Raw genomic sequence first — 115,343 nt, 5'->3', positions numbered from 1 at the left:
TAGGAGCCACTACTTTTAATGACGGTTCTTTTGAAATAGTATTGCGTTATGATTTCATTAGAACGGTAGGTAACTTAAAATCTCCAAGATTCTTTTAGATTTACCCTATAACTACATAAGTATTTCTGACTATTAAGTTGAATAGTTTTCTTTTAAAGGTTATATTTTTGCCTTATGGAAGAGAAAGTCATTTTAGTTGATCATAATAATCAACAGTTAGGTCTAATGCCTAAAATGGAAGCTCATGAAAAAGCTGTATTACATAGAGCATTTTCTGTCTTTGTAATGAACGACAAAGGCGAAACAATGCTACAGCAACGTGCAGCACACAAATATCACTCCCCTTTACTTTGGACAAATACATGTTGCAGTCATCAACGTGATGGAGAAACTAATATTGAAGCTGGTAAACGCAGATTAGTAGAAGAAATGGGCTTTGAAGTGAATTTGAAAGAGGTATTTTCATTTATTTATAAAGCGCCGTTTGATAATGGTTTAACTGAGCATGAATACGATCATGTAATGGTTGGATACTCCAACTTAGAACCAAAGATTAACCCTGATGAAGTTCAAGCATGGAAATGGATGCAACCGGACGCGATAAAAAACGACATTGCAAAAAACCCTGATGTATATACAGCATGGTTTAAAATCATTTTTGACCGATTTTATGATTATTTAATTGAAAATCAGAAACCATGCGCGTAAAAATTAGTAGAAAAGCCCATTTTAATGCGGCACATCGTTTATACCGACCCGATTGGAGTTTTGAAAAGAATGACGCTATATTTGGTAAATGTAATAATCCAAAATTTCATGGTCATAATTATGATTTAATAGTAAGCGTTACTGGTGAAATCGATAAAGAAACGGGTTATGTCATGGATATGAAAGTTTTGAAAGACCTCATTAAAGATGAAGTAGAAGAAGCTTTTGATCATAAAAACTTAAATGTCGACGTTCCTGATTTTAAAGAATTAAATCCTACTGCAGAAAACATTGCAGTTGTCATATGGAACAAATTGAGACCTCATATTAATTCCGATAATGAAATAGAGGTAGTCTTGTACGAAACGCCGCGTAATTTCGTTACCTACTCAGGTTAATCATTCTAATTATGAATTTGTATCCTTTAAAATTCGAACCCATTCTAAAAGAACGACTTTGGGGTGGTACTAAGCTAAAAGAAGTTCTGAATAAGTCAATTGAAAGTGATATTACCGGTGAAAGCTGGGAACTTTCAACTGTTACAGGTGATGTTTCTGTTGTTGCTAATGGTGATTTAAAAGGTAATTCATTGCAAGATTTGATAAATGAGTATGAAGACTTATTATTAGGAGAAAGTGTCGTACAACGCTTTGGACGAGAATTTCCAATCTTAATTAAGTTTATTGATGCCAAGCAAGATTTATCTATTCAGCTACACCCAAATGACCAACTCGCAAAAGAACGCCATGATTCTTTTGGTAAAACGGAAATGTGGTACATTATGGATGCTGATCCAGGATCTAATTTAATCGTTGGTTTTAATAAGGATGTTAAAAAGGAAGAATACAAAGAAAGTGTTGAAAATGACACACTTTTGGATCTTTTAAACTATGAAGCAGTAGAAGAAGGTGATACTTTTTTTATAAATACAGGTAAGATTCATGCTATCGGAGCTGGAGTGTTACTGGCTGAAATTCAGCAAACTTCAGATGTTACTTATCGCGTTTTTGATTTTAATAGAAAAGATAAAAACGGCAACTTAAGAGAGCTACATACTGATATGGCTCTAGAGGCTATCGACTATAGTAAAAAAGACGATTTTAAAGTTAATTATGAGCGTAAAATAAATCAATCTAACCAAATGGTAGATTGTCCTTATTTTAAAACAAACGCACTACATCTTACCGAAAACCTAATACAGGATATTAAAACAAGAGATTCTTTTACAATTCTCATGTGTGTTAAAGGAGGCGCAAATATTGCGAATGATTACGGTACTTGTGAAATTGAAAAAGGCGAAACTGTTTTAATCCCTGCCTCAAGTAGTACACTAGAAATTATAACAAATAGTGCACACCTTTTAGAAGTAACGATTTAATTGGTATTTTTGAGTAAAACGATATTATGGCAAGCATCCGTGATTTAAAAAAGGACATTAATTTTGTTCTTGGCGATATAATAGAGGCTGTGTACCAATGGGAAGCGGCAACTGATAATAAAAACTCTGCAGAAGGGTCTAGTTTAGTTGATAAAGCCATTGAAGCTTTCGACTATTTAATGGACAAGGTGAATACCAATGCAGAAGACAAAAAAGCTCATTTTAAAACTGTGCGCAGTGAATTAGAAGCAAAAGCAACAGAGCTAGTTGAAAAACTAAATGCATTGCCTAGCTAATTCTTTATTTGTTAAGTGTCTTCAAATGTTCTTTTAGAGCTTTTCCGTATTTTGACTCAGCAACTTCTTCTGTTAAGTTATTATAAATAGAATCTAAATATTTAGGGTTGGCATCCGAAATTTCCGTTAATGCTACGTAAGGCGCTATAAATGAATCGGTATTTGTTAGCGCAAAGTTTGTGGTGTATTTATATCGACTCACAAAATTCTTTTCACTTATTATTTTTAAGGAGTCCAGCTTTGATTTATTTTCTTTGATTTCTGGCAAAAGACTGCTTTGAAAAATTTCAATATCTCTAGTGTTGAATTTTGTTATCATCGCATTGAATTCTGAAAGTTTGTCTTGTGATTTAGATCCTGAAACTTCAGATTTGGTATCAACAGTATTCCATGCAGTTTTTATATATATTAAGCCTGGTTCACCAAAAAAGGTAATTCTATCATTTATAGTATTATTGTCAGCTTTATCTAAATACAAATAAAAAATTTCAGGACTCTCTACTTCATGATTAAAAGTAAAATTACCGTCACCTTTTAATGCTATTGAATCTATGTTCGTTAAGGTAGAATCTTTAAGATGTTGTAAATAAAGCATACCTTTTTTAAGACCCGCTATATTACCATTTATTGTCATGGTATTTTTAGTCGCTTTTTCGCAAGCACCAAGTATTGAAATTAAAATAAATACTAAAAGTAATTTCTTCATGTCTGAAATTTGAAAGCGCAAATATCGAGAAAGTGTTTGTCTTTTTAAACTTTTGAAGCGACTTCCATTAAAAGTGCACATAAATAGGCCCCTCCGGTACCAACAACGTAACCAAAAACTGCTAATAAAATGCCCACAGAAGTAAGAGAAGGATGAAATTCCGCAGCAACAACTGGTGCTGAAGCAGCTCCGCCTACATTTGCCTGACTGCCGACGGCTAGAAAGAAAAAAGGAGCTTTAATAAGTTTAGCCACTATAATAAGAAGTGCGGCGTGAATTAAAATCCAAATTAGACCTATTACTATTAGACCTGGGTTTTCAAATACCGCTCCTAAATCCATTTTCATGCCAATTGTGGCAACTAAAATATAAATGAAAACGCTACCTATTTTACTTGCTCCCGCACCTTCATAGTTTTTGGCTTTAGTAAAAGAAAGGCCAATTCCAATTGCAGTAGCAAAAACGACCATCCAAAGAAATTTTGATCCCAGAGATGATAGCACTTTGTCTTTATCGCGGATTACCTTAAAAGTATTTTCTAAAAATTCAGCAAAGTGATTGCCTAAAAAATGAGCAATGCCAACTCCTGCAAATGCATAAAGTAAAAGCATCATAAAATCATGAAGAGAGGTCACTCTTGCAATTTTAGCTGTATGCTCAGACACTTTGATTTTTAGTGCTTCAATTGAAGATGTATCGGCTTTAAGCCACGAGTCAATTTTTTTGGTTTTACCTACACCAAGTAAAATAACAGCCATCCATAAATTTGCTACTACAATATCAATCAAAACCATACCTCCATATTTTTCTTGATTGAACTCAAATACTTCAAGCATAGCGGCTTGATTAGCCCCACCACCAATCCAACTACCTGCAATTGTGGCTAAACCTCTCCAAACAGCATCGGGACCAACACCGCCAACGGTTTCAGGCGAGAATATTGATACAATTAAAATAGCTATTGGTCCACCTATGACAATACCTGCCGTGCCCGTTAAAAACATAATCAATGCCTTGGATCCTAAATTCAAAATTGCCTTTAAATCAATACTTAAAGTCATCAATATTAAAGCTGCAGGTAATAAATAGCGACTAGCTATGTAGTAGGTTTGAGAACTTTTTTCATCAATAATTCCTGTACTTGCTAATATGGATGGTAATAAATAACACATCAAGACCGTAGGTATAACGGCGTAGAATTTTTTCCAAAAGGTTGTCTTTAATGAAGAGGTATAGAAAACGAGGCCTAAACACAAGGCTAAAAGACCAAAAATAACAGTGTCTTCGGTAAAAGGTAGTTGGTTCATAAGTTGAAGCTATTGCCTCAAATATAGCAAAATCAAAAAGAGCTAGATGTTCAACCAGTAGGTGAATTTTAAGTTTATAGAACGACTTCTAGGCATGAAAGTATTAACGAAATAGTTGTCATTATAGACAATAAATAAATCTGACAGTGGTGCAAAACGCCATTGCACTCTAGAATTGAAACCTAAATTATCACGTTGGTTACTGTATTGTACAAGTGTAGACCAGAAAATAGATTTGTTTAAAGTGATGTTGATTCTTGGACTAATTAACCATAAATCTGCACTTGGATAAGGGTCTGGAAGGGTAATTTTATCGTAATTGACGTTCAACGAAAGAAATACTTTGGGTTGCAAACGCAAACTCATATCGCCTTCAAAAGAAAAACGTGCACCATTGTAAAAATCGCCATATTGGGGTTCTAGAGAATAAGAAAAGACTTTCCGTCTATCAGAACGAAACTGTATTTCAAACGCTGTATAATTATAACCAATATCAGCAGGTAATTCTACAGCACCATCCGTACCAGTAGGGTCAAAAGTATCTGTTAAAAAGGTATACCTATTAAACATTCGAACAGAAATTTCTTGTTGTTGTTTGAATTGGGCACTCCAGGAACTAAAAATAGTGTAATCTGTATTTTGATAATCTAAAGTAGGTCTCCAAATAAAATTAGGACTAAACCTAAAACCATGAGTATTTAGTTTACCTTTTTTAGGCCAAAAATTATATTCTGCAAAAGGACGAGCTGCAATAATATCAGTTCGTCTAATAAAACCTAAATCCGATCTAAAATCGTCGCCTATATAATTACCTCTAACTCCAAAATTGACATTTCTAGAGTTATATCTTAGGTCCACGCCAGTAGAACTGTCTTCATCTCCTATATCAGTTGCGAAAGACTTATGATAGTAAAATTTACCGACCCAAGTATTGTCAGCAGAAGCAAGGTTGTAATCGAGGCCAACAACTCTATTATATCTATCAGATGCTTCTACAAAATCATAATCTTTAAAAGTTTCACGATTCACAAAAATGAAGCTTAGATTAGATCTTGAGAACATCTTCTTTTGAAGGGCAAATACAGTATTGTTATTACTTGCTATTTCATTTGATATATCTTCTTCCGTTTGAAGGTTTAAAAGGCCTAAACGCCAATTTTCATTTAATTTTCCGCTTAACCGCATTCCGCCAATAATACCATTTTCAACACTTTCACCGTCAATATCTTGTGCTATACCAATTCGTCTTGAAAAAAATGGATTAGCATCACGGCGACTGCCAAAGCTTGCAAAAAGATCATTGTTGTCAACAAAAAATTGACGCCTTTCGGGTAATGCAACTTCAAAGCGAGTTAGGTTCGTGATAAAATTATCGACTTCTACGGTCGAAAAATCTGGATTTAGGGTCAAATCTAGATTTAAACTATTGCCAACAGCAATCTTTGCGTCTCCACCCACACTCAACGTGTTTAGGTTATCATTGGTTTCAAAATCTTTAGCGCTAATAGCGTTAACATAAGGTATTAAAGCTATTGGAGTTCTAGACTTGCCTAAAGGCTTTTCAAACACCATATCGCCCATAAAGGCCAAACTAAATATCAACTGGTTTTGTGGTATTTCTATCCAGGTACTAGTCTCGTTTGATTGGGTGTCAAATCGATAACTATTCATACGCCATTTAGTTTCACCTTCTTTAAATTTAAATGATGTTAAAGGAATGGCCCATTCTGTAACGTAGTAACCATCATAAATTTTCGATTCGCCACGCCATTTTACATCCCAAGAAGTCGTAAAACCATTAAGGTCAAAACCACCACCTGATATTAATGCTTCTCTTCTTACGCCATATGGGTTTGAGCCAAATAAAAATGCATTAGTACCATCGTTAAAAGTATCAAACATGATACTAATGTTGTCATTACCACCAGCTCTAAAGTCACGTTGTAAAGAAGGTACTACATAGTCATCACCTGAAGTATATATTTTACTACCAACATAAAGAGTAGTGCTGCTGTAAAGCATTTTAATCTCAGTTTGCTGTTCAGCTAGAATAGAATCAGAAGGAAAATATTGTTGAAAATTATTCGCACTTTCAGCTTTTTCCCAAATAGCTTCATCTAATATGCCATCTATTTTTATTTCTTCTTCTATAAATTTTATTGTGAATGATTTGGGATTAGTTTGCGCATTACCAATTAAAAAAAAACATAAAAGAAATGGTAAAAGGTAAGTTTTTGGCATATGTTGGTTTAAATTAGCGCCCAAATTTAAGTCTTACGCACGTTAAAAAAATCCCAAAAGACTATAGATAAAATCTATAAAGTATAAGAAAGTATAAAATTAAAAATTGTTTTATATGTTTAACCAGTAGGTCAATTTCAAGTTTATAGAACGACTTCTTGGCATAAACGAGTTCACAAAATAATTGTCATTATAAACAATAAATAGATCAGATAGCGGAGCAAAACGCCATTGTAGTCTAGAGTTAATACCTAAATTATCACGTTGATTACTGTACTGAACGAGTGTAGACCAAAATACAGATTTACTAAAAGTGATATTGGCTCTGGGGCTAATTAACCATATGTCAGCAGTAGAATAAGGGTCAGGTAATTCAATATGGTCATACTGAGCGTTAAAACCAATATTTACTTTAGGGATAAAGCGCAAAGTGAAACTTGTTTCCATTGAAAAGCGATTCCCGTTGAAAAAACCTCCATAACTAGGACGTATGGAATATGAAAACAGTTTGCGATTGTCAGATTGATATGAAAGTTGAAAATTATTAAAATGAAAGCCCTGATCTGCAGGTAAGGCCAAAGCATCATCCTTACCAGTCGGTTCAAATTCACTTGTCAAATAAACGAATCTTTTCTCAAAACCTATTTGCAACTGTTCTAAAGTTTTAAAGACACCAGTAACGTTTGCAAAGAAATTATAATCAGAATATAAAAAATCAAGATTCGGTCTCCATGTTACTAAACTAAACAATTGACCTTCGTATCTATTTATTTTTCCTTTTTTAGGCCATAACCGCCCTTCAAGGATATTGGCTACTTTAAAGATATCTTTTCTGCGAATAAAGCCTAAATCAGAATTAAATTCTTCGTCAACAGAAACGACATCAATAACAGCCGTGAGATTACGGGTGTTTTTGCCTAAGTTAAATCCTAGTGAGTAATTTCCATCGTTATCTCCAGGTTGAAAAGACTTATGTGCATAGAATTTACCGGTCCAGCTATTATCTGCAGAGGCCAAGTTATAGTCCAATCCAATTACTCGATTGTATTCTTCATCTTCTGGCAAAAACGAATCCGCTTTAATTGCTTGTCTATTAATGAAGAAAACTCCTAAGTTGGATCTTGAGAATAACTTTTGCTGTAGCGCGAACATCATGTTATTATTAGAAGGTATTTCATTTTCTGAATCTTCTTCTGTCTGAATATTAAGAAATCCGAGTCGAAGGTTTTGATTTAATTTTCCACTTAAGCGTAGGCCACCAATAATCCTATTTTCAATTGTGTTGTCTGCAGTATCTACCGCGATGCCAATTCTCCTTGAAAAGAAAGGATTAGCATCTCTGCCACCACCAAAACTTCCGAAGAGGTCATTATTGTCCACAAAAAACTGACGCCTTTCCGGCAAGGCTACTTCAAAACGAGTCAGATTTGTTATGAAATTATCTACTTCAACTGTCGAGAAATCGGGATTTATAGTTAAGTCAAGATTAAGGCTATTGCCTACAGCTATTTTTGCATCTGCTCCTACTTTAAAATTATTAAGACTCGTACTATTCTCAAAATCTTTGGCACTAATACCATTTAAATAAGGAATTAAAGCTAAGGGAGTTCTTGATTTTCCTAAGGGTTTTTCAAAAATCATATCGCCCATAAATGCTAAACTAAAGATGAACTGATTTTGTGGAATTTTCATCCAAGTGGTACGTTCATTAGTTTGCATATCTAAGCGATAACTATTAAAACGGAACTTAGTTTCTCCCTCTTTAAATTTAAAAGAGGTTAATGGTATGGCCATCTCTGCAATAAAATGATTGTCATATATCTTAGATTCTCCTCGCCATTTTACGTCCCATGAAGTCGTAAAACCATTTCTTGTAATACCTCCACCAGAAATCAATGCTTCTCTTCTCACACCAAATGGGTTAATACCAAAAAGAAATGCGTTTGTTCCATCATTAAAAGTGTCAAATACCAAACTAATTTGATCTATTCCACCGCCTCTAAAATCGCGTTGTAATGAATTGGTTAAAAAATCTCTTCCTTCTGCATTAGCCTTTATGGCAATATATAAGGTTTTATTGTCGTACAACATTTTGATATCTGTCTGTTGTATTGCCATTACAGAGTCTGATGGGAAATATTGATGAAAATCTTTAGCACTTTCTGCTTTTTCCCAAACAGATTCATCAAGAATGCCATCAATTTTAATCTCTTCCGTAATAAGTTTTACAGTAAAAGATTTCTCTTGATTTTGTGCACTGGATTGAAAAATAATGAAAAGAAAGAATAGCGAAGCGTAAATCTTTGCCATAGGTTATAATAAATTAGTCAATCAAATTTAAGCTATACGGATGTTAAAAAAATGTAAAAAAACTAGTCTTTTTCTGCTTTCTTGTTCTTTGGTTCTCGTTTAGCATCTTTCAGACTTTTCATGAGCATCCATTCAATTTGTCCATTGGTGCTACGAAATTCATCACTGGCCCATTTTTCAATAGCTTTAAGCATTTCTTCATTTACTCGCAATGCGAAAGCTTTTTTCTTACTCATTTTCTTTAATAAATTCAGTAACGGTAAGCACTAATTCGGTCGATATTGGAAATGTTGAGTCAGTATATGATTGTAGATTTTCAGTACTGTCTTCAACAGTCTTCAATAGGTGATTCATTTTCTTAATGATTACCAATTTGGCATCTGGTTTGGACGCTGATAACAACTTGGCATCTTCAATTTTAACTTGAGAATCTTCATCGCCATTAATTATAAGAGTTGGCAAGGTTAGTTTTTTAATTTCCTCAATGGGATCAAGTAGTATCCATTCCTTTAAAAATTGTTGATTTCTAGGTTGAAATATCGCCATTAAAAATGGATTCACTTCTTGTATCGTGTCCGTGGTAAGTAATTCTGTAATATGCATTTCTGTGGCTTTGCCAAGATCGCCTTGTTGAGCCGTAATTTGAGAAATAAGAGTTGTGCCAATATCAGTACCTGGTCCAGCCAGTGAAGTATAGGTTTTACAATTTTCGTTAGCAATTAACATACCTACCAAAGAGCCCTGGCTGTGCCCAATTAAATGTATACTATTAAAACGTCTGTCTTTTTTAAAATAATCAATGTTGATTTTTGCATCTTCCACTAAATCATTAAAACTGATTTCATTGAATAAATTCAAATTATCAGCGTTTGATGTACGTTTATCATAACGATAAAATGCGATACCTTTTGAATTCAAACTATCGGCAAAACTCTTTATATAATTAGTACTTGATAAAATACCTTGATTTCCATTTCTATCAATATTGCCAGATCCATGAATAAAAATAACCAAAGGTTGAGGTTTATTATTTTCCAAATAACTTAAGGTACCGGGTAATTTAATTTCATAGTTGGTGAGAAGTATTTCTTCTGAAACTACTTCTTGCGAAAAAATACTACCAAAAATAAATAACGCTAATAGAGTTAATTTTTTCATCGATTTTTATCTCTTTCGAAAACTAATCTGGCTGAATTTTCGGCAAATTGTTTTAGTTGCCAACCTTGCTTAGCATATTCGTTTAATGTATTTTCCAATCTTTGGTCATTGTTGGATAATCCCATTTTCCAACTAACCACTTTATATTCCTTCATTATTAAAATATTTATTGATAACTAGTTGAGCTTCTTTTGGTTTTTGAGTGCCTAAAAGAATATTTTTTCCATTCTTTAACTTTATTTGAATACCTTGGTTACCTTTTACATTAAACGCTGTCCCACCCATACCAATTTTATACCCCCATCCACCATATTCACTAATGGGACGGTAAGTTCTGGTTTGACAATTTTCTATTTCGTTCCAAGTAATTAACTTCATAGTTCTATGAAAAGGAAAGAACTTATATTGAATACCTTTTTCGTCAATTTCAATGTAAAGTTTAAACATGAAAATCAACAACAAAGTAGCTACTAACAAAACGATGACAAGAATTTGTGAATCATAATCATAAGGCCCAACCTTGTCTACGGAATGTTCATGAAGAAACCACTTGATGCAGACATAAATTAAAAAACCAAAACAAGGAATTGTTGTAAGGAGATGGAGCCACCATTGATTAAACCATTGTTTTTCTACAAATACTCTCATTATCTTAATGATTTAAAGTGCCAGTATTTAAAACGGGTGAAGCATCTTTATCTGAACAAAGAACAACCATTAGATTACTCACCATTGCTGCTTTTCTTTCTTCATCTAAATCGACAATTTCTTTTTCACCTAATTCTTCTAAGGCCATCTCTACCATACTGACAGCTCCTTCAACAATTTTGTGTCTGGCAGCTACAATTGCCGTTGCTTGCTGTCTTTTTAGCATGGCATTAGCTATTTCTTGAGCGTAGGCTAAATATCCTATTCTTGCTTCTAGCACCTCTATTCCTGCCATTTGAAGTCTATCTTGAATCTCTTTCTCTAAAGCTTCACTAACTTCATTAACGCTTGAACGAAGCGTAATATCCTCTTCAATTCCTTCATCAGCAAAATTGTCATAAGGATACATACTAGCTAGTTTACGAACAGCTGCATCTGTTTGTACACGTACAAAATTTTTATAGTCGTCCACATCAAATGCTGCTTTATAAGTATCTGTAACCCTCCAAACTAAAATGGTGCTAATCATAACAGGGTTACCTAGTTTGTCATTCACCTTTAACCGTTCACTATCGAAATTACTAGCTCTTAATGAAATCTTCTTTTTTGAGAATAAGGGGTTAACCCAAAAAAGACCGTTTCTTTTTATGGTGCCTACGTATTTTCCAAAAAGCAATAACACTCTAGAGCTATTCGGGTTTACCAATACCAAACCCAAAGAAGTAATAAGGCCTAAAAATATAGAAAGGCCGAACCAAGGTGTTCCGAATTGAATTAAAGCGGCTATACCTCCTAAAAATAGTATTAGACTAATCAATAACATAAAGTAACCATTTAAAGGAGCTATTATTTTTTCATTTGTCATGATATGATTGATTTTGTGATATTAAAATGATATCATAAATATATTGAATTAAAATGAATTTAACAAATATTATTAAAAGTTGAAATTTTTCAAACTATCAAAGATTGACTTATATAGATTGTATTTTTGAAAAAAAATAATCTTATGAGAATTCTCTTTTTTCTTGCATTCTTTATTTCAATTACCTGTCACGGCAATTTGATTTGGTCCAAAACTGGACACAGAGTTACGGGTCATATTGCTGAAAAACATTTGACTAGAAAAGCAAAAAGAGCAATAAATGATTTACTTGATGGCCATAGCCTGGCTTTCGCTTCGACTTTTGCGGATGAGATTAAAGCCGATCGGAGTTTTTCTAAATATTCTGCTTGGCATTATGTCAATTACCCTATGGATATCAGATACGAAGACTCAGAGAAAAGTAAATATGGTGATGTGGTTATGGGTATTGAAACTTGTAAGCATATTATTAGCGATAAAAATAGCTCTCGGGAAGATAAAGTTTTTCATTTAAAAATGTTGATTCATTTAGTAGGTGATTTGCACCAACCTATGCATGCTGGTAAGGGCGATGATCGTGGTGGTAACGATATTCAGTTACAATGGTTTGATGAGGGTACAAATCTTCATCGTGTGTGGGATTCTAATCTTATTAATTCATATGGTATGACTTACTATGAGCTAGGTGATGAATTAGAAGAAAGTGTTGATAAAAAAAAGAAATTAGAAATACAAGCCGGTAGTCTTTATGATTGGGTTCATGAATCTCATCAAAAAGCAGTTGAGGTATACGCTTCTGTTGAAGTTGGAGAAAAGCTTCGTTATCAATATGGTTATAAATATAACAAGCTTTTGTTCGAACAATTACAAAAAGGAGGATTCCGTTTGGCGAAAGTGCTTAATGAGATTTTTAGTTGAGATTTATCTTTTAGAAACTTTATTTCCTGAAATATTTTTTTGTCTAGAGCATTTAAATCTATCTACTTCTCCACCTCTTAATTTAGCGTGTTTGGTAGCTCTGCCCTGTACTCTTTTTCGCCACATTCTAAAACTACTAGGCTTCATTTCACGGCGCATGATTTCAATGGTTTCTTGTTCCGATATTCCAAACTGAAAAGTAATAGCCTCAAAAGGTGTCCGATCTTCCCAAGCCATTTCAATGATTCGGTCTAATTCTCTCTCTGTAAATTCTTTCATAGCGATACAAAGATAAGTTTATATCAGATACCTCAATAAATCATTTAATTATCCTAAATGTCAAATTTATTCGTTCTTCAACATTTCTTGAAGTTTTGGCAATTTGATGTTGCCATTGATGTTGCGTTTCGCCCTTCATTAATAACAAGCTGCCATGTTCTAGAAGTAATTTCTGTTTTAAGGTCTTATCCTTTTTATATCTTAAATGAAAAAAGCGCTCTTGTCCTAAACTGATGGAGGCAATTATTGGGTTTTTGCCTAATTCTTTTTCATCATCCGAATGCCATCCATTACTATCTTTTCCATCACGATATAAGTTTAAAAGACAAGAGGTGAACTCAGAAGGAATTATCTCTTCAATTGAAGATTTTATTTGTAATAGTTCATCATTAAATACATGAGGATGCATTGTGATGTTAGAATAGGAGTAGGGTCTGTCATTATTCGCATATAGCGCAGTTAAACGAGGTTGCTCATAAGTCTTACCGAAAATAGTTATATCATCTTGCTGCCATGGCACATTGTTTTTTAGTGCTTCAAAATAGTAATTAGCTTTCTCGTGACTAAGAAAACTAGGATAATAGGTAATATCTGATTCAGGTAAGCTTAAATGCACCTTATCCTCAAAAAGTCTCATTTTATTGAAGAACTGTTTTTAGCTGATTTCTATATTCAGAGGGGTTTTGACCTGTGAATGTTTTGAATGATTTATTAAAATGAGAAAAATTATTAAACCCACTTTCAAAACAGACTTCAGTAATACTCATATTTTGCTCTGCTAATAGTTTTGAAGCATGGACCAACCTGTATTCATTGACAAATTGAACAAAAGTTTTATTGGTAATTTTCTTGAAGTATCTACAAAATGAAGGCACAGTCATACTAACAAGGTCAGCTATTTCATCAAGACTGATATCCTCTTTAAAATTTGTTTTTACAAAATTGAAAACAATGTTGATACGGTCATTGTCTTTTATTTCGGTCTGTATAGCAAACCCCTCTGCATTAAGTACTTTAAATTCATCAGAAGAGCTAAGTTCATTAAGAATATTTAAAATTGAAAGTAATCTTTGAAAATCAGTTTGATATTCTAATACTTCCATTTTTTCACCAACTTTTTTCTTTGTTTTTCCACTGAAAGCCACACCGCCTTTGGCCATATTAAATAGCTTTTGAATGTTCTTCATTTCTGGAATCTCGAAAAAATCATTTCCCAAAAAGTCAGGTTTCATCTGAATCATGGTTTCACTTTTATTCCCGGTGAGCTTATCGGTAAATCCACAATGGGGAAGATTAGAGCCAATTAATATAAGATCTCCATCTCCAAAATAAGATACATGACTGCCTATCTGTCTTTTTCCAGAACCACCATTAATATAAACAAGTTCAAGTTCAGGGTGAAAATGCCAGGAAGTGAAGGTGTTTTCATTGCCCTCATCGAATTTTTTATAGGTAAAAGAATGGCCGAAACTTGGAGCTATAGCTTCAAATGCTGGTTTCTTCTTATTAAGTGTTAGAGTCTTTTCCATAAAGTAAAATTATACCTAACCAAAACAATGTTTCTATGCAAATTTAACCAAAATATATACTATTTTAACTCTTAAGGTTATTTAACATAGTTTTTGTGATAATATAGCATAGATATTGGTCAATTCTGTGGTAGTTTCAAGGGTCAAGCTGGTGGTATGTTTGCAGTGTAATTTATTTACAAATCTAAAAACGAGTGTTATGACATCAATTTTGAAAAACACATTAGTAGCGGCCTTAATGTTTACTACAGTAGTAAGCTTGGCAAACGGACCTGAAAGTACTTTTGGTAAAAAAGCTTTAGAGGTAGAAAAGAATTTGATTAGCGTAGAGCTAGATCCAGTTTTTAAGAAAAAAGGACAAAAATTATTTGTTAATCTTTTAAACCTAGATCAAGAAAAGGTGACTATTAAAGTTATCGATAGTGAAGGTAGAATAGTATTTAAAGAAGTCATCGAAGGTGACGTTGTTGTTGAAAAGGCATTCAACTTTGAACAAGCCTATGAAGACAATTATACTGTTGTAATTATCGACAATGATAAAACCTTCAAAGAAAAAGTTGCAGTAAAGTAAGTTTAGTTATAGTTAATTTTTATTCAGTTGGCCCTGACGGTAACGTTGGGGCTTTTTTTTATGATAATAATTTTTTAAGAGCTTCTCTTTTCTTTGCTCTAATTCCTTGGTTTTCTGTAGCTAGACGGACCAAATCCAAATCTTTTTCGCGACTATTTACAAGCATATTATATTGTTGTACCGTTAGTCCGTTGTTTGAAGATTTCTCTAAAAGCATAGAATCACCAACCTTAACTAGTCCTTCTTCTAAAATTTTAATATAGGTGCCAGGGTGTCCGTATGCAATGAATTCTTGAATCACTTTTTGATTTTCAAAACGTATTCCTAATTTATGACATGGCTGTCGCGGTTCAGTAATTTGAACTAAGGCTTCGCCAAGCTTATAAACATCACCGATGAACAACTTGTTTTCGTCTAAATCCGTAATGGTTAGATTTTCACCAAACATGCCCCAATCCCATTTTAAATTTGGGTATTTTTCTTTCCAGTCATCATAGTAGTCTGAAGAAAAAAGATAGCAAGCTTTAAATTCACCACCGTGATGTTTTCTGTCAATTACCGTGTCATTAGCAACATCTTCTTTTTTTAATAAAAGTGGTTCTTCTATTGGATATTTAAAAATGCCTGTTTCTATATTTCTACCACGCCATTCAACAGTAGTAGCCTTGCCGATATTGGTTGCAATAACTTTCATGCCTTGAAGATAAAAAAAGCCAACGTATATAACGTTGGCTTTTTAAATTGATTGGTTATTAGTAGACTATTTTTCTAATCTTTTTGTCATGGTAAAACCAACTAATAAACCGACTCCGGCCATTAAGAAAATAGTGCCAGGATAGGCTATATCTTCATCAACACCTAATGCTGCTTCCAAAATTGAGGCTATAAAAATTGCAACTCCAATGCCTATTAATAGAACTGCGAAATTGATAAGAAAAATTTTCCAAGTTGCAACTCCGCCGGAATCTTTTGTTTTAACAAAAATATTTGCGTCAGCACCTTTTTCTATGAGTGCTAGACGTTCTTTGTTTCTAGTAGAAAAGTACAAGTATAAAATTGAAAATACGGTAATAAAAAAACTGATTGGAATAAAAATTGCTTCTGCCATGTTTGATTTTTTAAATTGATAAATAAACTCATTTACGAACTATGACGAATGTTTTTTGAGTAAGGTTACATCAATTATATTTTTTTTATTTTGTGTAACCTATTGGTAACTTTTTTCGTCTTACACTTAGAATGCAACAAAAAGGTAACCAACCAAATATCGAAGCTATTCTCAATGGAGATTCTCAAGCTTTTTCAAAGCTTGTAGATGATTATAAGAATTTGGTATATACTGTTGCTTTAAGAATGTTAAAAAATACAGAAGAAGCTGAAGAAGTAGCGCAAGACACTTTTGTAAAAGTTTTTAAGTCGCTAAAACATTTTAAAGGCGATTCTAAGTTTTCAACTTGGATATATAGAGTAACCTATAATACATGTCTTGATAGAATTAAAAAGAATAAAAAAGAATTGTTGAATACATCAATTGATGCGGTTGAAGGTTTTGATATTAAGGACGTAAATAATGCTTTGAATACTATTTTAGCCAATGAAAAGGCCTTACTTGTGCGTAAATGTGTTGAGCAATTATCGTATAAGGACGCTGCAATAATTTCGCTTTTTTATTTTGAAGAGAAAAATCTGAAAGAGTTGAGTATTATTTTAAGTCAAAGTGAGAATACGGTAAAAGTTCGCCTTTTTAGAGCTAGAACACGTTTGGCAATCATATTAAAAAAACAATTGAAACCTGTAACTCTAGAAAATTATGGATAATCAAGAAGAATTAGAAAAGCTTATTGATAAGTTGATGGTTAATGACAGTTTAGATCAACCTTCTTTAGACTTTACAGAGAACGTTTTGGCGAAATTGCCAGGAATACAAAACGCTCATTTTGTGTATAAACCCTTGCTGCCGAAGTCTATTTTTATTATTGGAGCGTTTTTGGTTTTGTCTTTAGTAGTGGTTATTTTAAAAAATCATGGTTTTTCGGAGATTGATTCCCGTTATATAAATAATCTTAATGATATGGGTGCATCAATTAACAATTTCTTTGGGCAAGTTCGATTTTCAAAAACTGCAACCTACGTCATTATTTTGGGAGGATTTTTGTTTTTTGTTCAAACCCTCATTTTGAAAAAACATGTGGACAGTAGGTTTGTTTAAAATTGTAAATACCAGTAAGCCCAATATATCAAGCCAAATTGTAAAGGAATTCGAAGGATTAAAATCCACTGTGGCATGCCCGCGGAAGCTTTTTTACCAGTTAACATATAAAAGTGAACTAGTAAAAAAACAAGAAGCATTGCGATTATACTCCAAATAGCAAAAGCCTTTGTAATGGTAAAACATAGACCAATACCTAATACTATTTCAGCTAGACCACTCCAATAGACTAAACCTTTATGAAATGGTAGATATTTAGGCATGATGCGCATGTATGCTTTTGGTTTTACAAAATGCATAACCCCCGCAAAAATGTACATTGCAGACATTAAATATAAATGCCAAGGAAATTTCATTATTTATTCTTTAAAATACCAGAACGGAATTTTTGTTTCAATTAAGTTTAGAATCGAGTCTTTTTGTTTTCTTATTCTATTTAATTGCAAAACATGTAAACCCTCCGAAATTTCTCTAATGTTTAAATGGGTTTCAAAACCTATTTGACCATTATTATCAGTAGTTACAATAAAGTCAGAATCTAGTTTGAGACTGTCAATTTTAAAGGAATGTGTTTCATTAAAAATTTCTAAATATCGCTTACGGATACTATCACGTTGCCTTTTTGTGTTCCATTCTTCTTCCCATCCATTTCCAAAATTAATGCCTGAAGCTAGACCTCTTTTATCATTCTTTGGAGTAATGGTTGTATCGTATGCAAAAATTCTATCCTCCAAATTTTCTCGGTACGGAACAAAAATAGGCAAGTAGGGTGTTCGAATAATCTTAGATGGAATTACCATTCTACCCGGAAAGTCTCCGTCTTTAGTCATTAAATTCCTGTAGTTTTCTTTATTGGCAAATTGAGAAGACGAGTTTCTTTCAATATCAAGATAATTAGAATTTTTATATTCTAGAGATGCAATAATCAAAATCAGTAAGTATATTGGGGTAAGAAAAAGAATTAACCTTTTTCCAAATTTATTGTCTAAAAAATTGTAAACCAACGGTCTGTACAAAAAGGATAATGTCAAAAAACTAAATACCCAATACACTGGAAAGTAGATTTTAGATACCCATTTATTTCTTTTAAGAAGTCCTTGAGTTATAAAGTCAAAGAAGGTTAAAAACATACCAATTGCTAAAAAGACCATCAAGGGAATGCCAACACCTTTAGAAATCCAGTTTGGTAGGCTATCATTGTCAATAATAAAATTTGCTATTAAAACAAAAGTTATCATTACAATGGTCATTGCTAAAACATAAAAAATAAGAAGAAAAGAAATTGCGAATAGAATGCTACAATAGTTTTCTAAACTGCCTATGTAGCGGTCAAAAGAGACAATTCTTTTATTGAGATAATTTTTAAAACGTTCCGAATATTTTAGTTTATCAAATTCAATATCACCTGAGACATATCTTAACCCTAGAGCTCCTATCCAAAGTCCCCTCAAAACTACATGCAGGAGTAAATTAAAAAGAAGAATGGAACAGGCCGCAAGAGCCAAAAAATAAATAACAAACCGATATATCTGTTGTTCATTCCCAGCATTGCTCATTTCAATAGAAATGGGCTCGTATGCTGTAAAAAGTCCGAAAATCGCAAAACCAGAAATAAGTAGCTCTAACTCCCAACTTTGTTGTTGTAGAGAATCTAAAAGCTTTTTAAACGAAGGACTTTTGTAATCGTTGTTCATTGATTTTGCTTAGTTATCGTATCAAGATAAAGCTTTTGCATAAAAAAACCGCCTAAACATGGGCTTAGGCGGTTATAATTTTATAGTTAAAAGTACATTACTTAATCATTTCATAACTTCTATTGATAAACTTGGTCAACTCTTCACCTTTTAGCAGGCCTTTTGAAAGTCTAGCAAGGTCTAAAGATTGATTAATTAATCGTTCTCTTTTCTTAGCAGTTTTAGTATTCAAAATTTCACCTACCAATTCGTGATTAGTATTCACAATTAGATTAAACATATCGGGCATGTTACCCATACCAAACATTCCACCACCACCGGTTTGTTGCATGTCTTTCATGCGGCGCATAAACTCAGGTTCTGTAATGATAAAAGGTTGTGAAGAACTATCCATAGCTTCTAACTGAACTGTGAATGAGCTATTTTCTCCAACAACTGCGTCAATTTTCTCTTTTAAACTTGTTTTCTCTTCCTCTGACAGTTTTGAAATTGCAGTGTCTTCTTTTTTGACAAGGTTGTCAATATGATCTGCATCAACACGCGCAAACGTTATTTTTTCTTTCGAAGTTTCTAACTTTTGCATTAGATGCGGAATAATTGGTGAATCTAAAAGTAGTACCTCATACCCCTTGGCCTTTGCACCTTCTATGTAACTGTGCTGCGCCTCTTTGTCTGATGTATAAAGTATTACTGTTTTTTCATCTTTGTCAGTTTGTGAGTCTTTTACTTTAGCTAACAATTCATCAAAAGTGAAATAACTTCCGTCGACAGTAGGATAAAGAGCAAATTTTTCAGCTTTTTCAAAGAATTTATCTTCTGAAAGCATACCATATTCAATAACTACTTTGATATCATTCCATTTTTGTTCAAAGTCTTCGCGATTGTTTTTAAATAAAGAATTCATTTTATCTGCCACCTTCTTACTGATGTAAGATGAAATCTTTTTAACTGCACCATCTGCTTGAAGATATGACCTTGATACGTTCAATGGAATATCCGGAGAATCAATAACTCCACGAAGCATTGTCAAGAATTCAGGTACAATACCTTCAACATTGTCAGTTACGAAAACTTGATTTTGATACAGTTGTATCCTATCCTTTTGAATGTTCATGTCATTCGTCAACTTTGGAAAATATAAAATTCCGGTTAAGTTGAATGGGTAATCAACGTTCAAATGAATGTTGAACAAAGGCTCTTCAAATTGCATTGGATACAATTCTCTGTAGAACCCTTTATAATCTTCATCTTCTAAATCTGCAGGCTTTTTTGTCCATGCAGGGTTAGGGTTATTAATGATATTGTCAACTTCTTGAGTAGGCGCAGGGTCTTCATCTTTTGCTCCCTCCGGTTTTGGAAGTGTCTCTGTCTTTGTTCCGAATTTAATCGGAATAGGCATAAATTTATTGTACTTGGTTAATAAAGTACTAATTCTTGATTCTTCTAAAAACTCAGTAGAATCATCAGCTATATGCAGAACAATCTCCGTTCCTCTATCTGTTTTTTCTGAGGTTTTTAGTTCAAATTCTGGAGAGCCATCACAAGACCAATGAACTGCAGGTTCTTCTTTAAAACTCTTGGTAATGATCTCTACTTTTTCTGCTACCATAAAGGCAGAGTAAAAGCCAAGACCAAAATGACCAATTATTCCGGCATCTTGTCCAGCATCTTTATATTTATCTAAAAACTCTTCTGCTCCAGAAAAAGCAACTTCATTAATATACTTTTTAACTTCGTCTTCAGTCATACCAAGACCTTGATCTAGAATGTGAATTTTTTTACCATCCTTATCAATTTTGATTTCAATTTGCGGATTACCATATTCCACTTTTGCCTCACCGATTGATGTTAGATGCTTTAGTTTTAAAGTTGCATCGGTGGCGTTTGAGATAAGTTCACGCAAGAAGATTTCATGATCGCTGTAAAGAAATTTCTTTATTAAAGGGAAAATGTTTTCTACTGAAACATTAATTTTTCCTGTGGCCATATTACTTTAAATTTTGTGTTAATTTTTACGTTTAACTCATTTCAAAAAAAGTACCAATGAAGACTAAGGTGACAAACTGGCATTTATAAAGAATTTCAAATCTCTTAATACAAACTTTAACATATATTTTGTTTAATAAATACCTGTAATAATTAAACAATAACTATTTTTGTTCTGTTGGGATATTTAATTGCTATGAAGAAGGGTTTATCCACAACAAGTTTGTTTATTTATTGGTTAGGTTGTTGAAAACGCACCTCCGCTCAGAGGTGCGTTTTCCGTTTTTAAGAAATAATAAAGAAAGATTAGTTCTATTTTTTTTAATTTAGAGTAAACAAAATATAAAATGGCAACAAAAGTAATTTCAGTTAAAATGACGGATGATAAAATAATCGCTCACTATATGAATTTTGTATTGGAAAATGAGGTTCATCCTAAGTCGATATTTAAATTTTGTAAAGAGCATAAAATTAAGGAAGATGAGTTTTACAAGTACTTTGGGTCTTTCGAGGCTCTTCAAAAAAGTATTTGGAATAAGTTCTTTTTAAATACCACCACTTTATTACATAAGAACAAGGATTATGAAAATTTCAGTAACAAAGATAAAATGCTGACATTTTTCTACACCATGTTTGAATTGTTGACAATGAATCGCAGTTATGTTCTTTTTACGTTAAGTACTAATCGCAAAATGTTGGATAAAATGGCAGAGCTAAAAGATTTACGAAGTCATATTAAAGAATTTGCTATTGAGCTTATTGAAGAATCTAATGCTGATAAAACGCTTAAAATCACCAAACAGAGCCCAAGAGTATTTTCAGAGGGTGCATGGGTACAGTTTGCATTTTTATTGAAATTTTGGATGGACGATTCTTCCGCTGGATTTGAAAAAACAGATTTGGCTATTGAGAAATCAGTAACAACAATTTTTGATGTTTTTGATAATACACCTTTAGATAGTTTAATTGATTTTGGAAAGTTTTTATATAAAGAAAATTTTGCCTAAAAAAATAAGTTATGAAAACACTTGATAAAATTCCGACAGGTAAAATTGAAAGAGCAGGTAAGTTGGTTAAAACTGGTGTTAAAATTGGAGGTAATTATGCCAAATATTATAGTAAGAAACTTGTAAATCCTGAGCTAGGCAAAGATGAATTAAACGAAGATAACGCTACAGATATTTATGACGGATTAAAAAGCTTAAAGGGTAGTGCCTTAAAAGTAGCTCAAATGTTGAGCATGGAAAAGAACTTATTGCCTAATGCATATGTTGAAAAATTTTCGTTGTCCCAGTTTTCAGTTCCACCATTATCTGCACCTTTAGTTAGAAAAACTTTTAAAAAATACCTAGGTAAATATCCTGAAGATATATTTGACACGTTTACCAAAGATTCCATAAATGCTGCGAGTATTGGGCAAGTGCACAAAGCAACCAAAGATGACAAAGTTCTGGCTGTCAAAATTCAGTACCCAGGAGTGGCTCAAAGCATTAGCAGTGATTTAGCTATTGTTAAACCCATTGCCATTCGAATGTTTAATTTAAAAGGAAAAGACTCTGACAAGTATTTTAAGGAAGTCGAGCATAAACTGGTTGAAGAAACTAATTATATTTTAGAACTTAAACAAAGCAAAGAAATTACCGAGGCTTGTAATATCATTCCAAATATTGCATTTCCAAAGTATTATGAAGCTTTATCCAGCGAGAGAATCATCACAATGGATTGGATGAAAGGGAAGCATTTAAGTGAGTTCGCTAAAACTGACTTTACATCTGATATTGGTAATAAATTAGGTCAGGCATTATGGGATTTTTACATGTTTCAAATACATGGTTTACGAAAAGTTCATGCTGATCCGCATCCCGGTAATTTTTTAGTGAGTGAAACGAATACTCTAATAGCTATTGACTTTGGTTGTATCAAACAAATTCCAGATGAGTTTTATATACCTTATTTTGAATTAGCGGAAAAAGATAATATCAGTAATCAAAAAGTATTTACAGAAAAGCTGTACGAGTTAGAGATTTTAACACCGACAGATTCTAAAAAAGAATTGGAATTTTTCACTGCTTTGTTCAAAGAAATGCTCACTTTATTTACTTCACCTTTTAATGAAGAGACCTTTGATTTTGGAAATGATTTGTTTTGGTCTCAGATTGCCGATTTAAGTGAACGCTATTCTAAAGATGATCAGATACGTAAAATGAATGGTAATAGGGGCTCCAAACATTTCTTATATATGAATCGAACCTTCTTTGGATTGTATAATTTATTACATGATTTGAAGGCTAAGGTTGAGGTTAATAATTTTAGGAAGTATATCGACTAGATAAGCTAAACTTTACTGAAAATTCGTTTTTTTTAAGGAGTACAAAATATATTTTTTTACTTTTCCATTAAATAGCGGCTATAATCCCGTAAACAACGCATTTTATGTATAATTCTAAAATAACTGGTCTTGGCTATTACGTGCCTGACAATGTGGTAAGTAATGATGATCTTTCTAAGGTCATGGATACTAATGACGAATGGATTCAAGAACGAACAGGAATTAAAGAGAGAAGACATGTTAATTCCGAAGCTGATACCACTACCTCAATGGGGGTTGAAGCAGCAAAAGTAGCAATCGAACGTGCAGGTATAGATAAAGATGAAATCGATTTTATCGTTTTTGCCACCTTGAGTCCTGATTATTATTTCCCTGGGCCGGGAGTCTTAGTGCAACGTGATTTAGGAATAAAAACAGTAGGGGCATTGGATGTTAGAAATCAATGTTCAGGTTTTGTTTATGGTATTTCAGTTGCGGATCAATATATTAAAACCGGAATGTATAAAAATGTTTTGGTGATTGGTTCAGAGGTACATTCGCGTGGTTTGGATATGACAACTCGTGGTAGAGGTGTTTCCGTAATATTTGGCGATGGTGCTGGTGCTGCTGTTGTAAGTAGAGAAGAAGATACCTCAAAAGGAATTCTATCAACACATTTACACTCAGAAGGTCAACATGCCGAAGAGTTATCGTTAATTGCACCAGGTATGGGTAAACGATGGGTAACAGATATTATCAATGATAATAACCCGGATGATGAGTCTTATTTTCCATATATGAATGGCCAATTTGTTTTTAAGAATGCTGTAGTTAGATTTAGCGAAGTTATTATTGAAGGTTTAAAGACCAATGGGTTGGAGGCTGCCGATATCAATATGTTGGTGCCACATCAAGCTAATCTTAGAATTTCTCAGTTTGTACAACGGAAATTTGGTCTTTCTAACGACCAAGTATTTAATAATATCATGAAATATGGTAATACTACAGCGGCTTCAATTCCAATAGCATTGACTGAAGCCTGGGAAGCTGGTAAGGTAAAAGAAGGGGACCTCGTAGTATTGGCGGCTTTTGGAAGTGGATTTACCTGGGGAAGCGTTATTATAAGATGGTAAACAAGATAAATGGGCAAACAACTAAAAGAACTCACGCCTAAACTTACTGATTTTATTAAGAAACAGCCCATGTTTTTTGTAGGTACTTCTATACAAGAAGGCAAAATCAATATATCTCCGAAAGGATTAGATTCTCTCAGAGTCCTGAACGAAAATCGTGTTGTATGGCTCAATTTAACAGGGAGCGGCAATGAAACTGCTGCACACTTGTTGAAACAAAATAGAATGACCTTGATGTTTTGCGCTTTTGAAGGTCCTCCTTTAATTTTAAGATTATATGGTACTGCCAACATATATCACCAATATGATGCTTTTTGGAAGGAACATATTTCACTCTTTAAAGACATTCTGGGCAGGCGACAATTAATCGATTTTAAGATTGATTTAGTTCAAACTTCTTGTGGAATGGCTGTCCCCTTGATGGATTTTAAAGAAGAGCGCCAAGGACTTATTGATTGGGCTGAAAATAAGGGAGAAGATGGTATAAGAGCTTATTGGGAAAAGAAGAATACACAAAGTCTTGATGGGCATGATACAGCAATTTTTAAAAAAGATAAACCCTGACATTGCTATCAGGGTTTTAGTGACCACTTGAAAAGAACTAACCAACCATTTACAATTCAAGCTTGGTCAATTTTTTAAATTGATTATTAGCCTTTCAATAAAAGACGCTTGAAAATGTAATATGTTACTAATTTTGCAAAAAATTAACTCGAGTAATGATTTTGATAAAAAAGTAAACCCTGAACATCTTTGCAGACGTCAGGGTTTTGTCATTGATAAGCCATACTAAACACTAACCATTAACTATAAAAATACAGTCTTACCAACGATTAATTTCTTTGTTACTTACAATAGACGCAATTTTTTCGCTATTGTTACTTTTTTTTGCTCGTTTAACACATAAATTAACATATGCAAACAACTCTCGTTTTTGGAGCGTCTTTAAAACCAGACAGATACAGTAATTTGGCAATAAAACGTCTTTTAGAAAAAAACATTTCAACAGTTGCCTTTGGTTTAAGAACTGGTTGGGTTGATAAAGTGCAAATTAAAACTAATTTCAGTGAATTACCAAAAATAGACACTGTAACGTTATATTTGAACTCTGAACGGCAAAAGCAATACTATGACACCATCATAGCATTGAGCCCTAGAAGGGTTATTTTTAATCCCGGAACTGAAAATCCTGACTTCTACAAACTGCTTGAAAATGAAGGAATTAAAGTAGAGGTGTCTTGTACTTTAGTACTTCTTGCCACAAATCAATTCTAATTCTTAAAAATCACGTCGGTTAATAAATGATGGTTTTCTTTTGAAATATTGGTAAAATTCATGCCAAATCAGTTTGTAGCTTTGAAATACAATTGAATACTAATGACTACAAGATCAGATCAAATAGAAGCTTTTGACAGATTATTGACAATAATGGACGAATTACGTGAGCAATGTCCATGGGATAAAAAACAAACGCTGCAAACACTGCGCCATTTGACAATTGAAGAAACCTATGAGTTAGGTGACGCTATTTTGGATAATGATTTCGAAGAAATAAAGAAAGAACTAGGTGATTTATTGTTACATATTGTCTTTTATGCCAAAATTGGTTCTGAAACTAATGATTTTGATATTGCCGATGTAGCTAATGGAATTTGTGAGAAACTTATTAATAGGCATCCGCATATTTATGGAGATGTAAAGGTTAAGGACGAAGAAGATGTCAAACGTAATTGGGAAACTATAAAACTTAAAGAGGGAAAGAAAAGTGTTTTGGAAGGAGTACCAAATAGTTTGCCGGCGTTAGTTAAGGCTAATAGAATTCAAGAAAAAGTTGCTGGTGTTGGTTTTGATTGGGAGAAACCAGAACAAGTTTTTGAGAAGTTAGAAGAAGAGCTAGCGGAATTTCAAGATGAGGTAAAAGCGGAAAATAGAGCTAAAATGGAGGCTGAATTTGGTGATGTATTGTTTTCAATGGTCAATTATGCACGATTTTTAGATATTAACCCTGAAAATGCTTTGGAAAGGACTAATAAGAAGTTTATTGGCCGTTTCCAATTTTTAGAAAAAAAAGCAAAAGAAGCTGGTAAATCCTTAAAAGAATTATCACTAGCAGAAATGGATGTGTTCTGGGAGGAAGCAAAGTCAACCGAGTACTAATAGTGTTTTTAGAATTGTCACAATTCAATTTAATAAAGAGAAAGTTTGAAGCAGTACACTAAGGAATTTGCTTATAATCTAAGACTGTCTTACCCTATAATTCTAGGTATGCTAGGGCACACATTTGTTGCTTTTGCTGATAATATTATGGTGGGGCAGTTAGGTACCGCTGAATTGGCCGCAGTCTCACTTGGTAATAGTTTTGTTTTTATTGCGATGTCTTTGGGGATTGGATTTTCGACTGCAATAACCCCGTTAGTTGCCGAGGCCGATGGTGCTGGCAATCCAGCAAATGGTAAAAGTGCATTGAAACATGGTTTGATATTGTGTGCAGTTTTAGGTCTATCACTTTTTGGTATTATTTTACTTTTAAAACCATTGATTTACACCATGCAACAGCCACCAGAAGTGGTTGAATTAGCTATTCCCTATCTTGAATTAGTTGCATTTTCATTGGTTCCTCTAATTATATTTCAAGCGTTCAAGCAATTCTCGGAAGGGCTATCGCAAACCAAGTATCCAATGTATGCTACAATTATAGCTAATGTGGTCAACATTGTTTTAAACTATTTATTGATTTTTGGTTCATTCGGATTTCCAAAACTGGGCATCGTGGGTGCTGCAATAGGTACTTTAGTCTCTAGATGTATTATGGTTGCTTATATCTGGTTCTTATTAAAGCGAAAAAAGAAGTTTCACGATTATGTCACCGGCTTTAATTTTAAGAAAATTGAAAAAAAAGTAATGCAAAAGATTATTAGCTTAGGCTTTCCTTCTGCTTTACAAATGTTTTTTGAAGTTGCTATTTTCACAGCAGCTATTTGGTTAAGTGGTGTTCTTGGTAAAAATGCCCAAGCTGCTAATCAAATTGCTTTGAATTTAAGTAGTATGACTTTTATGGTGGGTATGGGCCTTGGCGTGGCCGCAATGGTTCGTGTTGGTAATCAAAAAGGATTACAGAATTTTACTGACTTGCGAAGAATTGCCCAATCTATATTTCTGTTGACTTTTTTATTAGAAATTATTTTTGCGACTATATTTTTAGTGGGGCGCGATTGGTTGCCAACCATCTATTTAGATGTTGATGATTTAGTAAACAAAATGGATAATACCAAGGTAATTATACTTGCGGCCGAGTTACTCTTAGTCGCCGCTATTTTTCAAATATCAGACGGAATTCAAGTGGTAGTTTTAGGAGCTTTAAGAGGTCTTCAAGATGTTAAAATACCTACTTTAATTACTTTTATAGCCTATTGGCTGATAGGTTTCCCAGTAAGCTTTTACTTAGGATTGTATACAAATTTGAAAAGTACAGGTATATGGATTGGCCTGTTATTAGGTCTTACGGCATCAGCTGTAATGTTGTATATTAGATTTAATTATTTAACAAAGCGTTTAATTGTTCAATCATCAGCTTTTAAAAAAGAATAAATTATAAGATTAATGGAACTACCTAAATTTTTACTTGGGGATAATACTGATTACCCAAACGGGATTTATATTGTTCATACTGAATTCCCTCGGTTTGTTATCAATCTAGAAGATGATGAGGTGGAATGGTTAGAAGAATTTGATAAGGAAGATGAGAAAGAATTAGAAGCTGAAATGGAGCATACTATCGAAGCTGCAACGGCTTTTTATGATAGAGAAGTTTCTAGGTATGAAGATTGATATATGGTAGATCAATTAGTTCAATTTGACAGAGACTTATTCTTATTTTTAAATGGTTTAGGAACTGAAAGTTGGGATGGTTTTTGGCTATACCTATCTCAAAAATTTAGTTTTATTACGATTCCCCTTTATGCCTTTTTATTATTCATTTCTTACAAGTCTTTTGGCGCAAAAAAGACGGGAGTTTTATTAGTTACAATAGCATTGATGATTACATGTACCGACCAGTTGGGTAACTTTTTTAAATACGGTGTAGGTCGGTTTAGACCTTGTCATGATGACGATTTAATGAATGTCATGCGCTTGGTAAAAAGTCGATGCGGAGGCAAATACGGGTATTTTTCAGCTCACGCAGCCAGTTCGTTTGCACTTGCTATCTTTTTTGCTATTCTTTTTAAAAGTAAATATAAAATATTGGGACCATTTCTTTTGCTTTGGTCAATATCGGTAAGTTACAGTAGAATTTATATCGGAGTGCACTTTCCTTTAGATGTGATAACTGGTTTAACAATTGGTGGTATTTTAGGGTGGATTTTTGCTAACTTATATTCCTTCGCAACGTTAAAAATTAAAGCATGATTTCTACAATAAGATATTGGTTTTTAATGGCTTTAATTGTGTTGGTTTATATCGCCGGCATGTTTGTTACTTTGTTTGAGAACGATTCTGCTCAATTTGCCGTAATGGCAATGCGCATGGTTCAAGAAAACGATTTCATAAACCTTTTTAAAGGACCAAATGAATATCTTGACAAGCCGCATATGCATTATTGGCTAGCCGCTATTTCATATAAAATATTTGGACTTCACGATTGGGCGTATCGAATACCTGGCTTTTTGGCTACTTTATTGGGGGCTTATAGTTGTTTTGGACTTGGTAGGTTACTTTACAATAAAGATATAGGTAGATTCTCTGCTTTAATCTTTATGACTTGTCAAACGATAGTACTATCCGTTATTGATGTTCGAACAGATGCAGTTTTAACCGGGTTCACAATTTTCGCTATATGGCAACTCATTACATATGTTGAAAGGAATACTCTTAAAAATATTATACTTGGTGCATTCGGGGCAGGTTTGGCTTTTTCAACCAAAGGACAAATAGCCTTACTAGTCATTGGTATCTGTATTTTATGTCATATGGCATATACTAGAAAGTGGAAGCAATTTTTAAGCTGGAAGGTGCTTGTGGCCCTTTTAGTATTTATAGTAACTATTACTCCTATGCTCTATGCATATTACCTGCAGTTTGATTTACATCCAGAGAAAATAATAAGAGGTAAAAGTAATCGCAGTGGTATCTTCTTTATCTTTTGGGAACAAAGTTTTGAGCGATTAAGTGGAGAAGGTGTAGGAAAAAATAGCAGTGATTACTTTTTCTTTTTTCATACTTTTTTATGGATTTTCTTACCCTGGACGGTATTGGCATTAATAGCATATTGTTGGCGTATAAAAACGTTCATTAAACTTAAGTTTTTATATAATTCTAATTATGAGTTCTTAACACTTGGTGGAATAACACTTATTTTTTTGATTATAAGTTTTGCGCAATTTAAACTGCCGCACTATATGAACATAATGATGCCGCTTTACGCGATTTTAACTGCATCTTATTTACATAGCCTCCACCGGTTTACTAAAGAGAAAATTATAAAAGTATTACTCGGAGTTCAATACTTTATACTAAGTCTGGTATTTATTTTTTCAGTTTTAGTGTGTTTTTATTTTTTTAAGTTTCAAAACTGGTACAGCTATGTTATTCTTATTTTGACATTACTCATAATTGTTTATTTCTGTCTGAAGAGAGAAGCTTATTACATGCGTATTATTACCTTATCTGTTTGCAGTTCTCTATTGTTAAATGGAATTTTGAATACACAATTTTATCCTTCGCTTTTAAAATATCAAGGTGGATCAAATATGGCTCAAAAGGTAAAAGAGCATAATATTGATGTAAATACTATTTACAAATTCGGTGATTATAGCTGGGCTTTAGATTTTTACAATAAACAACCAGTTAAAATAACATCTTTAGAAGAATTGAGTGATAAAAAAGATATCTGGATTTATGCCAATGATAAGGAGTTAAAAAAACTTATTTCTGCTGGTTTTGATTGGGACAAGCAATTAACTGTCGACCAATTTCGAATTACGCGGTTACAATTGAAATTTCTTGAACCATCAACTAGAGCCAAAAAGCTTAATAAAATGCACTTGGTACATATTTATTAATAATCTAAAACTTCTAGTTCAGGCTTTCTAAAGTGATAATAAATTCCAAAAAGTGATACCAATGCGGTTATTAAAAAGAAAACCATGCTAATGGCTACTGAGGTATCAGCACTAAGCTGTAACCACTTCGCACCATATAAAAAAGTTACCTCACGACTACCAATACCACCAATGGTTAGAGGTACAACAGAAACTATAGACGAAATCAAAAACACAAATAAATAAGCCCCCTCATTTAAAGTAATAGCTAGGGATTTTAAAATGCAAACAACAGCCAATAATTGGGTTGCTTGCAAAACAGCAGAATAAAGAAAAGAACCCCAGAATGCCGAAATAGCATATGGAAATATTTTTTTGTTTAGCCCCCAAAAAGTTAGAATACTTAGAGGAATAGCAGTCAAAAAGAGTATGCTAAAAGACTGGATAAGTTGATGTTCTAATATTAAACCTAAAAGACAGACATATAAAAAAATTAATAGCATACCACTTAAGCGATCCAGTAATAAAACGGAAAACACTTTTTTAGTACCGGCCTTGAATTTTTTCTGAATCACATAGCCTTTGTAGGCATCACCGCCAATACCACCTGGTAAAAATAGATTGTAGAACATACCTAGTAAGTACAATTTTAAATTGCTAAACTGATTAAGTTTTACACCAATGGTATGAAAATAAAGGTTGAGTCTTAACGCATTCAAAATCTTAGAAAATACAAAAAGTAGTAAGGCAAGTATAAGGTATCCTAGCTTTGCTTTTTTAACAACAAGTAGAACATCACCAAAATTGATTTTGGTGAAAATGAAATAAATTAGAGCTGTGCTAACAGCAACCTTTATGATTGTGGTTAATAGTTTACGCTGCTTTTCCGTCACCTATTGTGATTTTCTTAATTCTATAAGGGCGTTTCGATTGCGATTCGTAATAGGTTCTAATTAATAACTCCATCACAATACCAATAGTGAATAATTGAATACCTCCAAGAATAAACATCATACCGAATATTAAGAGCGGTCGGGTACCAATATCTTGTCCAAACCCAAATTTAACCACTAAAAGATACATTTCTATAAGTATTCCAAGTATCATAAGTAGCACGCCAAAGATTCCAAATAAGTGTATGGGCCGTTGAAAGTATTTGCGAATAAATAGAAGAAGCATCATGTCAGCGACAACTTTGAAAACACGTTCTAAACCATATTTAGAGACACCGGCATTACGCGCATGATGTTTTACTGGTACCTGTTTAATCTGAGCCCCCTCTAAATGTGCCAAGAGGGTAATGAACCTATGCATTTCACCATATAGGTTAAGACCTTTTGCAATATCTTTTGTAAAAACTTTGAGAGCACAACCATTATCTTTAATATCAAGTTTTGTTACTCGACGTACTAAAAAGTTTGCAATTTTTGATGGTATTTTTTTGATAAGAGAATCCTTTCTTTTCTGACGAATCCCCGTGATTAAATCATATTCATCTGTAATTGCAAATTCTAGCATTTCAGGAATATCTGAAGGGTCATTTTGTAAGTCTCCATCCATGGTAATAATATAATCTCCTTCTGCGTAATCAATTCCAGCGGCTAATGCTAGACTTTGACCATAATTCTTCTTTAATTCAATTAAATGCACTTTGTCATCATCCATATCTTTAACAACCTTTCTTGTACTGTCAGTTGAAAAGTCGTCAACATAAATAATTTGATAATGATATCCTTTTAGGCTTTCATGAATTTTTTGAGTAAGAAGAACTACGTTGTCCTGTTCATTATAAAAAGGAACAACTATAGATAAAAAAGAGTCTGTTACTATATGCATGTCATGGCTGTAAATTCTGGCAAATTTAGGGTTTTTAAACTTGTTATTATTTGGGTTCAAACACCAATAATTTTGCTGCGGTAAATGGGGAAATTTGCTTTGCTTTAATTTGGGTTAAGAGCTCTTTGGAATGCTCTTTAATTTTGTTTTTTTGATAAAACTGATGTTTTAGTAATTCGTCAACTGTTTGTAAAAACCAATTTTGATTTTGATTAGTGCGATTTATTTCAAAGTATTCATTGTTTGTGGTTAGTTCTATAAACTCCGAAATCATATTCCAAATTTCGGAAATACCAGTTTTTTCCATGGACGAACAACTTAAAACCTGTGGAGTCCATTTATTCTCTTTAGGTGGGTATAAATGTAGAGCTCTACTAAACTCCGTTTGCGTAATTTTTACATTTTTTAAATTATTTCCGTCTGCTTTATTGATTACAATGGCATCTGCCATTTCCATTATACCTCTTTTTATTCCCTGTAATTCATCTCCCGCTCCTGCCAATTTCAACAACAAAAAGAAATCTACCATGCTATGAACTGCGGTTTCACTTTGTCCAACGCCTACGGTTTCAACTAAAATAATGTCATAACCCGCTGCTTCACATAAAACAATTGTTTCTCTAGTTTTTCGAGTAACTCCACCAAGAGAATCACTTGCAGGAGAAGGCCTTATAAAAGCATTAGGGTCTTTAGCCAAAATTTCCATTCTAGTTTTATCCCCGAGTATACTACCTTTTGTAACAGTGCTTGAAGGGTCAACAGCTAATACTGCGACTTTTCTTCCTAGTTCGGTTAAATGTGAACCGAAAGCTTCAATAAAAGTACTTTTGCCTACACCGGGGATTCCAGTAATTCCAATTCTGATACTTTTTGATGTAAATTTTAAAGCTTCAGTAATGAGTTTTTCGGCTTTATCAAAATGTGCAGGTTTATTACTTTCTATAAGAGTTATAGATTTTGCTAAAACGGCCTTATCAAAATTGCGAATACCACTTAACAAGTCTTCGGTTGTTAGTTCTTGCCTTTTGATTTTTTTGACTTTTTGCCCTGATTTAACGCCTGTTTTTTTCACCACAAAACCTTCTAATGCTACTAAGGTATACTTTTCACATAAATTTAATAGTGTCCGCTACTAGTATCATAGTACAAATGATAATTTTTGTACCATAAAATATGACATAAATGAAAACTTTATTTGAAGCAAAAGCAACGAACACTGGCGGTAGAACGGGAAATGTTCAGAGTGAAGATGGAACGATAGATTATAAAATTGAAATGCCAACAAGCAAAGGCAAATCAAATACCGGCTCTACAAATCCGGAAGAATTATTTGCAGCGGCATATGCTACTTGTTTTGCTGGTGCTGTGCAGCATGTGGCAAAAGAACATAATATTGATGATTTAGGTGATTTTAGTGTCACTGCAGTCGTTTCTTTCAATCAAGAAGAAGATGGATTTTTTCTAGAGGCTACGTTAGATACCTATTTGCCAACCGTTAATCAAGAAACGGGTGAGAATCTTATAACCGCTGCGCATGATATTTGCCCGTATAGTAAGGCAACTAGAGATAATATAACAGTACATTTAAATTTATTAATTGATATGTAATAATCTGAATTACAAATCATTAACATCCTATTGAATCATTTTTAATAGGATTTTTTTATTTAAATAAAAGTATTTTGCCACACCGTTATTTTTTCTTCGTCTTTAAGACAACAATAAACAACACTAAAATCAACCATGTTGCACATTGAATTGGTAGAAAGGTGTAAAACCAACGACCGTAAAGCACAATTAAAGCTGTATCAGCAATATTGTGAAGGAATGTTCTGTGTAGCAATGCGATTTTTGAAGAATAGCGATGATGCTGAAGATGTTTTACAAGAATCTTTCATCAAAGCCTTTCAAAAAATAGAACAATATAGTGGTGAAGTAACTTTTGGAGCGTGGTTAAAACGAATTGTAGTTAATAGAAGTATCGACTTTTTAAAATCGAAAAAGGAAAGAACCTTGGAGCTTGACGAAGGATATATGCATATAACAGATGATGATAATTGGGAGGTTGATGAAAGTGTAAGTTTAGATGAAATAAAAAAGGCAATAGATTCCTTAACTGATAAGTATAGATATGTAGTTCAACTTTATTTAGTTGAAGGCTATGATCACAATGAAATTGCTGGAATTTTGAAAATTTCTGAAACTGCTTCCAGGACAAGGTTAGTTCGTGGAAAAGGAAAATTAAAAGAATTACTAAAGGAAGTGAAGTATGGCACAGGATCTTAGAGAGTTGTTCAAAGAACAACGAGAGAATGAAAAATTCAAAATGAAAGATGGGCATGAGAATCGGTTTTTAAGTCTATTAGAAGAAGAGCTTCCATCTGCTAAAAGAACAAACTCATATTTATGGTTAAAAATTGCTGCATCAGTTGTGATTGTGTTGAGTATTGGAAGTTATCTTCTCTTGAAAGAAAGCCATAATAAGGATGTAATTAAAACCACCGTGGTAGAGCATACTAAAGATGATTTAAAAAAATCTATTTCATTAGGTGATTTATCACCAGAGTTAAAAAAAGTTGAGAATTATTACGTCGCTAATATTAATTACGAACTCTCTAAACTAAAAGTGTCGGAGGAAAATAAAGAAGTTGTCGACGGTTTTTTGTCTCGGTTAGATGAGCTAAATATAGAATATGAAGTTTTAAATAAAGAGCTGAATGAAATAGGGCCTAATGATCAAACTATTGAAGCAGCAATTAATAATCTTCAGTTACGATTGCAGTTAATGCAAAAATTAAAATCAAAATTAAATCAATTAAAATCATCAAAAAATGAACATGAATCAACAAATATTATTTAAAACATTGGCCTTGACCCTTTTGTCAACAACAGGGTTATTTGCTCAAAAAGAATCGAAGACTTTTAAAGAAACATTTAATGTGGCTGATGATGCGGTAGTAGAAATTAACACCACCCATACCGATATTGAATTTGAAACTTGGGATAAAAACCAAGTGGAAATTACCGCTATGGTTGAGCTTGAAGGAGCAAGTGATGAAGAAGCGGCAGAATACTTTGAGAATACTCCTTTCAAAATGATGGGAAATAGTAAAGAAATTGAAGTAAGTACGTCAGGCAGGAATTCTTTTCCTAATAGATTTTTCGATTCTGCAGTTGAATTTGAGTTTGACGCTGAATCTTTTATCGAACCATTTTTTTTGGACATTGAAATACCCGAGTTAGCTGAGATTGGAGAATGGCCTGAAATGGCAGTTATACCTCCATTACCGTCAATGAACTTTAAACAATTTGATTATGATGCTTATCAAAAAGATGGAGATAAGTATATGAAGGAATGGACAAAACAATTCAGAAAAGAGTTTGATGAAGATTACAAGGAAAAACTTGAGGATTGGGGAAAACGATATGAAAAACAGGCAAAAGAAAGGTCTGAGCGTCTGGAACAAAGAATTAAAGAGCGAACTAAGGAAATGGAAAAGCGTGCTGCCGAGCTTGAGAAGAGATCTGCAGAACGTGCTAAACTTATGGAGGAACGACGGGAGAAGATGGAGGAACGAAGGGAAAAGATGGAAGAAGAAAGTGAAAAACGAAGTTTATTCTTTTCTCGTGATACTGATGATGAACCAAGTATCTTTTATTTTTCTTCAGATGGTGAGGGTAAAAAATATAAAGTCAAGAAAACCATTAAAATTAAAATGCCAAAATCAACACGTTTAAAAATGAATGTAAAACATGGTGAGGTGAAACTGGCTAGAACAACTAACAATATCAATGCAAGCTTGCGCTACGCAAGTTTGCTTGCTTCAACTATTGATGGCAAAAAAACTGATATCAGAGCATCATATAGTCCTGTAATCGTTCAAAAATGGAATTATGGTCAACTAAAAGCAGATTATGCCGAGCATGTGAGTTTAAAAGAAGTTGGAGATTTGCGTTTAAATGCAACATCTTCAAATGTTGTTATTGAACAACTGAATGACCGAGCCATTGTAGTTAATGATCTTGGAAAACTGGTTATTAATTCAGTTTCAAATAATTTTTCTGATATTGATGTGTCAGTACAAAACGGCGAATTCCGTTGTGAAATGCCAAGCGGGCCTGTTTCTCTTTATTTAAATGGAACTAAATCTAAAATTGTTTATCCTTCAGATTTTAAAATGAACAAAACCAATAATTTTGAAACAGTTATTCATAAAGGCTATAAAGCTAACAATAACTCTGGTAAATTAATAACTGTTAATTCAAAATACAGCGAAGTGGTTCTAGAAAACTAGCTTTATATTACTTAAATATCTCAAATCAATTGACCTAATTAAATTCCCTTAATGACTATCTTCTTTTAAAAATGATTTAAAATTTGCCTTAAATCTGTTTAGCCGAGGTACTGAAACTGCTCTTACGTAAGATTGATTCGGATTATTTCTTTCAAAATCTTGATGATATTCTTCAGCTTTCCAAAATTTTTCAAAAGCAACTACTTGCGTTACAATCGGGGCGTCATAAAGCATTTCTTTTTCTAAAGCTTCAATATAGTTTCGTATAGCCTTTTCTTCAGAATTATTTTTAAAAAAGGCAATAGAGCGGTATTGAGCGCCTCTATCCGGACCTTGACGATTATATGTTGTTGGGTCATGAGAACCGAAGAATACTTGAACAAGCTCTTCAAAAGAGATAATTTTTGAATCATAAAAAATTTCAACTGCCTCAGCATGCCCAGTTCTTCCATAAGCAACTTGTTCGTAAGTGGGGTTTTGTTCTTTTCCTCCGGAATAGCCAGATACCACTTCTTTAACACCTTTTACGCTTTCAAAGACTGCTTCTACACACCAAAAACAACCACTGGCGAAATAGGCAGTGTCATACTTTTGAAGCACCTCAGCAGATAAAATTGTTTTTTCAGTAAGTTGGTTTTCTGTTAATGGTTTGTCTTTTACTTTTGCTTGGCAACTTACAAATAACATTATTAGAGGAACTAAAACTATATTTCTGGCTATCTTCATGATTAGATTTTTGCTTTTAGTTGCGAAAGTATAACACCAATTACATTAGAAGACGTTAAAAAATGTTAAGCTTGTATTGAAGGGATGGATAGAGACAATTTATTTAAAACTACGTCTATAAGACCAATTTCAATTTTAGATGCTTCAATACCTCTTGCCAAATATCATCCTATTGATTTGTCATCGTCGAATAGCGCACTAAATACTTTGGATATTACCAATCCTGAAGATTGCCAGCTTTATATAGATGCAACATTAGTTAAGAGCGGAGGGATGGTCGCCTATGGCGGATATCTTGAGAAACGTAATTTATATGCAAATTCTAGTCGGTTTTCTGAAGGGGAATCTAGAAACATTCATTTGGGTGTTGATTTCTGGTGTGAGCAGGGCACCAAAGTATTAGTTCCTGTTGAGGGGGTTGTACATAGTTTTCAGAATAATGACGATATAGGTAATTATGGACCAACAATTATACTAGAACATAAGACAATTGATAGTACTTACTATTCTTTATATGGCCACCTTTCAATTGAATCACTCGATAACATATATATAGGTAAACGATTTAAGGCTGGTGACAAACTTGCTTTATTAGGGTCTCCTGCCATTAACGTGAACTATGCTCCTCATCTTCATTTTCAACTTATTCTTAATCTTCAAGGCTATACAGGTGATTACCCCGGTGTTTGTAGTCAAATGGATTTAGCTTTTTATAAAAACAACTGCCCAGATCCGAATCTTCTTTTAAGGCTTTACTAGAAAACATCGACTAAATGCACCTGCTTTCGGTGTGCTGTTCAGCTCGTTAAAAACCGTTGTCGATGCTTTTTTACACTTTATCCCAACTTGTGTTTTTAAACGAATAAATATTGTTGTAAAACGAGTTATCTCGCCACTGCATTGGTCTCAGGGTACATTTACAAAGTAAAACAACCCAAGTTATGAAAGTCATTTTAACCTTTATCGCAGTAATTTTCTTTACTACTTCAGCATTTACACAAAGCACTATAGAAGAAGTAAAAGTTGAAACAACTACTACTTCTGTTGAATTAAATGTTGAGAATGAATTGACTGAAGAAATCAAAACTGAAACAGAGGTTGCTAGGCTTTATATGTTTAAAAATTCTAGAATAAAGAAAGCTTTGGCTTTTAGAACTAAAAGAAACAAATCAAAATTGGCTTAATATGTTAGAAACAATCTTAGTACCAGTAACCTTAGTCTTGAGTACAATTTTTGTAATTACCGCATCTCTACTTTCTCTAAAGGAAGCTGAAGCCCCTATCAAAAAATAGCTAAACCACAATTATATCTATCTTTTAATATCGATTAAATACACATCAGTTCGGTGTGCTGTTCATCGGTTTGAAAACCGTTATCGATGGTTTTTTACACTTCATCTGTTTTCATGTTTTTAAACGAGTAATTCTTGTTCTAAAACGAGTTATCTGGCTTCTACATTGACCTCAGGGTACATTTACAAAGTAAAACAACCCAAGTTATGAAAGCAATTTTAACCTTTATCGCAGTAATCTTCTTCACTCCTACAGCATTTGCACAGAACTCTACTAAAGAAGTTAAAGTAGAAACTATTACTGTATCAATTGAAATGAATGTTACCGTTAAAGTTGCTAAAGAAATCAAAACTGAAACAGAGGTAGCTAGACTTTATATGTTTAAAAATTCTAGAGTAAAGAAAGCTTTAGCTTTTAAGACGAAAAGAAACAAATCTAAAATGGCCTAATGATAACTTTTAATTTTTTACCCCAGGTTGTTTTATTATGTAGTTCTCTTTTTCTTTTTGCTTCGCTACTGTTGTTTTTACATCTTTTAAAAGAGCCTTCGCGTCAAAAATAATTCCGTCTTTAATGGTGTATTTGACTCCACCAACACGAACTACCTCATTATCTTCAGTAAGTTTTACCGCTCCGGTTCCATAAAGTACTTTTAAGTTTTGTAAAGGGTTCTCTTCAACAATTGCAAAATCAGCAAGTTTACCTACTTCAACAGTACCAATTTTAGAATCCATACCTAATGCTTCTGCACCATTTAAAGTGGCAGACCTAATAATTTCTAAAGGATGAAAACCGGCCTCTCTTAATAACTCTAGTTCTCGAACATAAGCAAAGCCATATAACTGGAATATAAAACCAGAATCTGAACCTGTTGTAACGCGACCTCCACGGTTTTTATATTCATTTACGAAAGTCATCCAAAGTTTATAATTCTCTCGCCAAGCGACCTCTTGTTCAGTACCCCAGTCATGCCAATAAGACCCATGGCTAATTTTGCTTGGTTGGTAGAACTCCCAAAGCGATGGTAAGGTATAATCTTCATGCCATTCAGCTCTTCGCGCTCTTTGTAAATCTCTACTGGCTTCATAAATATTAAACGTGGGGTCTAAGGTGAAATCTAAACTAATTAACTCGTTCATTACATTATTCCAATGCTCAGAATATGGTTTTGCCGCTTGCTTCCATAGTTTACCTGCTTCTTCAAAACGATCTTGTTCATTTTGATAGTTATAGTCTAAAGGATAGTCTTGTACGGTTTTATCATCAAACAAAGCTTCTGGTAGTCCATACCAATGTTCCATACTTGTTAGACCAGCCCTCGCTGAATTTAAAACATTCCAGCGTGCTACGTCGAGTTGAGCATGATGACAAGCAGAGCGTAATCCCAATTTTTTGTTTTCATCAAGGGCTGCAGCCATGATTTCAGGAGCAGCACCAAAAAACTTAATTCCATCGGCACCACGTTCAGCATTTGCACGCACCCATTTTCGAGCTTGCTCTGGCGTGCTAATTGGAGCATCATTCAAAGGATTAAAACTACCGGAGCTTTGCCCAAAACCCGTATAAGCAAATACCCTTGGTGCTATAATTTCATTCTTTTCACTTTTTCGTTTTAAATCTAGTGCCCAATCTACGCCACGACCACTAGGTTCGCGTACCGTTGTAATACCATGTGCCATCCAAAGTTTAAAAACATAATCATAGTCAGCTCCTTGAGAAACTCCTCCTATATGTCCATGCATATCGACAAAGCCAGGCATTAAGTACATCCCTGTGCAATCCAGCTCTTTTCCTCCTTGTTTAAGTTTAGGTCGTTTATTTTCATTTATAGCAACCCCGGGATAACCAACAACTTGAATTTTTACAATCTTGTTGTTTTCAACTACAATATCAATAGGCCCTCTTGGAGGCGCACCATTTCCATTTATGAGGGTTACTCCTCTTATTATTAACTGATTAAAAGGTCCTTCACTTAGTTTTTCTTGTGAAAAAATATTAGTTATAAGAGTAATTGCGAAGATTAATGTCAGTAATTTTTTCATAATAATTTATTCTGGTATTCTAATTTTATCTCCTAAAAACAAGGCGTTTAAAAATAAACGGTTTGTACCATACCAACTGCCTCTAAAATTTGGATTATCAGCGAAAAGTACAACACGCCCTCTTCCAACTTTACTTACTACCAATGAAGCCGAAGGTTTTAAAAATTCTTCTTTGTTCTTTTTTGTAATGAAGCCATCAATGTGAGGGTTTTGAGTGTATTTGGCAACCGTAGCATATTCATTTTTACTGGGTGCTAACCAAACGGAATTATTTTTATAAACCGGAATTTGAGTATCTCTATACCCAAAGGCTAGGGGGTGAGTCAAATCTAAATCTACTTTAAAAATAGCACCACCAACACTTTCCTTTCCAATATTTTCACCAGCATCAACATAAGGTTTTCTTTCTGCTATTTCTGAACTATCTTTTTTAGCTCCTTCTGTAAGCTTTTCATTTACTAGTTTTTTATTGATTACCCATTTTGAAGCACTTCCTATGGTTATTAAGGTGTTTCCTTTGCTAACCCAAGTTTTAATTTTTTCGCGCTGCTTTTTGTTTAGATTATAGTTACCTGATACCATAACAAGGGTATTGTATTTATCCATATTTGCACGATTGAAATTGCGCATTGGAATTTTAGTGATAGGCATATGAACTCTTGTATCTAGTAAATGCCATACCTCACCTGCTTCATATGAGCGAACACCATCGCCAATGAGCATCATTGCTTTTGGTTTGGTGATAGGAGAAACATACCGGCTACCTAAATCAATCCCTTTATTGCTATAGCCTGAATTTACACTATGTACATCTACTTGAAATTTTTGTTGAGCCTTTTGAACCAGTTTAAAAACATCATCAGAACCTTTCTTTTGAAGACTTACTGGAATAACAAGTGTACCATAGTTAAAAGTAGTCAGACCTTTATTCGTTGTAGTCGTAAAAGGTTTAAATGAAGAAGAAACCACAATTTCGTTTTGCTGTAAGTAGTTTAATGCAGTCGTCGCATTATAATCATCATAATTAATGATATATGCATAGTCCGTTTTCTTAACGGTTGATGTCTTCACTAGATCAGCAGTAGTAGTTATTTTTTCACCTTTATTTAAACTGGTGACGGGCTTGTATTTCATGTTGTAGAAATTAGCCACTGACCAAGCTGAAGCATCATAGTAAACACTGTCACGATATTTAGAATAGGTTTCAAACATAGTTTGCACCATTCGGTATTGAGGTTGGTTAGTTGGTACTACAAATTGATTACCAGATTTGTATACATCAATTTTGTGCAATAAAAGTTTGTCTATAAATGCCTTCTCTCGATTTTTGTCATAATCATCCTTAAAAATATATCCTCGAATTTTACTTCTAGAGGCGTTACCTAAGGCACTTTTAAAGAAATCTTGTTGGTATTTTCTCAGCATTCCTTTGTTCTCGACAGCCGCTCTAACTGTTGTTATACTTGATGTGAATTGATTTCTAATCGTGAAAGGAAAAGTGATTTCACCGAATTTTGTTTTTTGCTTGTGCCCTCGAGAACTTGCTTGTTCGAATAAAAGTCCCAAACCACCTTGTAAATCAGGGTATGAAGACCCGTAACCAGGGTAGGTACCATCAAAAACTTCTTTTGTGAAGTAAAATGATCCGATACTATCTAAAGCACTGGCAAAATAATCACCAAATAGATTGTTCAAATCTTCATAATTTTCTTTTGGCATAATCGGATCTTGCGATGCGTTCACTTTCATTGGTTCAAAAAAGTAAGAGCTCTGACTACCCATTTCATGGAAATCTGTCACTACATTAGGATACCATTCATGGTACCAAGTTAGTTTACCACGACTTTCAGGATTTATACCTAATAGCCAATCTCTGTTCAAATCAAACCAATAGTGGTTTGTTCGCCCTCTCGGCCAATATTCATTATGTTCAGCATCTTGTGGGTCTGCAACCAGAGGACTACCTTGATACATGTTAGCATATTGGGTATGTCTATCGCGCCCATCCGGATTAATAGTTGGGTCAACCATTATTATAGAATTATTCAAATACTTACTTATTTCAGGGCTATCTGAGGCAACAAAAGTATAAGCCGCTAGTAAAGCTGCTTCAGAACTTGAAGGCTCATTACCGTGAACATTATAAGCCAAATTAATAAAGATTGGTACATCATTATAGTTGGAAACAGACTTAGAAGGGTCTGTAAAAGCTAAGTGTTGCTCTTTTATATTATCAAGATTTTGAAGATTTTCAGGTGTGGTAATGGTAAGTATTACCAATTTACGTCCTTCATGTGTTTTGCCATATTCATAGATACTAGCACGTTCAGAAACCTCCGCAAGCTTTGTTAAATAAGCGACAATTAAGTCATGTCTGGTATGATGTTCTCCAATACCATAGCCTAAAAACTGCTCAGGCGAAGGAATTTCGGTATTAAAAGGTTTGTATTTTTCTAAAAAATAATCTTGAGCGGAAAGTGTACCACTAATACATAGTGCTACAAGAAGGAGTTTCTTGAACATTGGGCTGGTAGTCTTTTGAGTTAGTTTTTAAAGATAAAGAACTAGTTCAAAAAATACCACTTAATCAACTGAATTAAAATCATCAATAACTTCTTCAAAAGTTATTTGATAATAAGTTCCAGCACTTTTAGTATCTCTTTGAACACTGCCTCGAAGTTGCCTTGATAAATTATGAATTAACTTAAGACCTAATGATTTAGTGTTTTTAGGATTGATGTCTTCAGGAAATCCAATACCGTTATCTCCAAGATACATTTGATAGGTATTGACTCCCTTTTTAGATAGTTTTACTAATATTTCGCCCTTAACATCTTCTGGAAGACCATATTTAAGTGCATTGGTCACCGTTTCGTTGATAATTAGGCCTAACGGAATTACGGTGTCAATACTTAATTTAAAATCACCAATATCTAGTTTGGTTGTAATATTATTTTCATTGCCTTTTACCGAGCGTAATAAATATTCGCAAAGCTCTTCAACGTAAGGTTTTAATTCAACTTTAGATGTGTAGTCATCACGTTTATAAAGCATTTCATGAACCATAGCCATTGAAACTACACGGTTTTGACTACTTTTAATAATACTGCTGATTTTTTTATCTTCTATAGAACGAGATTGTAAACTCAATAAACTTGAAACCGTCTGTAGGTTATTCTTTACGCGATGGTGTACTTCTTTTAGTAAAGTTTCTTTTTCATGTAGTTTATGTTCTAAGACCTTAGCTGAAGTATTATCATTCTTAATAGATTTTAAGAACAAGGCGGTAGCAATAAATAGTACTCCTAAAAATACTAAAACTACAAGAAAACCTAGTTGATAACCTTTAGTAAATGAGAATATCCCTAAAGCAATAGCCATAAATCCGGCTATATAATTTAAAGTCTCAAACATCCCGCTTTTGCTCTTTGGATGTTGATTTTCGTCGCTAAGGTTTTTCATGTACGTTTTAGGTTATTCAAAGATGACTTAAAAAGTCAAACATAAATACGATTTTGGGGTAAAAATCAAATGTAAATCTAAATATGTTTTATTACATAATCAAAAACGGCGACCAAATTTTGGTCACCGTTTTAACAATTTTAAATTTTCTAGAGTTTATTTAACCTTCAATTAAAACCCATTCTCCTTTTGCGATAAGGGGCTCAGCTTGCTTGTATTTAACAGTTTTGCTTTCACCTGACATCACATTTTTTATCGTTACTCTATCATTTCTACCAATTTTTGGACGCTCTCTAGTTATTGTTTCCGTTTTTTGTGGACGTTGACCTTGTGTTTGGCCCGCAGCTCTGTTTTGAGCTGCTAATTCATCGCTATTAGGAATTTCTTCCTTACTCATTTTAATGTTCTCCTTTGGTCTTTTGACACTTCTAGCCTCTTGAATTTGGTTAGAGTTTTCTGCAGGAAGTTCACCTTTAAATAAAAACGAAATAACCTCTTTATTTACTTTGTCGATCATGCTTTTAAACAACTCAAAAGCTTCAAATTTATAAATGAGTAGCGGGTCTTTTTGTTCGTGAACTGCTAATTGTACGGATTGTTTTAACTCATCCATTTTACGTAAATGAGTTTTCCAAGAATCATCAATAATGGCAAGCGTTATATTTTTTTCAAAATCAGTTACTAGCTGCTTTCCATTACTCTCGTAGGCATTCTTAAGATTAGTTACAACATTTAAAGACTTTACACCATCAGTGAAAGGCACAACAATGCGCTCAAATTTATTCGACTGATCTTCATAAACATTTTTAATAACCGGAAATGCTTGTTTTGCACTTCGCTCCATTTTTTCTTGATAATGGTCATAGGCTACTTTATAAACTTGGTTCGCAATTTCTTGAAATCCAAGTTTATTGAATTCTTCTTCGGCTACCGGTGAAGTAACGGAGAAGTACTTGATTAATTCAAATTCAAAATTTTTGAAGTCATCCGCTGCTTTGTTAGTTTCAGTTATCACTTCGCAAGTATCATAAATCATATTTGCGATATCAACTTTTAGACGTTCACCTTGAATAGCATGACGTCTACGCTTATAAACAACCTCTCGTTGCGCATTCATTACATCATCATATTCTAATAAGCGCTTACGAATGCCAAAGTTGTTTTCTTCAACTTTTTTCTGAGCACGTTCAATTGACTTCGTCATCATGGAATGTTGAATTACTTCGCCTTCTTCAAGGCCCATTCTATCCATCATTTTGGCGACACGGTCCGAACCAAATAAGCGCATCAAATTATCTTCTAAAGAAACATAGAACTGTGAGCTTCCAGGATCACCTTGACGACCAGAACGACCTCGTAGCTGTCTGTCTACTCGCCTTGAATCATGACGTTCCGTTCCGACTATGGCCAAACCACCCGCGGCTTTTACCTCATTAGAAAGTTTAATATCTGTACCACGACCTGCCATATTGGTTGCAATTGTCACAATGCCACCTTGCCCTGCTTCAGCTACTACATCTGCCTCTCTTTTATGGAGTTTGGCATTTAGTACATTATGTGGAATTTTTCGCACGCTTAATAATTTTGATAGTAATTCTGAAATTTCAACTGAAGTCGTACCAATCAAAACTGGGCGTCCAGCTTTTGAAAGTTGTGTTACTTCTTCAATAATTGCATTATACTTTTCTCGTTTTGTTTTATAAATTAAATCGTGCCTGTCATCACGAGCAATTGGTCTGTTGGTAGGAATTTCAACCACATCTAATTTGTAAATTTCCCAGAACTCACCAGCTTCAGTCACTGCAGTACCGGTCATACCTGCTAACTTGTTATACATTCTGAAGTAATTCTGTAATGTTATTGTTGCAAAAGTTTGAGTCAATGCCTCGATCTTAACATTCTCTTTTGCCTCAATAGCTTGGTGTAAACCATCTGAGTATCGACGACCATCCATAATACGACCAGTCTGTTCATCAACAATCATGACCTTATTTTCCATCACAACATACTCCACATCTTTTTCAAATAGGGTATATGCTTTTAGTAATTGACTCATGGTATGAATTCGCTCACTTTTCACAGCAAACTCTTTAAAAAGCTCATCTTTAAGTTCAGCTTCTTTTTCAATCTCAAGATCCTGATTCTCAATTTTTGCTATTTCTCCGCCAATATCAGGCATTACGAAAAAGTCTTTATCTCCGTCCCCAGAGATGTATTCAATCCCTTTATCGGTAAGTTCAATTTGATTATTCTTTTCTTCTATAGTGAATAATAAGTCTTCATCAACTTTTGGCATTTCTCGGTTGTTGTCTTGCATATAGAAGTTCTCTGTCTTCTGTAACAACTGTTTTACCCCTTCTTCACTTAAAAACTTAATGAGAGCTTTGTTTTTCGGGAGTCCTCTATGAACACGTAAAAGTAAAAATCCGCCTTCTTTGGTGTCTCCTTCTTTTATTAATTTTTTAGCTTCGGCCAAAACCCCTGTCAAATGTTGACGTTGTTTTTGAACTATGTTAGATACTTGTGGTTTTAACTCATTAAATTCATGACGGTCTCCTTCCGGTACTGGACCAGAAATGATTAGTGGTGTTCTAGCGTCATCAACTAATACAGAATCTACTTCATCAACAATAGCATAGTGGTGAGGTGGTTGTACCAAATCATCAGGTGTATGTGCCATATTATCACGTAGATAATCAAAACCAAATTCATTGTTTGTACCGTAGGTAATATCGGCGTTATAAGCCTTACGTCTACCTTCTGAATTAGGTTGGTGTTTGTCTACACAGTCAATTGAAAGTCCGTGAAATTGAAATATAGGAGCCATCCAGGCACTATCACGTTTTGCTAAGTAATCATTTACCGTTACCAAATGTGCACCTTTACCGGGAAGCGCGTTTAGATAGAGTGGTAGAGTTGCAACCAAGGTTTTACCCTCACCAGTTTGCATTTCTGCGATTTTACCTTGATGCAATGCGATACCACCAATTAGCTGAACATCATAATGTATCATGTCCCATGTAACCTCTTTTCCTGCGGCGTCCCAAGAGTTCTTCCAGGTAGCTTTATCACCCTCTAATATTACATAGTCAGCCGAACCTGATAAAGAGCGGTCAAATTCTGAAGCTGTTACGGTTAGCGTTTCGTTATGAGCAAAACGTTTTGCGGTTTCTTTTACTACAGCAAAGGCCTCAGGTAGAATATCATTTAAAACATCTTCAGAAATTTTATAAGCTTCTTCGTTAAGTTTATCAATTTCAGAATAGATTTCTTCATTTCTATCAATATCAGAAGAGGTTTCAACTTCTTCTTTTAAAGTTGTAATCTTTCCATTGATTTCTTTACAACTTTCTGCTATTTTGGCTTTGAAATCAAGTGTCTTTTGACGTAACTCATCATGACTTAACGCCTCCATTGCTTGTTCAAAAGATTTTATCTTTTTGACCAAAGGTTGCATTGATTTTACATCTTTCTCCGATTTATCTCCTACAAAGACCTTCAGTACAGAATTTAAAATACTCATGGGTGATTTTTTGTTTTATTCAGCAAAAGCTGTTCCATTGTCAAGTTTGACCATTTATGTCAACTTGGCTGCCAAAATTACACAGAACTCTTTTAAACTCAACGGTATTGGTAGCAAAATTAGCTTTCGATACCATCTTTTTGCCTATGTAGTTGCAGACTACCGTCTAATGCGAGTAATCGGCGTTATTAATCAACAAAAAGAAGTAATAAAAAAAAGCCTCAATAAAATGAGGCTTTCTTTGTTTTAAACTTATTTGTTATTAATATTCATCCTCGTTCCAGAGGTAATCTTCATCCGTTGGATAGTCGGGCCAGATTTCTTCGATTGATTCGTAGATTTCACCACCTTCTTCTTCCATTGACTGCAAGTTCTCTACAACTTCTAACGGAGCTCCAGTTCTAATTGCGTAATCAATCAACTCGTCTTTTGTGGCTGGCCAAGGTGCATCACTTAAATAAGATGCTAGTTCTAATGTCCAATACATAGTAATGGTTTGATTTTAAATTTTTTGCAAAAATAATTTTTAAACCCAATCTGCCAAGCAATTTTCAGATTATTTAAAAAATATTTTCAACTTAATAAATTTGTAACGTTTAATTTGGAAATTTATTAGTCTAGTTTTTCAGGAATCCACTTGACTTCTTCGGCTTGTAAATCTTTTGACAACTTTCGTGCCAATACAAAAAGGTAGTCAGATAATCTATTGATATAAGCGAGCAGATTTTCAGGTACTGGCTCATTCTCATTTAAATAAGAAATCATTCGTTCTGCACGACGACAAACTGTTCTTGCAATATGACAGTATGACACCGTTGTGTGCCCACCTGGAAGAATAAAATGTGTCATTTCAGGCAGCTCTTCATTCATTAAATCCATTTGGTTTTCTAATAAGGATATGTCTTGGTTAAGTATTCTCGGTATTTTTAAACGATTATCCTTTTTTGGTTCTGTGGCTAAAATTGCACCGACTGTAAATAACTTATTTTGAATTATAGTCAGGTTCTGTTTTGAGATACTATCAATTTTCTGGTCACGTATTAAACCCAAAAAAGAATTTAACTCATCCATGGTACCATAACTTTCAATTCTGATATGATGTTTTGATACTCTTTTTCCTGTAAAAAGAGCGGTTGTAGCTTTATCACCTGTTTTAGTATAGATTTTCATTTGTCATGCCTTCTTTTGCCATCCATAAAAGATCTTGATTTGCGCCTTCTGCTGTTGCGTTTGTTCTTAAATAAAACCACAAAGTAAATGAGCGCTAATACGGCTAAAATGTAAAAAACGATATTATTCATTTATAGAGTACTTTAATAACCCAAATTACTTTTTTAAATCCGTATTGTAAAATGTTCTTTAGCTTGTTCTTTTCTTAAAAAGACAAGTCCGCAATAGTACAAGTCAATTGTAACTGTCGCTTTATTCCAATGCACAAAGTTCTTCCAATAAAAATGTTCTTCAGGGCTTCTGTAAATATTATCAAAAAATAGTAGAGTTCCATTATTAATCTCTACGTCTTTCAATAGCTCTGTAGGATTTGTATACTTCGTTGATTTAAAGTACATCAGTTCTATTTTGGATGAATCCCAAATTAAGTTCGAAAATTGAAGCTTTATCTTGGATTTATATTCATCGTTCTCTTGAATCTTAACTTTCTTGAATTTGAAATATTCAAGACTTTTTAAAAGAACATCTAAGCACTTTTTTTTAGACTTTCTTGGTTTTTGGTACAGGCAATTAGTTAAATAATTGTAAACGAAAGGGGAGTGAACATCATGCTGATTAGTCGAATGACGTAGAAAGTTCAAATAAGAAATAAAACGGAAAAACATTAACCCTCAATTATTGAACCTAGTTCAAACCAACGTTCAGTTTTGTTTTCAATTTCACTGTCAAGTTCACCTAGTTTTATAGAAAGTTCATTTATATCATCTCCTGAAAGAGAATCGTCGGTAAATTTATTCTGAACTTCAGCTTTTTGTTCTTCAAGTTTTTGAATTTCTTTTTCTAATTTATTGTATTCTTTCTGTTCTTGATATGAAAGTTTTTTTGACTCATCTTTTTCTTTCCAATTAACTTTTTCAGTCTTTTCGGAGCTTTTATTTTTTGCTTCTCTTTTTTCCAAGGCCATACTATTTTCATAAACCCTGTAATCTGAATAGTTGCCAGGAAAATCTTCTACAATACCATCGCCTTGAAAAACAAAAAGATGATCGACAATTTTATCCATAAAGTAGCGATCATGTGAAACAACTAGTAAACATCCGGGAAAATCTAAGAGAAAACTTTCCAAAACGTTTAGAGTTACAATATCTAGGTCATTAGTAGGTTCGTCTAAAATTAAAAAATTAGGATTTTGAATTAACACGGTACATAAATAAAGGCGTTTTCGTTCACCTCCACTCAATTTTTCAACAAAATCGTACTGTTTTTTACGATCAAATAGAAAACGTTCTAATAGTTGTTGTGCCGATATTTGTCTTCCTTTTTTAAGTGGAATAAAATCGCCAAATTCTCTTATGATGTCGATTACTTTTTGGCCTTCTTTAGGTGTAATTCCTTTTTGAGTGTAATAGCCAAATTTTATAGTGTCACCAATTACAATTTTGCCCCCATCTATAGCTTCTGTCCCGGTAAGAACATTTAAAAAAGTTGACTTGCCAGTACCATTTTTGCCAATGATCCCTATGCGTTCACCTTTTGTGAAACTATAATCAAACTTATCTAGTAAAACTTTCTTTCCATAAGCTTTGGCGACATTGTGAAGCTCTACAATTTTACTGCCTAAACGTTCCATGTTCAATTCTAATTGAACCTCATGTTCTTGTCTTCTTTTGTTTGCCCTTGACTTTATTTCATGAAAATCATCAATACGAGATTTAGACTTGGTCGTTCTTGCTTTGGGTTGGCGTCGCATCCAGTCTAATTCTTTTTTAAATAGAATTTTATTTTTATGTTGCTCAACTGCTTCACGCTCTAATCTGGCCTCCCTTTTCTCTAAATAATACGAATAGTTGCCTTTATAGCTATAGAGTTTATTGTTGTCTAATTCAATAATTTCATTACAAACACGCTCTAAAAAATAACGGTCGTGAGTAACCATAAAGAGTGTGATATTTTCCTTTTTAAAGAACTCTTCGAGCCATTCAATCATTTCTAAATCAAGATGATTAGTAGGCTCATCTAGAATTAGTAAATCAGGTTTGTTAATAAGAGCATTTGCTAAAGCTAAGCGCTTTTTCTGTCCGCCAGATAGTACATTTACCTTTAGGTTAAGTTCGGTTAAATTGAGTTTAAAAAGTATTTGTTTGTATTGCGTTTCAAAATCCCAAGCCTGAAATCTATCCATGTCCTCAAATGCCTTCTGATAAGCTTCTTGGTCATCTGAATTTAAAACAGCCTGCTCATATCTAGAAATGACGTTTAAAACTTCATTACCTGATGCAAATATGGTTTCTTCAATAGTTAGATTCGGATTTAAGTTAGGTTCCTGCTCTAAAAAAGATATTTTGATGCCTTTTCTTGTAGTGATTTGGCCGGTTTCCGTGCTTTCTTTTCCTGAAATAATATTTAAAATAGAAGTTTTGCCGCTTCCGTTCTTGGCAATTAGAGCAATCTTTTGGTCTTTGTTGATTCCGAAGGAAATGTTAGAAAACAAGACTAATTCACCATATGATTTTGAAATATTCTCAACGGTAAGAAGATTCATAAGGTAACTTTTGATTGGTGAAAACTATATCTTTTTTAATAAAAACAGATACCGAATAGCTAAAATTAGAAGTAAAGGAATATTCAAAGGAGACAGTATTTGAATCTTAAATATCCATATTAAAAGTATTACCACCATTAAGCCCAATGCCAACCACAGGTATTTCGTCAACCATGTTGGTTTCTTTTTTGAAACGATATAAAAAGCTACCACTAGATTGGTGGGTAACAGCCATAAAAAATTAAAGTTTAATTGTGTAACAACGTGGTCTGTTGCAAACCACAAAAGCATCAGAATTAAACCTGCAAGTCCTGAAACAAAGAACAGGGTAAAATCTAACCATTTATTTTGGCCATCATGTTTTTTATCTAGGTAAGTAATGGCAATTACAAAGCACAAAACAAACATAAACCAGAAAAGGGGGGAGGTTAAAAAAGTACTTTGGTCTGATTTTTCTGGGTAATCAGAAATAGTTCGTTCACGACTTAATAGAGGTTTGCCATTGTAAGTTGTGTTGTTCAATTGATACATCGCATAGTATGGCAAAAACATATGTTGACGCACTGTTGCCTGTTTGTCAGTGATTCCACCAAATGCTAAATCAATTCCGAAAGTACCCCATTCGTTCGTTTTAATATGTTGATGAACAAGTTGTCTAAAGGTCATTAATTCTTTTAAATGTGAACCATTGAAAACGATAGCGTTTCCAATTTGTTCTTCTAAAATATCGCCGGTAATTGTGGAACAGTTGTTGAATAGGGGATCATATGGATAATCTCTGTTTTCAGGTTTATAGTTTTCTTCAAAAAATTTAAGAAGATGGTTCGCTTGTTCTTGATTTAAGTCAAGTAACTGCTCTTTAATCCATCTTTTTTCAAGCTGATAGTCATAAAGAAAAGCTTCAAAACTTTTTCTGGAAAGCGAATAAATTAATTTGCCTTTGGCAAAATTCAAGTAGAAATTTGGTTTGTTAAAATCAAACGTTCCATAATTGTAGACCACATCAATACCTAATTCAGGATCTTGTACTCTAAAAGCGGTATGACCGAAAGAAGAAAAGAGCTGGTCACCAGCGGAACAAGTTAATACGCTTATTTGAGCTTTTTTAGAAAGAACAGGAATTTTAGCATGAAGCATTTGACATGCCTGTAGCAAAAAAAGAAAAATAAATAAAAGCCTCGTTCTCATAATAATCCAATACAAATATCAGTATAATTAAATTCTAGGGCTATCTAATCGCAATCAAAAAGTTAATTTTTAGTTTATTTTTACAAAAACCAAACTAATGAAGAAGCATATTCCGAATTTCATTACGCTACTCAATCTTTTTTGTGGATGTGTTGCCGTTGTTTTTGCGGTAATGAATCAATTAGAATTTGCTGCAGTTTTCGTTTTTCTAGGTATTTTCTTTGATTTTCTAGATGGATTTGCTGCACGAATTTTGAACGTAAAAAGCGAGATTGGTGTTCAGCTAGACTCATTGGCTGATATGGTAACAAGCGGAGTAGTACCTGGTATAGTTATGTTTCAATTGTTGAATATGGCTCAAAAAGACGGATGGAATCTAGACTTGTTCGGCATGCATAGCCAAGTTGGGTTGTTGCCTTTATCTGGTTTTATTATTACACTAGCCTCAGCTTATAGATTGGCAAAGTTTAATGTTGATGAGAACCAAGTTTCTTCTTTCCTAGGATTGCCAACACCGGCAAATACTTTATTGATTTTATCATTACCATTGATACTGTTTTACCAGAATAATGAAACCTTAAGTGTAGTAATTTTAAATCAATGGTTTTTAATCGGTTTGACAATTTTAAGCGCCTTTTTGTTAAACTCCAGAATAGAATTATTCGCGCTCAAGTTTGAGAATTGGAGTTTTAAAGATAATGGCATTAAATACTTGTTTTTGATTGGTAGCCTAGTACTTTTATTAACTATGAAATTTCTAGCAATTCCTTTTATTGTGGTCGGTTATATATTAGCCTCGATAATTGAAAAACAGTTTCTAGCGAATTAAAAATCCAGTTTCTTTTTTCGAAGTTCAAAGTTTTGACCCAGATATACTTGGCGTACCATTTCGTCTTCAGCTAAATCTTCAGGTATTCCTGCCTTTAAAATGCCACCTTCAAACATAAGATAAGAACGCTCTGTTATCGCCAAGGTTTCTTGAACATTATGATCAGTAATTAATATACCAATATTTTTATTTTTCAATTGAGCCACAATACGTTGAATATCTTCCACAGCTACTGGGTCAACACCCGCAAATGGTTCGTCTAATAAAATAAATTTTGGGTCTGTAGCTAAAGCTCTAGCGATTTCTGTTCTTCGGCGCTCACCACCAGATAGTAAGTCACCTCTGTTCTTACGAATATGTCCTAATCCGAACTCATCAATGAGCGACTCCATTTTCATGTGTTGCTCTTTTTTTGAAAGATTAGTGGTTTGTAGAACGCTCAATATATTTTTTTCGATACTAAGTTTTCTAAAAACCGAAGCTTCTTGTGCTAAATAACCAATTCCGTTCTGTGCTCTTTTGTACATAGGAAAATCAGTGATTTCCATATCATCCAAGAAAATATGACCGCCATTGGGTTTTATAAGTCCTACAATCATATAAAAAGAAGTGGTCTTACCCGCACCATTGGGTCCAAGTAACCCGACAATTTCACCTTGGTTTACCTCAAGAGAAATACCTTTTACTACTTTTCGCCCTCGATAGGCTTTCATTATGTTTTCAGCACGTAACTTCATAAGTGACTAAAACTAAACATAATCCTATTCAGAAGGATATGCTTTGTGATTTTTTTAATGCTTTATATCTTCTAATTCTTCCCAATATTCATAAGCTTTTCTCAGATGAGGAATTACAATAGTGCCTCCAATTAAAGTGGCAACACTCAAGGTTTCCATTACCTCTTCTTTTGACGCACCGCTATCCATTGAGCTTTCAAGATGATATTTAACACAATCATCGCATCGCATAACGGTAGAGGCTACCAAACCCAATAATTCTTTAGTTTTTACATCTAAAGCACCAGGTAAAAAGGCATTGGTGTCAAGGTTAAATATTCGCTTAATAACTTTATTGTTTTCGGCGAGTAATTTGTCGTTCATTTTAACCCGGTAGGTATTGAACTCTTCAACTTTATTTGGCATATTTTGCTTCTCTTTTTGCATCACGTTTGATGACTAATTTTGATATATAAATACTTACTTGGTATAAAATTAGTACAGGTATAGATACTACAATCTGGCTTGCAACATCTGGCGGTGTTATAACTGCAGAAAGTATCAGTACCACAACTAAGGCAATCTTTCTATATTTTTTAAGAATCTCAGGAGTTACCAATCCAACTTTAGTTAAAAAGTAGATGATAATTGGGAGTTCAAACATTATTCCACATGCAATTACGGATGCTCTCACTGTGGCAATGAAAGAATCAATATCTATCTCATTTAAAACCTCTTTACTTACCTGATAAGTACCTAAAAAATTAATGGATAAAGGTGCAACTACATAATAACCAAAAAGCACACCTAAGAAAAATAGGGCAGAGGCAACTAAAATAAATCCTCTAGAATGTTTGCGTTCTTTTTTGTGTAAACCAGGGCTTATAAAACGCCATACTTCCCAAAGAACATATGGAAAAGATACAATGAAGCCTGCCCAAATTGAAGTCCAAATATGAGCGGAGAACTGCCCAGCCATTTTTCTACTTTGAATTGTAAAGGGTAACGAATCGCCGCAAAACTCAGAAGTAATACCAAAAAAAGTGGCTATTTTACAAAAGAATTGATAGGTCGGAAAATTCATTTTTTTTGGACCAAAAATGACTGTGTCAAAAATGAATTCTTTCATCACAAAAGCCGCACATCCAACAATGACAATTGCTATTACCGAACGAATCAAATGCCATCTAAGTTCTTCTAAATGGTCCAAAAAGGACATTTCTTCTTGATTTTTAGTTGCCTCTGCCATTATATAATACCTTCATTTATAAGATTATGAATGTGAATGACGCCCAAATAATCGTTTTCGTCTAAGACCAACAATTGTGAAATGCCTTGTTCTTGCATTATCTCAAGTGCCTTAATTGCTAAAATATTAGGGCTGACATGCTTAGGGTTAGAAGTCATAATATCCTTAGCTGTAAGTCCGCCTATATTCTCATGCTTATTGAGCATGCGTCTAATATCGCCATCTGTAACAATTCCGACCACCTGGTCATTTTCAAGTACAGCTGTTACACCGAGCATCTTTTTTGAAATCTCGACGATGACTTCTTTTACTTTAGAATCAATTAAGACTGCAGGCTTCTGATTGTTTTCTACGATATCAGCAACCCGCAGATATAGTTTTTTACCTAATGCTCCACCAGGATGATATTTGGCGAAATCAGAGCTACTAAAACCTTTTAATTTTAGTAAACAAATAGCCAAGGCGTCACCAATAACAAGTTGCGCTGTGGTACTTGTGGTAGGAGCAAGATTGTTGGGGCAGGCCTCTTTTTTGATATATGTGTTTAAAGTAAAATCTGATTGTTTAGAAAGTATAGAATCCATTGTTCCGGTGATGCCTATTAATTTGTTGCCACCTCTTTTGATTAAAGGAATCAACATTTTAATTTCTTCAGTATTACCGCTCTTTGAAATACAAATAACAACATCGTCTTTTTGAACAGTACCTAAATCACCGTGAATGGCGTCAGCTGCATGCATAAATATGGCTGGAGTACCAGTAGAATTAAAGGTGGCAACAATTTTTGAAGCAATTAGGGCGCTCTTGCCAACACCAGATATAACTACCCTACCTTTTGATTTGAGAATACAGTTAACTGCATTTTCAAAATTACTGTCGAGCAGCGTTACAAGGTTTTTAATTGCATCACTCTCATTTTCGATAGTTTGTTTGGCGATGTCAATAATTGAGTTTACAGGCTTCAAAGTAATATTGATATTTTGAGTTGCATTCCTAAAAGAATGTCTTATCTTTAAGATTACAAAATTAAACAAACGTAATCGTAATTATTGATTATTTGATATAAAAAGGGTGCTATCATAAACACTAACACTGACCCTTTTCTTCAAAGAAAACGTATAGCACCGGTATATTAGTTTTATTAATGGAATACCAAAAATTGGTTCGACTGTAATGGATTTGCATGCTGCATTAAAAAAATACTTTGGGTTTACAAAATTCAAAGGGCTGCAAGAAGATGTCATCACAAACGTATTGGCTGGTAATGACGCTTTTGTTATTATGCCAACAGGTGGTGGTAAATCTCTTTGTTATCAATTGCCGGCTATTATGCAAGAGGGCACTGCGATAGTAGTTTCCCCTTTAATAGCCTTAATGAAAAATCAAGTAGATGCTATTCGTGGCGTCTCATCAGAACATGGCATTGCTCATGTTTTAAATTCTTCTTTAAATAAAACAGAGGTTAAACAGGTGATGGAAGATATTACCAATGGAGTAACAAAATTGTTATATGTAGCACCTGAGTCATTAACTAAGGAAGATTATATTAATTTTTTACAAACCGTAAAGCTTTCTTTTGTTGCTGTTGATGAGGCTCATTGTATTTCTGAATGGGGTCATGATTTTAGACCAGAATACCGGAATTTAAAAAGTATTATTGGTAGACTAGATGATAATATTCCCATTATTGGATTGACCGCTACGGCTACCCCAAAAGTACAAGAAGATATTATCAAGAATTTAGGTATGAGTGATGCCAAGGTTTTCAAAGCATCTTTCAATAGACCTAATCTTTTCTATGAAGTACGTCCTAAGACTATTAATGTTGATGCAGATATCATTCGTTTTGTCAAACAAAACCAAGGAAAATCTGGTATTATATATTGTTTAAGTAGAAAACGAGTTGAAGAACTTGCGCAAGTTCTTCAAGTTAATGGTGTTAGTGCTGTTCCTTATCATGCTGGGTTTGATGCAAAGACTAGATCAAAATATCAAGATATGTTCTTGATGGAAGATGTTGATGTTGTGGTTGCTACTATTGCATTTGGAATGGGTATAGACAAGCCTGATGTACGTTTTGTTGTACATCATGATATTCCTAAAAGTATCGAAAGTTATTACCAAGAAACGGGTCGAGCCGGCCGGGATGGGGGAGAAGGTCATTGTTTAGCCTATTACTCATACAAGGATGTTGAAAAACTTGAAAAGTTTATGTCTGGGAAACCTGTGGCTGAACAAGAAGTTGGTAATGCACTCTTGCAAGAAATTGTAGCCTATGCCGAAACCTCAATGTCTAGAAGAAAATTTATTCTTCATTATTTTGGGGAAGAGTTTGATGCAGTAAAAGGCGAAGGCGCGGAGATGGATGATAATGCAAGAAATCCCAAACCTAAAGAAGAGGCTAAAGAAGATGTCGTTAAACTCTTGAAAGTAGTTAAAGGGACCATGGAAAAGTTCAAAACTAAAGAGATTGTAAAAGCTTTAGTTGGTCAAACCAATGCCTTGATCACCTCACACAAAACAAATGAAAAAGACTTTTTTGGTATTGGTGATGATAAAGAAGAACCATTTTGGATGGCTTTAACTAGACAAGTTCTAGTCGCTGGTCTCTTAAAAAAAGAGATTGAACAATATGGTGTATTACATGTTACAAAAATGGGTCATGCATATTTAGATAGCCCTAAGTCTTTTATGATGACAAAAGATCATGTCTACAGTCCAGAGAATGATGATGCTATAGTCACGGCTGCAAAATCTGCTGGTGGCGTAGCGGATGAAAAATTACTTAGACTACTCAAAGATTTAAGAAAGAAGGAATCTAAAAAGAATGATGTACCGCCATTTGTCGTTTTTCAGGATCCATCTTTAGATGATATGTCTTTGAAGTATCCTATCTCTATGGAAGAGTTATTAAATATTCATGGGGTTGGAGAGGGCAAGGCAAAAAAGTATGGAAAGCCTTTCATAGCCTTGATTAATAGCTATGTAGAAGAACATGATATTGTTCGCCCTGATGATTTAGTAGTTAAAAGTACTGGTGCTAATTCTGCTCTTAAATTATATATAATTCAAAATGTAGATAGAAAGTTGCCTTTAGAAGATATCGCTGCTGCTAAAGGTTTAGAAATACCGCAATTAATTAAAGAAATGGAGCAAATTGTCTTTAGTGGTACCAAGCTTAATTTAGCGTATTGGGTAGATGAACTTTTAGACGAAGATCAACAAGAAGAGATTCATGACTATTTCTTGGAAGCAGAATCAGATTCAATTGATGAAGCAGTTTCTGAGTTTGACGGTGAATATGAAGAAGATGATCTTAGAATTTACCGCTTAAAGTTTATGAGCGAAGTTGCAAATTAAAAAAGGACTGACGTTAAAAGTCAGCCCTTTTTTAGAAATTATTAAATTCTCCATTTGAAGCTATATAGGCAATTATTGCGCCAAAATAAATTATTACAACTACTAAATAAATTAAGGCAATAGCGAGACCTATATATGAAAGTATTCTTCCTGTTTTAACATTACTAAAATCATTATACTGTTCTGGCTGTTCTAAATATAATTTTTCAGCCGATTTTGCTTTTACTAATCCGATAATCGCGAAAACAATTCCGAATGGACCGCAGCACAATACTGTGCCCACTATGGAAATAATTCCCATGGTGAGCACTGTAATTGCTCCTGGTAAAGGTTGTTGATTCATACTAATATTTATTGTTCACCATATTGCTCCATGGCTTGGCCATAAGCTTCTTTAAATTCTTCTATAAATTGACCTAAACCACCCGCATTGAAAATAATATAAATCCATCGTATAATCATAAGCACGCTCAATGCCAAGGCAATTATATTAATAATCTTTGCCGTCTTAATCTGGCTAAAATTATCATATTCTTCTGGCGCTCCTTTGAAAAGCTTTTCAGATTTTAATGCTAATTTTAACCCTATTCCAGAAGAAATAGCTCCTAGAATACCGGTACAGCAGCATAAAAATCCAAAAATTCCGAGTACAATAGAAAGCACGCCATTAGGTAATTTTTTTTGTTCCATAATTAAAATTTGTTAGTGTATTAGTTTTATGAAAAAGTTGATTAATATTAATGCAACACTTGAAATACTTAGTCCCATTATCATTTGCGTAGCATACTTTAAGCCCATGATTTTATTTAATAGTATAACACATGCAAGTGCAAGCAAAGGATAAATTGCGGGGTACATTTTAAAAGCCGCTATAAACTCACCATTAAGTAAAAGAAGAATTGATCTTTGCAAACCGCACCCTGGACAATCAATACCAAACAATTGTTTGCTAAAACATGGTAACATGTAATCTTTGATTGCTAAAAAATAAATAAGAGTAGCATTGATCATTAAATTCTATCTTAATCTAGCCCAAAATACTATTATTTTTGAATACCATTGATAATCAAATATATTTTTTCGCTAAAAACTAAAAAGTATGTCGAAATTTAAAATAGGAGATAAAGTTGAGGTTTTAGATGAAGCTGCCAAAGGAATGGTGATTGCTATACAAACTGATATCATTACTATTGAAGATGAAGATGGTTTTAAATTAGATTTTACACCTAATCAACTACTACTTTTAGAAGGTGCTTTTGAAGTAAGTAATTTTGAAGTTGCAGAAATCAAAACACAGAAAGAAGAAAAAGCACGAAAGAATTTTACGGTTGTTAAACCAAAAGAACGTTCAGCACCTAGAATGGAAGTTGATTTGCATATTCATCAACTAACAGCTTCAACTCGTGGAATGACTAACTTTGAAATGCTTAATCTTCAATTGGATACTGCAAAAAGACAATTAGAATTCGCTATGAAAAAACGAATTCAAAAAGTAGTTTTTATTCATGGTGTTGGTGAAGGTGTTTTAAAAGAAGAATTGAAATATCTTTTTAATCGATATGAAAACATAAAACACTATGATGCTGAATACCAAAAGTATGGTTTAGGAGCAACGGAGGTATATATTTTTCAAAACAGTTAATTCGCTGGCACCGCAGTAGTCACTTCCCCAAACTCATTAATTGTCTGATCAGTAATTCTTTCACCAATACTACTAACTAACGAAATTCCGCTAAGTTCAATAGTATGAGTGAATAAAGTTGAATCGGCATTCATTACTGTATTGATAATGACCATTCCATCTTCGGCTTCAATTTCTTCAATAACTGTTGGAGACACTGGTGGAAAATCATCACAGAAATAGTCATCAGTTACGCTTTCAGAAAAAATACGATACGTAATTTGAGATTGACTTGGTATTAAACTTGAATCCCTTACAGTTTCCGTTCCAATTTCGCCATTATTTAAAACTCCACTCTCTAAAGTCAAAATTAAAGCTTCATCATCATTTATCTTAAATAGCAGATTACTTGAAGTTGCAATAGGGTCATCACAAAAATCAATAACAACACTATCAAAATCTAAAGTTTCGATTTGCAAGTCTCCATCGTCACAAGAAATTAATGTGAGTAGACATCCTAAAAAAAGAGCTCTTTTCATGAATTCAAATTTACATGAATTCCTGTTGAATATCCTATTTGGTCCAACTGAATTTGGAAGAAATTAACTTAATATTACCTATTTTTACCAAATTCTAAAATGATGAAATAGTAATGCAAAAGGTATACTTAGACAACGCCGCAACAACCCAGGTCCGTGATGAGGTAATCACAAAAATGCAACAGGCCTTGGGTGAATTTTATGGCAATCCTTCCTCTACTCATAGTTTTGGACGTTCTGCCAAAACGGCTATTGAAAAAGCAAGAAAGACTATTGCAAAGTATTTGAATGCTCACCCTGCTGAAATAATTTTTACTTCTGGTGGAACCGAAGCTGATAATATGATTTTGCGTTGCGCAGTTCGTGATTTAGGTGTAAAAACAATAATTACTTCAAAGATTGAGCATCATGCAGTTTTGCATACTGCCCAAGAATTGGAAAAAGAATATGGTATAACATTGCTTTTTGTTGATTTAGATGAATCAGGGAACCCTGATATTACCCATCTAAAAAAACTGTTAGGTCATAATGATTCAAAAAAGCTGGTAAGTTTAATGCATGTAAATAATGAGTTGGGTAACATCATTGATGTAAACCTAATTGCTCAATTATGCAAAGATGCTGGGGCGTTGTTTCATTCTGATACAGTGCAGTCTGTTGGTCATTTTAATTGGGATTTGGCAGAAAACCCTATTGATTTTTTAACCGCAGCTGCTCATAAGTTTCATGGTCCAAAGGGAATAGGTTTTGCCTTTGTTAGAAGAAATTCTGGTTTAAAGCCTTTAATTGTAGGTGGTTCTCAAGAACGTGGTTTTAGAGCGGGTACAGAGCCTTTTCATAACATCGTTGGCTTAGAAGAAGCTTTTATAGCTTCTTACGAGAATTTAGAAGTAGAAAAGAAGTTTGTATCAGACCTTAAAAAGTATTTCGTTGAGAAAATTAAAAATGAAATTCCTGAAGTAGAATTCAATGGTCTTTCAGGAGATTTGGATAAAAGCACCTACACTTTGACTAATGTTCGTTTACCATTTGACGCTCAAAAATCATTGATGTTACTTTTTCATTTAGATTTAAAAGGTATAGCTTGTTCTAAAGGGAGTGCTTGCCAGTCAGGTAGTGCAAAAGGATCTCATGTTCTTTCTGAAATCTTAAGTGATGAAGAATTGTCTAAGCCCTCATTGAGGTTCTCATTTTCTAAATACAACACTAAAGAAGAACTTGATTACACGATTCAGGTATTAAAAGAATTTGCTGAAAATTAGATTAACCTCTTTTTTTCTTCCTTTTCTTTTCCTTATCATAGGGAAACTTTTTTGAAGCAAGTTTCATCATTTTATCAATAAGTTCCGAGGTATTTTTGCCGGTCTTTTTGTTGATTTGCTTTTCATACTTCCAAAGAAGTTTACCTGATGTGCCATCACTTATTTTAATACCTATTCTACCGTAATCTGAACTACCATTAAAATAATCTAAAAAGTTGAAGTCTGTAGGAACGCCTTTAGATAATAAAATGTTCAAATCAAGATTTCCACTTATTATTCCATCTACGTTCAAAATTTCTGAAAGCTGTTTAACGGTATAAATATCAATATTCTCGTAGGTAATATTATTTTGTGCTAAAAGAGCGTTTGTGTCATCAATATTTTGAAATTCAACATTGAATTTTTTTCTCTTTTTTCTTTTAGAGAAATAAGTTTCTAAAGCGTCTTGAACGGCATTTCCTTCTCGTTTTGCTAGTTGCTTTAACTCGTCTTTAGAAATTTTTTGCTCAAGCTCTAGTTTTGCTAGAAATGGAATAATTGCTAAAATTTCATGGTCCTCACTCAGTTCATCAAAACGATTGCTTTCATAAATATTTTTTTGGGCATGCATTATCAAGCCACTTAGAACAAAAAGTACGAAAACCAGTTTTTTTAAAATCATATTTAAAACCTTGAACTCAATTTAAGATTTAAGATGCGAGAGGTCAAAAAATTTGGTATTGCAAATTGTTGTTGCGTATCAACATCTCTTACCCATGTATTAGTTATTGAATTTTGATTATTGAATAAATTGAAAATTTCAAAACCAACATTCAACTCTTTAAACTTATGCAGCCAATGACCTTTAGGGTGCTTATTAGTTCTATCTGCAAAAATATATGAAATTCCAAGATCAGCACGTCTGTAATCTCTTAATCTATTCTGAAATTCATAGGGATCTTCATTATTTGGTGAACCTCCTGGCACGCCGGTATTATATACTAGGTTTAGATATAACTTTAAATTAGGGATAGTGGGCATATAATCTTGGAATAAAAGCCCAAATTTTAATCGTTGGTCGGTAGGTCTTGAAATGTAACCTCGATTATCTATGTTTTCTTCCGTTCTTAAATAGCCCAAACTTACCCAAGATTCAGCACCTGGCACAAAAGCACCATTGAGTCTAAAATCAAATCCATAGGCAAAAGCTTTAGCATTGTTATTTGCGCTGTAACGCACACGCACATCTTCGATAGTATAGGTGTTTACATCATTCAACTTTTTGTAATAGGCCTCGCTTACCAGTTTAAAAGGTCTATTCCATAAATTAAAGCTGTATTCATTACCTAAAACAAGATGAATTGATTTCTGAGCTTTTACCTGCGCATTTATATTACCATTTAGGTCTCGTAGTTCTCGATAAAAAGGAGGTTGTTGATAACTGCCAATTGCAAAACGGAAGAACATGTCTTTTTCCCAATCTGGTTTGATGCCAAATTGTACTCTAGGACTAACTAAAAACTGAACATTACTTTCAATATTTTCACCACTTAATCTCCAGTATTGCGCCCTTATACCTAGGTTATAATAAATGTTGTTATTTCCTATTTTTGTTCGGTTATCAAATTGAGTGTAAGCAGATACTCTATTAGTTTTTATAAAATTGGTAGCTCGAACACTTTCAAATGGGATGATATCTTCTTCAAAGGGTTCCTCAGGTTGATTGTTAATGAGATTAGCATTAGGTGGTCGAATAAAGAATCCAGCGGAATCAATAAATTCTGATTCTCGAAGCTGATCTCTAAAATCTTCATGTGCGAATTTAATTCCCCATTCTAATGATTTTGATTCCTTTTTGATAACACCTTTATGGGCAAGATTGAAAATAAGGGCGTCTAGTTGATTTCTTGCCCTATTTTGTTGGGCTCCAATTCCTCTAGAATCAATAACATCACCCAAATTTTCACTTCCTAAATTGGTGTCTACTGACCCTAATTCATAGGTGGCAATGATATCTGAAAACTCTTCTTCAGTTGTATGATATAAAGAACTTATGAATTCTAATTTAGTGACATCATTTAAAAAGTAATCTGCTTTGATGGCCCCTAGGGCCGTTTGATATTTGTTCTTTTCTTGTCCTTCATAAAAAACTAACAAAGCTCTAGGCTCAGCAATAGTTCCAAAATTAGTTTGTCTATTTAATGGTTCATTTTGATAATCATTAACCGAAAGATTACCTAAAAAGTTAATCCTAAACTTACTTGATAGGCGATAAGTCAGATATGTTTGAGCATCAATAAAAGTGGGATTTACATTGGTTTGCGTTTGCTGACTATTGATAAAGAGTGCGTTGTTTCTATAACGTATACCGGTAATGCTTGAAAAGTTATTATTCTTGGATGCCGTTTCGAGGGTTAACCCACCACCTAAAAGGCTAGCTTCTGCTTGCAGTGCGAAAGAGTTCGGAATTTTATAAGTAATGTCAAGTACTGAAGATAATTTGTCTCCGTATTTTGATTGAAAACCACCAGCAGAAAACTCTAAATTTTCAATCATACTGCTATTGATGAAACTAAAACCTTCTTGTTGAGCTGAACGCACTAAAAAAGGACGGTAGACTTCAATACCGTTCACATAAACTAAATTTTCATCAAAATTTCCGCCTCGGACATTATATTGAGTACTAAGTTCATTACTAAATGATACGCCAGGGAGTAATTTAAGAAGATTTTCTGCTCCAGCATTAGCACCAGGAATTCGTCTTATAAGTTCAGGAGAAACGGTTATAACACCCGTGATGCTCTTTTTTCCGGTTGGAGAAACTTCAACCCCGGCTATTTGAATTGCTCCAACTTTCATTACAGGATTAAACTCAAAAGTTTCATTTGTGTTTAGAATTATATCTTCTAAAACAATGTTATTATGACCAATATGCGAGAAAGTGATTGTATTCTTGGTGTCAGCTGTAATTTGCAGTAAATACGTTCCGTCACTTTTTGTAGTAGTTCCTGAGGTTTTAGAACTGATGTTAACATTCTCAAGGGGTAGGTTGTTTTCATCTAAAACGATTCCAGTTATAGAAGCAGTTTGCGAAAACATGGTGAAAACACCAAAGAAAAGCAAGACATAAAACAATGGTTTTGCTTTGTTCAAAATATTATTTTCTAAAGAAGGTCTGTTCAAAGGTAGTCGAATTACCAACATTATCGGTAACTACGACTTTAAGATCACATTGCGTTTCATTTTCAATTTTATCATCAAAATTATAGGTGATTGTATTGGTTTTAGGTTCATATTCCATCAAAACCCAGTTACCATTAATGGTCGCAGAATAAGTATTTATCCCACTTAAATCATCTGTAATTTTTAGGCTAAGGTACCTGTAATTGCTCAACCATTCTTTAGGCTTGAAGTTTTTTGGTCTTATTTTGGGGGCAACAGTGTCTTTGGCCATAGTGTAAGAACCCAATGTTTTTGTTCTTGTTGTAAAAGTATTTCCTCGTTTGTATGTTTTATTATGCCGTAAATTTCCTTTGTCATCAATTCTAGCGATGAACAACCGTTTATGTTCTTCTTTTGGAAATTTATCAGTATCAAAAGTGATTGTAAAATTACGATGCACAGCAACTGTATTATTATGAATAGTGACTGTATCTGCTCCTTTTTCTAAATCAATAAAAAAATCGTTGTAAAAAGTACTTGGCGGAAAATAGACTTTGGCCGCATCTAGATCATAACTATTAGGTTTATTCGCTAGAATATAATTATCTGTTTTAAGAATCTTCTTTTCTCTTTTTAAACTTTCTTTCTTGCCTTCTACTGGAATTACAACAGTAATGGTATTATTCATGATATCAGCAATTTCAAGAACAACCTTATAATCGAATCCCTCTTGAACTAAAATTTTTCCATCAAGATATAAAGACTCATAAATATTGAGTTTATTGGTTTCATCTTTGAAGCATTTCTGAATACGTTGTTTGAACTTTCCAAAATGGGCATAATCAATTAAAGTGTTTATATAACGAGTTTCTCCAAATGAGAAGGTTTCAAATTTATATTTAGAGTGTACTTTTCCATTCACAGTTTGTTTGACAGAGTAAACACCATTCTTGTTTTCAGCCATATCTTGACGGTCAAAACCATTGAAACCAAAACCAATTGTGCCTAGCGCCGTAACTTTATCTGCTAAAAATGTACCATCACTTTGTTTTGTGAAATTAAGCTGAATCTTATTAGCGTTTTGGTTTATTTGAGCATTTTCTGAAAGCGGATAACCGAACAAGCCTACTAAAGTTGGATTGGTTGCATCTCTGACTTCATAGCCATAAAAAAGTGGATTTGTAGGTTTTTCTGTTACACTACTACGTATTTCAAAATGTAAATGTGGTCCAGATGAACCCCCGGTGTTACCGGAGTAGGCAATCACAGCTTCTTTTTTCACTTCTAGTTCTCCATAATCTGGAAAAACCTCAACTTGATAAGATTTTTTGCGGTATTGCTCTTTCTTTATATAAGCTTCTATTTCTGGACTAAACTTTTGAAGATGTGCATAAACTGAATTGTATCCATTGGGGTGAGCTACATATATTGCTTTTCCATAGCCCCAATGAGAAATTTTGATTCTAGTAACTGTGCCATCTGCAATACTATAGACAGGAAGACCTTGACGTCTTTGAGTTTTGATATCAATACCTGCATGAAAATGATTTGAACGTAATTCGCCAAAAGTCCCTGCCAAAACAAGAGGAATATCCAGAGGATTGGCAAATACGTTTTTAGGGTATTTATCTTGTGAATTAACTATTGTTAGGGCAATAAAGAACACGCTAAAAAGGGGTAAACGCATAGTAGAAAAGAAATTTCTACTAAAGTAGGAAATAGTGTTCAATCTTTAAAAAAGGAAATTTCTACCCTTAGATTAACTCACTTAAATGACCATAACATTAAATGATAAAAGTATTGCTAGGTTGACTAAGGTTGGTTAACTTTGTGAGATACGCATTGCGATTTGCACATGGGCGAACTGGTTGAAATTGTTGATTCTTTAGAAAATAAGGTAAGTAAACTTTTGCACAAGCTTGAGTTACTTCAGCAGTCAAATATTAAACTTCAAGAGGAGTTGATAGCTGCCAAAGAGAAAAAACAAAAGACTGAAAGTGCTATGGTGGATTGGGAAGAAAAATATAATTCCTTGAAACTCGCAAGTTCAATGTTAGGCAGTAACACAAATAAAACAGAAGCAAAGCTTAAAATAAATACACTAATTAGAGAGTTGGACAGTTGTATTGCCCAATTAGCGGAATAGTGAACTATAGCATATGGAGGAAAAGCTCAAAATCAAGCTTTCTATAGCAGACAGGGTCTATCCTTTAACGATTGATCCTAAGCAAGAAGAAGGGTTGCGAAAAGCCGCTAAGAATATTGACCACTTAGCGAAGAAATTTGAGCAAAACTATGCAGTACGTGATAAGCAAGATGTTCTTGCGATGTGCGCATTGCAGTTTGCCTCTAAAATTGAGCAAAGCGGAATTAACGAATCTGAGAATACAAAAACGGCAAAAGAGCGATTGATTGCACTTGACGATTTAATTCACAGTAAATTAGGGTCATAATAAGTTCTTTAAAATAATTTTACTGCCCACATCGGTATTTACTTTTTGACAAACTCAACGTTATTACATTTTAAAAAGGGTGAGTTTAAGTTGTAAAAGCAGGCCCTACTCGTATAGGGATTCTTGAGCAGCTTGTTAGCCCTAAACCTGTTATTAGGAGTTTGTACAAAACTTCATGCCATGTGGGCTTTTTTTTTAACCAAACGTAACACAATGGATAGTACCACAATAATTATCATAGCAGCATTAGTTGGACTAGTAATTGGCTTTATTATTGCCAAAGTATTAGAGAAAGGAAAAGCTGCAAAAACCATTACTAATGCCAAAAAAGAGGCATCTAGTATAATTAGACAAGCTAAAAAAGAAGGAGAGAATATAAAGAAGGATAAAATTTTTCAGGCAAAAGAGAAGTTTTTAGAATTAAAAGCTGAGCATGAAAAAGTTATAATTAATAAAGACAAGAAAATAGCCGAAGCTGAAAAGCGAACTAGAGATAAAGAGTCACAGATTAGTAGCGAGCTCGCTAAAGGAAAAAGACTTAAGGAACAATTAGATACACAAATCAAGGAAGTTAATTACAAAGGCGAAATTCTAGATAAGAAACAAGCTGAGGTAGAAAAACTTCATAAAAGTCAAGTACAACAACTCGAAGTAATATCTGGATTATCAGCTGATGATGCAAAAAGCCAGTTGATGGAGTCTTTAAAGGCCACCGCAAAGACTGATGCAATGGCTTATCTTCAAACAACTTTAGAAGAAGCTAAACTTACAGCTCAACAAGAGGCTCGCAAAATTGTAATTAATACGATACAACGTATTGGTACAGAAGAAGCTGTTGAAAATTGTGTTTCCGTTTTCAATTTAGAATCAGATGATGTTAAAGGTAGGATCATTGGTCGTGAAGGTCGAAACATTCGAGCAATTGAAGCGGCCACAGGAGTTGAGATTATAGTTGATGATACTCCAGAAGCAATTATACTTTCATGTTTTGATTCTGTCAGAAGAGAAGTCGCAAGATTATCATTACACCGTTTAGTAACCGATGGCCGCATACACCCGGCACGAATCGAAGAGATAGTAAAGAAAACTGAAAAGCAGATTAACGAGGAGATAGTTGAAATAGGAAAACGAACAGTTATTGATTTAGGTATTCATGGGTTACACCCAGAATTGATAAAAGCTGTTGGTAGAATGAAGTACCGCTCTTCATACGGTCAAAATTTATTACAACACTCGCGTGAAGTGGCTAAGCTATGTGGTGTGATGGCTGCAGAATTAGGTATAAACCCGAAACTAGCAAAAAGAGCTGGATTACTTCATGATATTGGTAAAGTTCCAAATACAGAGGTTGAGGTAGAAACTCCACATGCTATTTTAGGTATGCAATGGGCAGAAAAGTTTGGAGAGAAGAAAGATGTTTGTAATGCTATTGGTGCGCACCACGATGAAATTGAAATGACAACATTAATATCGCCTATTGTTCAAGTCTGTGATGCTATTAGCGGTGCGAGGCCTGGTGCAAGACGTCAAGTTTTGGATTCTTATATTCAACGTTTAAAAGATTTAGAAGACGTTGCTTTCGGGTTCAATGGAGTTCAAAAGGCCTATGCAATTCAGGCGGGTCGCGAACTTAGAGTGATTGTCGAAAGTGAAAAAGTTAATGATGATAAGGCTGCAGAACTTTCTTTTGAAATTTCTCAGAAAATTCAAACTGATATGACCTATCCTGGTCAAGTTAAGGTTACAGTTATCCGTGAGACTAGAGCGGTGAATGTGGCCAAATAAAATTCAATTAATATAATAGATAGAGTAGTTCGAATCTTTAAAAAAGAGTTTGAACTACTCTTCCTCTGAATTATCTTTTTCAGCTTCAGCCTCTTTATTGAGGTTATTTTCCATGATGTTAAGGTTCTTTAGTTTTGCTTTCCAACTTTCTAAAGAATCTTTGTGTCTGTTGATGTTTTTAATAACATCTTTTACTAATGGATTATCCTCTGAAGCATTCGAGAAGAACTGTAGATTATTTTCTAATTGACGAATTTCACTTTTACTTTCGTCTATTTTACGACGAATAAATGTTCTTTCGTTATTGATTGCATAATCATTATCAGAATTAGCAAGTTGTTTTATCTTATCACCATATCTAAGTAGTTCAGACTCTTGTTTTGAGATATCGAGTTTCTTAAAAAGAGCATCAATAATTTTATTGAATTTACCGTTAATATGTTTTTTGTTATAAGGAAGACGGCCATAGGTTTTCCACTCTGATATAAATTCTTTGATGGAAGCTAAATCTTTTTTCTTGTCACCTGAAAGTTGAAAAACTTTCAATCGGTCTAAGCAGGCATTCTTTTTTTCAAAATTGGCAAACTCTTCTTTTTGTGCTTCGTTCTTTTCTGAATGTAATTTATTAAAATAGTGGTTACAGGCATCTTTAAACTCGTTCCAGATTTTATCTGAATATTTTCTAGGTACATGACCTATTTTCTTCCACTCACTCTGAATACGTTTAAATTCTGGGGTTGCTGTCGTTTGGTCATCACTATCTTTTAACGCTATGGCTAATTTGAGTAATGCACGTTTTTTCTCAAGATTGTCGTGTTGTTCTTTCTTTAAACCTTTGTAAAAGCCATTCTTTCCGCGATTGAAAGCTCTAACAGCACCTTTAAAAGCCGACCAGGTTGCCTCATTTACCTTTTGAGGAACTTTACCAGCTTTAAAGAAAGATTCTCTTAGTGCCTCTACCTCTTTAATTTGATTTTGAATTCCTTTATGGTTATTTGAAACTTTTTCCGCGATACTATTTATAGCTTCAATAATTTCATTCTTTTTAACCAAGTTCTCTTCATAAGAAGCCTCTAACTCGTTAAAGTAATCTTGTCTTCTTGCATGAATAGCTTTAGTAGCATTACTAAAACGTTCCCAAATTTCTTCTCGTTTTTCTTTCGCTACTGGTCCGATATCTTCTTTCCAAACCTTATGCAAGGTTTGAAGTTCTCTAAAAGCTTTGCCGAGGTCTGGTTCGTTTTGAAGACCTTCCGCCCGTTCAACCAATTTCAGTTTCTCATCTAGATTGTGTTTAAAATCTAAATCACGTAGTTCTCGATTTAAATGGAGGAAGTCATAAAAAATCTCGATATGATGGTGGTAGGTGCGCCATACATCATTATAATTATTTCTAGGAACAGGTCCGGCGTTTCGCCATTGTTCCTGAATAGTTTTAAAGTTTTTATAGGTAGTATTAATGTCTTCTTCAACATTAACTAGTCCCTTCAATTCTTCAATAATTTGAAGACGATTTTCAAGATTTTGTTTTAAACTTTTTTCAAGGTTTTTATAGTACTGATTTCGTTTTTCACGAAACTCTCCATAAACTTCGTTGAATTGTCTTTTAGTAACGGAATTATATCTAAAATCGATTTCGTTACCGCCATTAGTAACAAACTCTTCCTTTTTTTGTTCTAAAAATTCTTGGAACTTAAGGTCAAACTCATGCTTGATATCATTAACATGTTTATTTATAGCTTGTACCTTCTCGTTCTTTACCAAACGTTGCAACTCGCCTACTAAGTTCTCCATAGACATGGAATGGTAGTCTAGAACAGGAATTTGATGACGCTTTTCATTTTCCGAATCTTCAGCATCCTCAGCGTTTTCTTGATCAATTTCTTCTAATACCTCATCGTTTTTTATCTCTAAAGGCTTTTCTTCAAGGGCATCAGTAGTTGATGATTCAATACGATCTTCAGTAGTAATATCTTTCGCCACTGTATCTTCATTTACAGTGTTTTCGGTATTCTCAGTTTCAGGGGTCGCCTGTTTTTCTTCACCTGCGGTATCTTGCAGTTTGTTTTCTTTTTCGTCCATCACGAGTATTCTTTAAAGTTTTAGATTGATGGCATTTATGGGTAAGTTACTAACTATACCCTGCATTGTCAAAGATAATCTTTATTCTTTTGATGGTGTTTCAACTGGGTTTGGAGTATTGGAATTACAAATTCCAGATTTCCCAGGCTTTTTCTGCCTGTAATTCAAGCATTTTATAACCATTTTGGATTGTAGCTCCTTTTTGTTCGCCCTCTTTTAAAAATGCGGTTTTACTAGGATTGTAAATAAGGTCAAATAATAAATGATTTGATGTTAACAAGTGATAAGGTATATTGGGCTTTTCTTTAATATTTGGATGGGTCCCAACTGGACTGCAATTCACTATAATTTTATATTCATTACAAACAGATTCATCCAAGTCGTTATAATTAAACTGTGTTCGCGAAGGGTTTCTTGAGACATAAATATAGTCTATACCGATGGTGTCAAAAACATAAGCAATGGCCTTGGAAGCTCCGCCCGTACCAAGTATTAATGCTTTTTTATGATGCTTTCTGATATTTGGCGTTATTGATTTTTTAAAGCCGTAGGCATCAGTATTAAAACCTTTTAATCCGTTTTTGGTAAATTTAATAGTATTGACGGCTCCAATAGTTTTAGCTTCTTGATCTAAATCATCTAAATAAGGAATTACCAGCTCCTTATAAGGTATGGTAACGTTGAGGCCTTTTATATTTTTTTGATTTGGTAATTCTTTGAAATTTGATATGTTGGGTAAATCAAAGTTTTCATATGAACAATTTGATAAGCTAAGCTTATCGAACTTTTCTGAAAAATAACCTTGTGAAAAGGAATAGGAAATGTCTTTACCTACTAGTCCGAACCTGTTCTCTTTCTTTTCTGTTTTTTCCATACCAATCTAAACTCAACAATACGAAGATGCCAAAAATAATGAAGAAAATAGCACCCCACGTTTCCATTGATGAAACATTTGGCCAATATCGCTCGTAGTTCAAAATTATCTTATCTCCATTAGAGTCTAATAGGGTGGCACCGAATTCATTGGTTTTAAAAATAGTTTTTTTCCAGGGCCAGATAACACCTAAAGATCCCGTTATAAATCCAATAATTACGGATGTTGTTATACGCTTGTAATGCTTTAAAACATAGCCTAATAAATGCGATAAAGTTACCAGGCCAGTTGCGGAGCCTAAGGTAAAAACACCTAATATGGTTAAAATTCGAATACGTTCCTCATTTCTATAAAAACTAAAATCACCGTTTAATAACTCAGCAAAAGTATCATATAAGCCGTTTACAGAATCTACTAATAAAAGCACATAATTACCTAAAAGGATTAGGATGAATGAACCTGATAAACCAGGTAGAGTCATACCTGAAACGCTTATCATACCGCAGAAAAATATAAAAATTAGATTATCGTTTTCTTTTGCTGGACTTAAAAAACTTATTGAAATACCGACAATCAAACCAATCAAACCAGTGAAAATTGTTTTTTTATTCCAATGCTGGTAATCCTTTGATATATAGTAAATGGAACCTAATACCATGCCGAAAAAGGCTGCCCAAACAAAAAGTTCTTTTTTCTCTAAAAAATAATCTAACAGACGAGATATACTGAAATAGCTGATAAGCATACCAGTAATCAGAAGCACTAGAAAAGTACCATTTATGTATTGATAAAAGCTTTTAAATCTAGCATTAATAAGTAATCTAAAAGCCTTAGCATTGATTTTTTGGAGGGAGTAAATAAATTCTTCATAAAAGCCACCAACAAATGCAACAATACCTCCAGAAACTCCTGGAACTTTATTGGCTGCACCCATAAAGAGTCCTTTAATGACCAAAAATATTTTATCTGTAAATTTCCTTGGTTGATGCATAGAATATGTTGGCTTCTTCTATTTTTTGGAAGCCACCCTTTCAAGGATAAAAATAAGGGAAAAACCTAGCACCGCTAACATAATGGCTAGCATTAATTGAGGCTCACCCTCAAAGGAAAGTGGAGAAACACTATTTTCGTTTATTGGAATGATTTTATCATCAAAAACCTTTGTTTCTAAAACTTCTTTCCATGGCCATATTTTATTTAGTGAACCAAGAATAAATCCGGTCAAAAGCGCTAATGTAGTGTTCTTATAGTTTTTAAACATCCATTTTAAAAGACGAGCAAAACTCAAAAGACCAAAAATTGCTCCAATAGCTACTGTGGCGACCATTTTGATATCGCGTTCATGAACGGCGTCTAAAATAGTTTTATATGACCCCAATAGCACCAAAATGAAGGCTCCAGAAATTCCAGGAAGTATCATTGCACATACTGCTAAAGCACCTGATAGAAATAGAAAAGGTAGACTATTGACATTTTCATTTGGAGGTAATGTGGTTATAAAGTAAGCAACGGCAGTGCCTATCAGTAGGGCTATAACAGCAATTGCATTCCATTTTTTAATCTCTTTACCTACTAAAAAAATACTTGCAGTTACTAAACCAAAAAAGAATGACCAAAGTAGAATCGGTTCATTTTCAAGCAACCAACTTAAAAATTTGGCAAGAGAAAAGAGGCTGATGAAAATACCAGTAAAAAGTGCTAATAAAAAATTCCCATTTAACTGTTTCCACGCTGTTTTAAATCCTTCTTTTTTTAGGGTTTTAAAGAGTTCTAAGTTGATGTTATTGATTGAAGAAATCAATTCTTCATAAATTCCTGAGATAAATGCTATAGTTCCACCAGATACGCCAGGTACAACATCAGCGGCACCCATTGCTATACCCTTCAACGTAATAAATACGTAGTCTATTAAATTACGACCTGCCATAATGTTTAAGTAACTGTGAGAATTAAGTTGACGCCTTTTTGTTCTTTGAGAAAATATCCTTTACCCATTTTACATTAATAAATTCGGGGAATTTCTTTTTAAAGAAAACAGCTTTTTCTGAATTTAATTGTAGGGCAATACCTAATTTCTCTTTCGCCAAGTCTATTTGATTGGTTTTTAGATACAAACCAGAAAGTAGATAACACATTTCTGCGTTATCGGGATAAAACTCCAATCCTTGTATCAAAACCTGAACTGCAGAATGAAAATCGTTTAGTTTTTGTAGTGCAGCACTCCACTCTTGCCAAGTATCTATTTCGTAATTTCCTAAATCAACGGCTTGTTTAAAAGCAAAGTCTGCCTCGTCCAAATTATTTAGTGCAACAAAGATTTTAGCGCTTTTTTTCCAATAAAGTGCATTTTCACCATCAATATTGATAGCTTTATTGATATATCGCTGCGCCTTAGAAAATTCTTTCTTTTTTGTATAAAACTCAGTAATCGCCAACCAACCCTTATCTAAAAGAGGGTCTTCATGAACTGTGTTGTAGTAATAATATTTAGCTAAATCATCATTACCTAACCTTTCATGACATCTTCCAATTCTTAAATAAGCATGAGAGGTAGGGTCATCAATACTAATTGTTGTTTGATAACTCTCAATGGCTTCATTGTACTTGCCCAATCGTTCTAAAACACGCCCTTTTTCAAAATAGGCACCAAGGAATGATTCATCTGAAATTATAGCAAAATCGAAAGCTGCAAGTGCTTCTAGAAACATTTCTTTGGTGAAATACATTTTGCCTAATTGATGCCATGCAACTTCGCAATATGGGTTTCTTTCTAAATAGTCATTTAAATAAACAATAGCCCCATCAAAATCTTCTAAAAATTCGAAGCAATAGATAACATTATATAAGGATGAATAATCACTTTCATCATATTGTAAGCATTTAACAAAGTTGTCTTTCGCTTTTTCAAAATCATCTAAGAATAAATATTCCATACCTAATAAGGAATAGATATCAAAGCTTTCGTCTGAAATTAGCAATGCTTTATGGAGCATATTAATTGCCCCCTGGTGGTCATCTTGTTTAGATAAAATATTAGCCCTTTGAATAAAAATCTCATCGTTTTTATTGTCGATAGTTTGTAATTCATCAAGTAATTGCTCGGCTTTTTCAAAATCATCTTCAAAAACAAGCACTTCAACACGAAGTAATTTTATTTCAGAAGAATGAGGATGTTGTTGTAAACCAATTTGAATAGCTTTTTTACCTAAGGCAATTTTACCAATATTGAGATAGTGGTGAATAATACTTTCGAAGTCGTCTGCATCAAAGAAGTAGACGTCATCAGTTTTAAGCATTGACTCAAACTTGAGAATTGAGTCATCATTATTTTCGTTAGGTCTTAACGCCATATAAACGTATCGTGTTTTGCTATGGACTTAAAATTAGCCTTTATCTAGTCTAATTTGGGTCCTTGATTTGGGTATGTTATCAACAAATTAGTTAACAGTTGTTGATTGATAACCATTTAAAATTTTGATTATTTGCTCGCATCCTTGTCTAATCTCCTCATTAGAAATAGTCATGGGTGGCGATATTCGAACAGCTTTGGGTTCAAACAATAACCAGAACAAAATAAGTTTTTTCTTGGCTGCAGACAAAACTAAATAGTTAACAATTTCAGTAGTTTCCAACATCAATGCTAGCATTAAACCCTTGCCTCTAATTTCTTTAATTGATGGATGAATTAGTAGACTTCTGAATAGTTTTTCTTTTTCGAGAGTTTCTTTAATATGCTGTTCTTTTAATAGAACTTTTAATGTGGCTAAACATGCTGCAGCTATTACAGGGTTGCCACCAAAGGTTGTAATGTGGCCCAGTTTTGGCTTATCTTTTAAACAAGCCATCATTTGATTTGAAGCTATAAAAGCGCCAACAGGCAGCCCAGATGCCATCCCTTTTCCAATAACCAAAATGTCGGGCGCAATATCATAGTGTTCAAAAGCAAATAGTTTTCCTGTTCTTCCAAAACCGGGTTGTATTTCATCTAGAATGAGTAAGGCACCAACTTCATCGCAGCGTTGACGAATCTTTTGAAGGTAATCATTATTGGGGGTAATAAAACCTGCACCTCCCTGAATTGTCTCTAAAATGACCGCGGCGGTTTCTTTATTTATTTTGGAAATATCATTTTCATTATTAAAATTGATGAAACTAATATCAGGAATCAATGGACGGAAGGCTTTTTTTCTTTCTTCAAACCCCATTACACTCAAACTACCCATTGTGCTACCATGGTAAGCATGTTCAGCTGAAATTATTTGAGAACGGCCAGTCACACGGCGAGCTAATTTTAGTGCTCCCTCGATGGCTTCTGTTCCTGAATTTACCAAATAAGTAGTATCTAACTTTGCTGGTAATAGAGAGGCTAAAAGCTTGGTGTATTCTACCGTAGGCTTTTGCACGTATTCTCCGTAAACCATTACATGCATGTATTTTTGAAGTTGTTCTTCGATTGCTTTTATAACAGCTGGGTGACAGTGTCCAAGACTACAAGCTGAAACACCTGCGACAAAATCTAAATGTGCATTACCATCAATGTCGTAAATATAGCTTCCTTTTGCATGAGATATTTCTAATGCTAAAGGGTGTGGTGTAGTTTGTGCTTGATATTTGAAGAAATCTTCCTTCATTTAGACGCTCCTAAATTATTAGTTACTATTCGTTCTTTTAAGAACTGGTTTTTTGTTTGTTATAGCTTGTGAATTTGGTTTTTGAATTTTAGGAGGGTTGGGTAGTGGAATACCATTTCTTTCTTGCTCTTCGGCATCAATATCAATAGGATTGTCAATACCTCTTATCTTAACTAATTGAATATCATTATCGTCTTCGTCAAAGATTTCTTCTTTTGAATAGATTCTTTCGTCACCTCGCCAAATAAACCCCTTTAACTTACGACCTTCTTCTGGTAAATCTTCTTCAGGAAATATATTACCATCAGGATTTACAAAAAAAGTAATGTCTTCAATATCGCTATTGGCCATCTCTAAACGAATCTTGCTACATATAGTTTTATCAATTCCGATGAGTTCATTATCATCATTATAGAGGTAATAAACGACTTCCGTATTTCTAACTAAATCAATTATTTTTAGCTCATTCTCTATGAATTTCCCATACAGATTTACGCCTTTAGCTTGATTGTAACCAACCTTACCGATAGTGTCTAAAGCAATTATAAAGGCATTTTCAATCACCTTTAAAGAATCTAATTTTTCTGTTTCTAAATCTGAAATAAGGTAAATACTATCACCAGTCATTTGATTATCAACGTTCCAAAGTATCGGTTCAGTAATTAATTTTGTGATTCCTGTTTTTTCCGAAGAGTGTATAGAATCACATTTTCCACTTAAATCTGTCTTATAAAATTTTGCATTTCTGAATGCACGTAATCTTCTATCCTCTGGTGGACCAGTGACCATTAAAGTATCACCATGAATATAGAGTGAATCTTGCTGAACTAGACTAATTGCCACAGCTCTTTTTGTTGCAAAAAGAGAATCTTTTTCTTTGAATACTTCTGCGTAATGAGCCCTGATAACACCATCATTTATGGTGTCAGTAACTTTAATGTTGTTAGTAGCCGAGGCGAAAGAAGTAGTTTTATCAAAATAAACGCTGTCACCTTCTATAATTCGGTTGCTATAGTTAATGGTTGTGTTTTTAACTCCGTAACCCTGTTCAATTTTTGTGTCGTAAAATCCTCTTTCGCAGTATATAGTATATTCTTCGCCAATAATGGTAGAAGGCCCATACATGTATGCATTTTTAGAAACCCTATAATAATCAAGTTGTTCCGAATCTATTGTATATTCCGGGTTGTCAATATGAACATTATTACGAAACTGAACCTTTTTAAGTTCCATAAAATAGGTCCCTATAATACTCGTTAAGGTGTTCGCCGAATCAACAACTTTACCACCAGATTTATAAAATGATTCTTGTTTTTCTCTATTGAAATAAAGGGTATCTGTGGTCAAAATCATTTGACCATCGGTTAAATCAACGTTTTGCCAAGCTCTTGCAATTTTGGTATTACCGTCATAGTCTAATTTGCCACTATTCATCTCGATGGAATCTCCCTGTTGCAAACGGACATTCCCAATAGCTCTTAATTTATTTTCGGCGGAATAAAAGATGGCAATATCACACCATAAATCGGCTCCTTGATGCTCAAATTGAACTTGACGGTCGTTGTCTTTGCTAAAAATGGAAGCGCCAGGTGCTGAAGCCTCATCTTTAGTAAAATTAGCTCCATATACAATATTGATTTGTTTGCCCTCTTTGGTTTCCTCTTGTGCGTGAACAACCAAAAAAGTTGAAATAAAGACGAAAAATAATATTCTTTTCAAATCGCCGAGTTTTGCTCAAAAGTATGATTTTTGATGCAACTTGTTAGTTTGATTTAGAAAGGTTTGGGAAACTTATCGATGAATAGTTTGCGTTCTATCTGGCCCTACCGAAACTATTTTAATAGGGACATTCAGTTCTTTTTCAAGAAAATTAATATACTCGTTCAAAGTCTCTGGAAATTCAGATTCTGAAGTTAGTTTGGTTAAATCCTTATCCCATCCTTTCATTTCTTTATAAATCGGAGTTATATTTTCCGCTTCTATATTATACGGTAAATGAGAAATCGTTTCTCCTTTATATTTATAACCGGTGCAAACCTTTAACTTTTTAAAACCGCTTAATACATCGCCTTTCATCATCATCAATTCTGTTACACCATTGATTTGAACAGCATATTTTAAAGCTACCAAATCAAGCCAACCACAACGTCTTGGACGACCAGTGGTTGCACCAAACTCATTACCAACACGCCCCATGGTTTCACCATCTTCATCAAACAATTCTGTAGGAAAAGGGCCGCTACCAACACGTGTAGTATAAGCCTTAAAAATACCTAATACACGACCTATTTTATTTGGAGCAACACCAAGACCTGTGCAGGCCCCAGCGGCAGTAGTGTTAGATGAAGTAACAAAAGGATAAGTACCAAAATCAATATCTAAAAGTGAACCTTGAGCTCCTTCAGCTAAAATTTTCTTTCCTTCATTCATCGCAGAGAAAATAAATTCTTCACTGTCGATGAATTTTAATTTTCTTAGCTCCTTTATTCCTTCTAAAAATTCAGCTTCAAGTTCCTTTAAATCATACTGAATATCTACGTTGTAAAAACCTATCATTGCTTCGTGCTTATCAGCTAAGGCTCTATATTTTTCTTTCCAATTTTCAAATTCCAAATCGCCAACACGCATACCATTACGTCCTGTTTTATCCATGTAGGTAGGGCCAATCCCTTTTAGTGTTGAACCAATTTTGGCTTTCCCTTTGGAAGCCTCTGACGCAGCATCAAGTAACCGATGCGTTGGAAGAATTAAGTGCGCTTTTCTTGAAATAAAAAGTTTTGAAACAATATCAATATCAAACTTCTTAAGATTGTCAAGCTCTTTTTTGAATATAACAGGGTCTATTACAACTCCATTACCCACAACATTCAAAGCGTTTTTATGAAAAATACCTGAAGGTATAGTGTGTAATACATGTTTGATACCATCAAACTCTAAAGTATGTCCGGCATTTGGTCCTCCTTGAAATCTCGCGATAATATCGTAATCCGTGGTAAGAACATCAACTATTTTTCCTTTTCCTTCGTCTCCCCATTGGAGTCCAAGCAATAAATCTACCATGAAGTTTTTTGGTTATTCGGTTAGGTTTTCTTCTTTGTTTCTTGTTCCGTAGAAGTATAATGAATGGTTATTAATTTTAATGTCAAAAACCTCTTCAATTGTTTTTTTAATAGATTGAATTCTTGGGTCACAAAACTCAACGACTTCACCGGTATCGGTTAAGATAACATGATCATGCTGCCTATCAAAGTAAGACTTCTCATATTGAGCTTGATTTTTACCAAATTGATGCTTTCTGACCAATTTACAATCTAATAATAATTCTATGGTATTGTACAGCGTAGCGCGACTTACGCGATAATTCTTAGTTTTCATTTTAATGTATAAAGACTCTACATCAAAATGGTCATCACTTTCATAAATCTCTTGTAAAATGGCATAACGTTCAGGTGTTTTTCTATGTCCGTTTTCTTCTAAAAAACTGGTGAAAACATTTTTAACAATTTCCTGATTTTTAACGTTGCCCATAGTGACTTTACTATCCTGCAAATGTACAGCTAAAAATTAAATTCTGCTGATTTTATCGATACCACCTATCTGTTTTAAATTTGCAGTTAATTTCTTCAAAATCGCATTATTTTTTACAACGACAGTTATTTTACCTGTAAAAGTACCACCGTTTGTGCTAAAATTTAGATTACGCATGTTGACATGCATGTTGTCTGAAATCACGTTTGTAATTTCATTGATTAAACCAAGATTGTCAATACCGGTTAGTTGAATATCGGCTGTAAAATCTTCTTGGGTTGAATCAATCCATTTAGCACTCATAATACGATACGCATAATTAGACTGCAATGAAATAGCATTAGGACAATTTTTTGTATGAACTTTTATACCATCATTCACACTAACAAAACCGAAAACTTCATCACCTGGTATTGGACTACAGCATTGCGATAATTTATAAGGTAATTTCTCTTCTTCGTTACCAAATACCAACATGTCATAATTGCTGGTTATCTCATCCTTATTTATGTCTTCAGGTGTTGGAGTGCGTCTAATTTTACTTTTGAAAAAATTGAGAAAGGCATTATTGTATGATGAGGCGAATTCTTTTATTTTTTGATTATCAATAACCCCATTACCAATTCTAAAAAACAAGTCAAGACTAGTTTTTAATTTAAAGTATATGACCATTTTATTGACCACATCTTCATTTAAACTTATTTTTTGAGATTTTAATTTTCTGCGCAAGATTTCTTTGCCTTCATCGGCAACTTCTCGTTTTTCTTCTCGCAAAGATGATTTGATTTTTGCTCGAGCTCTTGCAGTGCTTGCATAATCTAACCAATTTTGATTAGGCTTAGCGCTTTCAGAAGTCATAATCTCTACTTGGTCTCCACTATGTAAAACTGTATTCAAGGGTACTAGTTTTCCATTTACTTTTGCCCCTCTAGTATTCATACCAACTTGTGTGTGAATATGAAAAGCAAAATCAAGGGGCGTTGCCCCTTTAGGTAATGACTTTAATTCTCCTTTTGGAGTAAAGACAAAAATTTCCTTTGAGTATAAACTGAGTTTAAACTCTTCTACAAAATCAACGGCATTAGTATTAGCATTTTCTAAAGCCTCTTGCAATCTATTTAGCCATATTTCAATTCCTTGTTCTTTTTGTTCTCCGTGTTTGTATTTAAAATGAGCGGCGTATCCTTTTTCAGCAATTTCATGCATTCGTTCACTCCTAATCTGAACTTCAACCCATTTACCTTCCGGACCCATAACAGTTATATGTAAGGCTTCATAACCAGTAGATTTGGGAGAAGTAATCCAATCTCGAAGGCGCACAGGATTTGGTGTAAAATGGTCGGTAACAATGGAATAAATTTTCCAAGCGACAAATTTTTCATTTTTTCTGTCAGCCTTGTAGATGATTCTAATGGCGAATTTGTCATATATCTCATCAAAAGCAACGCTTTGAGTAATCATTTTTCTACGAATAGAAAAAATTGATTTCATTCGACCTTTAATATCATAACTGAGGTTTTCAGTATCTAAAGAGTCTCGGATGACTTTAGTAAAGGATTTAATATACGCTTTTTGCTCCTCTTCGGTGTCTTCTATTTTATTAAAAATATCAGCGTAAACCTCTGGTTCCGTATATTTTAAACTTAAGTCTTCTAATTGGGTCTTAATGTTGTATAAACCAATTCGATGCGCTAGCGGAGCATAAATATATAGGGTTTCTGATGCTATCTTAACTTGCTTATGCTCCGGCATAGAATCCATTGTGAGCATATTATGATAGCGGTCTGCGATTTTTATAATGATAACGCGTACGTCATCATTTAAAGTCAAGAGCATCTTTCTAAAGTTTTCCGCTTGTTGACTTATATTTTTATCTTTTTTTAGGTGCGAAATTTTGGTAAGTCCATCTACAATACGAGCTACCGTTTCACCAAATATGCGTTCAATATCATCAAGGGTGTATGGCGTGTCTTCAACCACATCATGCAGCAGGGCAGAGGCAATAGAAACTGCATCAAGACCTATTTCTGAAGCTACGATTTTGGCAACAGCAATCGGGTGAAAAATATACGCTTCACCAGATTTTCGTCGTTGTTCTTTATGAGCATCAACAGCGACATCAAAAGCAGAACGTATCAATTTTTTATCCGAAGCACTGAGCGTTTGATAGCTGATACGAAGCAATTCTTTGTATTGCTTCGCAATTTCTTTATTCTCTTGTGCAATGGCAGCCTCCGTCATATAGGATTAAAAATAGCGTAATCTTAAGAGGTAAACAACAAAAATTATGCCTTTAAATTACGGATACGTTCTACTAGCGGAGGATGAGAGTAATGCATGAATACGTACGCGGGGTGTGGAGTCAAGTTGCTCAAATTGTTTTTCGATAGCTTTTTTAATGAAGTAATAAGTGGTGCCGCCTCATAGGTTTCTTTAGCATAATCATCGGCTTGAAATTCAAACTCTCTTGAGAGGAAATTCATTGCCAACCCTGTAATTGCAGAAATTGGACTATACAATAACATAAAACCGATTAATGCTGCATGAAAACTAGGTTGCTTAACACCAATAGCTAATGATAAATCTGGATTGTTTACGAAAATGGACAAAACAAATAATGTTAACCCAGTCAGTAAAATTGAAGCTGTCAAATTAAAAATGATATGCTTTCGTTTATAATGGCCAACCTCATGCGCTAAAACAGCAATGATTTCTTTTTCATCTAAATCATTAATAAGAGTATCAAAAAGTGTAACTCGTTTTTGTTTACCGAAACCTGAAAAATATGCATTGGCTTTTGTTGAACGTTTTGAGCCGTCAATAACAAATACATTTTTGAGTTCAAAACCTACTTTTTTAGCATAACTCTCTATCGCGTTCTTAAGGTTACCAGCTTCTAAAGGTGTTTGTTTATTAAATAGTGGCACAATTAACTTGCTGTAAAAGAGGTTCATGAAAAGCATTAGAAAGATTACAACACCCCATGCATATAGCCAGAAATTAGGTCCTGACCATTGCAAAATCCAAATAACCAGTGCTAAAACCCCACCACCTAAAATAGCGGTCATCAACCAGCCTTTGAACATGTCAAGAAAGAAAAGCTTTTTGGTTGTTTTGTTGAAACCAAATTTTTCTTCAATAATAAAAGTTTGATAAAATGAAAATGGTAAAGAGATAATACTGCTTCCAAAAACTAGTACCCCAAAAAACAACAATGCCATAACAATATTATTTTCGGTAAACTCGCGAACAAAATTGTCTAGCCACTCAAAGCCACCGAAGAACAAAAATCCAAGGGTTAAGGTTAACGAAAAGATATCATTCAAAATTCCAAAGCGGTAATTGGTGGTTTTATAGTCTTGAGATTTATCATAATCGGCTTCATCAAAAATATCACTTAATTCCATTGGAACACTTTCTTTAAAGCGCATGGCATTTAAATAATCAAGCAAAAAATCAATTAAAAATTGAATAATCAATATGGAAATGATGCTATAAAAAAGGGAACTACTGCTCATATAATTCAAAATCCGCGTTGGCGTTTAGCTTCAAATATAAGTATTGCTGCTGATACAGAAACATTCATTGAGTCAATCTCACCTTGCATGGGAATGATGATATTTTTGTCGGCATTTTCTAACCATGTATCACTTAAGCCTGTTGATTCTGTACCTACCACGATTGCAGTTGCTTGGGTATAATCAATATTTATGTAATTATCAGATGCACTTAGCGCAGCACAATAAATTTTTAGTTTTTTATCTTTTAAAAAACTGATGATTTCTTCTGTTGAACCTAAGCCGATTTGTTGCGTAAATACGCATCCCACACTTGATCTAATGATGTTTGGATTATATATGTCCGATTTTGGGTTTGCGATTAAAACCGCATCTAAATTTGCTGCATCTGCCGTTCTTAACAAGGCCCCAATATTTCCCGGTTTTTCTGGAGCTTCAGCTACCAAAACTAAAGGATTATTTCTTTGAAATTTTAAATTCTCTAAAGCATGAGTTTTTACTTTGGCAATAGCAATAATGCCTTCTGTAGTTTTTCGATAGGCTAGTTTTTCATAAATAAGTTTAGAAATTATAATTAGTTGATGACTTACTTTTTCGATTTGTAGTGCTGAATCTCTCAAGTCTTCGCAAATTAATACTGTTTCAAGCTCAATTCCTCTTTTTAGGGCTAACTCTAATTCTTTCTGCCCTTCGATAATAAAAAGGCCTAGTTTTTTTCTTATTCGAGATTTTTCTTGAAGCTGTAAAACCTTCTTAACCAAAGGGTTTTGCAAACTTGTAATTGTTTTTTGTTCCTCCACACTTTAAAAGTAGGTATTCCAGTAATTTTATAGGCGCCATTCCGACATAAATCACAAATAACAAATCATGAAATATATTTCTCTATTCTATCTTTTATTCTTTATTATTTGTTGTAAGCCTGCTCCTAAAGAAGCTAAAGAAATTATTAAAGAAGAATCAAAAGAAGCGACTATAGTCAAAACATACCCAAAAAGTTTAGAGCAGATATTTGAAGCTCACGGAGGACTTGATGTTTGGAAAAAACAGCGCACCCTAATATATACCATAACTAAAGAAAGTAACCCTGAGACACATACGACCGATTTATGGAATAGGAATGACCGAATTGATACCGAACAATTTTCAATGGGTTTTGATGGAAAGCCCTGGTTACTTGATTCTAATAAAAATTATAAAGGCAATGTAGAGTTTTACCATAATCTGATGTTTTACTTTTATGCCATGCCTTTTGTATTGGCTGATGATGGTATTGTTTATGGTGAAACTGAAGATTTGGTTTTTGAAGGTGTCAATTATCCAGGAATAAGTATCAGTTACAACAATGGCGTTGGAACTACACCAAAGGATGAATATTTTATTCATTTTGATGCTGAAACCCATCAAATGTCATGGTTAGGTTATACGGTAACATATAGAAGTGGCGAAAAATCTGATAATGTAAAATGGATTCGATATGATAATTGGGCAGCAGTAAATAACTTGGTTTTACCCAAATCAATTACATGGCATAATTATGAAGGGCGTGAGATTCAAGAGGCTCGTAATACAGTGGACTTTGAAAATATTTCAGCGACTGAGGTCAGACTTTCAGATGAATTTTATGCTAAACCAGAAAAGGCGATGTATTGGCAAAAACCTCAAAAGTAAATTTAAAGGAATTTAATTTTCATTGAAATGAAAATAACTAATTTTTAATTTAAACGTTTCGAATAGCTACTGGGATAGTAGCTATTCGATGTTTTTGTTTCTTCAAATTTTACTTTCCTTCAAACTTACCCATATACCTTTTCCAAAGCTCAGTTTGGTGTGTTTCTAAAGATAAATCACGTCCATCAATATAAGCTTTGCTCAATTGATTGGTGCGCATGTCTAAAGCATCACCTTCGGATATAAAAAGTGTAGCACTCTTACCAACTTCTAATGAGCCATAATTGGCATCAATACCTAATATTTTAGCATTATTACTAGAAATTAGTTGTAAGGCAGTTTCCCTATCTAAACCTTGCGCCACCACTTGGCCAGCATAAAAAGGCAGGTTTCTAGTCTGAAAGTTGGATGCATCAGAATTCTGAAGACCTACTAACAAACCAGCATCAACTAGTATTTTTGGAAGTTTAAAAGTGAAATCATAGTCATCATCTTCAAAGAAGGGCAGTGTGTGAGTAAATCTCACCAATACTGGTATATCATTTTCTTTTAAAAAATCAGTTACTTTATGAGCATGATATCCACCAACTAAGACAACATGTTTAACTCCAGCATCTTTGGCAGAGGTTACGGCATCCATTATTTCCCTTTGACCGTGGGCATAAATATATAATTTTTGTGTACCATCAAAAAGTCCTTGCATTGCTTCAAATGGTTGATTGCTTTCTTTGGCAATAGTTTTACCATATGCAACAGAATTACCCATAAAACTTTTGACCTCATCAACATCTTTTTGGTAGTTTTTATTGGGTTGATACCCTCTCGGTTCACCCATCCACCAGCGACCTCTTCTAAAGGTATTTGGCCAGTTTAAATGAATACCATCGTCAACTTTTACAGCGGCGTCTTCCCAGTTCCAAGCATCAAATTGAACAATGGATGAAGTGCCTGAAATGCGACCACCTTGTGGAGTAATTTGACTTAGTAAAACCCCATTAGGTCGCATACTTTCCACTACTTGTGATTCTGCATTGTAAGCAATTAAACTGCGAATATGTGGTATGATGTCGCCAATTTCATCTTGATCATCACTGGCGCGCACTGCATTTACTTCTACTAAACCCAGAGATTTTCCAGGTGCTATAAAGCCAGGGTATACGTGCTTTCCTTTAGCATTAATCACCTTGCCAATTCGGGCAATCTTCATTTTTGCATCACCAACGAAAGTGATTTTACCGTCCACAAACATGATAAGTGAGTTTTCAATAACTTTTCCATTTCCTAAATGTGCAACGGCACCTTCAATGGTTATTGGCTCAGATTGTTTATCTGCGGGAGTTTGTTGCCCTATTAGTGCAAAACCCCATAAAATTGCTAATACTATATTTAATTTTTTCATTTTTAATTATTTTAAAGGGTGTCACACTCAAATCGTGCTTTTTTGTTTTGTCTTGGCCCTTGCATTTTTGCACCACCATCTTTTTCGTTAAGCATCAATGTTATCAGTTTATTGCGCTCTTTCTGAATGGTTTCTCGCTGTACTTTATCTTTTTCTAAATCAAAATATACCGCTCCTTCAATGATTGTTTTTTCTGCCTTAGCATATACTGACATTGGATAATCAGACCAAAGTACCAAATCAGCATCTTTACCGACCTCAATAGTGCCAACCCTATCATCAATATGAAGTAATTTTGCAGGGTTTAAAGTGACCATTTTCCACGCCTCTATTTCTGAAACTCCGCCATATTTAATGGTTTTTCCTGCCTCTTGATTTAATCTACGAGACATTTCGGCATCGTCACTGTTGATAGCAACGGTAACTCCTTGACTTGCCATTATTGCAGCATTATGGGGAATAGCATCTTTAACCTCGTATTTGTATGCCCACCAGTCGCTAAAAGTAGAACCACCAACACCGTGTTCAGCCATTTTATCGGCTACTTTGTAACCTTCCAAGATATGAGTAAAGGTGTTGATTTTAAAGTTGAACTGATCAGCAACTTTCATTAGCATATTAATTTCACTTTGTACATAAGAGTGACAACTTATATACCTTTCACCATTTAAAATTTCAGCCAAGGTTTCCATTTCTTCATCATAGCGATAGGCTTTACCAGACTTCTTATTACTATCATATTCCTTAGCTCTTTGAAAGTAATTGATGAATACTTGTTCAACACCCATTCTGGTTTGAGGAAAACGTGAAAAGCTTTGCCAATTTGATTGTTTTACATTTTCACCTAAGGCAAACTTTATAAATTTGGGCATATTAGGAAATAAAAGCCCGTCTACGCCTTCACCCCATTTCAAACGTAATACTGCTGAACGCCCACCAATAGGATTTGCAGAGCCGTGTAACAATTGAATGGTTGTAACTCCTCCGGCAAGATTTCTGTATAAATCAATATCTCGCGGATCAACTACATCTTCCATTTTAACTTCAGCTGTAGAATTATGTCCTGCTTCATTAATAGCTAATGCTCCAATATGTGAATGTTCATCAATAACACCAGCAGTTAAATGTTTGCCTGTTGCATCAATTTCTTTTGCACTGCCACCGCTTAGGTCTTTACCTACTTTACTAATTTTACCATTTTTAACTATTACATCGGTATTTTCTAATATGGTTTCCCCTGTCCAAACAGTTGCATTTTTAAAAATTAGAGTTTCTTGCTTTGGTTTTGAGATATTACCGTAACCAATATTTGGGTAAGTCATCGTTACCAATTCTGGGGCTCCTTTTTCTTTGGTTTTCTTCCTTACCGCAGCTTCAAAAGAACTAGTTTTATTTGCTGTAAACGAACTTTCTTTACCAGAAGGAAGAATCAGTTTTCCATTAAGGTTATCAGAGTTTTTTGAGACCAAACTTGTCATTCTATAAATTTTTCCATCTTCAGAAGTGATAGAAAAGTTCAACCAATCAGTAGCATAATCAATTTTAGATTTTAGCTTAGTCGTATCTTTTTTGATTTCAACCTTGGGTTTGCTAATTTCTCCAGTTATGGACATTTTATAAGACTGACCGCCTGCGGTCAAATCATAGTTACCTCTGATGTCTTTTTGATTTTTATTATTAATAACGTTTTTAGTGCCTTGAACCCAATTTTCGTAGAGTGTTGTGCTTTTATCAAAAATATCCCCAGATGTGATTAGAAAGTTGGCCTGTCTACCTGATTGTAATGTACCTATCATACTAGATTTTCCTAGGATACTCGCGGGCACAGTTGTCAGAGCTTCAAGTGCTTTAGTTTTTGAAAGACCATGTGCTATGGCTTTTATCAACATTGCTTTAAAATTCGAAGGCGATTTTAACTCATGCGTAGTCAAAGAGAATTGAACCCCATTATCTTCTAAGATCTTTGGGTTTGTTGGAGCTAGGTTCCAATGGCGCATATCAGAAAGATTTACATAATCTGCTGAATACGGATTTGAAACATCATAGGCTTTTGGAAAATTGATAGGAATAATCAATTTAGCATTAGTGTTTTTAACTGCACTGATGTACTGGTATTCATCACCACCTCCTAGAATTGCGTATTGAATTCCGAATTGGTCGCCAATTTTATCTGCACGCATTATATTACCATTACTGCCGGCAGTAAAAATTTGAGGTAAGCCTTTATTTTCTATAAGCGCTTCCAAAGACCGATCTTTAGTTGATACATTACCTTTTGCATACCAATCTAGATCATAATGTAACTGACGTAATAAGGCTGTCGCTCCCATTAGTGATGTAGGGTACGATTGTCTTTTAGCGATACTTTTAGAAAATGAAAAGTACTGTGCTGATTGATCTTCCAAAATTCTATCACCGTCACTACCAGAACTATTTAAGGCAACAAGAACACCAGTTCCTCTTGCTATGCCATCTTGAATATGGCTATTTACAACCCCGAAGCCCGCTTTACGTAATTCCCCAGCTTTTTTATTATCAAATTTGAATTTAGATATTGCTTCATTTTCCGGCATGATATGATCATTCCAGTAAAACCCTTCACGAGTAGCTTCATACTGTGAAGCACGGCCACGTCCGGGAGCACGTTTTGGTTTTTCTACTCCGAAAGCAGAATAAGCATCAATGAAAGAAGGATAAACAGATTTTCCTTCTAGATTTTCAATCACTGCGTTTTTAGGAATAGAAATTGAAGTGCCTACTTCGACAACTTTGCCGTTTTGAATTAGTAATGTACCCTTTTCTAAAATTTGGGTTGGTGTAACATATATTTTGGCATTAGTAAATGCCATATAATTGTTATTTTTTGATTTAACACCATCATTTTCAGGGAAGTAGTCCTGTGAAAATGTAGTAGCACAGCACCATAACAGGGTTAGTGCAAATAATTTTAATTTCATTGAAGTGTTTTTTGAATTAGCTGTCTAAAGGTAGCAGAACAGTATTAGTTCTGCAAGTTCAAGTCTTGCCAAAAATAGGTATACCAAAAATCGCTATCAAAATTCACCAATAGCCCTACCACGGCATTGTAGCTTTCGATACCTCTTTCTTGGTTATTAGCTTTTAAAAAAGTATTAAAAACGGACTTAAAGATGGGTTCTGTTGGGTTTTCATATTGTGCCCAGAAATCATTCAATTCTTGGTAGTTGTTTTTCACTCCTGGACTTAATTGAGCAAATATAATTTGAAAAGCTTCCTCATCTCTATTTTTTAGATCTGAGAGACAGTAAGCTAATATATGCGATAGAGAAGCATATTTGAAATACAAATCTTTGTTACTAAAGGTGACTAACATACCAATGAAATTGGTGGCACTTTCAGAAGAATATCCAATTTGATGCCCAACCTCATGACCACTAATTGATGGTAACCTAAGTTTTGGTGCAATTGCATTAACCTGTGCTTCATTGGTGAAGGGGTTTAAGTAACCTCCGTAACCCATATATGTCAATGGAGTTGAATATAATGACGATTTTAAACTAGGTGTTTGATATTCAAAAAATGGAAAAATAGTTGAAGCTCTACTATAACTTTCTAAGGTTTTAATATAAATATCCTTAGTGGAATATGGTATTTGAACCGCTGTGATCGTGTCGTTGGTTAAATAGTTTTGAGATAGATTGGTATACTTTACCATTTTTAAAGTGAATTCCACTAATTCCTCTTTTGAATATTCTATTTTGAAATTCATTTTTTCATTGATGGGCAAACGATAATAATTCATTCCCCAGAATAAATGAAAAATGAAGTAGGCAATGGATAAGAATAAGCCCAAATGTTGCAGGAATTGTTTTGGTGTTTTTCTAATTGACTTTCCAAACAAATAAAAGTACCTAAATACTGATAATACTAGTAAAGTATAAAAAAGGTCACCAATAGAAAAAGGAATCCAACCGAATAGTATTCTTAAAAATTTAGAAATGAATGGGTAAAGGCCCTCCGAATAATATTTTTCTACTAAATCGGGATAACTACCAAACCATTTTACAAAAATAATCTGGGGAATTATAGATATCGCCAGTAGTTTTTTGTAGTACTTCATTAGAGTTTAGTTGCCCTTAAATTTTAGTTATACTCAGGATTTTTACTTTTTATTTCTTCTCGAACCATTGCACCAGAAATAGTGAGTTCTTCCATAGTCCAATTACCGTTTGCCGCTGCATTAGGTTTTAACGCTGCTGAAAGTTCTTGTTTATCGGCAATTGACCAATTGCACCATGATATTTTATTATCGTCTAAAAATTGCCACCATCTATTAGCTTCGGTCTGGTCAATTGAACCATCTCCTGATGCTTCACTTACCCCGTATTCTGTAACAAATAGTGCAAGACCGCTATTAATTGCTTGCTGCGCTATTTCACGTAGTTCCGATTTATGTGTTGCTGCATAGTAGTGTAAGGTATAGGCAATATTGCTAGCTTCTATTTCATTTCCAATGACCTCATCTACGCGCTGAGACCAATTTCTAGTACCACAAACAATAATGTTATCGGGGTCGTGCATTCTTATGGATTGAATCACTTCGGTGTGATATGGTTTTAAAACCTCGTTCCAACTAACATCTAATGGTTCGTTATAAATTTCATAGATGATGTTGGGTTGGTCTCCGTACTTTTTGGCTACTTCAGTAAAAAATTCTTTGGCCTGCTCAAGATAGTTTTCAGCATGATGACTATGCCAATCGACTATGACATAAATATCATTTTCTATAGCAGCATCAATTACATCAAAAACTTTTTGCTTTTCAATCTCTGGATTAGTAATATAGCCTAAGTCTTCATCAACAGCCATTGCTGCCCGAACAATATTACATTGCCAATCATCTGTTAACCAATTAATAGCTTCGGCATTATAATATTTACTAATCCACTGACTCCAAAATAATGACATCCCACGAAGTTGAACGGGGATGTCATTTTGGTCTAGTATTTTATTTCCACTTACTTTTAATTGCCCATGCGTTGCTACAGCAGAAGTCAAGCTTGTCTCGGCATCCCTTAACTCTTCGGTTTCTGAAGAGTCATTAACGGTTATAGGGTTTTTATTCTCACTTGAGGAAGTACAACTCACCAAAATGGTCAGTAAAATAGCAAATAACACATAGGGCCGTTGTAGCATAGTAAGCGTTATTTTATTGAATTCCTACCATTTCTAAATCAAAAACTAAAGTAGAACCTCCAGGAATTGGCCCATAGTCATTATCTCCATAACCTAAATGTGGAGGAATAAATAACCTTACTTTATCTCCAACCTTCATAGTCAACATTCCTTCTTTAAAACCGGCTGCTAATGGAGCTTCAGCGCTATATTCACTTATCATTGGACTAAATTGACCTCTATGCATTTGTTTGATTTGAGCTAAGTTGCCAAATTTTTCTGCTACTTCAGCTAAACTGGTATCGAATAAAGTTGCATCTGCTAGTAACCAACCTGCATAATTTAAAGCAACTTTTTGACCAATTTTGGGTTGCTCTCCTTCTCCCTTTTTTAATGAAAATATTTTAAGTCCACTCGTAGTTCCTACAGCATTTGCTTGTTGTTCTCTTAGTTCAGTGACAAAATCAGCTTTCATTTTTGCCATTTCTGCAATAACTTTCTCTTCTTCAGCAAAATAATCGGTCATTATTTGAATAGCATCGAACTTTTTAGCCTCCTTGCCATTTCTAATAATTTCAACCTTATTCATGGTTACTTGAACTTCAGGTTTGTTTTGAGCTAACACCTTCACATTAGCAATAGTATCAACTACGTCAATACCAGCAACTACTTTTCCAAAAATGGTATGAATACCATCTAGCCAAGGTGTTTCTTTATGAGTTATAAAGAATTGGCTTCCGTTGGTCTTTGGACCACCGTTCGCCATTGATAATAAACCTTTCCCTGTGTGTTTTAAAGAATCTACTATTTCATCCTTAAATTTATAACCTGGATTCCCCGTGCCATTGCCTAAATAATCACCACCCTGAATCATGAAATCTTTCATAACTCTATGAAAAGTGAGTCCGTCATAGAAAGGTTTTTCTTTAAACTGTTCGCTTACAAAAGGACTATTGCCTTCTGCTAAGGAAACAAAATTGGCAACAGTAACTGGTGTGGCGTCATGGTACAACTGCACCACTATATCACCTTTATTAGTTTGAATATCTGCGTAAATCCCATCACCTAAATCAGCATATTTACTTGATTTACAGCTTGAAAAAATCAAACATAAAATAGTGGAATAAATAAAAAATCTTTTCATGGTATGCTTACATTTAATTTAAACTATCTTTTTTATTGAGAATTTTTAATAATTCAAGACTTGATATGATAGGTGTCTTTGGACCTATTTTATTATCATCACCTTTATAACCATATGCCTGAGAAGATGGAAAAAGAAATGTAGCTTTTTCACCTTCCTTTAAAAGCTTAACAGCATTTCTCAAACCAGGAAATAATTGTGACTTATCAATGGCATGTTGCACAATACCAATGTTATCGCTAGAATAAAGTGTATCGTTATTGAAACTCATCAATGTGTAGGTCAGTAATACTTCATCATCGGTTTTTAGTTCGTAATCTGAAGTTTCATTTTTAGTTTCAAATTTATACCAGAACCCATTATTACTAATAGAGTAAGAATTCATTGAATCTCTCTGTATAAAGGCTAGTATTAGTTGTTCTTCTTGTTGAAGTAGCTTTTTACTACGTTCGATTGAATTCTCATAAAAACTACCTGATTTTACTTGAATCGGCTTTCTAGGTTCCGTTTCACCGCATCCCCAAAATAGAACTATACTTAGAAGTAATAAGGTTCGAATCATGAATTGAGTTGTTTTTGATAATTTTTCAAAAGTTCAATAAATCTTTCTGTGGTTTCTTCCATATTAAAATCACTTCGACCCCCGGCAGCATTGGTATGCCCTCCGCCATTAAAATGTTCTCTAGCAAATTCGTTAGCCGAAAAATCACCTATTGATCTGAAGGAAATTTTTATAATGCCTTCTTCTTTATTTTCTATAAAGATTACAGCAAAAATAATTCCATCTAAGGTTAATCCATAATTTACAAAGCCTTCTGTATCACCTTTACTGTAATTATGTTTGTCAAGTTCGTCTTGAGACATAGTGATATAGGCAGTTTTATACTTTTCTAAAATCACTAAATTATTTAGCGCGACCCCCAATAAGTGCAATCTAGCAGGCGAATTGTTGTCAAAAACCTGCTGATGAATTTGCATGTTTTCGGCACCCTTGTCTATAAGTTGAGCAGCTACTCTATGTGTTTGACTAGTGGTCGAAGCGTATTTAAAAGAACCTGTATCTGTCATGATACCAACATAAAGACACGTGGCAATGTCTTTAGATATTTTGCTAACACCATCTAAAGAATCAATGAAGTTATACACCATTTCACAGGTTGAACTCATGCTAACATCAGAATACGTTACTCTAGCATAATCACTTGGTTGTTGGTGATGATCTATCATTATAAAATCCGCACTAGCAGCCTCTAAGTAAGATTCCATTTGTCCAGTTCTTGACAAGTGATTAAAATCTAAAGTAAAAATTAGCGTAGCTTCTGCAATAAGTCTTTTAGATTGTGAATTTTCTCGTTCGAAATTTAGAATTTCTTCATTACCAGGAATCCATTTTAAAAATTTTGGATAGTCATTTGGAGCTACCACAGTAGAATTTTGGCCTAAACAATCAAGAAATTTTGACAGCCCTAAACACGAGCCAATAGCATCACCGTCAGGATTTTTATGTGGTATAATAACAATGTTTTGAGGAGTTGCAAGTAGCGACTTTATAGTAGCGATGTCAGCTGAATTCATGCGTTCAAAGATACAATAATATAACACAGTGCTAATTCAAGAAGCGCTATTTTTACGTTGTTAAAAAATTAATATCATGCGTAATATTTTTTTTGTCATAGTTCTTTTGTTTTTATTAATTGGATGTAAGACAAAGACATCTACAACAGAAAAAAGATTAAATAACAACTCAGCTACCACAACAGATTTTGTCATAACCTTTGGTTCTTGTAATAAACACAATGTTGAAAATATTTTTTGGGACGATATTTTAGGACAAAACCCAGACGTGTTTATTTGGGGAGGCGATATCATTTATGCAGATACTGACGATATTACAAAACTTAGGGAGTTCTATGATATGCAAGATGCGGTACCTGGCTATTCGTTACTAAAAAAAGAAACTTTTATTACAGGTACTTGGGATGACCATGATTATGGACTTAATGATGGTGGGGTAGAATTTTCAGCTAAGAAAGGAAGTCAACAAGCATTTTTAGATTTCATGGATGTGCCTGAAAGGGATGCAAGAAGAGAACGAGATGGCGTTTATTCATCTCAATTGATTTCAAAACCAAATGGCTCAGTAAAGATTATCAACTTAGATACAAGGTTTTTTAGAACAAACCTCACAGATGATAAGGCAGAAGGAAGAAGATACAGAGCTAACGATTATGGAGAAGGTACTATTCTAGGTGTGCAACAATGGACATGGCTTCAAGATGAATTAAATAATTCAAAAGCAGATTTTAATTTAATTATAAGTAGTATTCAGTTTTTATCAGATAAACATGGTTTTGAAAAGTGGGCCAATCATCCGGCTGAAGTTGATAAAATGAAACAAATTATCAGTACTTCAAAAGCAAAAGGAGTAATCATTCTGTCAGGCGACCGTCATATCTCTGAATTTTCTAAAACTGATGTTGAAGGTATGTCTTATCCTTTGTTAGACTTTACTAGTAGTGGTTTAACACATTCGTATTCCAGCTTTAGTGGAGAACCTAACCCTTATCGTGTTGGTGATGTAACCTTTGTTCCTAGTTACGGTCTTATTGAAATAAATGTGGAAAGTAGTACAGCATTGCTTAAAATTATGGGTGATAATGGAGAAGTTTTACAAGAATTAAAACAAAGGTTTTAATATGGTAAAGCTGTTTAAAAACCTTATTTTTGCGCAAAATTTTAGATAATGACAACAAATAGAACGTTTACCATGATCAAGCCAGATGCTGTTGAAAACGGACACATCGGTGCTATTTTGGAAAAAATAACAGCTGCTGGTTTTAAAATTGTAGCTATGAAATTTACGCAATTAAGCAAGCGAGATGCAGAAGCTTTTTATGCTGTTCATAGTGAGCGCCCATTTTTTGGTGAGCTAGTACAATTTATGACCAGAGGACCAATTGTTGCTGCAATTTTAGAGAAAGATAATGCCGTTGAAGATTTCAGAGCATTGATTGGAGCTACTAATCCTTCTGAAGCTGCTGAGGGTACAATTAGAAAACTTTTTGCCACAAGTATTGGTGAAAACGCTGTACATGGTTCTGATAGTGACGAAAATGCTGCTATTGAAGGTGCATTTCATTTTTCAGGAAGAGAAGTTTACTAGAGAATAATATATATAATGTAAAAAAACCACCTCTTTGGGGTGGTTTTTTTATGGTCAGTATTTATGTATTTAACAAATAATTATTGCATAAATTGAGCAGTTTACTCTATTTTGTGTTTCATTAAAATGAAATGGTGCTTCCTTTTTCAATACCATCTTTTTTAAATTTAAAAATCCAAAATGAAATTAAGAACCACATCTTTTCCGCTAGCAATGCTCTTTTTAGGTGCTTTGTTTTTCACTACAAATACTTTGCCAGCACAGAAAAAGAAAAAGAAGAAAGAACTGGTTGAAGAAACCACAAAAAAGAAGACAAAAGAGAAAACAATTGATGAACTTGTAAAGTCAAGCGAGAAATTAGAGGGACTTTTTACTATTTATCGAGACACCGTAAACGGTTCCATTCAATTGCTGGTTTCGGAAGACCAATTGAATAAAGAGTTTATCTATTTCACCCAAGTGGCAAATGGAGTGACAGATGCCTTTAGTTTTAGAGGTGCTTATCGCGGTTCACGAATATTTACCATTCAAAAATATTATGATAAATTAGAATTTGTTTATGAGAATTTGTCCTATTATTTTAATCCTGAGAATGCTCTGTCAAAATCAAGTAACGCTAATATAAGTGAGGCGCCATTGGCAAGTTTTAAGATTGAGGCACATGATACGGAAAAAGAGCTTTATTTGATAAAGGCTAGCAATTTGTTCTTGAAAGAAACCTTATCACAAATCAAACCACCGAATTTCCCCGGCAGAAAACCAACAGACTTTTCTTTGGGGAATCTTGATAAGGATAAAACAAAAATTAATTCAATTAAAAACTATCCTAAGAACACTAATCTTACGGTGTCTTACGTCTATTCAAAAAGCTCAGTTCTCAACGGTGGAAGCCAAGCCGTAACCGATGGAAGAAATGTTGCTATACAAATGTACCACAGCTTTATTGATCTTCCTGAGAATGGATATAAATCTCGTTTTGATGACCCACGAGTGGGTTATTTCTTTACTTCACAGAACGATATGACATCCGTTAATGCTGCTAATTATAGGGATAAAATCCACCGATGGAACTTGGTGAAAAAAAATCCTGAGGCGGCCATTTCGGAACCTGTAGAGCCTATTACTTGGTGGATTGAAAACTCTACCCCACTTGAATTTAGGGAAACTATTAAGCAGGGTGTTTTGGAATGGAACAGAGCATTTGAAAAAGCTGGATATAAAAATGCTATGGTTGTTAAGGTTCAACCAGACGATGCAGATTGGGATGCAGGCGATATTCGCTATAATGTGTTGCGATGGACATCATCACCAAACCCACCTTTTGGAGGGTATGGACCTAGTTTTGTAAACCCTAAAACAGGCCAAATCTTGGGTGCTGATATCATGTTAGAATTTGTTTACCATACAAATAGAGTTCGTGTTGAGAAACTATTTGATGCCATTACCGCGGCTGATAGTGATAAGGAGATTTGGAATAATGAGGGACATAACCAAATTAATTGTTCGTATGGCCATATGATGCAATTCAATACGCAGTTCGGACAAACGGTATTAGAATTGGTAGATGCAAACCCATTGGAGATGGAAGGTCTCCGTAAAGAAGCAATGCTAGAACTCATTATGCATGAGGTTGGACATACCTTAGGGCTTAATCACAATATGAAGGCGAGTCAATTATTTAGTCCTGAAGAACTGGATAATCCTGAATTCTTAAAAGGCAAGGCCCTTGTAGGTTCTGTTATGGACTATACCGCAATTAATGTTGCCAATGACCCAGAAAATCAAGGTCCATATTATAGTACTACAATCGGTCCGTACGATGAGTGGGCCATTCAATTTGGCTATCAAGAGTTTGAGGATGCCAACGAAATGGAAAATTTGCTGAACAAATCAACAAAACCGGAACTAATTTTTGGTAATGATGCAGATGATATGCGTGCGCCAGGAAAAGGTATTGACCCTAGGGTAAATACGGGTGACTTATCAAATGACCAGATTGCATATTCTTTAAAGCGTATTGATTTGGTGAATGGAATGTTCGGGAAGATAAAAGATAAATACACTGATAAGGGAAGTAGTTATAATGACTTAAGAATAGCACATGCAATTCTAATGGGGCAATATGCCCAAGCTGGTAATGTGATATCAAGGTTTATAGGTGGAGTTTATGTAGATCGGTCAACTATAGGGCAAGAAGGTTCCACAATGCCCTTTACACCGGTAGCTTACAAAGACCAAAAAAGGGCAATGGAAGCACTTAACAAAAGCTTCTTTTCAAAAGAAGCCTTTAAAACACCTAATGATCTCTATAATTATTTGGCAAGACAGCGCAGGGGGTTTAACTTTTTTGGTGGTCCTGAAGATCCTAAAATCCATGCCACGGTATTAAGATTTCAAACAAATATTATGCGTCATATATTGCATCCAAATACAATGCAACGCATTCAAGATTCTGAATTATATGGCAATTCGTATGATTTGGGTGAATTTATGACCGATTTAAATAAAGGGGTTTTTGAGGCTGATATCTATGGTTCAGTAAATTCGTTTAGACAAAATCTACAATTAGCTTACACCAAAAAATTGATAGATATTTTAGTCAGGAAGTCAAATTATACTAATGCAGCAAAATCGATGGCACTATATAATTTAAAAGCAATAAATAGAATGGCCAATAATTCAAGTGGGAACGTAACTTCTAGGGCTCATAAAACACATTTGAGAACGTTAATTTCAAACGCCATGGAAGAAATTAAATAATATATTTATTAGTTTAAAAGATAAAACCTCAATTTAACGAATTGGGGTTTTTTATTACCTCAATATTAATTTTTTAACCAAGTCTTTTCCGAGTTCCTCATTGAGCATGGCAATTATTTTGCTTTTACCCATACTTAATTCTTGTCTTAAAACAGAAGAAGTAAGCGATACAAATAAAGTTTCGTTTCGTAGTTCAACTTGAGCGGTATAGTTATTAACCCCGTTGCCCATTAAACTGGCCCATGCTGCTTTTGCATCAACTTTATCAATTCCTTTTTGAAGTTTATTCTCTTTAATAAACTCATTAAGGGCATCACCCATATTTAGATGTGAGTTTTGTCTCTTAGCCATTAATTCTGAATATTGATAGGTTCATAACGCTTGTAAGAATACGTAATATTGTCCTGATTAACTATAGAAAAAAAGTCTTCTTCTAGCGTAATTATTTGTTCCTCCCAAGAACTTAAGTCATTTTCAAAAGAAATAATTAAACTCCCATCTTTTTCAAAAATGGTAAAGAATTCTGTATCATTTGAGATTACGTAAGAACCATCAAATTTTGGTTGCACTTTCTTTTTAAATCCCTTCAATTTATCCAGCTTAATATAATCAACGCTTGGGTTGACATTATAAGTCTTCTTTTGTCCATTTGAGAATTCAACAGCAGTTATTTCCCAATACCCGTTGAGGAATTCTAGATTTTTTTTGGATACCTTACTAGAGCAACCCACTAAAAAAAACAAAATAAGTATGTACCCGCAGCGCAACATATTACAAGTTAAAAATTTTGTAGCTCTGATGTATACTTTTAACTACATTTTCAGTTCTATCAGGGTGAGTATCACTTATAAAAATTTGCCCGAAAGAGTCATTATCAACTAAAGAGACAATCTGAGAAACTCTACTTTCATCTAACTTATCAAAGATATCATCCAATAGTAAAATTGGGGTAGTCTTAGCTTGTTCTTTGATAAAGTGAAATTGAGCTAATTTTAAAGCTATTAAAAATGATTTTTGTTGTCCTTGGCTTCCAAATTTCTTGATGGGATGACCATCAATTGCAAAGTCTAAATCATCTTTATGAATACCAACACTTGTGTATTGCAGAGCTCTATCTTTTTCAACAGCATTTTTAAGCAGAACTTTTAGCTCTTGTTCTTTTAATTTGCTCTGGTATTCCAATGAAACACCTTCATCTTTTCCAGAAATGTTTAAATATTGCTCTTTAAATATTGGAATAAATGCTTCTAAAAACGCCTGCCTTTTATTATAAATAATAGTACCATATGTATGTAATTGTTCATCATATATGCTCAAAGTATCTTGATCATAAGTACGATTCAAAGCAAAGTATTTCAATAATGAATTACGTTGCAATAATACCTTATTATATTTAATTAAGGTTTTTAGATAGTCCTTATCCGACTGTGAAATAACACCATCTACAAATTTTCTTCTGGTATCACTGCCTTCTGTTATTAAATCACGATCGGCGGGTGAAATTAAAACAAGTGGTAAAAAGCCAATATGGTCAGAGAATTTATCATAGGCTTTACCATTTTTTTTAATGATTTTTTTTAGCCCGCGTTTAAAACTACAAACTACCTTTTCTAACCTTTTGTCTTTTTCAAACTCGCCTTCAATCATGAAGAATTCGGTACCATGCTTAATATTCTGTGTTGCCACCGGATTAAAATAACTTTTACCGAAAGAAAGATGATAAATGGCATCTAAAATATTGGTCTTTCCAATGCCATTAGCTCCCACCAAACAGTTAATTGTAGCGTCGAATTCTAAATTTTGAGAAGAGAAATTCTTGTAATTAACTAACGATAAGCGTTTTAAAAACATATTTTGCTTTCGGACGATGGTTATTTTAATAGGAAAGATTCCAAAAATAACGAATATTTTACCTTTCCGTTTTGGATAAAAACTTTATTTTTGCGCGATTAATAAAATTAAGAATGGCAACATATAAGAAGCGAGGCTATAAACCTAAAAATAAAGCTGAAGAGCATGAGTTTGATGTACAGGATAGTACAACAGCAGAAGTTTTTAGCACGCTAGATGAAAGCGCGTCTAAAACTGAAGCATGGGTTTCAAAGAATCAAAATTTTATACTTGGAGCTATTATTTTGGTCGCTGTTGGTATTTTAGCCTATTTAGGATATAACGAGTTTATTCAAAAGCCTAAAGAACAAAGTGCGGCTAATGAATTGTATTACCCACAACAAAATTTTGACCAAGCAATGACCAATGAAGCTAATAAAGATTCATTGTTGAATTTAGCTTTATTAGGTTCAGAAGGTAAATATGGCTTTTTAGATATTATTAGTGAGTATAAAGGAACAAAAGCTGCAAACTTAGCTAGCTATTCAGCTGGTATGGCTTATTTGAATACTCAAAATTATAAGGAGGCTATTGAGCATCTTGAGAATTTTTCTTCAGATGATGCTGTTTTAGGTGCTCTTGCAAAAGGAGCAATAGGTGATTCATTTTCTCAATTAGGTCAGGCTGAAGATGCTTTAGACTATTATGAGAAAGCAATTGCCCACAATGAGAATGCATATTCTACACCTAAATATTTATATAAAGCAGGCATCACGGCGATGAATTTAGGGTATACGGAAAAGGCATTACAATATTTTGAGCGAATTAAAGCAGACTTTTCTTCTGCCAATGAAGCAACAAATATTGAAGCTTTGATAGGTTCAGTAAAAAAGTAGCATCATGGCTACAGAGAATAAAAATTTATCTACATACGATAAGACAACAATCCCAAACGCGAAAAACCTTCGATTTGGGATTGTTGTTTCTGAATGGAATGAGTCCATTACCGAAGGACTTTATTCGGGGGCATTAAAAGCCTTACTCGATTGTGGCGCATCAGCCCACAACATACTTCGTTGGAACGTTCCCGGTAGTTTTGAGTTAATTCATGGCTGTAAAAAGATTATAACCTCTCAAGAAATAGATGCAGTCATTGCAATCGGGAGTGTCATACGAGGCGAAACAAGTCATTTTGACTATGTGTGTTCTGCGACAGCCCAAGGTATTAAAGACTTGAACCTACAATATGAAGTACCAGTTATATTCTGTGTTCTTACAGATGATAATCTACAACAGTCTATCGATCGAAGCGGTGGTAAACATGGAAATAAAGGTACTGAGGCTGCAATAGCTGCAATTAAAATGGCTGTTCTAGGAAAATAAGATTTCTTTTTTCTAAAATTTAAGCTCCTTTTTTCCTTAACAATTTTTGTGACCTAGGCAATGCGCTATTTTTCGTTTTTAAGTACCTTTGATAATAGAGGTATTGGACACTATGCGTAACTTTTTAAAACTAAGGGGAAATAGAACTTTCGAGTATAAGCCGCGATATTATAAAGGCGATGGTAGTCCATACAAGATTGAACATAAACTTGATAAGTTCCGAAGTACTGCAACGACAAATAGAGGCCTAAAAAATAAATTTTCTTCCGCTTTTGATGATTTAAAAACAGAAGGAGATAGAAATATTAAGATGCGTTTCATTATCATCTTAGCTGTCTTAATTTTGTTGTTTTTGTTTATTATTGACTTCGATTTATCTATATTCTATAGTGCTTAATGGCAGATATTATAAAACTTTTGCCAGATCATGTTGCCAATCAAATTGCAGCAGGTGAGGTAGTACAAAGACCGGCATCTGTAGTTAAAGAATTATTAGAGAATGCAATTGATGCGGGGGCTACCAATATCAAGCTTATCGTTAAAGATGGGGGTAAAGCATTAATTCAGGTAGTTGATAATGGTATAGGAATGAGCGAGACAGATGCTCGTCTTTCTTTTGAACGCCATGCTACTTCAAAAATTTCATGTGCCGAAGACTTATTTAATTTAAACACAAAAGGTTTTAGAGGCGAGGCATTAGCTTCCATTGCCGCAATAGCTCATGTTGATGTTCAAACAAAACCTGAGAATGCCGAATTAGGTTCATTTTTAAAAATTGAAGGAAGTAAAATAACAGCTCAAGATGTAGCGGCAACGCCTAAAGGTACTTCAATTGCTGTAAAAAATTTATTTTTTAATATTCCAGCTAGAAGAAATTTTTTAAAGTCTAATCAAGTGGAGCTCCGCCATATAACAGATGAGTTTCAAAGAGTCGCACTTGTCCATTTTGATGTTGCTTTTCAGTTTTATAACAATGGTTCAGAACTATTTAATTTACCCAAAGAAAACTTTCGACAACGAATTGTCCATGTTTTTGGTGCAAAAATGAATGAACGATTAGTACCGGTTGAAGAAGAAACTGAAGTTGTAAAAGTTTCTGGTTTTATATGCAAACCTGAATTTGCTAGAAAGAGTAGGGGAGAACAATTTTTCTTTGCTAACGGCAGATTCATTAAGAGCCCGTATTTACATCATGCCATTGGTGCAGCCTTTGAAGGTTTAATTAAATCTGAAATGCAACCTGGTTATTTTTTGTTCTTGAACGTTGACCCTAAAGCAATTGACATTAATATCCATCCAACTAAAACCGAAGTGAAGTTTGATGATGAAAATACTTTATATGCAATTTTAAGGTCAACTATAAAACATAGTTTGGGTCAGTTTAATGTGGTGCCAAGTTTAGATTTTGAGCATGACAATAATTTATTAACGCCATATTCGTACCAAGGTAAAGAAGCAGTTGTTCCTAAAGTAACTGTTGATGCTCGATTTAATCCGTTTGAATCTAAGGAATCAAGCACCGTAAGAACAAGCTCTTTTAAAAAGAAGTCGATAGAAGGTTGGGAAAATTTATATACTGACCTTGACGATAAAGACAACTCTTTTAGTAGTGTTCAATTTGAATCACAAATTGAGGTGCCTGATATTTTTGAAGGACAAGAAGAAGATATAGAAACCAATCAGATAGCTTTTCAATTACGTCGAAAGTTTATTGTGACTACAATAAAATCAGGAATGTTGGTCATAAATCAAAACCGTGCACATCAGAGGGTGTTATATGAAAAATTTCTGGCTAATAACGAAGTAAAACAAGGTGTTAGCCAACAATTATTATTTCCGTTAACTCTGGAGTTTACAGGACCAGAAATTCAACAACTTAAGCAATTTCATGAGCATCTCTCAGTATTGGGTTTTATCATGAATTTTGGTAAAAAACAGAAAGTCACTGTGTCAGGTATACCAACTATTATGACTGAAACTTCAATTGGCACAGTATTCGCTGAATTGCTTATAAACAATGAAAGTGAAGTTACAGATGAAGAGGTGTTATCATCTGAAGTTTTAATAGCTAAGATACTTTGTAGAACTTTAGCTTTAAAGAGTGGCCAACCTTTAGATACAACCTCTCAAATAGCTTTGGTAAATGACCTTTTTGGGTGTGAAGAATCGAAGCTAGATCCTTTTAATCGAATTATTTATACTACTATTGAAACAGACTTAATTGAGAAGAAATTTATATAAATGGGAAGAATAACAGAAGCTATAAAACATTTATTGATAATCAATGTACTTTTTTTTATCGCAACTCAGTTGTATGGTGATCAAATGTATCAATGGCTATCACTCTGGTTTATAGAGAACTCAAATTTTCAGTGGTGGCAAGTCATTTCTCATATGTTCATGCATGGCAATTTGATGCATATAATTTTTAATATGTATGCCCTGTGGGCTTTTGGCTCACCATTGGAAAAAGCATGGGGTAGGAATAAGTTTTTATTCTTTTATTTTTCTGCAGGAATAGGAGCCGCGCTATTACATACCGCCGCTAATTATTATTTCTTTAACCAAGGTTTGGAAGCAATTGTTAATAGTGGTATAAATGAATCACAAGTTTTAAAGGTTTTAAAGAATGGTCAATATAGTCCAGACTGGTATGGTTTAGCTGGTCAAAATGTTGTAGAAGGAATGTTGTCAGCCTTTAATACACCTGCAGTTGGTGCATCCGGAGCAGTGTATGGTGTATTGGTTGCTTTTGCGTTTATGTATCCAAACGCCGAATTAATGCTAATTTTTCTTCCAGTTCCTATAAAAGCCAAATATTTTGTTCCCTTAATAATTCTTGGTGATGTGTTTTTTGGTATTTCAGGAACTAATACAGGAATCGCACACTTTGCACATATAGGTGGGGCTCTAATTGGCTTTATTATGATGTGGTATTGGAAAAAAAATCAGTTTAATAAAAACCGTTGGAATTAATATGGCTGGTGGAAACTTACAATATCAATTTAGTAGACTAAATTTTGCAGAAAAGCTCATAGCTGTAAATGTGTTTATCTTTTTGTTGGTAAACCTTTTACCTGTACTTTTCGGTATTTCAAGTGAGCAAATTATAAGCTGGTTTGAGTTGCCTGAGGCCTTAGGTTCGTTTGTATCACAACCTTGGTCGATAGTTACCTATTCCTTTTTTCATGGAGGTTTTGGTCACATTTTTTGGAATATGTTATTGCTTTATTTTTTTGGTAGAATCTTTTTTAATCTCTTCGATAAACAAAAATTCATTGCAGTATATTTTTTAGGGGTTATAGTGGGGGGGCTGCTTTTTATGTTAGCTTATAATGTTTTTCCAACACTATCAGCTACAAATGCTATTTTAATTGGTGCTTCAGCCGGTGTTACAGCAGTATTAATTTTTATTTGCACCTATATTCCAAACCAGGAAATACGGGTTATTTTTTTCAATGTCAAACTATGGCAATTGGGAGCTTTTGTTATTCTAAAAGATGTTGTCACTTTGGCTTCTGGTGAGAACGTAGGCGGAATGTTTGCTCATTTAGGTGGCGCACTTTTGGGCTACGTTTATGCAAGGCAGTTGTTTAAAGGACGCGATATCGGAGAAGGTTTTAATAAATTACTAGATAGTATTGGGGAATTGTTTAAATCTAAAACTAAAAAGGCCCCATTGAAAACGGTTTATAAAAGAAATACTACCAAGAATACAAAAAACAAGGTTGATTACGACAAAGAAAGTCATCAAAGAAAGATAGACGCTATCTTAGATAAAATCAGTAAGTCTGGTTATGAAAGTTTATCACAAGCAGAAAAAGATTTTCTATTCAAAGCGGGTAAAGAAGACTGATATAACAAAGCCTAAATGTTTTATAGACTCCTACTTAATATATTTTTTGCCTTTCTATTATTAATCTCCATTATTATCTATTATATGGGTATTGGCAATGCTGGTATTTTTGGTGTACTTAGTTTGATGGTGCCAATACTAGTTTTTGTGAATCTCGTATTTATGATTGATTGGGTCATTAGAAAAAACTCTAGATTTCTTTTGTCTTTTATTACTTTAACAATAAGTTATTTTGTTTTTGGAAGCTTTTTTAAATTGTTCGGGAATAACGAGAGTGCGATCGGGGACCTTAAAGTACTCACTTATAATACCAGAAGTTTTAACAATAATGAAGCGATTAAAGAGCCAGACATTGATAAAAAAATAATCAAGTTTGTAAATGATTTAGACCCAGATATTATTTGTTTTCAAGAATTCTACCATATTAAACAATATGACGGTAACTTTAAGAATTACCCTTATCGTTTTGTTGATTTTAATGAAGAAAAGCCAAAGGGTAAAATCATTCAAGCTATTTTTTCAAAACATCCTATTTTGAATGAAAAAGTCTTTGAATTCAAAAAAAGTGGAAATAGTGCTATCGCGGCAAACATCTTAATTAATCAAGACACCATAACGGTATATAATGTTCATTTTGAATCATTTGGAATAGTTCCTGACTCTGAAGTGCTTAAGAACGAGAATTCTGGAAGAACACTAAGAAAAATTACAAGAACATTTATTAAACAACAAGCACAGTCTTTACAGATTAGTAATGATATTAACCTTAATAAATATCAAAGCGTACTTTGCGGTGATTTGAATAATACCCAGTTTTCGAGTGTATATAGAGAGGTAATCGGTGATTTTCAAGATTCTTTTTTAGAGACTGGTCATGGTTTTGGTAAGACTTTTAGTTTAAAAGGTTTTCCAATGCGCATAGATTATATACTTGCTGATAATAGTTTTGAGTTCACCTCTCATACTAATTATGAAGTCGAGTATTCAGATCATTTTCCGGTTATGGCGACTTTGAAGTTGAAATCAGATAAGGCTACAGTCGACTAGATCAGCTAGAACATGAATTAATAATCCTATCGCTATAATACGACTCCTTTTAAAAAGTAAGCCCATCGCATATATTCCTATGGCCCAATAACTATGAAGTGGGTGAAAATTAATACTACATCTATGAGGGTCAAAAATTGGAGTTGCAAATACATGATCAACATCAATTAGAATTCCTGCTAATAGAATCAATATGACTCTTTTTTGATTGTTTTTGAAAAAAATAAGACCAATTAAAACAGGAAAAATAAAGTGCGTTCCATAATGTAGCAAGAACCTAAGCATCTAAAAAGGATAAGTTCTGATTTTGTAAATAATTGAGAGCATTAGTACCCTCATTAAATAATAAATCAAGCGTGCTTGAATTTGGAACAAAACCATTGCGATCATCGAAAACTTGAAAATAAGGCTCTTGGCTCAAAGTAAATTCCTTTTTTGCATTAACTAAAAAACGCATATCTAAACCTTCATTAAAATTTAGGTTAAAACTTTCCGTTTTTAAGTATGCTAAATCAATACCTAAAGCTTCGGTAATGAATGCAATAGTTTTTAAATTAAATTCTAGCAACGAATCAAATTCTTCATGAAATAAAGGTTCTAGCTCGTCTTCATAAAACTCGAAATAGGCAGAAGTTCTATAAGATGTTTGTAAAGTTCTCCAATGCTGTCTTTGCCAATTGTAACTATTATCAATTTTTACATCTTTATAGCGTTGTCGACCAGAACTGCCTCCAACGTGTTTTATAGGAATGGTAAGAAGATGTTTTCCTTGGTCATTACATATATTACAACGATTACGAAAAGTCTGTTTTTGATAATTATCATTCACTTCCCAAACGACCTCATTTTTTATCATTGCTGCTACAGTAGCAATATTTGGAAAATAGGTAGGGTGAAATAGTGCTTTCAATTTTTATGAATGCTTAAGATGCTGATTTAGACTTTTTTTTACGGAAAAAATCAAATACAAAGTAACCTGCTAATAATATCAGGAAGTATTTAAAATAGGAAACAGGTTCACCGCTGCCTCCGACAGTAGTAAATATACGGTCCCAGCGCAGTTTTTCATTAAATCTAATTCCGTCTTGAAAATTATCAAAACTCAACCAAATGAATACTGGTTTACCCACGATATGATCTTCAGCTACATAACCCCAGGCTCTGCTATCTTCTGAGTGGTCTCTATTGTCACCCATCATCCAAAAGTAATCTTGCTTAAAGGTATAAGAGCTAACTTCTTCGCCGTTAATTAATACTCGATTGGACTCTACTTTAACTTGATTATGCTCGTAGTCCCTTATAATTTTTTTGTAAAGCGGAATTGTTTTGTTGTTGATTTCAACGGTACTTCCCGCTTTAGGAATATAAATAGGTCCAAAATTGTCGACATTCCATCGGTAATAAGGGCTCTGCGGAAAAACATTGTAACCAGGAGTTCCTTTTATTTGAACTTCCATAACTACAGAATCAATAGAGGAATTGGCTCGAAGTTTTGCCACCATTTCATCAGTCATATTCGCGACTCTTGATAATGGTGATTCTTCCTTTAATGATAAACGAAGTTCTCTTATCAATTCAATAGGTAAACCTTGTGGTCCAGTTAATATTACTGGTTTGCCTTTTTCATCTGAGCCAGCGGCAATACCATTAGCTCTAAGTATATTCAATTGATTTTGAGAAAGTGTCGCAGGAATATATTTTCGGGTATAATCGCTTGCATCTATTACACCTAACAACCTACTTGAAACTCCTTTTCTTGAATAAATTTTATAATTTTTCATGACCTTAGCTCGATCAGATAGTTCTAATTTTTCACCATTAATATGGACAAAACCATCTACGACCGACAAAGAATCTCCAGGAGTACCAACACACCTTTTAACGTAATTTGATTTTTTATCAATAGGTTTTTGAACACCTTCCTCTGCCTTGAAAAAGACCCTTACTGTATCTGCAGGCCAACTAAAAACAACAATATCATTCTTCTTAGGTGTTTGAAAGCCAGGTAATCTAAAATATGGAATTTGAGGCTTATTTAGATAGGATCGCTTTTTTAGAACTGGTATGGTATCATGAACCATTGGCGCTGCTACAGCAGTCATGGGAGTTCGTGCTCCAAAATGAAATTTACTTACAAATAGAAAATCTCCAACACGTAAGGTGCGTTCTAACGAACCAGTTGGAATCACGTAGGGTTGAATAAAATAGGTATGTACAAAGGTTGCTGCTACAATTGCGAATACAATTGAACTAACCCATTCACCAAGTCCGGTTCTTGGTTTTAAATCGCGATCTTCAATATAGTCGACATCTTGTGTATAGTTAATGTAAGTAATGTAAAAGCCTAAAGTCAGAATAGCTAACCAAGTATCTACTGACTTGTTTTTACCAAAACTTCGAATGGTCTCTACCCAAATTACCGGAAACATTAATAGATTAATTATTGGGATAAATAACAACAAAACCCACCATTTTGGTCTGTTAATAATTTGCATTAAAACAATACCATTATAAATGGGTATGGCAGCTTCCCAGGCCTTACGCCCTGCCTTTACATATAATTTCCATGTTCCAAGAAAATGAATAACCTGAACAATAAGTATAAAAATAATCCACTGCGTACCGTTCATAAAAAATGTTTGTTTCTTAGACCTTTATTTTTCTTATTTGTTACGGATTAAGTCAGATTTAACACATCTTTCATAGAAAAGATGCCTTCTTTACTCTGAATCCATTCTGCTGCAATAATTGCTCCTAAGGCAAATCCTTCACGATTGTGAGCCGTATGTTTAATTTCAATAGCATCAACCGAACTTTCATAATTAATGGTATGTGTTCCAGGCACCTTCCCTATTCGTTTTGAAGTTATTGCTATATGATTTTCAACTTCTTCTTCTAGTTTCCAACCCGAATATAACGAGTTTTCGATGATTCCCTCAGCTAAGGTAATAGCTGTGCCGCTTGGAGCGTCTAATTTTTCGGTGTGGTGTATTTCTTCTAAAGACACCTTGTATTGTTCCAGATTAGCCATCATTTGAGCCAAATTTTTATTTAACTCAAAAAAAATATTTACTCCTAAGCTAAAATTTGAGGCATAAATAAATGCACTCTTATTTTCTTTACAAATGGTTTTAGCCTCATCAATTTTGGATAACCAACCTGTAGTGCCTGAAATTACAGGAACTCCATGTTTAAAACAATCCGTAATATTTTTGAATGCTGCATCCGGTGTACTGAAATCAATGGCTACATCAAAGTCAGAATAAGCTATTTCAGAAGTTCCAGCATCAATTTTTGCTACAATTTGATGACCTCTACTTAGACCAATTTTCTCAAGCATTTGACCCATTTTACCATATCCAAATAAGGCTATCTTCATATGCTAGAATTTTAGAACTAATGCCAATCCATAGTTTGGATCATTGTTGATTGGATTGATATCGAGGTATGGTTTAAAATCTATACCCAACCGCTCATCAACATTATATTGTTTTAAGTGGGCATCCACGTTGGCATCAATAATGTTTAGAGCATACAATGCGATACTTATAACCAATGCTAAATCTCTATTTCTTTGTGTTGATTCTTGAGCGTCTTGTAACGATTCATCACTAAAATCTGGACCGACACCGTCGCCATTTAAATCAAAGAATTCATCATCAGTAAAACCTGCACGCCTTCTCTTAAAAGCATCTCTTACTTGATTGTATTGGGTGTTATTCGCTGAATAAGCAGCAATGCTTAAACCAAGTGCCCCCCACACTAATGGAGCCTTCCAATAACGTTTGTTATAAATTTGACCTAAACCTGGTAAAATTGCCGAGTAAAATGCCGCTTTACTTGGTGCTAGTGGGTTAATTTTTATCCCTTCATAGCTAACTTCTTCAAAAACCACACCTTCTTGTGCTAAATTTGTTTGTAAAGAATCTGCTTTTTGTTCGGTTATAGTTTTTTCTTCCTCTTCGTTTTCTTGTGAGAAAGTGATGGAGAATACCAAACAAAAAAGAATAAAAAGATAGCTAACTTTATTCACCAGAAAGTAATTTTTTCAATCGCTGAAATTCCTCTTTCGAATGAAAAGGAATAACAATTTTCCCTTTCCCAGTTGCAGATGATGAAACATCAACCTTAACAGCCAAGTGGTTTTTGATGGCATCTAAATGCTTTGAGATATAACCAGGAAGCTCTTTAGAATTTTCTTTAGCTGGCAATGAACTTTTACTGTTTTTACCATCACGCAGATTCTTAACCAATTGCTCTGTTTCACGCACTGAAAGTTTTTCAGTTAAAATACGTTCATAAATTCCTAATTGATTTTTCTTCTTTTCAATATTGACTAAGGCACGACCATGTCCCATACTTAAAAAGCCATCGCGCATTCCCGTTTGTATGATAGGGTCTAATTTTAATAGCCTTAAATAATTAGTGATTGTAGAACGTTTTTTTCCAACTCGTTCACTCATCTTTTCTTGCGTTAATTGAATGTCATCAATTAATCGTTGATAAGAGAGTGCAATTTCAATAGGGTCTAAATCTTGGCGTTGAATATTTTCAACCAAGGCCATTTCTAAGGATTCTTGGTCGTTAGCTATTCGGATGTACGCAGGTATGGTCTCTAACCCAACTAATTTAGAGGCACGATAACGTCGTTCACCGGATACTAATTGAAATTTATTAAAATCTAGTTTTCTTACTGTAATTGGCTGAATAATACCTAACTCACGAATAGAGCTGGCAAGTTCTTTTAACGCCTCATCATTAAAATTAGAACGCGGTTGAAACGGGTTGACTTCAATAGCTTCTATTTCAAGTTCAACCACATTACCGATTACCTTATCAGCATTCTTATCAGAAACTGATTGAATATCATTTTCAGGATCTTTTAAAAGGGCAGATAAACCTCTACCTAAAGCCTGTTTCTTAGTTGCTTTCGCCATCTAAACTGTCTCCTTATTTTTTTGTAATAATTCGTTAGCCAAATTCAAATAATTAGATGCCCCTTTGCTACTTGCATCATATTTGATAATACTTTCTCCATAACTTGGAGCTTCACTTAATTTGACGTTTCGTTGTATGATAGTATCAAAAACCATATCTGCGAAATGCTTTTTAACCTCTTCCACCACTTGATTAGATAATCGTAATCGAGAATCATACATGGTCAATAACATTCCTTCAATATCTAAATCTGGGTTATGTATTTTTTGAACACTTTTTACTGTGTTCAATAATTTACCAAGACCTTCTAAAGCAAAATATTCACACTGAATTGGAATCATAACTGCGTCAGCAGCAGTTAAGGCATTCAATGTCAATAAACCTAATGAGGGGGCACAATCTATAAGAATGTAATCATAAGCCTCTCTCAATGCACCAATAGCCTGCTTCATCATGTATTCACGATTATCCTTATCGACCAATTCAATTTCTATCGCAACAAGATCAATATGAGAAGGTATTAAATCTACATTTGGTGAGTTCGTCGATATTATGGTCTCATTTGCAGTTGCAGTATGCTCTAATAACTGGTATGTCCCTTTTTCAACACTTTCAACATCAATACCCAATCCTGAAGTTGCATTTGCCTGAGGGTCCGCATCTATTAATAAAACTTTCTTTTCTAAAACTCCTAGAGATGCAGCAAGATTTACTGTTGTCGTCGTTTTACCAACACCTCCTTTTTGGTTTGCAATAGCAATGATTTTGCCCATTTGTTGCGTAAGTTAGAAGGTAAAAATACAATTATTTATAAAGCTATTAAATGTAATTTGTTAACACAAAGTGAATAAGTAATGTAATGTGCGTTAAGGAAAGTTAAAGTTTGATAAAAACGAACTTTGTTGGAATTTAAATGACAGTTAAGTAGATAAAATTGTCAGTATTTCTATAGCTGTATCACTGATTTTTGTTCCGGGTCCAAACACCGCCATTGCGCCAGCACCATAGAGGTAATCATAGTCTTGCTTTGGAACTACACCCCCAACTATCACCATAATATCTTCTCGATTATATGATTTAAGCTCTTTTAAAACTGCTGGAACTAAAGTTTTATGACCTCCAGCTAAAGACGAAATACCAAGTACATGAACATCATTCTCAACGGCTTGTTTGGCTACTTCTTGTGGAGTCTGAAATAATGGTCCAATATCTACATCAAAGCCCAAATCGGCATACCCAGTGGCAACTACCTTGGCACCCCGATCATGACCATCTTGCCCCATTTTAGCCACCATTATTCTTGGGCGACGTCCTTCATTTTCAGCAAAATCATCAGCCATCTTTTTAGCTTTTTTAAAGCTAGTATCATTTTTAATTTCTTTTGAATACACGCCGCTTACGGATTGAATTTTAGCTCTATAACGACCAAAGGCTTTTTCCAAGGCATCACTAATCTCACCTAAAGTAGCACGTTCTCTAGCCGCATTTACAGCTAAAGCTAGCAAATTTTTGCTGGATTCATCATTCATTTTCTGTCCTGCGACAACTTCAATTTCACGCAAACAAGAACTTACCTTTTGAGTATTTCGAGCTAATTTAATTTTTCTAAGGCTATTTATTTGTTGCGTTCGGACCTTTTTATTGTCCACTTCCAATATCTGAAGATTATCTTCATCTTCCAAAACAAATTTGTTTACACCCACCAAAACTTCTTGACCACTATCTAATCGTGCTTGCTTTTTTGCCGCGGCCTCTTCAATTCTCAATTTAGGAATACCTGCTTCAATTGCTTTTGTCATACCCCCAAGTTCCTCTACCTCATTGATCAATTGAAAAGCCTCTTCAGCAATTGATTTGGTTAGTTCTTCAACATAATAACTGCCAGCCCAAGGGTCAACAGTTCTAGTTATTTCAGTTTCTTTTTGCAGGTATATTTGAGTGTTTCTGGCAATGCGTGCAGAAAAATCTGTTGGTAATGCTATAGCTTCATCTAAAGCGTTGGTATGTAGGCTTTGCGTTCCTCCAAAAGCCGCCGCCATAGCTTCAATAGTCGTTCTTGCGACATTGTTGAAAGGGTCTTGTTCTGTTAAACTCCAACCACTGGTTTGAGAGTGCGTTCTAAGCATTAAAGATTTTTCATTACTCGGATTGAATTTTTTAACCAATTTGGTCCATAGCATTCGCGCAGCGCGCATTTTAGCAATTTCAGTAAAATGATTCATTCCAATCCCCCAAAAAAAGGAAAGCCGAGGTGCAAAATCATCAATTTTTAATCCAGCTTTAATTCCTGTTTTTATGTATTCGATGCCATCAGCTAGTGTATAGGCTACCTCTAATGATGCTGGTGCACCTGCTTCGTGCATATGATAACCAGAAATACTTATGCTGTTGAAACGACGCATTTTTTGACTAGTAAATTCAAAAATGTCAGCTATAATTTGAATGGAAGGCGTTGGAGGATAAATGTAAGTGTTACGCACCATGAACTCTTTCAAGATATCATTCTGAATAGTACCTGTAAGTTGGTCAAGAGATACTCCTTGCTCTTCAGCTGCTACAATATAGAAGGCCATTATTGGTAAAACTGCACCATTCATGGTCATAGAAACTGACATTTTATCCAATGGAATATTGTCGAAAAGAATTTTCATATCCTCGACTGAATCAATGGCGACCCCAGCTTTACCTACATCACCAATAACGCGTTCATTGTCGCTGTCATACCCTCGATGGGTTGGCAAATCAAAGGCAACAGAAAGGCCTTTTTGACCAGCTTTTAAATTTCGTTGGTAAAAGGCATTACTCTCTTCGGCCGTTGAAAAGCCGGCATATTGTCGTATTGTCCATGGGCGACGGACATACATCGTGGAATACGGACCCCGAAGAAAAGGAGGGATGCCCGCGGCGAAATCAAAACCTCTATTATCTCTCTCGATATTCTGAGTATTAAGTTTTATATGCTGAAGATTCTTTCTACTCATCTTGTAATCGCTTTTGTTCTAAAACTTCTGAAAGTCTTTTCTGTATTATCGGCTCAATCACCGTTTTTCTCTT

117 protein-coding genes and 1 other RNA gene (2 of these 118 cut by a window edge) are annotated in these 115,343 nt (G+C 34.1%); 46 read left to right on the top strand and 72 right to left on the bottom strand.

Features of this window, described 5'->3' with window-relative positions:
* From RM542_RS13455 to RM542_RS13435, 5 genes are all read left to right on the top strand, one after another.
* Nucleotides 1–98 carry the 3' portion of a type IX secretion system membrane protein PorP/SprF gene (locus RM542_RS13455; RefSeq protein ID WP_409220557.1) on the top strand. 802 nt of this gene lie to the left of the window's left edge, so 98 of the gene's 900 nt are visible here — the last part of the coding sequence; its start codon lies off the left edge, out of view; the stop codon is at nucleotides 96–98.
* Nucleotides 99–174: 76 nt separating this feature from the next.
* Nucleotides 175–708, top strand: coding sequence for an isopentenyl-diphosphate Delta-isomerase (idi, locus tag RM542_RS13450; RefSeq protein WP_311386268.1), 534 nt, complete (start codon nucleotides 175–177; stop codon nucleotides 706–708).
* Nucleotides 699–1,106 (top strand): 6-carboxytetrahydropterin synthase, encoded by a 408-nt coding sequence (locus tag RM542_RS13445; RefSeq protein ID WP_311386267.1) that lies wholly within the window; start codon nucleotides 699–701, stop codon nucleotides 1,104–1,106. Before idi ends, RM542_RS13445 begins: the two co-directional genes overlap by 10 nt.
* Nucleotides 1,107–1,117: 11 nt before the next feature.
* The gene (locus RM542_RS13440; RefSeq protein ID WP_311386266.1) at nucleotides 1,118–2,086 is read left to right on the top strand and encodes a type I phosphomannose isomerase catalytic subunit; all 969 of its coding nucleotides are present in this window, start codon (nucleotides 1,118–1,120) and stop codon (nucleotides 2,084–2,086) included.
* Nucleotides 2,087–2,112: 26 nt separating this feature from the next.
* The gene (locus RM542_RS13435; protein ID WP_311386265.1) at nucleotides 2,113–2,382 is read left to right on the top strand and encodes a hypothetical protein; all 270 of its coding nucleotides are present in this window, start codon (nucleotides 2,113–2,115) and stop codon (nucleotides 2,380–2,382) included.
* Nucleotides 2,383–2,386: 4 nt separating this feature from the next.
* On the opposite strand, the gene RM542_RS13430 is transcribed toward RM542_RS13435, so the two are convergent.
* The 9 genes from RM542_RS13430 to RM542_RS13390 form a co-directional block, all read right to left on the bottom strand.
* Nucleotides 2,387–3,088: a DUF4369 domain-containing protein gene (locus tag RM542_RS13430; protein WP_311386264.1), complete on the bottom strand. Its 702-nt coding sequence runs from the start codon at nucleotides 3,086–3,088 to the stop codon at nucleotides 2,387–2,389.
* Nucleotides 3,089–3,132: 44 nt separating this feature from the next.
* Nucleotides 3,133–4,395, bottom strand: coding sequence for a DUF819 family protein (locus RM542_RS13425; protein ID WP_311386263.1), 1,263 nt, complete (start codon nucleotides 4,393–4,395; stop codon nucleotides 3,133–3,135).
* Between the two features lie 42 nt (nucleotides 4,396–4,437).
* On the bottom strand, nucleotides 4,438–6,636 hold the full coding sequence (locus tag RM542_RS13420) for a DUF5916 domain-containing protein (RefSeq protein WP_311386262.1): 2,199 nt from the start codon (nucleotides 6,634–6,636) through the stop codon (nucleotides 4,438–4,440).
* A 111-nt stretch (nucleotides 6,637–6,747) separates the two neighbouring features.
* Nucleotides 6,748–8,946 (bottom strand): DUF5916 domain-containing protein, encoded by a 2,199-nt coding sequence (locus RM542_RS13415; protein ID WP_311386261.1) that lies wholly within the window; start codon nucleotides 8,944–8,946, stop codon nucleotides 6,748–6,750.
* 62 nt (nucleotides 8,947–9,008) lie between these two features.
* Complete coding sequence (locus tag RM542_RS13410; RefSeq protein WP_311386260.1) at nucleotides 9,009–9,182, bottom strand: Arc family DNA-binding protein; 174 nt, start codon at nucleotides 9,180–9,182, stop codon at nucleotides 9,009–9,011.
* Nucleotides 9,175–10,104 carry a serine aminopeptidase domain-containing protein gene (locus RM542_RS13405; protein ID WP_311386259.1) on the bottom strand — a complete coding sequence of 310 codons (930 nt, stop codon included), beginning with the start codon at nucleotides 10,102–10,104 and terminating at the stop codon, nucleotides 9,175–9,177. Before RM542_RS13405 ends, RM542_RS13410 begins: the two co-directional genes overlap by 8 nt.
* Nucleotides 10,101–10,259: a DUF4177 domain-containing protein gene (locus tag RM542_RS13400; RefSeq protein ID WP_311386258.1), complete on the bottom strand. Its 159-nt coding sequence runs from the start codon at nucleotides 10,257–10,259 to the stop codon at nucleotides 10,101–10,103. Before RM542_RS13400 ends, RM542_RS13405 begins: the two co-directional genes overlap by 4 nt.
* Nucleotides 10,246–10,752 carry a hypothetical protein gene (locus RM542_RS13395; protein ID WP_311386257.1) on the bottom strand — a complete coding sequence of 169 codons (507 nt, stop codon included), beginning with the start codon at nucleotides 10,750–10,752 and terminating at the stop codon, nucleotides 10,246–10,248. Before RM542_RS13395 ends, RM542_RS13400 begins: the two co-directional genes overlap by 14 nt.
* 4 nt (nucleotides 10,753–10,756) lie before the next feature.
* The gene (locus tag RM542_RS13390) at nucleotides 10,757–11,617 is read right to left on the bottom strand and encodes an SPFH domain-containing protein (RefSeq protein WP_311386256.1); all 861 of its coding nucleotides are present in this window, start codon (nucleotides 11,615–11,617) and stop codon (nucleotides 10,757–10,759) included.
* Between the two features lie 144 nt (nucleotides 11,618–11,761).
* Here RM542_RS13390 and RM542_RS13385 point away from each other — a divergent pair, with 144 nt between their 5' ends.
* The gene (locus RM542_RS13385) at nucleotides 11,762–12,535 is read left to right on the top strand and encodes a S1/P1 nuclease (protein ID WP_311386255.1); all 774 of its coding nucleotides are present in this window, start codon (nucleotides 11,762–11,764) and stop codon (nucleotides 12,533–12,535) included.
* Between the two features lie 3 nt (nucleotides 12,536–12,538).
* Here the strand turns inward: RM542_RS13385 and RM542_RS13380 are convergent, their stop codons facing one another.
* From RM542_RS13380 to RM542_RS13370, 3 genes are read right to left on the bottom strand one after another with little or no spacing between them, the layout of a single operon-like run.
* Nucleotides 12,539–12,814, bottom strand: a complete 276-nt coding sequence (locus RM542_RS13380) for a TIGR03643 family protein (RefSeq protein ID WP_311386254.1) — start codon at nucleotides 12,812–12,814, stop codon at nucleotides 12,539–12,541.
* A gap of 40 nt (nucleotides 12,815–12,854) precedes the next feature.
* Entirely contained in the window at nucleotides 12,855–13,451 is a 597-nt protein-coding gene (locus RM542_RS13375; RefSeq protein WP_311386253.1) for an alpha-ketoglutarate-dependent dioxygenase AlkB, read from the bottom strand.
* Nucleotide 13,452: 1 nt separating this feature from the next.
* Nucleotides 13,453–14,343, bottom strand: coding sequence for an AraC family transcriptional regulator (locus tag RM542_RS13370; protein ID WP_311386252.1), 891 nt, complete (start codon nucleotides 14,341–14,343; stop codon nucleotides 13,453–13,455).
* Between the two features lie 199 nt (nucleotides 14,344–14,542).
* Here RM542_RS13370 and RM542_RS13365 point away from each other — a divergent pair, with 199 nt between their 5' ends.
* A complete protein-coding gene (locus RM542_RS13365; RefSeq protein WP_311386251.1) occupies nucleotides 14,543–14,914 on the top strand; it encodes a hypothetical protein in 372 nt (123 codons plus the stop codon).
* Between the two features lie 58 nt (nucleotides 14,915–14,972).
* Here RM542_RS13365 and RM542_RS13360 read toward each other — a convergent pair whose 3' ends face one another.
* Both RM542_RS13360 and RM542_RS13355 read right to left on the bottom strand, forming a co-directional pair.
* The gene (locus RM542_RS13360) at nucleotides 14,973–15,608 is read right to left on the bottom strand and encodes an MOSC domain-containing protein (protein WP_311386250.1); all 636 of its coding nucleotides are present in this window, start codon (nucleotides 15,606–15,608) and stop codon (nucleotides 14,973–14,975) included.
* Between the two features lie 66 nt (nucleotides 15,609–15,674).
* Entirely contained in the window at nucleotides 15,675–16,022 is a 348-nt protein-coding gene (locus RM542_RS13355) for a DUF6249 domain-containing protein (protein ID WP_311386249.1), read from the bottom strand.
* A gap of 131 nt (nucleotides 16,023–16,153) precedes the next feature.
* Between RM542_RS13355 and RM542_RS13350 the strand changes: the two genes are divergently transcribed.
* Both RM542_RS13350 and RM542_RS13345 read left to right on the top strand, forming a co-directional pair.
* Nucleotides 16,154–16,732, top strand: a complete 579-nt coding sequence (locus tag RM542_RS13350; protein WP_311386248.1) for an RNA polymerase sigma factor — start codon at nucleotides 16,154–16,156, stop codon at nucleotides 16,730–16,732.
* A complete protein-coding gene (locus RM542_RS13345; protein WP_311386247.1) occupies nucleotides 16,725–17,123 on the top strand; it encodes a hypothetical protein in 399 nt (132 codons plus the stop codon). The genes RM542_RS13350 and RM542_RS13345 overlap by 8 nt, the downstream gene beginning before the upstream one ends.
* Here RM542_RS13345 and RM542_RS13340 read toward each other — a convergent pair.
* The 3 genes from RM542_RS13340 to htpG form a co-directional block, all read right to left on the bottom strand.
* Entirely contained in the window at nucleotides 17,120–17,479 is a 360-nt protein-coding gene (locus RM542_RS13340; protein ID WP_311386246.1) for a MauE/DoxX family redox-associated membrane protein, read from the bottom strand. The two genes, RM542_RS13345 and RM542_RS13340, sit on opposite strands and share 4 nt — an antisense overlap.
* Before the next feature lie 3 nt (nucleotides 17,480–17,482).
* Nucleotides 17,483–18,817 carry a hypothetical protein gene (locus RM542_RS13335; RefSeq protein ID WP_311386245.1) on the bottom strand — a complete coding sequence of 445 codons (1,335 nt, stop codon included), beginning with the start codon at nucleotides 18,815–18,817 and terminating at the stop codon, nucleotides 17,483–17,485.
* A gap of 97 nt (nucleotides 18,818–18,914) precedes the next feature.
* Nucleotides 18,915–20,804 (bottom strand): molecular chaperone HtpG, encoded by a 1,890-nt coding sequence (gene htpG / locus RM542_RS13330; RefSeq protein ID WP_311386244.1) that lies wholly within the window; start codon nucleotides 20,802–20,804, stop codon nucleotides 18,915–18,917.
* Nucleotides 20,805–21,150: 346 nt separating this feature from the next.
* Here htpG and RM542_RS13325 point away from each other — a divergent pair, with 346 nt between their 5' ends.
* The 10 genes from RM542_RS13325 (at nucleotide 21,151) to RM542_RS13280 (ending at nucleotide 30,303) form a co-directional block, all read left to right on the top strand.
* Nucleotides 21,151–21,810, top strand: a complete 660-nt coding sequence (locus RM542_RS13325) for a TetR family transcriptional regulator C-terminal domain-containing protein (protein ID WP_311386243.1) — start codon at nucleotides 21,151–21,153, stop codon at nucleotides 21,808–21,810.
* Between the two features lie 11 nt (nucleotides 21,811–21,821).
* Nucleotides 21,822–23,132, top strand: coding sequence for an AarF/UbiB family protein (locus tag RM542_RS13320; protein WP_311386242.1), 1,311 nt, complete (start codon nucleotides 21,822–21,824; stop codon nucleotides 23,130–23,132).
* Nucleotides 23,133–23,236: 104 nt separating this feature from the next.
* Nucleotides 23,237–24,244 (top strand): beta-ketoacyl-ACP synthase III, encoded by a 1,008-nt coding sequence (locus RM542_RS13315; RefSeq protein WP_311386241.1) that lies wholly within the window; start codon nucleotides 23,237–23,239, stop codon nucleotides 24,242–24,244.
* 9 nt (nucleotides 24,245–24,253) lie between these two features.
* On the top strand, nucleotides 24,254–24,808 hold the full coding sequence (locus tag RM542_RS13310) for a pyridoxamine 5'-phosphate oxidase family protein (protein WP_311386240.1): 555 nt from the start codon (nucleotides 24,254–24,256) through the stop codon (nucleotides 24,806–24,808).
* 351 nt (nucleotides 24,809–25,159) lie between these two features.
* A complete protein-coding gene (locus tag RM542_RS13305; protein ID WP_311386239.1) occupies nucleotides 25,160–25,519 on the top strand; it encodes a CoA-binding protein in 360 nt (119 codons plus the stop codon).
* A 102-nt stretch (nucleotides 25,520–25,621) separates the two neighbouring features.
* Nucleotides 25,622–26,401 carry a nucleoside triphosphate pyrophosphohydrolase gene (gene mazG / locus RM542_RS13300; RefSeq protein WP_311386238.1) on the top strand — a complete coding sequence of 260 codons (780 nt, stop codon included), beginning with the start codon at nucleotides 25,622–25,624 and terminating at the stop codon, nucleotides 26,399–26,401.
* Between the two features lie 45 nt (nucleotides 26,402–26,446).
* Nucleotides 26,447–27,832 carry an MATE family efflux transporter gene (locus RM542_RS13295; protein ID WP_311386237.1) on the top strand — a complete coding sequence of 462 codons (1,386 nt, stop codon included), beginning with the start codon at nucleotides 26,447–26,449 and terminating at the stop codon, nucleotides 27,830–27,832.
* 12 nt (nucleotides 27,833–27,844) lie between these two features.
* Nucleotides 27,845–28,072: a hypothetical protein gene (locus RM542_RS13290; RefSeq protein WP_311386236.1), complete on the top strand. Its 228-nt coding sequence runs from the start codon at nucleotides 27,845–27,847 to the stop codon at nucleotides 28,070–28,072.
* 3 nt (nucleotides 28,073–28,075) lie between these two features.
* Nucleotides 28,076–28,651, top strand: a complete 576-nt coding sequence (locus tag RM542_RS13285) for a phosphatase PAP2 family protein (protein ID WP_311386235.1) — start codon at nucleotides 28,076–28,078, stop codon at nucleotides 28,649–28,651.
* Nucleotides 28,648–30,303, top strand: a complete 1,656-nt coding sequence (locus RM542_RS13280) for a glycosyltransferase family 39 protein (protein ID WP_311386234.1) — start codon at nucleotides 28,648–28,650, stop codon at nucleotides 30,301–30,303. The genes RM542_RS13285 and RM542_RS13280 overlap by 4 nt, the downstream gene beginning before the upstream one ends.
* On the opposite strand, the gene RM542_RS13275 is transcribed toward RM542_RS13280, so the two are convergent.
* Genes RM542_RS13275 through meaB form a run of 3 tightly spaced genes read right to left on the bottom strand, consistent with a single transcriptional unit; the run spans nucleotide 30,300 to nucleotide 33,190 of the window.
* Entirely contained in the window at nucleotides 30,300–31,175 is an 876-nt protein-coding gene (locus RM542_RS13275) for a lysylphosphatidylglycerol synthase transmembrane domain-containing protein (RefSeq protein ID WP_311386233.1), read from the bottom strand. The two genes, RM542_RS13280 and RM542_RS13275, sit on opposite strands and share 4 nt — an antisense overlap.
* Entirely contained in the window at nucleotides 31,156–32,118 is a 963-nt protein-coding gene (locus RM542_RS13270) for a glycosyltransferase family 2 protein (protein ID WP_311386272.1), read from the bottom strand. The genes RM542_RS13275 and RM542_RS13270 overlap by 20 nt, the downstream gene beginning before the upstream one ends.
* 46 nt (nucleotides 32,119–32,164) lie before the next feature.
* The gene (gene meaB / locus RM542_RS13265; RefSeq protein ID WP_311386232.1) at nucleotides 32,165–33,190 is read right to left on the bottom strand and encodes a methylmalonyl Co-A mutase-associated GTPase MeaB; all 1,026 of its coding nucleotides are present in this window, start codon (nucleotides 33,188–33,190) and stop codon (nucleotides 32,165–32,167) included.
* A gap of 110 nt (nucleotides 33,191–33,300) precedes the next feature.
* On the opposite strand from meaB, the gene RM542_RS13260 reads away from it, so the two are divergent.
* The 4 genes from RM542_RS13260 to RM542_RS13245 all read left to right on the top strand — a co-directional run bounded on the left by RM542_RS13260 (nucleotide 33,301) and on the right by RM542_RS13245 (nucleotide 36,413).
* Entirely contained in the window at nucleotides 33,301–33,726 is a 426-nt protein-coding gene (locus RM542_RS13260; RefSeq protein WP_311386231.1) for an Ohr family peroxiredoxin, read from the top strand.
* A 135-nt stretch (nucleotides 33,727–33,861) separates the two neighbouring features.
* Entirely contained in the window at nucleotides 33,862–34,404 is a 543-nt protein-coding gene (locus tag RM542_RS13255) for an RNA polymerase sigma factor (protein ID WP_311386230.1), read from the top strand.
* A complete protein-coding gene (locus tag RM542_RS13250; protein WP_311386229.1) occupies nucleotides 34,388–34,978 on the top strand; it encodes a hypothetical protein in 591 nt (196 codons plus the stop codon). The genes RM542_RS13255 and RM542_RS13250 overlap by 17 nt, the downstream gene beginning before the upstream one ends.
* Nucleotides 34,956–36,413, top strand: coding sequence for a hypothetical protein (locus RM542_RS13245; RefSeq protein WP_311386228.1), 1,458 nt, complete (start codon nucleotides 34,956–34,958; stop codon nucleotides 36,411–36,413). The genes RM542_RS13250 and RM542_RS13245 overlap by 23 nt, the downstream gene beginning before the upstream one ends.
* A 48-nt stretch (nucleotides 36,414–36,461) precedes the next feature.
* On the opposite strand, the gene msrA is transcribed toward RM542_RS13245, so the two are convergent.
* Nucleotides 36,462–37,139 (bottom strand): peptide-methionine (S)-S-oxide reductase MsrA, encoded by a 678-nt coding sequence (gene msrA, locus RM542_RS13240; RefSeq protein ID WP_311386227.1) that lies wholly within the window; start codon nucleotides 37,137–37,139, stop codon nucleotides 36,462–36,464.
* An 84-nt stretch (nucleotides 37,140–37,223) separates the two neighbouring features.
* On the opposite strand from msrA, the gene RM542_RS13235 reads away from it, so the two are divergent.
* From RM542_RS13235 to RM542_RS13225, 3 genes are all read left to right on the top strand, one after another.
* Nucleotides 37,224–37,898 (top strand): peptidoglycan DD-metalloendopeptidase family protein, encoded by a 675-nt coding sequence (locus RM542_RS13235; protein WP_311386226.1) that lies wholly within the window; start codon nucleotides 37,224–37,226, stop codon nucleotides 37,896–37,898.
* A 182-nt stretch (nucleotides 37,899–38,080) separates the two neighbouring features.
* The gene (locus RM542_RS13230) at nucleotides 38,081–38,323 is read left to right on the top strand and encodes a hypothetical protein (RefSeq protein WP_311386225.1); all 243 of its coding nucleotides are present in this window, start codon (nucleotides 38,081–38,083) and stop codon (nucleotides 38,321–38,323) included.
* 315 nt (nucleotides 38,324–38,638) lie between these two features.
* Nucleotides 38,639–38,881 (top strand): hypothetical protein, encoded by a 243-nt coding sequence (locus RM542_RS13225; RefSeq protein WP_311386224.1) that lies wholly within the window; start codon nucleotides 38,639–38,641, stop codon nucleotides 38,879–38,881.
* A 9-nt stretch (nucleotides 38,882–38,890) separates the two neighbouring features.
* Here RM542_RS13225 and RM542_RS13220 read toward each other — a convergent pair whose 3' ends face one another.
* The 4 genes from RM542_RS13220 to secA form a co-directional block, all read right to left on the bottom strand.
* Nucleotides 38,891–40,474 carry an amidohydrolase family protein gene (locus RM542_RS13220; protein WP_311386223.1) on the bottom strand — a complete coding sequence of 528 codons (1,584 nt, stop codon included), beginning with the start codon at nucleotides 40,472–40,474 and terminating at the stop codon, nucleotides 38,891–38,893.
* Nucleotides 40,475–40,480: 6 nt separating this feature from the next.
* Nucleotides 40,481–42,997: a M14 family zinc carboxypeptidase gene (locus RM542_RS13215; RefSeq protein WP_311386222.1), complete on the bottom strand. Its 2,517-nt coding sequence runs from the start codon at nucleotides 42,995–42,997 to the stop codon at nucleotides 40,481–40,483.
* 60 nt (nucleotides 42,998–43,057) lie between these two features.
* The gene (locus tag RM542_RS13210) at nucleotides 43,058–43,936 is read right to left on the bottom strand and encodes a sensor histidine kinase (protein WP_311386221.1); all 879 of its coding nucleotides are present in this window, start codon (nucleotides 43,934–43,936) and stop codon (nucleotides 43,058–43,060) included.
* Nucleotides 43,937–44,096: 160 nt separating this feature from the next.
* Nucleotides 44,097–47,459: a preprotein translocase subunit SecA gene (gene secA / locus RM542_RS13205; RefSeq protein WP_311386220.1), complete on the bottom strand. Its 3,363-nt coding sequence runs from the start codon at nucleotides 47,457–47,459 to the stop codon at nucleotides 44,097–44,099.
* Here secA and RM542_RS13200 point away from each other — a divergent pair.
* Entirely contained in the window at nucleotides 47,458–47,709 is a 252-nt protein-coding gene (locus RM542_RS13200; RefSeq protein ID WP_311386219.1) for a hypothetical protein, read from the top strand. The two genes, secA and RM542_RS13200, sit on opposite strands and share 2 nt — an antisense overlap.
* Nucleotides 47,710–47,721: 12 nt before the next feature.
* Here RM542_RS13200 and RM542_RS13195 read toward each other — a convergent pair whose 3' ends face one another.
* From RM542_RS13195 to RM542_RS13175, 5 genes are all read right to left on the bottom strand, one after another.
* Nucleotides 47,722–47,946, bottom strand: a complete 225-nt coding sequence (locus tag RM542_RS13195) for a DUF2795 domain-containing protein (RefSeq protein WP_311386218.1) — start codon at nucleotides 47,944–47,946, stop codon at nucleotides 47,722–47,724.
* A gap of 125 nt (nucleotides 47,947–48,071) precedes the next feature.
* Nucleotides 48,072–48,629, bottom strand: a complete 558-nt coding sequence (locus RM542_RS13190) for a cob(I)yrinic acid a,c-diamide adenosyltransferase (RefSeq protein ID WP_311386217.1) — start codon at nucleotides 48,627–48,629, stop codon at nucleotides 48,072–48,074.
* Nucleotides 48,630–48,793: 164 nt separating this feature from the next.
* Nucleotides 48,794–49,027 carry a hypothetical protein gene (locus RM542_RS13185; protein WP_311386216.1) on the bottom strand — a complete coding sequence of 78 codons (234 nt, stop codon included), beginning with the start codon at nucleotides 49,025–49,027 and terminating at the stop codon, nucleotides 48,794–48,796.
* Between the two features lie 266 nt (nucleotides 49,028–49,293).
* Nucleotides 49,294–51,171 carry an ABC-F family ATP-binding cassette domain-containing protein gene (locus RM542_RS13180; protein WP_311386215.1) on the bottom strand — a complete coding sequence of 626 codons (1,878 nt, stop codon included), beginning with the start codon at nucleotides 51,169–51,171 and terminating at the stop codon, nucleotides 49,294–49,296.
* Between the two features lie 24 nt (nucleotides 51,172–51,195).
* Nucleotides 51,196–52,308 (bottom strand): DUF4105 domain-containing protein, encoded by a 1,113-nt coding sequence (locus tag RM542_RS13175; protein ID WP_311386214.1) that lies wholly within the window; start codon nucleotides 52,306–52,308, stop codon nucleotides 51,196–51,198.
* Between the two features lie 148 nt (nucleotides 52,309–52,456).
* Here RM542_RS13175 and RM542_RS13170 point away from each other — a divergent pair, with 148 nt between their 5' ends.
* A complete protein-coding gene (locus RM542_RS13170) occupies nucleotides 52,457–53,188 on the top strand; it encodes a CDP-alcohol phosphatidyltransferase family protein (RefSeq protein ID WP_311386213.1) in 732 nt (243 codons plus the stop codon).
* Here RM542_RS13170 and lptB read toward each other — a convergent pair.
* The 4 genes from lptB to RM542_RS13150 are packed head-to-tail and all read right to left on the bottom strand — an operon-like array spanning nucleotide 53,185 to nucleotide 56,118.
* On the bottom strand, nucleotides 53,185–53,925 hold the full coding sequence (gene lptB / locus RM542_RS13165) for an LPS export ABC transporter ATP-binding protein (RefSeq protein ID WP_311386212.1): 741 nt from the start codon (nucleotides 53,923–53,925) through the stop codon (nucleotides 53,185–53,187). The genes RM542_RS13170 and lptB overlap by 4 nt on opposite strands.
* A 54-nt stretch (nucleotides 53,926–53,979) precedes the next feature.
* Entirely contained in the window at nucleotides 53,980–54,330 is a 351-nt protein-coding gene (locus tag RM542_RS13160; protein ID WP_311386211.1) for a carboxymuconolactone decarboxylase family protein, read from the bottom strand.
* Nucleotides 54,320–55,153 (bottom strand): twin-arginine translocase subunit TatC, encoded by an 834-nt coding sequence (gene tatC, locus RM542_RS13155; RefSeq protein WP_311386210.1) that lies wholly within the window; start codon nucleotides 55,151–55,153, stop codon nucleotides 54,320–54,322. The genes RM542_RS13160 and tatC overlap by 11 nt, the downstream gene beginning before the upstream one ends.
* Nucleotides 55,153–56,118, bottom strand: a complete 966-nt coding sequence (locus RM542_RS13150) for a KpsF/GutQ family sugar-phosphate isomerase (protein ID WP_311386209.1) — start codon at nucleotides 56,116–56,118, stop codon at nucleotides 55,153–55,155. The genes tatC and RM542_RS13150 overlap by 1 nt, the downstream gene beginning before the upstream one ends.
* Before the next feature lie 208 nt (nucleotides 56,119–56,326).
* Here RM542_RS13150 and RM542_RS13145 point away from each other — a divergent pair, with 208 nt between their 5' ends.
* Nucleotides 56,327–58,513 (top strand): RecQ family ATP-dependent DNA helicase, encoded by a 2,187-nt coding sequence (locus RM542_RS13145; RefSeq protein WP_311386208.1) that lies wholly within the window; start codon nucleotides 56,327–56,329, stop codon nucleotides 58,511–58,513.
* Between the two features lie 31 nt (nucleotides 58,514–58,544).
* Here the strand turns inward: RM542_RS13145 and RM542_RS13140 are convergent, their stop codons facing one another.
* Genes RM542_RS13140 through RM542_RS13130 form a run of 3 tightly spaced genes read right to left on the bottom strand, consistent with a single transcriptional unit; the run spans nucleotide 58,545 to nucleotide 59,479 of the window.
* Nucleotides 58,545–58,856, bottom strand: a complete 312-nt coding sequence (locus RM542_RS13140; RefSeq protein WP_311386207.1) for a CCC motif membrane protein — start codon at nucleotides 58,854–58,856, stop codon at nucleotides 58,545–58,547.
* A gap of 8 nt (nucleotides 58,857–58,864) precedes the next feature.
* Nucleotides 58,865–59,203 carry a CCC motif membrane protein gene (locus RM542_RS13135; RefSeq protein WP_311386206.1) on the bottom strand — a complete coding sequence of 113 codons (339 nt, stop codon included), beginning with the start codon at nucleotides 59,201–59,203 and terminating at the stop codon, nucleotides 58,865–58,867.
* A 12-nt stretch (nucleotides 59,204–59,215) separates the two neighbouring features.
* The gene (locus tag RM542_RS13130) at nucleotides 59,216–59,479 is read right to left on the bottom strand and encodes a DUF2752 domain-containing protein (protein WP_311386271.1); all 264 of its coding nucleotides are present in this window, start codon (nucleotides 59,477–59,479) and stop codon (nucleotides 59,216–59,218) included.
* Between the two features lie 133 nt (nucleotides 59,480–59,612).
* On the opposite strand from RM542_RS13130, the gene RM542_RS13125 reads away from it, so the two are divergent.
* Nucleotides 59,613–60,155 (top strand): Smr/MutS family protein, encoded by a 543-nt coding sequence (locus RM542_RS13125; RefSeq protein WP_311386205.1) that lies wholly within the window; start codon nucleotides 59,613–59,615, stop codon nucleotides 60,153–60,155.
* On the opposite strand, the gene RM542_RS13120 is transcribed toward RM542_RS13125, so the two are convergent.
* Entirely contained in the window at nucleotides 60,152–60,673 is a 522-nt protein-coding gene (locus RM542_RS13120; RefSeq protein WP_311386204.1) for a hypothetical protein, read from the bottom strand. The two genes, RM542_RS13125 and RM542_RS13120, sit on opposite strands and share 4 nt — an antisense overlap.
* Nucleotides 60,674–60,786: 113 nt before the next feature.
* Here RM542_RS13120 and RM542_RS13115 point away from each other — a divergent pair, with 113 nt between their 5' ends.
* Nucleotides 60,787–61,935, top strand: a complete 1,149-nt coding sequence (locus RM542_RS13115; protein ID WP_311386203.1) for a cysteine desulfurase family protein — start codon at nucleotides 60,787–60,789, stop codon at nucleotides 61,933–61,935.
* A 1-nt stretch (nucleotide 61,936) separates the two neighbouring features.
* Here RM542_RS13115 and RM542_RS13110 read toward each other — a convergent pair whose 3' ends face one another.
* The 3 genes from RM542_RS13110 to RM542_RS13100 are packed head-to-tail and all read right to left on the bottom strand — an operon-like array spanning nucleotide 61,937 to nucleotide 66,763.
* Nucleotides 61,937–62,596 carry a hypothetical protein gene (locus RM542_RS13110; RefSeq protein ID WP_311386202.1) on the bottom strand — a complete coding sequence of 220 codons (660 nt, stop codon included), beginning with the start codon at nucleotides 62,594–62,596 and terminating at the stop codon, nucleotides 61,937–61,939.
* A 2-nt stretch (nucleotides 62,597–62,598) separates the two neighbouring features.
* Nucleotides 62,599–65,013 carry a TonB-dependent receptor plug domain-containing protein gene (locus RM542_RS13105; RefSeq protein WP_311386270.1) on the bottom strand — a complete coding sequence of 805 codons (2,415 nt, stop codon included), beginning with the start codon at nucleotides 65,011–65,013 and terminating at the stop codon, nucleotides 62,599–62,601.
* A 58-nt stretch (nucleotides 65,014–65,071) separates the two neighbouring features.
* The gene (locus RM542_RS13100) at nucleotides 65,072–66,763 is read right to left on the bottom strand and encodes a M23 family metallopeptidase (RefSeq protein ID WP_311386201.1); all 1,692 of its coding nucleotides are present in this window, start codon (nucleotides 66,761–66,763) and stop codon (nucleotides 65,072–65,074) included.
* A gap of 168 nt (nucleotides 66,764–66,931) precedes the next feature.
* On the opposite strand from RM542_RS13100, the gene RM542_RS13095 reads away from it, so the two are divergent.
* From RM542_RS13095 to rny, 4 genes are all read left to right on the top strand, one after another.
* Nucleotides 66,932–67,222: a hypothetical protein gene (locus RM542_RS13095; RefSeq protein ID WP_311386200.1), complete on the top strand. Its 291-nt coding sequence runs from the start codon at nucleotides 66,932–66,934 to the stop codon at nucleotides 67,220–67,222.
* Between the two features lie 13 nt (nucleotides 67,223–67,235).
* The gene (locus RM542_RS13090) at nucleotides 67,236–67,529 is read left to right on the top strand and encodes a cell division protein ZapA (RefSeq protein WP_311386199.1); all 294 of its coding nucleotides are present in this window, start codon (nucleotides 67,236–67,238) and stop codon (nucleotides 67,527–67,529) included.
* A 52-nt stretch (nucleotides 67,530–67,581) separates the two neighbouring features.
* A non-coding RNA gene (ssrS, locus tag RM542_RS13085) (6S RNA) lies at nucleotides 67,582–67,692 on the top strand.
* A 50-nt stretch (nucleotides 67,693–67,742) separates the two neighbouring features.
* On the top strand, nucleotides 67,743–69,314 hold the full coding sequence (rny, locus tag RM542_RS13080) for a ribonuclease Y (protein ID WP_311386198.1): 1,572 nt from the start codon (nucleotides 67,743–67,745) through the stop codon (nucleotides 69,312–69,314).
* 54 nt (nucleotides 69,315–69,368) lie between these two features.
* Here the strand turns inward: rny and RM542_RS13075 are convergent, their stop codons facing one another.
* The 12 genes from RM542_RS13075 to RM542_RS13020 form a co-directional block, all read right to left on the bottom strand.
* Nucleotides 69,369–71,396, bottom strand: a complete 2,028-nt coding sequence (locus RM542_RS13075) for a DUF349 domain-containing protein (protein WP_311386197.1) — start codon at nucleotides 71,394–71,396, stop codon at nucleotides 69,369–69,371.
* A gap of 124 nt (nucleotides 71,397–71,520) precedes the next feature.
* On the bottom strand, nucleotides 71,521–72,270 hold the full coding sequence (gene aroE / locus RM542_RS13070; RefSeq protein WP_311386196.1) for a shikimate dehydrogenase: 750 nt from the start codon (nucleotides 72,268–72,270) through the stop codon (nucleotides 71,521–71,523).
* Entirely contained in the window at nucleotides 72,224–73,261 is a 1,038-nt protein-coding gene (locus RM542_RS13065) for a DUF368 domain-containing protein (protein ID WP_311386195.1), read from the bottom strand. Before RM542_RS13065 ends, aroE begins: the two co-directional genes overlap by 47 nt.
* Before the next feature lie 18 nt (nucleotides 73,262–73,279).
* On the bottom strand, nucleotides 73,280–74,197 hold the full coding sequence (locus RM542_RS13060; protein WP_311386194.1) for a DUF368 domain-containing protein: 918 nt from the start codon (nucleotides 74,195–74,197) through the stop codon (nucleotides 73,280–73,282).
* Nucleotides 74,198–74,219: 22 nt separating this feature from the next.
* A complete protein-coding gene (locus RM542_RS13055; RefSeq protein WP_311386193.1) occupies nucleotides 74,220–75,620 on the bottom strand; it encodes a tetratricopeptide repeat protein in 1,401 nt (466 codons plus the stop codon).
* A gap of 87 nt (nucleotides 75,621–75,707) precedes the next feature.
* Nucleotides 75,708–76,901: an aspartate aminotransferase family protein gene (locus RM542_RS13050; protein WP_311386192.1), complete on the bottom strand. Its 1,194-nt coding sequence runs from the start codon at nucleotides 76,899–76,901 to the stop codon at nucleotides 75,708–75,710.
* An 18-nt stretch (nucleotides 76,902–76,919) separates the two neighbouring features.
* Nucleotides 76,920–78,620: an OstA-like protein gene (locus RM542_RS13045; protein WP_311386191.1), complete on the bottom strand. Its 1,701-nt coding sequence runs from the start codon at nucleotides 78,618–78,620 to the stop codon at nucleotides 76,920–76,922.
* A 72-nt stretch (nucleotides 78,621–78,692) separates the two neighbouring features.
* A complete protein-coding gene (locus RM542_RS13040) occupies nucleotides 78,693–79,961 on the bottom strand; it encodes an adenylosuccinate synthase (RefSeq protein ID WP_311386190.1) in 1,269 nt (422 codons plus the stop codon).
* A 12-nt stretch (nucleotides 79,962–79,973) separates the two neighbouring features.
* Nucleotides 79,974–80,429 (bottom strand): transcriptional repressor, encoded by a 456-nt coding sequence (locus RM542_RS13035; protein ID WP_311350543.1) that lies wholly within the window; start codon nucleotides 80,427–80,429, stop codon nucleotides 79,974–79,976.
* Between the two features lie 36 nt (nucleotides 80,430–80,465).
* The gene (locus RM542_RS13030; RefSeq protein WP_311386189.1) at nucleotides 80,466–82,670 is read right to left on the bottom strand and encodes a RelA/SpoT family protein; all 2,205 of its coding nucleotides are present in this window, start codon (nucleotides 82,668–82,670) and stop codon (nucleotides 80,466–80,468) included.
* A gap of 44 nt (nucleotides 82,671–82,714) precedes the next feature.
* Nucleotides 82,715–83,947: a M48 family metallopeptidase gene (locus RM542_RS13025; RefSeq protein WP_311386188.1), complete on the bottom strand. Its 1,233-nt coding sequence runs from the start codon at nucleotides 83,945–83,947 to the stop codon at nucleotides 82,715–82,717.
* 5 nt (nucleotides 83,948–83,952) lie between these two features.
* On the bottom strand, nucleotides 83,953–84,747 hold the full coding sequence (locus tag RM542_RS13020) for an RNA methyltransferase (protein ID WP_311386187.1): 795 nt from the start codon (nucleotides 84,745–84,747) through the stop codon (nucleotides 83,953–83,955).
* Between the two features lie 67 nt (nucleotides 84,748–84,814).
* Here RM542_RS13020 and RM542_RS13015 point away from each other — a divergent pair, with 67 nt between their 5' ends.
* Nucleotides 84,815–85,615, top strand: coding sequence for a DUF6503 family protein (locus RM542_RS13015; protein ID WP_311386186.1), 801 nt, complete (start codon nucleotides 84,815–84,817; stop codon nucleotides 85,613–85,615).
* 109 nt (nucleotides 85,616–85,724) lie between these two features.
* Here the strand turns inward: RM542_RS13015 and RM542_RS13010 are convergent, their stop codons facing one another.
* The 7 genes from RM542_RS13010 to RM542_RS12980 are packed head-to-tail and all read right to left on the bottom strand — an operon-like array spanning nucleotide 85,725 to nucleotide 94,887.
* Nucleotides 85,725–87,014 carry an amidohydrolase family protein gene (locus RM542_RS13010; RefSeq protein ID WP_311386185.1) on the bottom strand — a complete coding sequence of 430 codons (1,290 nt, stop codon included), beginning with the start codon at nucleotides 87,012–87,014 and terminating at the stop codon, nucleotides 85,725–85,727.
* 11 nt (nucleotides 87,015–87,025) lie between these two features.
* Nucleotides 87,026–89,971: an amidohydrolase family protein gene (locus RM542_RS13005; protein ID WP_311386184.1), complete on the bottom strand. Its 2,946-nt coding sequence runs from the start codon at nucleotides 89,969–89,971 to the stop codon at nucleotides 87,026–87,028.
* 44 nt (nucleotides 89,972–90,015) lie between these two features.
* Entirely contained in the window at nucleotides 90,016–91,113 is a 1,098-nt protein-coding gene (locus RM542_RS13000; protein WP_311386183.1) for a DUF3810 domain-containing protein, read from the bottom strand.
* 23 nt (nucleotides 91,114–91,136) lie between these two features.
* Nucleotides 91,137–92,189 carry a glycoside hydrolase family 5 protein gene (locus RM542_RS12995; protein ID WP_311386182.1) on the bottom strand — a complete coding sequence of 351 codons (1,053 nt, stop codon included), beginning with the start codon at nucleotides 92,187–92,189 and terminating at the stop codon, nucleotides 91,137–91,139.
* Between the two features lie 13 nt (nucleotides 92,190–92,202).
* Nucleotides 92,203–93,312, bottom strand: coding sequence for a peptidylprolyl isomerase (locus RM542_RS12990; protein ID WP_311386181.1), 1,110 nt, complete (start codon nucleotides 93,310–93,312; stop codon nucleotides 92,203–92,205).
* A gap of 13 nt (nucleotides 93,313–93,325) precedes the next feature.
* Nucleotides 93,326–93,874 carry a gliding motility-associated peptidyl-prolyl isomerase GldI gene (gene gldI, locus RM542_RS12985; protein ID WP_311386180.1) on the bottom strand — a complete coding sequence of 183 codons (549 nt, stop codon included), beginning with the start codon at nucleotides 93,872–93,874 and terminating at the stop codon, nucleotides 93,326–93,328.
* Nucleotides 93,871–94,887, bottom strand: coding sequence for a bifunctional oligoribonuclease/PAP phosphatase NrnA (locus tag RM542_RS12980; protein ID WP_311386179.1), 1,017 nt, complete (start codon nucleotides 94,885–94,887; stop codon nucleotides 93,871–93,873). The genes gldI and RM542_RS12980 overlap by 4 nt, the downstream gene beginning before the upstream one ends.
* Nucleotides 94,888–94,963: 76 nt before the next feature.
* Here RM542_RS12980 and RM542_RS12975 point away from each other — a divergent pair, with 76 nt between their 5' ends.
* From RM542_RS12975 to RM542_RS12965, 3 genes are all read left to right on the top strand, one after another.
* A complete protein-coding gene (locus RM542_RS12975; protein ID WP_311386178.1) occupies nucleotides 94,964–96,007 on the top strand; it encodes an alkaline phosphatase D family protein in 1,044 nt (347 codons plus the stop codon).
* A gap of 48 nt (nucleotides 96,008–96,055) precedes the next feature.
* Nucleotides 96,056–96,475, top strand: a complete 420-nt coding sequence (locus tag RM542_RS12970) for a nucleoside-diphosphate kinase (protein ID WP_311386177.1) — start codon at nucleotides 96,056–96,058, stop codon at nucleotides 96,473–96,475.
* A gap of 180 nt (nucleotides 96,476–96,655) precedes the next feature.
* On the top strand, nucleotides 96,656–99,235 hold the full coding sequence (locus RM542_RS12965; protein ID WP_311386176.1) for a zinc-dependent metalloprotease: 2,580 nt from the start codon (nucleotides 96,656–96,658) through the stop codon (nucleotides 99,233–99,235).
* A gap of 54 nt (nucleotides 99,236–99,289) precedes the next feature.
* On the opposite strand, the gene RM542_RS12960 is transcribed toward RM542_RS12965, so the two are convergent.
* Genes RM542_RS12960 through recF form a run of 3 tightly spaced genes read right to left on the bottom strand, consistent with a single transcriptional unit; the run spans nucleotide 99,290 to nucleotide 101,086 of the window.
* Nucleotides 99,290–99,586, bottom strand: coding sequence for a DUF721 domain-containing protein (locus RM542_RS12960; RefSeq protein WP_311386175.1), 297 nt, complete (start codon nucleotides 99,584–99,586; stop codon nucleotides 99,290–99,292).
* Nucleotides 99,586–99,978, bottom strand: a complete 393-nt coding sequence (locus RM542_RS12955) for a hypothetical protein (RefSeq protein WP_311386174.1) — start codon at nucleotides 99,976–99,978, stop codon at nucleotides 99,586–99,588. Before RM542_RS12955 ends, RM542_RS12960 begins: the two co-directional genes overlap by 1 nt.
* A gap of 28 nt (nucleotides 99,979–100,006) precedes the next feature.
* The gene (gene recF, locus RM542_RS12950; protein WP_311386173.1) at nucleotides 100,007–101,086 is read right to left on the bottom strand and encodes a DNA replication/repair protein RecF; all 1,080 of its coding nucleotides are present in this window, start codon (nucleotides 101,084–101,086) and stop codon (nucleotides 100,007–100,009) included.
* A gap of 113 nt (nucleotides 101,087–101,199) precedes the next feature.
* On the opposite strand from recF, the gene RM542_RS12945 reads away from it, so the two are divergent.
* The 7 genes from RM542_RS12945 (at nucleotide 101,200) to RM542_RS12915 (ending at nucleotide 107,351) form a co-directional block, all read left to right on the top strand.
* The gene (locus RM542_RS12945) at nucleotides 101,200–101,961 is read left to right on the top strand and encodes a tetratricopeptide repeat protein (protein WP_311386172.1); all 762 of its coding nucleotides are present in this window, start codon (nucleotides 101,200–101,202) and stop codon (nucleotides 101,959–101,961) included.
* 4 nt (nucleotides 101,962–101,965) lie between these two features.
* On the top strand, nucleotides 101,966–102,448 hold the full coding sequence (gene ribH / locus RM542_RS12940) for a 6,7-dimethyl-8-ribityllumazine synthase (RefSeq protein ID WP_311386171.1): 483 nt from the start codon (nucleotides 101,966–101,968) through the stop codon (nucleotides 102,446–102,448).
* A 112-nt stretch (nucleotides 102,449–102,560) separates the two neighbouring features.
* Nucleotides 102,561–102,845 (top strand): riboflavin synthase subunit beta, encoded by a 285-nt coding sequence (locus RM542_RS12935; RefSeq protein WP_311386170.1) that lies wholly within the window; start codon nucleotides 102,561–102,563, stop codon nucleotides 102,843–102,845.
* The gene (gene mutL / locus RM542_RS12930; RefSeq protein ID WP_311386169.1) at nucleotides 102,845–104,689 is read left to right on the top strand and encodes a DNA mismatch repair endonuclease MutL; all 1,845 of its coding nucleotides are present in this window, start codon (nucleotides 102,845–102,847) and stop codon (nucleotides 104,687–104,689) included. Before RM542_RS12935 ends, mutL begins: the two co-directional genes overlap by 1 nt.
* Nucleotides 104,690–105,424, top strand: coding sequence for a rhomboid family intramembrane serine protease (locus tag RM542_RS12925; protein ID WP_311386168.1), 735 nt, complete (start codon nucleotides 104,690–104,692; stop codon nucleotides 105,422–105,424). It abuts the gene before it with no gap.
* A 1-nt stretch (nucleotide 105,425) separates the two neighbouring features.
* Nucleotides 105,426–106,304, top strand: a complete 879-nt coding sequence (locus RM542_RS12920; protein WP_311386167.1) for a rhomboid family intramembrane serine protease — start codon at nucleotides 105,426–105,428, stop codon at nucleotides 106,302–106,304.
* 15 nt (nucleotides 106,305–106,319) lie between these two features.
* Nucleotides 106,320–107,351 carry an endonuclease/exonuclease/phosphatase family protein gene (locus tag RM542_RS12915; protein WP_311386166.1) on the top strand — a complete coding sequence of 344 codons (1,032 nt, stop codon included), beginning with the start codon at nucleotides 106,320–106,322 and terminating at the stop codon, nucleotides 107,349–107,351.
* Here RM542_RS12915 and RM542_RS12910 read toward each other — a convergent pair.
* The 9 genes from RM542_RS12910 to RM542_RS12870 all read right to left on the bottom strand — a co-directional run.
* A complete protein-coding gene (locus RM542_RS12910) occupies nucleotides 107,328–107,636 on the bottom strand; it encodes a DUF6122 family protein (RefSeq protein ID WP_311386165.1) in 309 nt (102 codons plus the stop codon). The genes RM542_RS12915 and RM542_RS12910 overlap by 24 nt on opposite strands.
* Nucleotides 107,629–108,261 (bottom strand): WbqC family protein, encoded by a 633-nt coding sequence (locus tag RM542_RS12905; RefSeq protein WP_311386164.1) that lies wholly within the window; start codon nucleotides 108,259–108,261, stop codon nucleotides 107,629–107,631. The genes RM542_RS12910 and RM542_RS12905 overlap by 8 nt, the downstream gene beginning before the upstream one ends.
* 13 nt (nucleotides 108,262–108,274) lie before the next feature.
* Nucleotides 108,275–109,981 carry a signal peptidase I gene (gene lepB / locus RM542_RS12900; protein WP_311386163.1) on the bottom strand — a complete coding sequence of 569 codons (1,707 nt, stop codon included), beginning with the start codon at nucleotides 109,979–109,981 and terminating at the stop codon, nucleotides 108,275–108,277.
* Nucleotides 109,982–110,028: 47 nt separating this feature from the next.
* Nucleotides 110,029–110,730 (bottom strand): 4-hydroxy-tetrahydrodipicolinate reductase, encoded by a 702-nt coding sequence (dapB, locus tag RM542_RS12895; RefSeq protein WP_311386162.1) that lies wholly within the window; start codon nucleotides 110,728–110,730, stop codon nucleotides 110,029–110,031.
* Nucleotides 110,731–110,733: 3 nt separating this feature from the next.
* Nucleotides 110,734–111,384 carry a DUF5683 domain-containing protein gene (locus tag RM542_RS12890; protein WP_311386161.1) on the bottom strand — a complete coding sequence of 217 codons (651 nt, stop codon included), beginning with the start codon at nucleotides 111,382–111,384 and terminating at the stop codon, nucleotides 110,734–110,736.
* Nucleotides 111,377–112,288, bottom strand: a complete 912-nt coding sequence (locus tag RM542_RS12885) for a ParB/RepB/Spo0J family partition protein (RefSeq protein WP_311386160.1) — start codon at nucleotides 112,286–112,288, stop codon at nucleotides 111,377–111,379. The genes RM542_RS12890 and RM542_RS12885 overlap by 8 nt, the downstream gene beginning before the upstream one ends.
* Nucleotides 112,289–113,062: an AAA family ATPase gene (locus RM542_RS12880; protein ID WP_311386159.1), complete on the bottom strand. Its 774-nt coding sequence runs from the start codon at nucleotides 113,060–113,062 to the stop codon at nucleotides 112,289–112,291.
* A 147-nt stretch (nucleotides 113,063–113,209) separates the two neighbouring features.
* Nucleotides 113,210–115,270 (bottom strand): methylmalonyl-CoA mutase, encoded by a 2,061-nt coding sequence (gene scpA / locus RM542_RS12875; protein WP_311386158.1) that lies wholly within the window; start codon nucleotides 115,268–115,270, stop codon nucleotides 113,210–113,212.
* On the bottom strand, nucleotides 115,263–115,343 hold the end of the coding sequence (locus RM542_RS12870; protein WP_311386157.1) for a methylmalonyl-CoA mutase subunit beta. Its footprint extends 1,317 nt past the window's final position; 81 of the gene's 1,398 nt are visible here — the last part of the coding sequence; its start codon lies off the right edge, out of view — the gene reads right to left on this strand; it ends in the stop codon at nucleotides 115,263–115,265. Before RM542_RS12870 ends, scpA begins: the two co-directional genes overlap by 8 nt.

This window comes from Croceitalea sp. P059, assembly GCF_031846365.1.
Classification (GTDB): domain Bacteria; phylum Bacteroidota; class Bacteroidia; order Flavobacteriales; family Flavobacteriaceae; genus Croceitalea; species Croceitalea vernalis.
The sequence above is the reverse complement of the archived record's forward strand: the minus strand, read 5'-3'. Positions and strand labels throughout refer to the sequence as shown.

Excerpts from the sequence above, each read along its gene's own strand:
- idi (WP_311386268.1), top strand. The coding sequence starts at position 175 with ATGGAAGAGAAAGTCATTTTAGTTGATCATAATAATCAACAGTTAGGT.
- RM542_RS13445 (WP_311386267.1), top strand. The coding sequence starts at position 699 with ATGCGCGTAAAAATTAGTAGAAAAGCCCATTTTAATGCGGCACATCGT.
- RM542_RS13440 (WP_311386266.1), top strand. The coding sequence starts at position 1,118 with ATGAATTTGTATCCTTTAAAATTCGAACCCATTCTAAAAGAACGACTT.
- RM542_RS13435 (WP_311386265.1), top strand. The coding sequence starts at position 2,113 with ATGGCAAGCATCCGTGATTTAAAAAAGGACATTAATTTTGTTCTTGGC.
- RM542_RS13430 (WP_311386264.1), bottom strand. The coding sequence starts at position 3,088 with ATGAAGAAATTACTTTTAGTATTTATTTTAATTTCAATACTTGGTGCT.
- RM542_RS13425 (WP_311386263.1), bottom strand. The coding sequence starts at position 4,395 with ATGAACCAACTACCTTTTACCGAAGACACTGTTATTTTTGGTCTTTTA.
- RM542_RS13420 (WP_311386262.1), bottom strand. The coding sequence starts at position 6,636 with ATGCCAAAAACTTACCTTTTACCATTTCTTTTATGTTTTTTTTTAATT.
- RM542_RS13415 (WP_311386261.1), bottom strand. The coding sequence starts at position 8,946 with ATGGCAAAGATTTACGCTTCGCTATTCTTTCTTTTCATTATTTTTCAA.
- RM542_RS13410 (WP_311386260.1), bottom strand. The coding sequence starts at position 9,182 with ATGAGTAAGAAAAAAGCTTTCGCATTGCGAGTAAATGAAGAAATGCTT.
- RM542_RS13405 (WP_311386259.1), bottom strand. The coding sequence starts at position 10,104 with ATGAAAAAATTAACTCTATTAGCGTTATTTATTTTTGGTAGTATTTTT.
- RM542_RS13400 (WP_311386258.1), bottom strand. The coding sequence starts at position 10,259 with ATGAAGGAATATAAAGTGGTTAGTTGGAAAATGGGATTATCCAACAAT.
- RM542_RS13395 (WP_311386257.1), bottom strand. The coding sequence starts at position 10,752 with ATGAGAGTATTTGTAGAAAAACAATGGTTTAATCAATGGTGGCTCCAT.
- RM542_RS13390 (WP_311386256.1), bottom strand. The coding sequence starts at position 11,617 with ATGACAAATGAAAAAATAATAGCTCCTTTAAATGGTTACTTTATGTTA.
- RM542_RS13385 (WP_311386255.1), top strand. The coding sequence starts at position 11,762 with ATGAGAATTCTCTTTTTTCTTGCATTCTTTATTTCAATTACCTGTCAC.
- RM542_RS13380 (WP_311386254.1), bottom strand. The coding sequence starts at position 12,814 with ATGAAAGAATTTACAGAGAGAGAATTAGACCGAATCATTGAAATGGCT.
- RM542_RS13375 (WP_311386253.1), bottom strand. The coding sequence starts at position 13,451 with ATGAGACTTTTTGAGGATAAGGTGCATTTAAGCTTACCTGAATCAGAT.
- RM542_RS13370 (WP_311386252.1), bottom strand. The coding sequence starts at position 14,343 with ATGGAAAAGACTCTAACACTTAATAAGAAGAAACCAGCATTTGAAGCT.
- RM542_RS13365 (WP_311386251.1), top strand. The coding sequence starts at position 14,543 with ATGACATCAATTTTGAAAAACACATTAGTAGCGGCCTTAATGTTTACT.
- RM542_RS13360 (WP_311386250.1), bottom strand. The coding sequence starts at position 15,608 with ATGAAAGTTATTGCAACCAATATCGGCAAGGCTACTACTGTTGAATGG.
- RM542_RS13355 (WP_311386249.1), bottom strand. The coding sequence starts at position 16,022 with ATGGCAGAAGCAATTTTTATTCCAATCAGTTTTTTTATTACCGTATTT.
- RM542_RS13350 (WP_311386248.1), top strand. The coding sequence starts at position 16,154 with ATGCAACAAAAAGGTAACCAACCAAATATCGAAGCTATTCTCAATGGA.
- RM542_RS13345 (WP_311386247.1), top strand. The coding sequence starts at position 16,725 with ATGGATAATCAAGAAGAATTAGAAAAGCTTATTGATAAGTTGATGGTT.
- RM542_RS13340 (WP_311386246.1), bottom strand. The coding sequence starts at position 17,479 with ATGAAATTTCCTTGGCATTTATATTTAATGTCTGCAATGTACATTTTT.
- RM542_RS13335 (WP_311386245.1), bottom strand. The coding sequence starts at position 18,817 with ATGAACAACGATTACAAAAGTCCTTCGTTTAAAAAGCTTTTAGATTCT.
- htpG (WP_311386244.1), bottom strand. The coding sequence starts at position 20,804 with ATGGCCACAGGAAAAATTAATGTTTCAGTAGAAAACATTTTCCCTTTA.
- RM542_RS13325 (WP_311386243.1), top strand. The coding sequence starts at position 21,151 with ATGGCAACAAAAGTAATTTCAGTTAAAATGACGGATGATAAAATAATC.
- RM542_RS13320 (WP_311386242.1), top strand. The coding sequence starts at position 21,822 with ATGAAAACACTTGATAAAATTCCGACAGGTAAAATTGAAAGAGCAGGT.
- RM542_RS13315 (WP_311386241.1), top strand. The coding sequence starts at position 23,237 with ATGTATAATTCTAAAATAACTGGTCTTGGCTATTACGTGCCTGACAAT.
- RM542_RS13310 (WP_311386240.1), top strand. The coding sequence starts at position 24,254 with ATGGGCAAACAACTAAAAGAACTCACGCCTAAACTTACTGATTTTATT.
- RM542_RS13305 (WP_311386239.1), top strand. The coding sequence starts at position 25,160 with ATGCAAACAACTCTCGTTTTTGGAGCGTCTTTAAAACCAGACAGATAC.
- mazG (WP_311386238.1), top strand. The coding sequence starts at position 25,622 with ATGACTACAAGATCAGATCAAATAGAAGCTTTTGACAGATTATTGACA.
- RM542_RS13290 (WP_311386236.1), top strand. The coding sequence starts at position 27,845 with ATGGAACTACCTAAATTTTTACTTGGGGATAATACTGATTACCCAAAC.
- RM542_RS13285 (WP_311386235.1), top strand. The coding sequence starts at position 28,076 with ATGGTAGATCAATTAGTTCAATTTGACAGAGACTTATTCTTATTTTTA.
- RM542_RS13280 (WP_311386234.1), top strand. The coding sequence starts at position 28,648 with ATGATTTCTACAATAAGATATTGGTTTTTAATGGCTTTAATTGTGTTG.
- RM542_RS13270 (WP_311386272.1), bottom strand. The coding sequence starts at position 32,118 with ATGCATATAGTAACAGACTCTTTTTTATCTATAGTTGTTCCTTTTTAT.
- RM542_RS13260 (WP_311386231.1), top strand. The coding sequence starts at position 33,301 with ATGAAAACTTTATTTGAAGCAAAAGCAACGAACACTGGCGGTAGAACG.
- RM542_RS13255 (WP_311386230.1), top strand. The coding sequence starts at position 33,862 with ATGTTGCACATTGAATTGGTAGAAAGGTGTAAAACCAACGACCGTAAA.
- RM542_RS13250 (WP_311386229.1), top strand. The coding sequence starts at position 34,388 with ATGGCACAGGATCTTAGAGAGTTGTTCAAAGAACAACGAGAGAATGAA.
- RM542_RS13245 (WP_311386228.1), top strand. The coding sequence starts at position 34,956 with ATGAATCAACAAATATTATTTAAAACATTGGCCTTGACCCTTTTGTCA.
- msrA (WP_311386227.1), bottom strand. The coding sequence starts at position 37,139 with ATGAAGATAGCCAGAAATATAGTTTTAGTTCCTCTAATAATGTTATTT.
- RM542_RS13235 (WP_311386226.1), top strand. The coding sequence starts at position 37,224 with ATGGATAGAGACAATTTATTTAAAACTACGTCTATAAGACCAATTTCA.
- RM542_RS13230 (WP_311386225.1), top strand. The coding sequence starts at position 38,081 with ATGAAAGTCATTTTAACCTTTATCGCAGTAATTTTCTTTACTACTTCA.
- RM542_RS13225 (WP_311386224.1), top strand. The coding sequence starts at position 38,639 with ATGAAAGCAATTTTAACCTTTATCGCAGTAATCTTCTTCACTCCTACA.
- RM542_RS13220 (WP_311386223.1), bottom strand. The coding sequence starts at position 40,474 with ATGAAAAAATTACTGACATTAATCTTCGCAATTACTCTTATAACTAAT.
- RM542_RS13215 (WP_311386222.1), bottom strand. The coding sequence starts at position 42,997 with ATGTTCAAGAAACTCCTTCTTGTAGCACTATGTATTAGTGGTACACTT.
- RM542_RS13210 (WP_311386221.1), bottom strand. The coding sequence starts at position 43,936 with ATGAAAAACCTTAGCGACGAAAATCAACATCCAAAGAGCAAAAGCGGG.
- RM542_RS13200 (WP_311386219.1), top strand. The coding sequence starts at position 47,458 with ATGGGTGATTTTTTGTTTTATTCAGCAAAAGCTGTTCCATTGTCAAGT.
- secA (WP_311386220.1), bottom strand. The coding sequence starts at position 47,459 with ATGAGTATTTTAAATTCTGTACTGAAGGTCTTTGTAGGAGATAAATCG.
- RM542_RS13195 (WP_311386218.1), bottom strand. The coding sequence starts at position 47,946 with ATGTATTGGACATTAGAACTAGCATCTTATTTAAGTGATGCACCTTGG.
- RM542_RS13190 (WP_311386217.1), bottom strand. The coding sequence starts at position 48,629 with ATGAAAATCTATACTAAAACAGGTGATAAAGCTACAACCGCTCTTTTT.
- RM542_RS13185 (WP_311386216.1), bottom strand. The coding sequence starts at position 49,027 with ATGTACTTTAAATCAACGAAGTATACAAATCCTACAGAGCTATTGAAA.
- RM542_RS13180 (WP_311386215.1), bottom strand. The coding sequence starts at position 51,171 with ATGAATCTTCTTACCGTTGAGAATATTTCAAAATCATATGGTGAATTA.
- RM542_RS13175 (WP_311386214.1), bottom strand. The coding sequence starts at position 52,308 with ATGCTTCATGCTAAAATTCCTGTTCTTTCTAAAAAAGCTCAAATAAGC.
- RM542_RS13170 (WP_311386213.1), top strand. The coding sequence starts at position 52,457 with ATGAAGAAGCATATTCCGAATTTCATTACGCTACTCAATCTTTTTTGT.
- lptB (WP_311386212.1), bottom strand. The coding sequence starts at position 53,925 with ATGAAGTTACGTGCTGAAAACATAATGAAAGCCTATCGAGGGCGAAAA.
- RM542_RS13160 (WP_311386211.1), bottom strand. The coding sequence starts at position 54,330 with ATGCCAAATAAAGTTGAAGAGTTCAATACCTACCGGGTTAAAATGAAC.
- tatC (WP_311386210.1), bottom strand. The coding sequence starts at position 55,153 with ATGGCAGAGGCAACTAAAAATCAAGAAGAAATGTCCTTTTTGGACCAT.
- RM542_RS13145 (WP_311386208.1), top strand. The coding sequence starts at position 56,327 with ATGGATTTGCATGCTGCATTAAAAAAATACTTTGGGTTTACAAAATTC.
- RM542_RS13140 (WP_311386207.1), bottom strand. The coding sequence starts at position 58,856 with ATGAATCAACAACCTTTACCAGGAGCAATTACAGTGCTCACCATGGGA.
- RM542_RS13135 (WP_311386206.1), bottom strand. The coding sequence starts at position 59,203 with ATGGAACAAAAAAAATTACCTAATGGCGTGCTTTCTATTGTACTCGGA.
- RM542_RS13130 (WP_311386271.1), bottom strand. The coding sequence starts at position 59,479 with ATGTTACCATGTTTTAGCAAACAATTGTTTGGTATTGATTGTCCAGGG.
- RM542_RS13125 (WP_311386205.1), top strand. The coding sequence starts at position 59,613 with ATGTCGAAATTTAAAATAGGAGATAAAGTTGAGGTTTTAGATGAAGCT.
- RM542_RS13120 (WP_311386204.1), bottom strand. The coding sequence starts at position 60,673 with ATGAAAAGAGCTCTTTTTTTAGGATGTCTACTCACATTAATTTCTTGT.
- RM542_RS13115 (WP_311386203.1), top strand. The coding sequence starts at position 60,787 with ATGCAAAAGGTATACTTAGACAACGCCGCAACAACCCAGGTCCGTGAT.
- RM542_RS13110 (WP_311386202.1), bottom strand. The coding sequence starts at position 62,596 with ATGATTTTAAAAAAACTGGTTTTCGTACTTTTTGTTCTAAGTGGCTTG.
- RM542_RS13105 (WP_311386270.1), bottom strand. The coding sequence starts at position 65,013 with ATGTTTTCGCAAACTGCTTCTATAACTGGAATCGTTTTAGATGAAAAC.
- RM542_RS13100 (WP_311386201.1), bottom strand. The coding sequence starts at position 66,763 with ATGCGTTTACCCCTTTTTAGCGTGTTCTTTATTGCCCTAACAATAGTT.
- RM542_RS13095 (WP_311386200.1), top strand. The coding sequence starts at position 66,932 with ATGGGCGAACTGGTTGAAATTGTTGATTCTTTAGAAAATAAGGTAAGT.
- RM542_RS13090 (WP_311386199.1), top strand. The coding sequence starts at position 67,236 with ATGGAGGAAAAGCTCAAAATCAAGCTTTCTATAGCAGACAGGGTCTAT.
- rny (WP_311386198.1), top strand. The coding sequence starts at position 67,743 with ATGGATAGTACCACAATAATTATCATAGCAGCATTAGTTGGACTAGTA.
- RM542_RS13075 (WP_311386197.1), bottom strand. The coding sequence starts at position 71,396 with ATGGACGAAAAAGAAAACAAACTGCAAGATACCGCAGGTGAAGAAAAA.
- aroE (WP_311386196.1), bottom strand. The coding sequence starts at position 72,270 with ATGGAAAAAACAGAAAAGAAAGAGAACAGGTTCGGACTAGTAGGTAAA.
- RM542_RS13065 (WP_311386195.1), bottom strand. The coding sequence starts at position 73,261 with ATGCATCAACCAAGGAAATTTACAGATAAAATATTTTTGGTCATTAAA.
- RM542_RS13060 (WP_311386194.1), bottom strand. The coding sequence starts at position 74,197 with ATGGCAGGTCGTAATTTAATAGACTACGTATTTATTACGTTGAAGGGT.
- RM542_RS13055 (WP_311386193.1), bottom strand. The coding sequence starts at position 75,620 with ATGGCGTTAAGACCTAACGAAAATAATGATGACTCAATTCTCAAGTTT.
- RM542_RS13050 (WP_311386192.1), bottom strand. The coding sequence starts at position 76,901 with ATGAAGGAAGATTTCTTCAAATATCAAGCACAAACTACACCACACCCT.
- RM542_RS13040 (WP_311386190.1), bottom strand. The coding sequence starts at position 79,961 with ATGGTAGATTTATTGCTTGGACTCCAATGGGGAGACGAAGGAAAAGGA.
- RM542_RS13035 (WP_311350543.1), bottom strand. The coding sequence starts at position 80,429 with ATGGGCAACGTTAAAAATCAGGAAATTGTTAAAAATGTTTTCACCAGT.
- RM542_RS13030 (WP_311386189.1), bottom strand. The coding sequence starts at position 82,670 with ATGACGGAGGCTGCCATTGCACAAGAGAATAAAGAAATTGCGAAGCAA.
- RM542_RS13025 (WP_311386188.1), bottom strand. The coding sequence starts at position 83,947 with ATGAGCAGTAGTTCCCTTTTTTATAGCATCATTTCCATATTGATTATT.
- RM542_RS13015 (WP_311386186.1), top strand. The coding sequence starts at position 84,815 with ATGAAATATATTTCTCTATTCTATCTTTTATTCTTTATTATTTGTTGT.
- RM542_RS13010 (WP_311386185.1), bottom strand. The coding sequence starts at position 87,014 with ATGAAAAAATTAAATATAGTATTAGCAATTTTATGGGGTTTTGCACTA.
- RM542_RS13005 (WP_311386184.1), bottom strand. The coding sequence starts at position 89,971 with ATGAAATTAAAATTATTTGCACTAACCCTGTTATGGTGCTGTGCTACT.
- RM542_RS13000 (WP_311386183.1), bottom strand. The coding sequence starts at position 91,113 with ATGAAGTACTACAAAAAACTACTGGCGATATCTATAATTCCCCAGATT.
- RM542_RS12995 (WP_311386182.1), bottom strand. The coding sequence starts at position 92,189 with ATGCTACAACGGCCCTATGTGTTATTTGCTATTTTACTGACCATTTTG.
- RM542_RS12990 (WP_311386181.1), bottom strand. The coding sequence starts at position 93,312 with ATGAAAAGATTTTTTATTTATTCCACTATTTTATGTTTGATTTTTTCA.
- gldI (WP_311386180.1), bottom strand. The coding sequence starts at position 93,874 with ATGATTCGAACCTTATTACTTCTAAGTATAGTTCTATTTTGGGGATGC.
- RM542_RS12980 (WP_311386179.1), bottom strand. The coding sequence starts at position 94,887 with ATGAATTCAGCTGACATCGCTACTATAAAGTCGCTACTTGCAACTCCT.
- RM542_RS12975 (WP_311386178.1), top strand. The coding sequence starts at position 94,964 with ATGCGTAATATTTTTTTTGTCATAGTTCTTTTGTTTTTATTAATTGGA.
- RM542_RS12970 (WP_311386177.1), top strand. The coding sequence starts at position 96,056 with ATGACAACAAATAGAACGTTTACCATGATCAAGCCAGATGCTGTTGAA.
- RM542_RS12965 (WP_311386176.1), top strand. The coding sequence starts at position 96,656 with ATGAAATTAAGAACCACATCTTTTCCGCTAGCAATGCTCTTTTTAGGT.
- RM542_RS12960 (WP_311386175.1), bottom strand. The coding sequence starts at position 99,586 with ATGGCTAAGAGACAAAACTCACATCTAAATATGGGTGATGCCCTTAAT.
- recF (WP_311386173.1), bottom strand. The coding sequence starts at position 101,086 with ATGTTTTTAAAACGCTTATCGTTAGTTAATTACAAGAATTTCTCTTCT.
- RM542_RS12945 (WP_311386172.1), top strand. The coding sequence starts at position 101,200 with ATGGCAACATATAAGAAGCGAGGCTATAAACCTAAAAATAAAGCTGAA.
- ribH (WP_311386171.1), top strand. The coding sequence starts at position 101,966 with ATGGCTACAGAGAATAAAAATTTATCTACATACGATAAGACAACAATC.
- RM542_RS12935 (WP_311386170.1), top strand. The coding sequence starts at position 102,561 with ATGCGTAACTTTTTAAAACTAAGGGGAAATAGAACTTTCGAGTATAAG.
- mutL (WP_311386169.1), top strand. The coding sequence starts at position 102,845 with ATGGCAGATATTATAAAACTTTTGCCAGATCATGTTGCCAATCAAATT.
- RM542_RS12925 (WP_311386168.1), top strand. The coding sequence starts at position 104,690 with ATGGGAAGAATAACAGAAGCTATAAAACATTTATTGATAATCAATGTA.
- RM542_RS12920 (WP_311386167.1), top strand. The coding sequence starts at position 105,426 with ATGGCTGGTGGAAACTTACAATATCAATTTAGTAGACTAAATTTTGCA.
- RM542_RS12915 (WP_311386166.1), top strand. The coding sequence starts at position 106,320 with ATGTTTTATAGACTCCTACTTAATATATTTTTTGCCTTTCTATTATTA.
- RM542_RS12910 (WP_311386165.1), bottom strand. The coding sequence starts at position 107,636 with ATGCTTAGGTTCTTGCTACATTATGGAACGCACTTTATTTTTCCTGTT.
- lepB (WP_311386163.1), bottom strand. The coding sequence starts at position 109,981 with ATGAACGGTACGCAGTGGATTATTTTTATACTTATTGTTCAGGTTATT.
- dapB (WP_311386162.1), bottom strand. The coding sequence starts at position 110,730 with ATGAAGATAGCCTTATTTGGATATGGTAAAATGGGTCAAATGCTTGAG.
- RM542_RS12885 (WP_311386160.1), bottom strand. The coding sequence starts at position 112,288 with ATGGCGAAAGCAACTAAGAAACAGGCTTTAGGTAGAGGTTTATCTGCC.
- RM542_RS12880 (WP_311386159.1), bottom strand. The coding sequence starts at position 113,062 with ATGGGCAAAATCATTGCTATTGCAAACCAAAAAGGAGGTGTTGGTAAA.
- scpA (WP_311386158.1), bottom strand. The coding sequence starts at position 115,270 with ATGAGTAGAAAGAATCTTCAGCATATAAAACTTAATACTCAGAATATC.